Genomic DNA, 99,821 nt, shown 5'->3' with positions numbered 1-99,821 from the left:
GCTTCGGTGCGCAGGGGGTTGATCTCGGAGACGGCGCCGACGAGCGTGGTCTTGCCGACACCGAAGCCGCCCGCGATGACGATCTTCGCGGAGGTCGTGGCGCGGGCGGGTCCGTTAGAGCTTGCGAAGTCCACTGAGGACCCTTTCGAGCAGCGTGACATCGGGCGTTCCGCCCGACTCGCCCGCGGCGGCGGGCTGGTGGATGGCGACGAGACCGGCCTCGGCCAGGTCGGCCACGAGGATGCGGGCCACACCGAGCGGCACGCCGGCCAGTGCGGAGATCTCCGCGATGGACTTGACCTCACGGCAGAGGTTCACGATCCGGGCGTGCTCGGGCAGCAGCCCGGTGGTGCGCTCGGCCGAGCCCGTGGTCGAGATCAGGGCCTCGATCGCGAGCTGGTACCGGGGCCGGGTCCGGCCGCCGGTCATCGCGTACGGGCGGACCAGCGGCTGCTGCTCGTAGCCGTCGGACTGCTGCCCGCCGTAGCCGCTGCCGTACCCGTTGCCGTACGGGCCGGCGGGTGTCGAGGGCGGGGTCATGGGTCCTCCTTGTGCTGCAGCCTTGGGCAGCCGGTTCCAGCTGGGGCGGTGCCAGCTGAGGCGGGATCAGCTGCCTGAGGGTAGCTGAGGGTGAGGCGCCGGGGCCGGTCGGGTCGGACCCGGTGCGGGGTGGAACGGTGGGAGATCCGCGTGGGTTCCGGTCAGTGCAGGAGACTGCCCTGGAGTTCCGCGCGGAGTGCGGGGGTGAGGACGGCGCCGGCTCGGTCGACGAGCAGGGCCATTTCGTAGCCGACCAGGCCGATGTCCGAGTCGGGTGCGGCCAGGACGGCGAGGGCGGAGCCGTCGCTGATCGCCATCAGGAAGAGGAACCCGCGTTCCATCTCGACGACGGTCTGGTTGACCTCGCCGCCTTCGAAGATCCGGCTGGCGCCGGAGGTGAGGGAGGTGAGGCCGGAGGCGACGGCGGCGAGCTGGTCGGCGCGGTCACGCGGGAAACCCTCGGACATGCACAGCAGGAGGCCGTCCGCGGAGACCACCACGGTGTGGGACACCCCGGGGGTGTTGTCCACGAAGTTGGTGATCAGCCAGTTCAAGTTCTGTGCGGCCTGGCTCATCTGGTTCAACTCAACGCTCCTGGTGATCTGCGCCGTTGCCGTCGGTCCGGCCACCGAAACTATCGAATCCGGGCTGCTGGGCACCATGCTGGAAGCCCGGCGAGTTGGCGGCCTGCTCGGCCCCGGCCCGGCGACCCTGCTGGATGCCGCGGCGCAGGTTGGTCAGGCGGCCGCGGACCTCCTCGGGGGCCCGGGAGACCTGGGGACCGGTCAGCGGTGAGGCCTCGGCGGTGCCGGAGACCAGGTTGGCCTGCGGGGTCCGCCGGGGGAGGCCGGACATGGTGACACCGCTGGTCGAGGGCTCGCGGACCTGCTCGGCACGGCGCCAGCGCTCGTCGTTCGCGGACGGGCGCCAGGGCGCGTCACCGACACCCTGCTGCGGCTGGCCCTGCTGCGGCTGAGCCTGCGGGGCCTGCTGCTGCGGGGCCTGGGGCTGAGCCTGCCGGGGCTGCTGCTGCGGGGCCGGCTGCGGCCGGTCCTCCTGCTGGAACTGCGGCGCGGAGGTGCCGGGCCGACGCGGCTGGTACGCCCGGGGCCGGGCCTGCTGCGGGCCCTCGGCCTGCTGCGGGTACCAGGGCTGCTCGCCGGTGGCCTCGGACGGGCCGGTCGGCAGCGCCATCGGCTCCTGTCGCTGCGGCTGCTGGGGCTGCTGCTGGACCGGCTGCGGCTGGCCCTGCTGCGGCTGGGCCGGGTAGGGCTGGACCGGCTGCGGCACGTTCGGCAGCACCGGCTCCACCAGGCCGAGGCCCAGCGGGTCACGCGGGTCGATCTGGCTGGCCTCGAAGCGCGGCCGGGCGAACTGCTGGGTGCTCTCCATCGGCGCCGGCTCGGCCGACGGCAGCGGCTGGGGCTGCTGCTGCGGGGGCAGCTGCGGCTGACGGCCCTGCTGCGGCGCGTCCGGGCCGGGACGCTGCGGACGGCGCTGGCCCTGCGGACCCTGCTGGCCCTGCGGACCCTGCTTGCCCTGGGGGCCCTGACCCTGCCGACCGGGGGTACCGGGGGCACCGGGGCCCGGACGGCCGGGGGCGCGCTGCGGCAGGCCGTCCTGCGGACGGTTGCCCGGACGGGCACCCTGCTGCGGGGCGCCGGGCCCACCCGGACGGCCGTGCTGCGGCTGCTCGCCGGTCCGCGGGGCCGGGGCGCCCGGACCGCCGTCGGGGCGCGGACGCTCCTGGCCGGGGCGGCCCTGGCCGCGGCGCGGCAGATCGTTCGGGCCGCCCTGCGGCGGGCCCTGACGGCCGGGGGCGCGCTGCGGCAGACCGCCCTGCGGCGACTGCTGCTGCTGACCCTGCGGAGCCTGCTGCTGCTGGCCCTGCTGCTGGCCCTGCTGCGGCTGCCCCTGCTGGGCGGGCGCCTGCTGGCCCTGGCCGCGTCGGCCGGGCTGACCCGGTCCCTGGCCGCGACCCTGCTGCTCCTGCCGGCCCGCCGGAGCCGGGTTCTCGCGCAGCGACTGGCCGACCTGACGGGTCGGAAGCCCGCCCAGCCCACCGGCGCGGCCGCCGGGCGCACCCGGGCCGGTCGGCGCGGCAGGGGCCGCGGGAGCGGCCGGGGCGGCCGGACCGCCCTGGCCGAGCTGCGGACGGCCGCCCTGCGGGGCACCGCCGGACGGGCCCTGGCCGAGCGCGGCCGGACCGTTCTGGCGGCCGGGCGACATCTGGCGCTGCTGGCGCGGCGTCGGGGCGGCCCCGCGCTGCTGCTTGCCCGGGCCGCCGGGGCCCGGACGGCCGGGGGCCCGGCGCTCGGCGGAGTTGGTGACGTCGACCGGGAGCATGACCAGCGCGGTGGTGCCGCCGGAGTCGCTCGGGCGCAGCTGGATCCGGATGCCGTGTCGCAGGGACAGGCGGCCGACCACGAAGAGGCCCATGCGGCGGGAGACGGAGACGTCCACCGTCGGCGGGTTGGCCAGGCGCTCGTTGATCTCGGCGAGGTCGTCCGGGCTGAGGCCGATGCCGGTGTCGTGGATCTCGACCAGCACCCGGCCGTCGGGCAGGGCGTGGCCGGTGACCCGGACGCGGGTCTGCGGGCTGGAGAACGAGGTGGCGTTCTCCAGTAGCTCGGCGAGCAGGTGGACGAGGTCGTTGACGACGCGGCCGGCGACCTCGGCCGACGGTACGGCGGCGAGCTCGATGCGCTCGTACTGCTCCACCTCGGAGGCGGCGGCGCGGAGCACGTCGACCAGCGGGACGGGGCGGGTCCAGCGGCGGCCCGGGTCCTCACCCGCGAGGACGAGGAGGTTCTCACCGTTGCGGCGCATGCGGGTCGCGAGGTGGTCCAGCTTGAAGAGGTTGGCCAGCTGGTCCGGGTCGGCCTCGCGGCTCTCCAGCTCGGAGATGAGCGACAGCTGGCGCTGGATGAGGCCCTGGCTGCGGCGCGAGAGGTTGGTGAACATCGCGTTGATGTTGCCTCGCAGGAGGGCCTGCTCGGCGGCGAGGCGGACGGCCTCGCTGTGCACCATGTCGAACGCGTGGGCCACGTGGCCGATCTCGTCGGTCGAGTCGACGGCGACCGGTTCGACCGTGGTGTCGACGTCGTGCGGGTCGCTCTCGGAGAGCGTCTTGACCAGCTCGGGCAGGCGCCGCTCGGCGACGTCCTCGGCCGCGGTCTGCAGACGGGTCAGCGAGCGCACCATCGAGCGGGCGATCAGACCGGCGCCGCCGAGGGCGACGAGCAGGGTCAGGGCGACGGCGGCACCGATGATCAGGGCCTCGGTGTCGGCCTGGGACTGCAGGTCCTGGGCCTTTCCGTCGAGGTCCTCGATCAGCTTGGACTCGATCCGGCGCTCGGCGGTGATCTTGCTGTTGGCCTTCTCGTACCAGTCCTTGTACGTGACCGGCTCGGTCTGGTGGATACCGCCCGGCTGGAGGATCGAGCGCGAGTAGCGGTCCGCCTCGGCGACCACGTTGTTGTAGCTCAGCTGACCGCGCAGGTTGTCCAGGTCGTGCGCGGTGTAGATGTTGTTGAAACTGTTGAGCGCGTTGTCGTACGTGGTGCGCAGGCGGATGCCGAAGGACTCGTCGCTCGCGCTCAGGTCCGGCCCCTTGGGGTTGGCCAGACCGGCGCTGATCAGCGCGCGCTGCTGCGAGGTGGCGTCCTTGGCCAGCGAGAACTGCTGCAGGGCGCGGGTGGCGACCAGCAGGTCCTTGTTGTTGGAGGCGAGCGCGATGTCCTGGGTGATGCCCAGCAGGTCGCCGATGATCACGTCGTAGGCGGTGATCGTCGCCTGGATGTTCTGGTTGTTCTGGTACGGCGTGTTGCGCGCGTCCGCGATCGAGTTCAGGTCCTTGCGGATCTGGAACAGCAGCGCCTTCCCACCGGAGAGTTCGAGGTTCTCGAACTTGTCCGAGGAGGCGGTGAAGGTGCGGCTGAGGTCGTCGGTGGCCTTGCGGGCGGCGACGATGTCGTCGTCCAGCGGGTCGTTCGGCTTGTTGGTGATGTAGCCGGCGCTGATGTCCCGCTCGGTCTGCAGGGCGTCCGCGAGGTTGGTCGCCTTCTTGGCCAGGTCGGACAGGTTGGCCATCTGGGCGAGTTGCTGTGAGTTGTCCAGCGAGGTCTGGATGCGCAGGCCACCGAGGACCAGCGAGACCAGGACGGGCAGCGCGAGCAGCGCGATCAGGCGGGTCCGGATGCGCCAGTTGCGCATCGCGAGCCGACTCAGACCGGTGGCGCGGCGCCTGGTCAGGGTGGTCCGGAGCTTGCCCCGGGTGGACTTGCGTTCCTGGCCGTCGTCCTCCGGGCCCCCGGCGGCCTCGGGCGTCACCGGGTCGGTCGGGCCGCCGAGGGCCGCCGCCTGCTGAGGGGCTGCCACAGGCTCGCGCGACTCCGGGTCACCCGCGGCGCCGCTACCCCTTTTGAAACGTCCCTGCACTGGCGTCGCAACCTCTGGACCGGGCGTCCCGCCGCGTCGCCACGGCCTGGACGGTGTCGAGTTTCCATCCGCACCCCGGCCGGTCCGGGAGAGCGGGTCGCCGGGGTGGACTGCTCCCTACCCACGGTCCGTGGCATTCCAGCACAGCGAGGGAATCCCAACAAGGGCCGCCGGGGCCAGCCGTCGGGTACTACCGAACGCATGCGCGATCTCACTGACTGTGCGGTAACCGGACCGGAATACCGCCTTTTTCGGACACTCGCCGGAGACATGCCAACGGGACCCTAGATCGAAAAGAGTCGCAGACCTGCTGGAATGCCCGTTCTGTGCAGAATGTCGGGAAATTCCGATGCGGCGAAATGTCGGTTATCGGTGATTTGCTCCGCAATTTGTGAGCAAAATCACAGACTAATGTGTAGCTTTGGTCACGGCGTCTGTGGAATGAGATCTCGTAACCTGGCTGTCTCTGGAGCACGGCCCCGATCAGCCTGCCCAGAACCCCTCCGAATCAATCGGAATCACTCCGGCCGGTGCGGATCCCTGGCGATCCGCCCGGCCACGACCACGAGGTGCTCTCGATGTCCCTGGCGAAGAAGGCCACCAAGTCCACGCTGTCCTGCCGCTCCACGGCGAACCCGCGCCGGACCACGCTGGCCTCGGTCGAGGACTTCAGCAAGATCCCGGGCGCCCGCAAGCCCGAGGACGTCCTCACCTACGGCACCGAGCTGCCGGCCGTCACGGCCAACCCGCGCCGTACCCAGCTGATGGTCGCCCCGGTCGTCACCGTCCGGGACTGATCCGACCAGTGCTGCACCGAGGGCGCCGTGGACCCGCACCAGCGCGGTCCGCGGCGCCCTCAGCCGTGACTCGCCCGCTCGCCTCCCGGGCGCTCCTGGCCCGGCGCCGACGGTCGGCGCTCCCTCGCTTCTCCCTTTCGGCGCCGGCGCGCCCTTCGGCTCGGGGCAGGTCCATCCCAACCGCACTGAACCGGGGCAAAGCGGTCGGGAGGGGCCCCACGCGATAGCCTGGACGTCGATTGACGGGGCCGCGCCCGGTACGGGCGAGGCGCCCGAGCAGCGCCCGGGGGCGCCCCGGGCGGCCGACGAAGCGAGGGGTAGCCCAGCCGTGCGCATTGCCAGGTTTTCCGTCCGGGAAGGGAGCCCTGCCGCCGGCAGCGTCTCCTTCGGCGTGGTCGAGGGGGACCCTTCCCAGCCCGACTCGCTGGTCGTCCACGCGCTGGCCGGCCACCCGTTCGGCCAACCCCAGCCCACCGGCGAGAGCTACCGCTTCCAGGACGTCAGGCTGCTCAGCCCGATGCTCCCCAACAAGATCGTGGCGGTCGGCCGCAACTACGCGGCGCACGCCGCCGAGCTGGGCAACGACGTCCCGGACCTCCCGCTCACCTTCTTCAAGCCGTCCACCTCGGTGATCGGCCCGACCGAGAACATCGCGTACCCGCCGTTCTCCTCGGACGTCCACCACGAGGCCGAACTCGCCGTGGTGATCGGCCGGATGTGCCGCGAGGTGCCGCTGGACCGGGTGCCCGAGGTGATCCTCGGCTACACCTGCGCCAACGACGTCACCGCCCGGGACGTCCAGCAGCGCGAGGGCCAGTGGGCGCGGGCCAAGGGCTTCGACACCGCCTGCCCGCTGGGGCCGTGGATCGAGACCGACCTCGACCCGGGCGACCTCGCCATCACCTGCACGGTCAACGGCGAGCTCCGCCAGACCGGCCGCACCTCCCTGATGATCCGCTCGGTCGCCGAGCTGGTCGTCCACGTCTCCGAGGCCATGACGCTGCTGCCCGGCGACGTCATCCTCACCGGCACGCCCGCAGGGGTGGGCCCGCTCAACGTCGGCGACGAGGTCGCCGTCTCCATCGAAGGCATCGGCACTCTCACCAACAAGGTGATCAAGCGTGGCTAACACTGACCCGGCCGTCCGGGTTCGCTTCTGTCCGTCCCCGACCGGCAACCCCCACGTGGGTCTGGTCCGCACCGCCCTCTTCAACTGGGCCTACGCCCGCCACAACGGCGGCACGCTGGTCTTCCGGATCGAGGACACCGACGCGGCCCGCGACTCCGAGGAGTCGTACGAGCAGCTGCTCGACGCGATGCGCTGGCTCGGCTTCGACTGGGACGAGGGCCCGGAGGTCGGCGGCCCGCACGAGCCGTACCGCCAGTCGCAGCGGATGGACGTCTACGCGGACGTCGCCCGCCGCCTGCACGAGGCCGGACACGCCTACTACTGCTACTGCAGCACCGAGGAACTGGACGCCCGCCGCGAGGCCGCCCGCGCGGCCGGCAAGCCCTCCGGTTACGACGGCCACTGCCGGAACCTGACGGACGACCAGGTCGCCGTCTACAAGCTGGAGAAGCGCGAGCCGATCCTGCGCTTCCGGATGCCCGACAAGACCATCGCGTTCGACGACCTGGTCCGCGGCACGCTCAGCTTCGAGCCGGAGAACGTGCCGGACTACGGCATCGTCCGGGCCAACGGCGCCCCGCTGTACACCCTGGTCAACCCGGTCGACGACGCCCTGATGGGCATCACCCACGTGCTGCGCGGCGAGGACCTGCTGTCCTCCACCCCGCGCCAGATCGCGCTGTACGCGGCGCTCGCAGAGATCGGCGTCGGCACCGGTGCCACCCCGCGCTTCGGCCACCTGCCGTACGTGATGGGCGAGGGCAACAAGAAGCTCTCCAAGCGCGACCCGCAGGCCTCGCTCAACCTCTACCGCGAGCGCGGCTTCATCCGCGAGGGCCTGCTCAACTACCTGTCCCTGCTGGGTTGGTCGCTGGCCGACGACCGCGACATCTTCGACATGGACGAGCTGATCGCGGCCTTCGACATCGCCAAGGTGAACTCCAACCCGGCCCGCTTCGACCTGAAGAAGTGCGAGGCGATCAACGCCGAGCACGTCCGCAAGCTGGCTCCGGAGGACTTCGTCCGCCGCCTGGTGCCGTACCTCCAGGCCCCCGGCCTGCTGCCGGCCGAGCCGACCGCCGAGCAGCTGGACCTGCTCGCCCGGATCGCGCCGCTCACCCAGGAGCGGATGGTCGTGCTCGGCGAGATCGTGAACATGGCCGGCTTCCTGTTCGTCGACCCGGCCGACTTCACCGTCGACCCGGACGACGCCGCCAAGGTGCTGACCGCCGACGCCCGCCCGGTGCTGGAGGCCAGCATCAAGGCGCTGGAGGAGCTCGCGGACTTCACCCCGGAGCCGATCCAGGCCGCGCTGCGCGCGGCGCTGGTGGAGGGGCTGGGCATCAAGCCCAAGTTCGCCTTCACGCCGCTGCGGGTGGCCGTCACGGGCCGCCGGGTCTCGCCGCCGCTGTTCGAGTCGATGGAGCTGCTCGGCCGCCCCGAGACGCTCCGCCGGCTGCGCTCCGCCCTGGACGCCCTGCCGGCCGCCTGAGGCCGGACGGACGGGCCGCTGAGCAGCCCGCGGGCCCGGCTCCGTGCCGGGCCCGCGGCGCACCCGGAGGTCATCCGACGGCCTCCCGGCCGCTGCCTGCGGTTATCGATTTTGGAGCCAGGGCAGACGTCGGGTAATGTTCTTTCTGCGCCGCCCGGGAGGGAACGGACGAGGGAGCGAAAGCCCCCTCGGAACGGGACCGACCGAGAGGCGCAACACCTGAGAAGGCCCCCAGTCGGGGTTCAACTCTGGTGGGGTATGGTGTAATTGGCAGCACGACTGATTCTGGTTCAGTTAGTCTAGGTTCGAGTCCTGGTACCCCAGCGCTGTACGATCGGCAACGGTCGCACCGCAGTACAAATGAAGATCCAAGCCCCCGTTGTGTAGCGGCCTAGCACGCTGCCCTCTCACGGCAGTAGCGCCGGTTCGAATCCGGTCGGGGGTACTGATCCCGCAAGGGATCACCTGGAAGCCCCCGTTGTGTAGCGGCCTAGCACGCTGCCCTCTCACGGCAGTAGCGCCGGTTCGAATCCGGTCGGGGGTACTTCAGAGCAGGAAGCCGGTGGGCTCGCCCATCGGCCCTTGCTTTGTGTTGGGGTATGGTGTAATTGGCAGCACGAGTGATTCTGGTTCATTTAGTCTAGGTTCGAGTCCTGGTACCCCAGCCAGAAAATGGAAAGGCCCCGCCCCGCGGGGTCTTTTTGCTTTGCCCCCGAATGCTTTTGAAGGGCCCCGCTCGACTTCGAGCGGGGCCCTTTTCGTTTTCGGTGGGGGAATGGGGGGTGGGGGAGTGGGGTGGGGGATTCGGCCGGGTCAGCTCCGGCGCAGCGCCTCGGTGAGCCGGTTCGCGGCCTCGATGATGGCCTGGGCGTGCAGCCGACCCGGGTGGCGGGTCAGCCGCTCGATCGGGCCGGAGACGGAGACGGCGGCCACCACGCGGTTGGAGGGGCCGCGCACGGGCGCGGAGACGGACGCGACGCCCGGCTCCCGCTCGCCGATCGACTGGGCCCAGCCGCGCCGCCGGACGCCGCTCAGCGCGGTGGCGGTGAAGCGGGCGCCCTGGAGGCCGCGGTGGAGTCGCTCGGGCTCCTCCCAGGCCAGCAGGACCTGGGCGGCCGAGCCGGCCTTCATCGGCAGGGTGCTGCCGACCGGGACGGTGTCCCGCAGGCCGGAGAGCCGCTCGGCGGCGGCTACGCAGATCCGCATCTCGCCCTGGCGGCGGTAGAGCTGTGCGCTCTCGCCGGTGACGTCGCGCAGGTGGGTCAGGACCGGGCCCGCGGTGGCGAGCAGCCGGTCCTCGCCCGCCGCGGCGGAGAGTTCGGACAGGCGGGGGCCGAGGATGAAGCGCCCCTGCATGTCCCTGGTGACCAGACGGTGGTGTTCGAGTGCGACGGCGAGTCTGTGGGCCGTGGGGCGCGCCAGACCGGTGGCGGCGACCAGCCCCGCCAACGTGGCGGGGCCCGACTCCAGTGCGCTCAGCACCAGAGCGGCCTTGTCGAGAACGCCGACGCCGCTAGTGTTGTCCATGCCCTAAGACTGCAGTCTCATTCCGCGAGACGCAAGTTCAATCTTCCGGGAAAAGCGCCACTCTGGATGCAGCAGCCCGGGAGACATCCAGGATGTGACCTCGACAGAGTGTCCGCATCGTGGACAGCGATCCGGCGTGCAGGTTGCGCGAACGCGCCCGCACTGGGCGGCGCAAGCGTTTACCCGACGACACGAGAAGGCCGGCAACGCGGCCGGCTGGAGGGAATCCGATGGGACGGACACTCGCAGAGAAGGTCTGGGACGACCACGTCGTGCGGCGCGCGGAGGGCGAGCCCGACCTCCTGTTCATCGACCTGCACCTGCTCCACGAGGTCACCAGCCCGCAGGCCTTCGACGGGCTGCGGCTGGCCGGCCGCAAGGTCCGCCGCACCGATCTGACGATCGCCACCGAGGACCACAACACCCCGACCCTGGACATCGACAAGCCGATCGCGGACCCGGTCTCCCGGGTGCAGCTGGAGACCCTGCGCCGCAACGCGGCCGAGTTCGGCGTCCGGATCCACTCGCTCGGCGACGTCGAGCAGGGCGTGGTGCACGTGGTCGGCCCCCAGCTCGGCCTGACCCAGCCCGGCACCACCGTGGTCTGCGGCGACTCCCACACCTCCACCCACGGCGCCTTCGGCGCGCTGGCGTTCGGCATCGGCACCAGCCAGGTCGAGCACGTGCTGGCCACCCAGACCCTGCCGCTGGCGCCGTTCAGGACCATGGCGATCACCGTCGAGGGCGAACTGCCCGAGGGCGTCACGGCCAAGGACCTGATCCTGGCCGTCATCGCCAAGATCGGTACCGGCGGCGGCCAGGGCTACGTCCTGGAGTACCGCGGTTCGGCGATCCGGAGCCTGTCCATGGAGGCCCGGATGACCGTCTGCAACATGTCGATCGAGGCGGGCGCCCGGGCCGGCATGATCGCCCCGGACGAGACCACCTTCGCGTACCTCCAGGGCCGCCCGCACGCCCCTCAGGGCGAGGACTGGGACGCCGCCGTCGAGTACTGGCGGACCCTGGTCACCGACGAGGACGCGGTCTTCGACCACGAGGTGTTCATCGACGCGAGCGAGCTGACCCCGTTCGTCACCTGGGGCACCAACCCCGGCCAGGGCGCCCCGCTCGGCTCCGAGGTCCCCCACCCCGAGGACTTCGCCGACCCGCAGGAGCGCGTCGCCGCCGAGAACGCCCTGAAGTACATGGGCCTTGAGGCCGGCACCCCGCTGCGCGAGGTCGCCGTCGACGCCGTCTTCGTCGGCTCCTGCACCAACGGCCGGATCGAGGACCTGCGCGCCGCCGCCGCCGTCCTGGAGGGCCGCAAGGTCGCCGACCGGGTACGGATGCTGGTCGTCCCCGGCTCCGTCCGGGTCGCCCTGCAGGCCGTGGAGGAGGGCCTGGACCAGGTGTTCACCGCCGCCGGGGCCGAATGGCGGCACGCCGGTTGCTCGATGTGCCTGGGCATGAACCCCGACCAGCTCGCCCCCGGCGAGCGCTGTGCCTCCACCTCGAACCGCAACTTCGAGGGTCGGCAGGGCAAGGGCGGCCGCACCCACCTGGTATCCCCGCAGGTCGCCGCCGCGACCGCCGTCCTGGGCCGCCTGGCGTCCCCGTCCGACCTGTCCGACCGTTTCGCCGACGTCGCCGTGGAGGCCTGAGCCATGGAGAAGTTCACCACCCACACCGGCCGGGCCGTCCCGCTGCGCCGCAGCAACGTGGACACCGACCAGATCATCCCGGCCCATTGGCTCAAGAAGGTCACCCGATCCGGATTCGAGGACGGGCTGTTCGAGGCCTGGCGCAAGGACGAGTCGTTCATCCTCAACCGGCCCGAGCGCCGGGGCGCCACCGTCCTGGTGGCCGGCCCCGAGTTCGGCACCGGCTCCTCCCGCGAGCACGCCGTCTGGGCGCTGCAGAACTACGGCTTCCACGCGGTCATCTCCTCGCGCTTCGCGGACATCTTCCGCGGCAACTCGCTGAAGAACGGCCTGCTGACCGTCGTACTGCCGCAGGAGACCGTGGAACGACTCTGGTCGCTCACCGAGAGTGACCCTTCGGCCGAGATCACCGTTGATCTGGAGAAGCGCGAAGTCCGGGCCGAAGGCGTCACCGCGCCCTTCGAACTGGATGACAACGTCCGGTGGCGGCTGCTCAACGGCCTGGACGACATCAGCATCACCCTGCAGAACGAGGCCGACATCGCCGCCTACGAGGCGACCCGTCCGGCGTTCAAGCCCCGTACTCTGCCGGTCTCCTGAGTTCCCCTCAGAACAAGCATTCTGACGATCCACTGGATGGCCCGCGCTCCCCCTCGGGGGGGCCGGGCCATCCGGCGTTCCGGAGCGCGAGTTAGCGCCGGGTCCTCCCCGGATTGCCCATTCGGCTTTGCGGAAGAGGGCCCCGCGCAAGTACAACTGCGGGTAGATGGCACAATCAGTACATGCACCGGCACCATGAACCTCCGTACGCGGGTGGCGAACCCGCGTCCGAGGAGTCCAGGGGCCGGGGATCCGAACGCCGAATTGACGATCGGCCGGACGTCACCTCCGCAACACCAGCTGAGGCGTCGGACGACCCGGAAGTCGCAGCGCTCTACGCGCTCGTGGCCGAGCGGTTGAAGCAAGCTCACGCCCGCGTGCATGCGCTGAACGTGTCTGTCGATGCAAAGACCGCTCTCACCCGTCAACTGCTCATCGTCACGGAGACCGCCAAGCGCGATCTTCCGGAGGCGGCAAGGCGGTTGAGTCGCTTTGTACATGACCTCGACGAGGGGCACCCGCCGCTCGACTGAGGTCGCGGACGCGCAAATCCATTGCGACACTAGGGTGATTCGCGCGTTTGGTAATTGAAAGTCCGCAGATACATACCTAACGTGCGAAAAGAACGGATGGAATCATCCGGCGCCCGTTTCCGAAGGGGAAGACGTGAACAAGGCTCAGCTTGTCGAAGCGGTGGCCGAGCAGCTGGGCGGTCGCAAGGCTGCCGCAGAGGCCGTCGACGCAGTGCTCGACACCATGGTCCGTGCCGTTGTGGCCGGTGACCGGGTTTCGGTCACCGGTTTCGGCACCTTCGAGAAGGTGGAGCGCTCCGCGCGCTTCGCCCGCAACCCGCAGACCGGCGAGCGGGTCAAGGTCAAGAAGACCTCGGTCCCCCGCTTCCGTCCGGGCCAGGGCTTCAAGGACCTGGTCAGCGGCAGCAAGAAGCTGCCGAAGGAAGGCCCCTCGGTGAAGAAGGCCCCCAAGGGCTCCCTCACCCCGGGCAAGACCGGTGTCGCCGCGACCCCGGCCGCCAAGCGTGCCGCCACCAAGCGCGCCGCCACCGCTGCCGCCGCCGCCCCGGCCGCGACCAAGAAGGCCGCCGCCAAGAAGGCGACCACCACGGCTGCCGCCAAGAAGACCACGGCCACCGCCGCGAAGAAGGCGACCGCCACCAAGAAGGCGACCACCGCCGCCGCCGCCAAGAAGACCACGGCGACCGCGACCAAGAAGACGGCCGCCGCCAAGAAGGCGACCACCACCGCCGCCGCGAAGAAGACCACGGCCACCGCCAAGAAGGCGACCGCCACGGCCAAGAAGACGGCGCCGGCGAAGAAGACCGCCACCCGCAAGACCACCGCGCGCAAGACCTCTGCCAAGTAAGTCCCGCGCGACTGTCCTCGGACGGCCTTCGGCTCAGAGCCGCGGCACCCCCTTCCGCGAACGCGGAGACCGGGTGGCCGCGGCTCTTTCGATTTCCGGGCGCTTAGTCAGGATTCGACGGCAGCCGTCGGCCGGGCGCGGAAAACCGCGGGACCAGCGGGAACGGAGCCGGAGTCCGGCGGGGTCAGCGCCCGTCGGCGGGGTCGGGGAAGGTCTGCAGGGTCACGAAGACCACCCGGCGGGCCTCGCCGGTGCCCTCGGTGCGGATCCGCACCCGCTGGCCGGGCCGCAGCAGCCGCAGGCCGCCGGCGTCGAAGGCGGCCGCGTCGAACGGCACCGGGGTCCCGTCGTCGAGCAGCACGGAGCCGGCCCGGGTGGCGGGGTCGAAGGTGAACGCGGTGGCCTGCATGCCAGCAGCATAGCGAGCGGCCGCAGCGGGCCCGCTGGTCAGGAGCGCTCCGGGAACGGGCCGGGAACGCGTCGGACCCGGGTCAGGAGCGGCTCATACGGGCGAACAGCGCACTGGTGTACGGGCCGAGACCGAGCGTCGCCGCCTCGCCGAGGTCGGTGCCGGTGTCGACGTCCCGGCGCACCGACTCCACGCCCGCCAGGCGCAGTTCGAGCGCCCCGCCGGCCGCGTGCCGGGCCCGTGAGCCGTCCCCGAAGGCGGGGGAGAGCGGACGGCCGGGGGCGCTGGCGAGCAGCGTGGTGCCCAGGCCGGGGGAGTCGGGCAGGAAGGCCCGGCCGTCCGGCGGCACCGCCCCCAGCACTCGGGCGAGTTCGGCCGGGCGCAGGGCCGGCAGGTCCGCCGAGAGGGCGGCCAGCGGTGCCCGCGGGGCGAGCGCCAGGGCGGCCGAGGCGCCGTGCGCCAGCGCCCGGTTGAGGCCGCCGCCGGGTTCGTCCGCGACCACCACGGCGCCGAGCGCGGCCAGCCGGGCGCCGGCCGTGGCGTCCCGGGTGACCACCAGGACGCGCGCGACGCCCGGGGTGGCCAGCGCGGCGGTGACCGTGTCGAGGGCGAAGGACAGAGCCAGGCCGGCCCGGTGCGGCCCCGCGTACGGGGCCAGTCGGCTCTTCGCCAGGGCGAGCGGCTTGAGCGGCAGCACCAGCGACCAGTCGGCGGCGGGTGCGGCGGGCGCGACGGGCCCGCTGGGGCGTACGGTGTCCTGGGTCATCGGCGTCATTGTGACGCCGGTCCCGGAGCCCTCGCCAGGCCGTCCGAGCTGTGCGGACGTGCGTTTGATCACGCCCGCCCGGCGGGTTGGCGCGGCCGCTCGACAGCCGGTGAGCAGGCGGGCGACACTGTTCCGCGCCCGTGCGCCGGGCCCCGGTCGCAGCGGTGCGCGGCACCGGGAGGCAATGACCGCGGCACCCCACGTGCCGCATCGAAAGAGAAGGAGCTGGGGTGGCCCGCCGCTCGTACGCCAAGTTCGGCAACGCCGACTACGGCATCTGGTACCGCTTCGCGGCCGTGCTGGTGAAGCCGGTGACGACCGCCCTGGTGAAGCCCGACTGGCGGGGCTGGGAGCACATTCCGAAGCAGGGCGGCTTCATCGCCGCGGTGAACCACAATTCGATCATCGACCCGGTGATCTACGCGCACTGGCAGTACAACAGCGGGCGTCCGCCGCGCATTCTCGGGAAGTCCTCGCTGTTCTCGGTTCCCTTCATCGGATTCATGCTCCGCAAGACCGGCCAGATTCCGGTGTTCCGCGAGTCCACCGACGCCGCGCAGGCTTTCCGGGCCGCGATCGACGCCGTCAACAACGGCCAGTGCGTGCAGTTCTACCCGGAGGGAACGCTCACCCGGGATCCGGACCTGTGGCCGATGACCGGCAAGAACGGGGTCGCCCGGGTCGCGCTGATGACAGGTGCGCCGGTCATCCCGGTCGCGCACTGGGGCGCCCACGAGATCATCCCGCCGTACGGCCGGGGCGGTTACGGCAAGGGCAAGTTCAACCTGTTCCCGCGGCACCGGGTGACCGTGGCGGCCGGGCCCGCGGTGGACCTGAGCAAGTACCGGGGCCAGGAGCTCACCGCCCAGGTGCTCAACGACGCCACCGAGGACATCATGGCGGCGATCACCGCGGTGCTGGCCGAGGTCCGCGGCGAGCAGCCGCCGGCCGAGCGCTACGACATGCGCAAGGCCGCCCGCGAGCGGGCCGCCGCCGCGCAGGCCGAGCGCCACCGGGCCAAGGGCGGCCCGGGCGACAACGACGGTCAGGGGGCGGGCCGGTGACCCGCTGCGCCGTGATGGGGACCGGCTCCTGGGGCACCGCGTTCGCGATGGTGCTGGCCGACGCGGGCTGCGAGGTCGTGCTGTGGGCCCGCCGCCAGGAACTGGTGGACGCCGTCAACACCACCCACGAGAACCCGGACTACCTGCCGGGCGTCCGGCTGCCCGACTCCGTCCGGGCCACCACCGACGCCGCCGAGGCGCTGGCCGGCGCCGACTTCGCGGTGCTCGTGGTGCCCTCGCAGACGCTGCGCGACAACCTGGCCGCCTGGGCGCCGCTGATCGAGCCGCAGACCGTGCTGGTGAGCCTGATGAAGGGCATCGAACTCGGCACCGCCAAGCGGATGAGCGAGGTCATCGACGAGGTCACCAAGGTCGGCCCGGAGCGGGTCGCGGTGGTCAGCGGGCCCAACCTGGCCAAGGAGATCGCCAACCGGCAGCCCGCCGCCAGCGTGGTGGCCTGCACCGACGAGGCGGTCGCCAAGCGGCTCCAGGCGGCCTGCCACACGCCGTACTTCCGGCCGTACACCAACACCGACGTGGTCGGCTGCGAACTCGGCGGCGCGGTCAAGAACGTGATCGGCCTGGCCGTCGGCATGGCGGCCGGCATGGGGCTCGGTGACAACACCAAGGCGACGCTGATCACCCGTGGGCTGGCCGAGACCACCCGGCTCGGCGAGGTGCTGGGCGCCGACCCGCACACCTTCGCGGGGCTGGCCGGGATGGGCGACCTGGTCGCCACCTGCTCCTCGCCGCTGTCGCGCAACAACACCTTCGGCATGAACCTGGGCCGGGGCATGTCGCTGGCCGAGACCATCGCGGCCACCCGGCAGACCGCGGAGGGCGTCAAGTCCTGCGAGTCGGTGCTGGACCTGGCCCGGCGCAGCGGGGTCGACATGCCGATCGTCGAGGCCGTGGTGGACGTGGTGCACAACGGGCGGCCGACCCAGGAGGCGCTGCAGGCGCTGATGTCGCGCTCGGCCAAGGCGGAGCGGCGCTGAGCGCCGAGGCGAGGGGCGCCCGAGCACGACAGGGACGTCGCGGCATGGGCTCTCCGGGAAGGCGTTGACTTCCCGGAAACACGTCGCACGGTAGTCTCGAACGCGATATGAGCATCGAACAGTCCTCCCCGAACCCGTCCGCCCCGAAGCCGCGCGTGGCGCTGGTCTTCGGCGGGCGCAGCTCCGAGCACGCGATCTCGGTCTCCACCGCGGGCAGCGTTCTCCGGGCGATCGACCGTGACAAGTACGACGTGCTGCCGATCGGCATCACCCACGAGGGCCGCTGGGCGCTGACCAGCGACGAGCCGGCCCGGATGGCGATCACCGACGGCAGGCTGCCGGACGTGGCGCACGTCGCCGAGGCCGTCGACGGGCAGGTCGCGCTGCCGGTCTCCCCGGGCAGCCGTGAGGTGCTGCTGAGTTCGCCGGGCAGTGCCCCCAAGGCCCTCGGCGAGGTCGACGTGGTGTTCCCGCTGCTGCACGGCCCGTGGGGCGAGGACGGCACCCTGCAGGGCCTGCTGGAGCTCTCCGGCGTCCCGTACGTCGGCAACGGCGTGCTGGCCAGCGCGGCCGGCATGGACAAGGAGTTCGCCAAGCGGATCCTGGCCTCGCACGGTCTGGGCGTCGGGCACTACACGATCGTGCGGCCGCGCGACTGGGAGACCGAGCAGGGCCGCGCCGCCGTGCGCGAGCGGGTCGCCGAGCTCGGCCTGCCGGTGTTCGTGAAGCCCTGCCGGGCCGGTTCCAGCATCGGCATCACCAAGGTCCGGGACCTGGCCGACCTGGACGCCGCGATCGAGGAGGCCCGCCGGCACGACCCCAAGCTGATCATCGAGGCGGGCGTGTCCGGCCGCGAGATCGAGTGCGGCGTGCTGGAGTTCGAGGATGGCCCGCGGGCCAGCGTCCCGGCCGAGGTGCTGGTCGGCGAGGGCTTCGACTTCTACGACTTCGAGGCCAAGTACATCGACTCCTCCGAGGTCCGGATCCCGGCCGAGCTGACCGACGAGGAGGTCGCGGAGATCCGGCGCCAGGCGGTGGCCGCGTTCGAGGCCTTCGGCTGCGAGGGCCTGGCCCGGGTGGACTTCTTCCTGCTGGAGGACGGCAGCTGGATGATCAACGAGATCAACACCATGCCGGGCTTCACCCCGATCTCCGCCTACCCGAAGATGTGGGACGCCAGCGGCGTCTCGTACGCGGAGCTGATCGACCGGCTGCTGCAGAGCGCGCTGCGCCGTTCGACCGGCCTTCGGTAGCGGATCCGGACGCGTCGCGGGGGGGGGGCCGGGGCCCCCCCCCCCGCCCCCCCCCCCCGGCCCCCCCCGGGGGGGGGGGGCCCCCCCCCCCCCCGCGGTGTGGTGTTCGGCCGGCGGGGGCGGCGCCGGGGTGCCCCCTGCCCGGCGGCCGCCCGGCCCGGGGCCCCGGCGCCCCGGGCGGGGGGGGGGGCCCCCGCCCGGGGGGGGGGGGCGGGCGGCCCCCCCCCGCCCCCCCCCCGCGAGCCTCGCCTCCGGGGCGGGTGTTCGCCCGCTCAGCCCGGGACGTTGGCCTTGACCGCCGGGGTGAGCGCGGCGGCCGGGTCGAAGGGGTTCTGCGCGGCTCCGGCCGGGACGGTCACCTCGACGTAGGCGGCGCGCATGGTCGTCACGAAGCGGTAGCCGCCGTCGCCGAGCTTCTGCGACCACCAGGTGACGTCGTCGACGGTCGGCGACCAGTCCTCGGCGTGTTCGCCGTTCAGCTCCTCCGGCCGGTCGACGCCGCAGCGCAGCACCGTCCGGGGCGAGCTGCCCCAGGCGGCCACGTACGGCGAGGCGGGCGACGGGTCCTTGCGGGCGTGGCCGAGCAGATCCTGCGGCAGCGCGGCGGCCAGCGCCCGGCAGTACCCGGCCGCCCGGCCGGAGGGCTGCGGCACCTCGACGGCCGGGTCGGCCGAACTCCAACTGCCGACCAGCGCCACCACGGTGCAGGCCAGTGCCACGGGCACGGCCAGCCAGCGGACCGGCGCGGGAAGCGCGGTCAGCGCCTTGGGGATGCGGAGTTCTCTGGGCACCCGCCGATGGTAGCCGGGGCTTAGAGGTGCACCACCGGACAGGTGAGGGTGCGGGTGATGCCCTCCACCTTCTGGACCTTGGCGACCACCATGCGGCCCAGGTCGTCCACCGTCTCGGCCTCGGCCTTGACGATCACGTCGTACGGACCGGTGACGTCCTCGGCGGTGATCACGCCGGGAATCTCCGAGATGGTCTCGGCCACCGCGGTGGCCTTCCCTACCTCGGTCTGGATCAGGATGTATGCCTGTACCACGGGTGACCTCCGGGCGGCCGGTTGGGAGGATCGCCGCCGTGATCGCCCGATCTGGCGCAGGGGTGGATGCGGGCTCACCGGCAGGCTGATCACCACGCTACCGCGCAGTGGGCCGGGGAGGGGAGACTTCCGCAGCCCCGAAGGGCGTACGCTGCGCGCGGGGGAGCGCGACGGGGACTGGAATCCGGATGGCAGCGCCATCCGGGAAGGAAACGCGAGAGGACGGCAGATGCAGGGGACCGTGGGCGAGCTCGGCGAGTTCGGCCTCATCAGGGAGCTGACCGCCCGGGTACCGCTCACCGACGCGGTCGACCTCGGCCCCGGGGACGACGCCGCGGTGGTGAAGGCCCCGGACGGCCGGGTGGTGGCCACCACGGACGTCCTGATCGAGAACCGGCACTTCCGCCGGGACTGGTCCACCGCCTACGACGTGGGCCGCAAGGCCGCCGCCCAGAACCTCGCCGACGTGGCCGCGATGGGCGCGGTGCCGACCGCGATACTGCTCGGGCTGGTCGCCCCCGCCGACCTGCCGACCACCTGGGCCACCGAGCTGATGGACGGGCTGCGCGACGAGTGCCAGGTCGCCGGGGCGACGGTGGTCGGCGGAGACGTGGTGCGCGGCGACACCGTCACGCTGGCGATCACGGCGCTCGGCGACCTCCAGGGGCGCGCGGCGGTGACGCGCTCCGGCGCCCAGGTCGGCGACGTGGTCGCGGTGAGCGGCTGGCTGGGCTGGTCGGCGGCCGGACTGACCGTGCTGCAGCGCGGATTCCGCTCCCCGCGCGCCTTCGTCGAGGCGCACCGCCGGCCCGAGCCGCCGTACCACTCGGGCCCGGCCGCGGCCGAGTTGGGCGCGACCTCGATGATCGACGTGAGCGACGGGCTGGTCGCCGACCTCGGCCACGTGGCCCGGGCCAGCGAGGTGGACATCGACCTCAAGGCCGCCGACTTCGACGTCCCGGCGCAGATGGCCGACATCGGACAGGCGGTCGGGGTGGACCCGTTGGTCTGGGTGCTGTCCGGCGGCGAGGACCACGCGATCGTGGCGACCTTCCCGCGCGGGGTCCAACTCCCGTCCCGCTGGCGGGTGGTGGGCGAGGTGACCGGTCGCCCGCGGGGCTCGCGCAGCGGCCGGGTGACGGTGGACGGCGCGCCCTGGGACCGGGTCGGCGGCTGGGACCACTTCGCCGAGTGACGCGCTTCGCCGGGTGACGCACTTCGCCGAGTGACGTACGGAGTACGGCTGACGGGGCGTGGACGCCGGAACGGCGCGTGACGCTCCGGGCGTTGCGGCGGCGGGCTTCGAGGATGCGTTTTGCGTAGGCTTGCGGCATCCGAGCCCGCCCGCCGTCCGGCGCGGGTGGTCTGAACCCACTGCGAGCGGGAGCACACCACACATGCGCATCGGTGTACTGACCAGCGGCGGCGACTGCCCCGGCCTCAACGCGGTGATCCGGTCGATCGTGCACCGGGGCACGGACGTCCACGGGGACGAGATCGTGGGCATCAAGGACGGCTTCCTCGGCCTGATCGAGGGCCGCACCCGTCCGGTCTCGCACGACGACGTCACCGGTCTGCTCACCCTCGGCGGCACCATCCTGGGCTCGGCCCGGGTGCAGCGCGAGCGGATCGTCTGGGCGGTGGAGAACGCCAGGACGCTGGCCCGGGACATCGGCATCGACGCACTGATCGCGATCGGCGGCGAGGGGACGCTGACCGCCGCCAAGCTGTTCAGCGACGCCGGGCTGCCGGTCGTCGCGGTGCCCAAGACCATCGACAACGACATCGACGCCACCGACGTCACCTTCGGCTTCGACACCGCGGTGCACGTGGCGACCGAGGCGATCGACCGGCTGAAGACCACCGCCGAATCCCACCAGCGCGTCATGGTGGTGGAGTTGATGGGACGGCACACCGGCTGGATCACCCTCACCGCGGGCATGGCCGGCGGCGCCCACGGCATCCTGATCCCGGAGAAGCCCTTCGACATCGAGGCGGTGGCCCGGATGGTCGAGGACCGGTTCGACCGCGGCAAGAAGTTCGCCATCATCGCCGTCGCCGAGGGCGCCGCCCCGGTGCCCGGCACCATGCGCTTCGACCACGGCGAAGTCGACCAGTACGGCCACCGCACCTTCGGCGGGATCGGCAACCGGCTCGCCCACGAGCTGGAGAACCTGCTCGGCAAGGAGGCCCGTCCGGTCATCCTCGGCCACACCCAGCGCGGCGGCACCCCGACCGCCCGGGACCGGGTGCTCGCCACCCGCTTCGGCTGGCACGCGGTGGAGGCCGTCCACCGGGGCGCGTTCGGGCACTTCACCGCGCTGCGCCGGACCGGCATCGAGCTGCTGCCGATCGGCCGCGCGGTGACCCGGCTGAAGACGGTGCCGGAGGATCGCTGGGCGGAGTCCGAGGCCGTGCTCTGAACCGCCGGAGGTAGGTTGGGCGCATGTCCTCCACCGCACCTCCCCGCGTGCTCACCGTCGCCGGCTCCGACTCCGGCGGCGGCGCCGGCATCCAGGCCGACCTCAAGGCGATGCTCGCCCTCGGCGTCCACGGCATGAGCGTGATCACCGCTGTCACCGCGCAGAACTCGCTCGGCGTCCAGGGCTACTGGGAACTGCCCGCCGAGGCCGTCCGGGCGCAGTTCCGCAGCGTGGTGGACGACATCGGGGTGCAGGCCGTGAAGACCGGCATGCTCGCCTCGATCGAACTGGTCGAGACCGTCGCCGACCTGCTCTCCGGGGTGGACGCCCCGGTGGTGGTCGACCCGGTCGGCGTCTCCAAGCACGGGGACGCGCTGCTGGCCGCCGAGGCGGTGGCCACCGTCCGGGAGAAGCTGCTGCCGGTCGCCACCGTGGTCACCCCCAACCTGCACGAAGTGACGCAGCTCACCGGCCGGACCGTCGAGGACGAGTCGCAGATGCTGGCCGCCGCCGAGGCACTGCTGGACCTCGGTCCGCGATGGGTGCTGGTCAAGGGCGGCCACCTGGAGGGCGAGGCCACCGACCTGCTGTACGGCGGGCCCGGCGAGGTGCACTGGTACCGCGCGCCGCGCTACGACAACCGGCACACCCACGGCACCGGCTGCACCCTGGCCAGCTCGATCGCGGCCGGCCTGGCCAAGGGCGAGTCGCTGCCCGAGGCGGTGGGCTCGGCCAAGGAGTACATCACCGGCGCGATCGCCGGAGGCTTCGCCCTGGGCGCCGGGATCGGCCCGGTCGACCACGCCTGGCGCTGGCGCTAGCCGGAACGCAGTGATGGGCGGGCCCCCGAGGGGGTCCGCCCATCACCGGTGCGTCCGGAAAACGTGACCGGTCCCGGAAACAGCGAAGCCGGCTCATCCGGGGATGAACCGACTCACTGGAGGACCGGCATGCCGGTCTGCGCGTCAGCGCGAGACCTTACCGGCCTTGATGCACGAGGTGCAGACGTTGAGCCGCTTCGGCGTCCGCCCAATCACAGCGCGCACCGTCTGGATGTTGGGGTTCCAACGACGGGGGGTACGGCGGTGAGAGTGGGAGATGCTGTTGCCGAAGCCCGGCCCCTTGCCGCAGACGTCGCAGTTGGCAGCCACAGGAGTCACTCCAAGACTTCAGATCAGTTACTTTCGAAAACCCCGCCCACCCACCGGAGCACTCGCGTGAACCAGACCGGATAAGGGGGTGAGCCTGGACGGTTCCAGGCAACCGGAAGAGCATACAACGCTTGCTTCCGTCCCACGAAACTACCATGACCGGCCGAGTGATCGCTCCGGTCGGCGGTCCCGGCGGCCCTCCCCGACCCCCGATAACCTGCGGGTACCACCCTCGCCGCTGCACTGACTGTGTTGCTGCCCCTCAGGCCATATCGGCGTCCCATCCGGAGGAGACCTGGTGCTGCACACGCTCGACGCCCCGGCCGTGCGCACCTGGTGCCAGCTCGCCCTGCGCGCGCTCGGCCAGGCCCGGGAGGAGATCGACGCGCTCAACGTCTACCCGGTCCCGGACGGCGACACCGGCACCAACCTCTACCTGACCGTCGAGTCCGCCGCCGCCGAGGTGGAGAGCCGCTTCGCCGATCCCGCCGCCGACCCGGCTCCCGGGCTGGCCGACACCGTCCGGGCGATGGCCCGCGGCGCGCTGATCGGCGCCCGCGGCAACTCCGGGGTGATCCTCGCCCAATGGCTGCGCGGCACCGCCGAGAAGCTCGCCGAGGGCGGCGGCGCCGACCAGCTGCGGGCCGCCCTGCAACAGGCCGCCGACTCCGCCTACCTGGCCGTCGCGGAGCCCGTCGAGGGCACCCTGCTCACCGTCGCCCGGCTCGCCGCCCGTGAGGCGGTACGGGCCGGGGACGGGCTCGCGCAGGTCGCCGACACCGCTCACCGGGCCGCCCGGGACGCGCTGCGGCACACCCCCGAGCAGCTCGCCGTACTGGCCGAGAACGGGGTGGTGGACGCCGGCGGGCGCGGCCTGGTGGCCGTCCTCGGCGCGCTCGCCGACGCCGTCGCCGGGCAGCAGCCGATGGGGCCGGTCGCGCTGCGCGGGGACGTCCGGGCGGTGGAGAGCTGCGAGGTGCACCTGCGCCCGCCCGGCCCCGGCCACCCCGCCTTCGAGGTCATCTACCTGCTGGACGCGCCCGACGCGGCGCTGCCCGGGCTGCGCGAGCGGCTCGGCGGGCTCGGCGACTCGCTGGTGATCGGCGGCGGCGACGGCCTGTGGAACGTGCACGTCCACGTGGACGACGCGGGCGCCGCCGTGGAGGCCGGGGTCGAGGCCGGGCGCCCGCACCAGATCCGGATCACCCACTTCGCGGAGGCCGCCGCCCGGGCCGGCACCGCCGCCGAGCGCGGCGAACGCGAGGAGCGGGCCCGCGCGGTGCTCTCCGTGGTCTCCGGCGAGGGGCTGGCCGAGCTGTGCGAGCAGGCCGGCGCCGTCGTCCTGCACGCCGACCCGGACCGCCGACCGGCCAGCGCCGAACTCGCCGACGCGGTGCGCGGCTCGGCCGCCCGCGAGGTGGTGCTGCTGCTCAACGACCCCGAACTGCGCGCCGCCGCCGGGGCCGCCGCCGACCAGCTGCGCGAGGAGGGCGTGCGGATCGCCGTCCTGCCCACCCGCTCCCCGGTGCAGGGCCTCGCCGCGCTCGCGGTGCACGAGGGCGGGCGCCGCTTCGACGAGGACGTGGTCGCCATGACCTCCGCCGCCGGGGCCACCCGGTACGCCGAACTGGCCGTCGCCGAGGGGGAGTCCTGGACCATGGCCGGGGTCTGCCAGGCCGGTGACGTGCTGGGACTGATCGACGGCGACGTCGCGGTGATCGGCGTCGGGCTGGCCGAGGTCGGCGAGAGCGTGCTGGACCGGATGCTCGGCGCGGGCGGCGAACTCGTCACCCTGATCCTCGGCGAGGGCGCCGACCGGGCGCTCGCCGACCGGCTGGTGGCGCACGTCCGCCAGCAGCGGCCGGAGGTGGACTCGGTGGTCTTCCACGGGGGGCAGGAGTCCACGCCGCTGCTCATCGGGGTCGAGTGAGTCGCCCCGAGCGCCTCGGAGGCGCTCGGGCGAGTGAGAGCCCGCGGTTCGTCGGTGCCTTGGTGTAAACAAGGGCCTGATGGGCGCTCTCGATGAACCACTGACCAAGCTCGTCGGCGACCGCACCGCGAAGGTGCTCGCCGACAGCCTCAAGCTGCGCACGGTCGGGGACCTGCTGCACCACTACCCGCGCCGCTACGTCGAACGCGGCCAGCTCACCAGCCTGGACGAGCTGGAGATCGACGAGCACGTCACCGTGCTGGCCCGGATCGAGAAGGTCACCCTGATCCCGTTCCGCGGCCGCAAGGGCGACCGGCTGGAGGTCGTCGTCACCGACGGCCGCAGCCGGCTCTCGCTGGTCTTCTTCAACCAGGGCTGGCGGCAGAAGGAGCTCAGGGCCGGCGCCCAGGGCCTGTTCGCGGGCAAGGTCGGCGTCTTCAACCGCTCCCGTCAGCTGGTCTCACCCGACTACCAGCTGCTCGACGAGGACGCCACTGCATCAACCGGAGTTGGGTCCGCGGCGAAGCAGTTCGCCGGCCGGCTCATCCCGGTGTACGGCGCCAGTGCGCAGATGCCCAGCTGGAAGCTGTCGATCTGCATCGAGACCGCGCTCACCAAGCACCTCGGCGACGTCGGCGAGCCGCTGCCCGCCGAACTGCGCGAGCGGCACGACCTGATCCCGCTGCCCGAGGCGCTGGAGCTGATCCACCGCCCGCGCAGCCAGGCCGACCGCGAACGCGCCCAGAGCCGGCTGCGCTGGGACGAGGCCTTCGTCCTCCAGGTCGCCCTCGCCCAGCGCCGGGCCGCCGACTCCGCGCTGCCCGCCAAGCCGCGCAAGGCCCGTGAGGGCGGACTGCTGGACGCCTTCGACGCCCGGCTGCCGTTCACCCTCACCGAGGGCCAGCAGAAGGTGTCCGCCGAGATCGCCGCCGACCTGGCGACCGAGCACCCGATGCACCGGCTGCTCCAGGGCGAGGTCGGCTCCGGCAAGACCCTGGTCGCGCTGCGCGCCATGCTCGCCGTCGTGGACGCCGGCGGCCAGGCCGTGCTGCTCGCGCCCACCGAGGTGCTCGCCCAGCAGCACCACCGCTCGATCGTCGAGATGATGGGCGACCTCGCCGAGGGCGGCATGCTCGGTGGCTCCGACCTCGGCACCCGGGTGGTGCTGCTGACCGGTTCGATGGGCGTCCCGGCCCGCCGGCAGGCGCTGCTGGACATGGCCTGCGGGGACGCCGGGATCGCCATCGGCACCCACGCGCTGATCGAGGACAAGGTCCAGTTCCAGGACCTCGGCCTGGTCGTGGTGGACGAGCAGCACCGTTTCGGCGTCGAGCAGCGGGACGCGCTGCGCGCCAAGGGCGAGCAGCCGCCGCACCTGCTGGTGATGACCGCCACCCCGATCCCGCGCACCGTCGCGATGACCGTCTTCGGGGACTTGGAGACCTCCGTCCTGGACCAGCTCCCGGCCGGGCGCTCGCCGATCTCCACCCACGTCGTCCCCGCGCTGGAGAAGCCCAACTTCCTCACCCGGGCCTGGGAACGGGTCCGCGAGGAGGTCGGCAAGGGCCACCAGGCGTACGTGGTCTGCCCCCGGATCGGGGACGAGGAGCCGGCCGCTCCGGCGAAGGACGGCAAGAAGAAGCGCAAGGCCGCCGAGGAGGACTTCGAGGAGGTCGCGGACGCCGGCGCCGCGAGCGACGAACGGCGGCCCCCGCTCTCGGTGGTGGAGACCGCCGAGATGCTGGTGCGGGGCCCGCTGAGCGGCCTGCGGGTGGAGATCCTGCACGGCCGGCTCGCCCCGGAGGCCAAGGACGAGGTGATGCGCCGGTTCGCGGCGGGGGAGGTGGACGTCCTGGTCGCCACCACCGTCATCGAGGTCGGCGTGAACGTCCCCAACTCCACCGTGATGGTCATCATGGACGCCGACCGCTTCGGCGTCTCCCAGCTCCACCAGCTGCGCGGCCGGGTCGGCCGGGGCAGCGCGGCCGGCCTGTGCCTGCTGGTCAGCGAGATGCCCGGCGGCAGCGCCGCCCGGGGCCGGCTGGACGCGGTGGCCGGCACCCTGGACGGCTTCGAGCTCTCCCGGATCGACCTCGAACAGCGCCGCGAGGGCGACGTGCTGGGGCAGGCGCAGTCCGGGGTGAAGTCCTCGCTCAAGGTGCTCTCGGTGCTGGAGGACGAGGAGGTCATCCTCACCGCCCGGACCGAGGCCACCCGGCTGGTCGCCGAGGACCCGGACCTGACCGCCCACCCGGAGCTGCGCACCGCGTTGGAGAGCCTGCTCGACGAGGACCGCGCGGCCTACATGGAGAAGGGCTGAGCGGTCCCCCCACGGGCCCGCGTGGCCCGGGAATTGTCAGACCCCCGGGAGAGAATGTAGTTGTTCAGGGCGCACCCTCAAGGTGCGTACCTGGCACGACACTTGGGGGTCCTGCCATGGCATTCCGTCATCTCAACGAGCTCCCGCTGGGCGACAAGGTCTTCCGGATCGAACTCGCCAGCGACGACGACCGCGAGGTCACCCTCACCCTGACCGGCTGGCGCGAGGGGGCGGCCGCCGCGCCGCTCGCCTCGGGCAAGCTCCGCCTGCCGGTCGAGGACGTCGCCTCGCTGCGGATCGCGCTCAACCGCGCGCTGCGGGCGCTGGCGATCGTCGCCGACGTCTCCGAGCCCATCCCCGACCGCGACGTGCTGCGCGAGCTGTACCCCGGCCACGGCGCCCCCTGGGTGCCGCAGCACGAGGAGGAGCTGGTCCGGCGCTTCCACGACGGCGAGACCGTCGCCCGGATCGCCGCCCGCTTCGGCCGCACCCCCGACTCCGTCCGGACCAAGCTGCGCGAGCTCGGGCACGACCCGCGCCGCCCCGAGTTCTGCCCGCCCGACGGCTGCCTGTCCTGGTCCCGCTACGCCTCGCCGGCCCTGCTCGGCGCGGCGATCCCGGGGCAGCAGGCGGGCTCCGAGGCGAGCTGACCATCCGAGTGCGCGGCTGCGGCCCGGTGGGGGGCGTCCCACCGGGCCGCAGCCGTTCGGCGTGAGCACGGCGCGGAGATCGGGATAGCGTGGTCGGGCAGCGACGAAAGGACCTTCCACCACCATGACCCGCGTGATCGCCGGGTCGGCCGGCGGCCGCCGGCTGGCCGTACCGCCCGGCCGGGGCACCCGTCCGACCTCCGACAAGGCCCGGGAGGCGATGTTCTCCACGCTGGAGGCGTTCCGCGGCACCCTGCACGGGGCCCGGATGCTGGACCTGTTCGGCGGATCGGGCGCGGTCGGCCTGGAGGCGCTGTCGCGCGGCGCCGAGCACGTCCTGCTGGTCGAGGCGGACGGCCAGGCGGCCCGGGTGATCCGGGAGAACGTCCGGACGATCGGCCTGCCGGGCGCCGAGGTGCGGGCCGCCAAGGCGGAGAAGGTGATCGCCGGACCGCCCCCGCAGGCCCCCTACGACCTGGTCTTCCTCGACCCGCCGTACGCCGTGACGGACGAGGAGCTGCGGGAGATGCTGATCACACTGTCGGCTGGGGGCTGGCTCGCGGAGGACGCACTCGTCACCGTGGAGCGCAGCACCCGTGGCGGCGAGTTCGGCTGGCCCGAGGGCTTCGAGGTGCTGCGCTCCCGCCGCTACGGCGAGGGCACGCTCTGGTACGGTCGCGCCGCCGCCGAGGCCAGCGATCACGAGTAGCGGGCCGCGGCCCGCAGCAGCCGTCACCCCACGAGGGAGCACACACGCCATGCGCCGAGCCGTCTGCCCCGGTTCGTTCGACCCGATCACCAACGGCCACCTCGACATCATCGAGCGGGCCTCGAAGCTGTACGACGTGGTGCATGTCGCGGTCCTGATCAACCGGAACAAGCAGGGCATGTTCACCATCGAGGAGCGGATCGGCCTGATCGAGGAGGTCACCGCCCAGTTCGGGAACGTGGTGGTCGAGTCGCACCACGGCCTGCTGGTGGACTTCTGCCGGGAGCGCGGCATCCCCGCGATCATCAAGGGCCTGCGCGCGGTCAGCGACTTCGACTACGAGCTGCAGATGGCCCAGATGAACCACGGCCTGACGGGCGTGGAGACGCTGTTCGTGCCGACCTCGCCGACGTACAGCTTCCTCTCCTCGACGCTGGTCAAGGAGGTCGCCTCGTACGGCGGCGACGTCTCGCACCTGCTGCCGGAGACGGTGCACGGCCGCCTGGTCGAGCGGATCGCGGAGCGCAAGGCCGAGCAGTAGGGCCGGGCGGCGGGGTTCGTCCTTTTCTGCCGGTTCGTCACGGATTGTCCGAGGTGGTGGAGGCGGGTTCGGCTCAGGCGTTGTGAGGTCGCCGCACGGGGGCCGTACAGTCTGTATCCCTGCCCTGCGGTGAGGTCCACCGCGCCGGGCCTGCCTCCGCCGGACCGTCGGCGGCACACGGAAAGACGAAGCCCCGTGGACGTGCAGAACAAGGTCGACGAGATCGTGGCGGCGATCGAGAACGCCCGCTCGATGCCGATGTCGGCCTCCTGCGTGGTGAACCGGGCCGAGCTGATCGGCCTGCTCAACGACCTCAAGGCGGCCCTGCCCGCCGAACTCGCCCAGGCCCAGTCGGTGATGGCCGACCACGAGCAGGTGGTGGCCGGCGCCCAGGCCGAGGCGGACCGGATCATCCAGGGTGCGCACGCCGAGCGCGGTTCGCTCATCTCCGACACCGAGGTGGTCCGCCGGGCCCAGTCCGAGGCCGACCGGATCCTGGCCGAGGCCCGCGCCGAGGTCGACACCCAGCGCGCCGAGGCCGACGACTACGTGGACAGCAAGCTCGCCAACTTCGAGGTCGTGCTGACCAAGACGCTCGGCGCGGTCGGCCGCGGCCGGACCAAGCTGCGCGGCGACTCCGGGGTCTTCGAGACCGAGGGCGAGACCGACGGCGAGGAGTTCCGGCCGCAGCAGAACAGCCCGAGCCCCGAGGTCGACGAGTACGTCGATGTGAAGCTCGCCACCCTGGAGAACGTGCTCAGCGCCACCCTGGAGGCGGTCGGCAAGGGCCGCGACAAGCTGCTCGGCAAGAAGCCGATCGACGATCTGGGCGCCTACCTGGCCGCCGCCGACGAGGCCCAGCAGGCCAAGGAGCGCGCCGAGGCGGTGGCCGCCGGCTTCGCCGCGGACGGCGACGCCGACGGCGCCGACATCGCCTGGTACCGCGAGGACGTCCCGCAGCAGCAGACCTGGCCCGAGCAGACCCCGGCCGCGGCCGGCTGGCAGGCCCCCGGCGCCGACCAGTACGCGGCGGTCGCCCAGCACCAGGGCGGACAGCCCCACGACGGCCAGAACCAGGCCGGGCAGCACCAGGTCGGACAGTACGCCGAGGTGTACGGCGGCGGCTTCGACCCGGCCGTCCAGGGCGACCCCTACAACACCCAGTGGGGCCACCAGCAGGGCGGCTACCCGCAGCAGCAGCCCCACTACGAGGGCCAGCAGCACCAGGGCCAGCAGCAGGGCGCCTACGGCTATCCGCAGCAGCAGGACGGCTACGCGGCCCAGCCGTACGACGGCTACAACTACCCGCAGCAGCCCGCCCTGCCCCCGGCCGTGCCGCACCAGCAGCAGGGCCTGGACGAGACCAGCTTCTTCGACACCAGCATGATCGACATGACCCGGCTGCGGGAGCTCGGCGGCCGCTGACCAGCCCCGGCGGGACTGCGCGGGAGCCTCCTGACAGGGCCGAAGTTGGGCCTGGCGGGAGACTCCGGTAGTCTGACCACTCCGGCATCCCCATGTCCGGCTGTCGGCTTGCCCGCGCAAGGCCGACTGGTGATGGGGGCCACAGCGTTGATTCCTATGGAAGTCAGGACACCTTGAACCGCCTCGACCACCGCGACCCCCTCGTGTTCGACACGCACGAGCTGGGCCGTCGTCCGGGCGCGATGCGCAAGGTGAGCCGGACCCTGGAGGCCCCCGAGGGCTTCGGGATCATCGACGTGATCGGCGTCCCGGAGAAGAGTCCGATCGAGCTGGAGCTCCGCCTGGAGTCCGTGGTCGAGGGCGTGCTGGTCACCGGCACCGCCGACGCCCACGTCGAGGGCGAGTGCGTCCGGTGCCTGGAGCCCGTCGACTTCGACATCGACGTGGACTTCCAGGAGCTGTACTACTACCCGGAGTCCGACGAGCGTCACCGCGCCCGGACCACCGGGACCGAGGACCTCGACGAGGACTCGGAAGAAGAGACTTACCGCCTGGAGGGCGACTTCTTCGACCTCCAGCCGGTGCTGCGTGACGCGGTGGTGCTCGCACTGCCGCTGCAGCCGGTGTGCCAGGAAGACTGCCTGGGCCTGTGCTCCGAGTGCGGAGCGCGCCTGAGCGACGACCCGGCGCACCACCACGACGCCGCCGACCCCCGGTGGGCGGCTCTGCAGGGACTCTCCGCCGCCCCCGGCGACGAGGGTGACGGAATCAAGAACAGCGACACCCGTGAGGGTCTCGCCGAGAACCAGGAGAAGTAGCCGTGGCTGTTCCGAAGCGGAAGATGTCGCGCAGCAACACGCGCCACCGCCGGTCCAACTGGAAGGCCGTCGTTCCGGCCCTCGTGGCGTGCGACCGCTGCCACGAGCCGAAGCTGGGCCACATCGCGTGCCCGAGCTGCGGCACGTACAACCGTCGCCAGGTCCTCTCGGTCTGATCGGCGGGGTGCACGGATCGATGTCGGACGGTAACTCCACCCGCAAGGCGTCCTCTGCCTCGAAGGGTTCTTCGGGTAGCGGCAAGGCCGGTGGGCCGGCTTCGACCGAATACGACGTCCTGGAAGGGCGCCTCGGGTACACGCTCGAGCGCGCCCTTCTGGTGCGTGCCCTGACCCACCGCTCGTACGCGTACGAGAACGGGGGTCTGCCCACCAACGAGCGCCTGGAGTTCCTCGGCGACTCGGTGCTGGGCCTGGTGGTGACCGACACCCTCTACCGCGTCCACCCGGACGTCCCGGAGGGCACGCTCGCCAAGCTGCGCGCCGCGGTGGTCAACTCCCGCGCGCTCGCGGACGTCGGCCGGGGCCTGGACCTCGGCGCGTTCATCCGGCTCGGCAAGGGCGAGGAGGGCACCGGCGGCCGCGACAAGTCGTCGATCCTCGCCGACACCGTCGAGGCCGTGATCGGGGCCGTCTACCTGGACCGCGGTCTGGAGGCGGCCACCGAGTTCGTCCACCGGCTGTTCGACCCGCTGATCGAGGAGTCCTCTCAGCTGGGCGCCGGCCTGGACTGGAAGACCAGTCTCCAGGAGCTCACCGCCTCGGTGGGCATCGGAGTGCCCGAGTACGTGGTCATGGAGTCCGGTCCGGACCACGAGAAGACCTTCACCGCGGCGGCCCGGGTGGCCGGCGAGGACTTCGGCAGCGGCGTCGGCCGTTCGAAGAAGGAAGCCGAGCAGAAGGCCGCCGAGAGCGCCTGGCGTGCGATCAAGGAGAAGTACGCCGACCGGCTGCCCGCGGGCGCCTGACGAAGAAGTAGCCTTCACTCCTGCCGATCCGATTCGAAGCAGGAGGCCTGTTCCCGTGCCCGAACTCCCCGAGGTCGAGGTCGTCCGCCGCGGTCTGGCGAACTGGGTCGCCGGACGGACCGTCGGCGACGTCCAGGTGCTGCACCCGCGCGCGGTGCGCCGCCAGCCGGCCGGCCCGGCCGACTTCACGGCGCGGCTGACCGGCACCACCCTCGGCACCGCGCAGCGCCGCGGCAAGTACCTCTGGGTGCCGCTCGGCGGCAGCGGCGCGGGTTTCTCGCTCATCGGCCACCTCGGGATGAGCGGCCAACTCCTCGTCCAGGACCCGACGGTGCCGGACGAGACCCACCTGCGGGTCCGGCTGCGCTTCACCGACGGCGGGCGCGAGCTGCGCTTCGTCGACCAGCGGACCTTCGGCGGCCTGGCCGTCGAGGAGGCCGAGGAGGGCGACCCCGAGGGCACGCCGGTCTCCATCGCGCACATCGCCCGCGACCCGCTCGACCCGCGCTTCGACGACTCCGCCTTCGTGGCTGCGCTGCGCGCCAAGCGCACCACCGTCAAGCGCGCGCTGCTCGACCAGACGCTGATCAGCGGCGTCGGCAACATCTACGCCGACGAGGCGTTGTGGCGCTCCGGGCTGCACTACGACCGCCCGACCGCGACCGTCACCCGCCCGCAGGCCGCGCTGCTGCTGGCCAACGCCCGGGACGTGATGACGGCGGCCCTGGCCGTGGGTGGCACCAGCTTCGACAGCCTGTACGTCAACGTGAACGGCGAGAGCGGCTACTTCTCCCGGGACCTCGACGCCTACGGCCGAGAGCACGAACCCTGCCGCCGCTGCGGCACCGCGATCCGGCGGGCCGCCTGGATGAACCGGTCCAGCTACTTCTGCCCCCGCTGCCAGCGGGTGCCGCGGGTCCGCAGCGGAGGCTGAAGCGCGGCGCTACTTGTGGGCGAGCTCCGGGTGTTCGGCGGACGCCTCGCCCAGGGCGCCGTGGTCGCTCTGGCCGAAGTAGGCGACGCCGACCGCCGAGACCACCGCGAGCAGGAAGCCGGCCACACCGAGCCAGCCCAGGCCGGCCTTGGAGGAGTCGCCGAGCCAGAGCACGCCGATCACGCCGGGCAGCACCGTCTCGCCGACCACCAGCGCGGCGGTGGCGCCGTTGACCGAGCCGATCTGCAGCGCCACGGTGTGCACGTACATGCCGCCGAGGCCCCCGATCAGGATCGCGTACAGCGCCGGGTCGGAGAGCAGCCGGCCGAGGTCGAACGGCCCCACGCCGTTCAGGATGCGCACCCCGACGCCCAGGGCACCGAAGCCGAGGCCGGACAGCAGACCGGCGACGATCGCGCCCTTGGAGCCCATCCGGCGCACCAGCAGGCTGCCGGCCGCCAGCAGCACGGTGGTGATGATCAGCAGGCCCCAGTGGAAGGCCATCTCCGGGTGGTGGCCGCCCTCGGGGCCGGCCGAGACGGCCAGCAGAACCAGCGCCGAGCAGAGCACGCCGATCGAGGCCCACTCCAGCTGCTTGAGGCGGATGCCGAGCAGTTTGATGCTCAGCACCGCGGTGATCACCAGGTTGGCGCTGATGATGGTCTGGGAGAGGAACAGCGGCAGCAGGCGCGCGGCCAGTGCGCCGAGCCCGAAGCCGATCAGGTCGAGCACCGAGCCGAGGATGAACTCCCAGGTGACGGCGGCCTTGGCGGTGGAGGACAGGCTCGGCCCGCCGTGCTCGGTGGTCGAGGAGGTGGCGCCCTTGGCCGCCTCCTCCCGGGCCGAGCGGCGGGAACCGACGGCCTGCAGGACCGAGCCGGTGCCGTAGCAGGCGGATGCCGCCACAGCCGTGACGAGGCCGATGATCACCGAGCGCTCCGATCGGGGGTTGGGTCAAGAAAAGGTAATGGGACGAGCGGTCCGGGACCAGTGTGCCCGGTCGCACGGTAGCGTCGGGACGCCTCCTCGGGCCGCCTCGGACCCACCCCCCGAACCGCCCCGGGCCCGCCGGGACGTACGTCCGGCCGCCACCCGCGGTTCCCGCGCCCCGCCCCTCTCAGGGTCCTCTCGGGGAAATCTCATCCGCGAGAAGGGGAACCGCCCCGGCGGACGGGGGGGAATCTTGTCATAACCAGTATGCGAAGGGTATGCCGTGCTCCGCCGCCGGTCACGGTAGCGTCGGGGGTTATGAGAACCCTTGCACGACGTTCCCGGGGCACCGGGCCGCTTGCCCTGGTGGCGGCGGTGCTCGGGCTGCTGCTCCTGTTGGCGCCGGCGGCCTCGGCCGCAGGCGGCCTGAGCGATGCCGCAGCCACCCTGAAGAAGGGGCAGGTCTACGTCGCCCCGCAGATGCTGGACCGCTTCAGCCAGGCCCAGGCGGACGCGCTGACCAAGAAGATCGAGAAGGCCGACAAGCCGATCTTCATCGCGGTCGTCCCCGACGCCGCCAACAAGGACACCGTCCTCACGGACCTGCGCACCCTGGTGGGCATCGACGGCGTCTACGGCGTCTGGCGTGGCACCGGCGGCTTCATGGCCCGCTCCGACCGCGGCGCGATGGCCGTCGGTGTCGCGGACCGGATCGGGGGCGCCGTCGCCCGCGCCGACAAGGGTGACATCAACGCCACCCTGAACGACTTCGTCGACCAGGCCGCCCCGCAGACCAAGGGCACCGGGGTCAACCACAGCACCTCGATCGCCTGGGTCATCATCCCGGTGGTGCTGGTGGCCCTGGCCGGCGCCGGAGTCTTCTTCCTCTTCCGCCGCGCCAAGAAGCGCAAGGAGGAGCAGGCCCGCGCCGAGCTGGAGCAGCTGCGCCGCGTGGTGGACGAGGACATCACCGCCTTCGGAGTGGAGCTCGAACGGCTCGACTTCAACCCGGGCGCGGCCGACGCGGACGACGCCCAGCGCACCGACTACAGCAACGCCCTGGACTCGTACGAGAAGTCCAAGCGGCTGATGGCCGAGGCCAAGAGGCCCGAGGACGTCAAGCAGGTCACCGAGGCGATCGAGGACGGCCGGTTCCAGCTGGCCACCCTGGCCGCCCGGCGGGACAAGCGCCCGCTGCCCGAGCGCCGTCCCCCGTGCTTCATGGACCCGCGCCACGGCCCGTCCGTCAAGGACGTCGACTGGGCCCCGGCCGGCGGCGCCGCCCGCAGCGTCCCGGTCTGCCAGGCCGACGCGGACCGGGTGGCGGCCGGCCTCGACCCGGCGGTCCGCACCGTCGACACCGAGTACGGCCCGCAGCCGTACTGGAACGCCGGCCCGGCCTACGCCCCCTACGCGGGCGGCTACTACAGCGGCTTCGGCGGCGGCCTGCTGCCCGGCCTGCTGGTCGGCACCGCGCTCGGCTCGATGATGAGCACCCCCTCCTACGCGGCGGCGCCGTACATGGAGGGCGGCCACGGCGGTCACGGCGGCTACCAGGACCAGTACGAGGGCGGCGACTACACCGGCGCCGACTTCAACGCCGCGGACTTCGGCGGCAGCGACTGGAGCGGTGGCGGTGACTTCGGCGGCGGTGGCGACGACTGGTGATCCGCTGATCCGAGCCTGACCCCACGGCCCCGCTGGTTCTTCCAGCGGGGCCGTTCGCCGTCCTCGGGCGGGGCCGAGCGATGGGTTTGAGAAGGCAACCCGGTGTGGCAGGCTGGCGTTGTGACCTCCGACACCCCTCCCGCCCCCGGCGCCGCCCGGGCCGCGGCCCCCGGCCGACCCTGCTCGATGGCGGCGGCGCTGCAGGTGGTCGGTGAGAAGTGGGCACTGCTGGCGGTGCGCGAGCTGTTCTACGGCAACCACCGCTTCGACCGGATCGCCCGCAACACCGGCGCGCCGCGCGACCGGCTGACCGCCCGGCTGCGGGCGCTGGAGGAGGCCGGGGTGGTGGAGCGCCGCCCGTACAGCGAGCGGCCGCCGCGCTACGAGTACCACCTGACCGAGGCCGGCCGGGACCTCGCCCCGCTCGCCCACGCGCTGCGCGCCTGGGGCGACCGCTGGCTGCTGCCGGACTCCCCGGTGACCTTCGCCCACGCGCCCGAGGGCGGGCAGCCGCACCCCTTCGACCCGGCCTGGGTCTGCCGCACCTGCGGCCGGGAGGCCCGCCGCGGCGAGCTGCACGCCGAGGTGCACACCCCGGGCTGGACGGTCGAGGGCCCCGTGGAGCTGTGACCGGCCCCGCAGCCGGTTAGGGTCGGGGCATGCACGGTCGCGACGCCCACAGTGATGAACCGGTCCGGGTGACCGCCTGGGTCCGGGGGAAGGTCCAGCAGGTCGGGTTCCGCTGGTGGACCAGGGCGCGGGCGCTGGAGATCGGCCTGACCGGCTACGCAAGCAACCTCGGCGACGGCCGGGTGCAGGTGGTGGCCGAGGGGCTGGCCGCCGACTGCGAGCTACTGCTGGCCCTGCTGCGCGGGCCCGACACGCCCGGCGCGGTGAGCGGCGTGACCGAGATCTGGACGGCCGTCGGCGCAGGTTACGAGGGCTTCGAGATCCGCTGAGCCCCGGTTTCCCGGCCCCGCGTCGAGGTCTCGCGGAAATGATCGGCAACCGTCGGTGTCATACGGTTGCCATTCGGGCAGACTCGTGGTTGACTCCGCATCGAACGATGATCCACGAGCACGTGGTGCACCCGGGCCCGAGACCCCCAGGCGTGACGACACCGCCGGGCAGGTGACAGGGGCGCGGTAGCGTGCGGTGATCGTGTTGACCCGTACCGTCTTTGGTGAGACGCTTGAAGCCCGCGCACACGATCGCGTTCCCGGCAGGCGCATGCCCTCGTGAGCCCAGCTCACGGTGGTTGTGCCGTAGTGCCCAGCCAGCACTTCCGGTGCGCGCCGCGCGTGCGTCCCCCTTCCCCCTAGACCTGTACCGTTCCGGTTCGGTCACTCAGCGTGGAGGACCATTCATCATGGCAAAGGCGCTTCTCGGGTACGTCGGCGGCCCCGACCCGCGAATGCTCTCCGAGATGCGACGGCTTCAGCAGCGCGTCCAGGACCTTGAAGACGAGCTCCTTCGGATGCAGGCTGAGAACGACGCTCTCACCGCTGTCGCTGGCGAGCACTCGCTGCTCAACAGCATCGATCTGGATCAGCGGGAGCCGGCTCTCACCTGAGCCCCGCCCCCGGTCCTCGCAGATCGACGCCGCTGTGCACTGAGCCGCCCCGAAAGGGACGCAGCTTTGCAAGGGACGCCCTGATGTGGCGTCCCTTCGTCGTGTCGGACTCCGGATACAGTCGGTTCCCGTCGTGAGCGATTGAGGAGACCGGCCGCGTGCACCTGAAGAGCCTGACGCTGCGCGGATTCAAGTCCTTCGCCTCCAGCACCACCCTGCGCTTCGAGCCGGGCATCACGTGCGTGGTCGGGCCGAACGGCTCCGGCAAGTCCAACGTGGTGGACGCGCTGTCCTGGGTGATGGGCGAGCAGGGGGCCAAGTCGCTGCGCGGCGGCAAGATGGAGGACGTCATCTTCGCCGGGACCAGCGGGCGCGCCCCGCTCGGCCGTGCCGAGGTCAGCCTCACCATCGACAACGGCGACGGCGCCCTGCCGATCGACTACGCCGAGGTGACGATCACCCGGACCATGTTCCGCAACGGCGGCAGCGAGTACGCGCTCAACGGCGAGACCTGCCGCCTGCTGGACATCCAGGAACTGCTCTCCGACTCCGGCATCGGCCGCGAGATGCACGTCATCGTCGGACAGGGCCAGCTGGACTCCGTCCTGCACGCCGACCCGATGGGCCGGCGCGCCTTCATCGAGGAGGCGGCCGGCGTCCTCAAGCACCGCAAGCGCAAGGAGAAGGCGCTGCGGAAGCTGGACGCGATGCAGGCCAACCTCAACCGCGTGCAGGACCTGGTGGCCGAACTGCGCCGCCAGCTCGGACCGCTCGGCCGACAGGCCCGGATCGCCCGCCGCGCCGCAGGCATCCAGGCCGACCTGCGGGACGCCCGGCTGCGGCTGCTCGCCGACGACCTGCTCACCCTCCGCCGCGCCGTCGAGGCCGAGATCGCGGACGAACTCGCGCTGCGGCTGCGCCGGACCACCGTCGAACAGGAGCTGGCCCGCGCGGTGCAGCGCGAACGGGTCCTGGAGGCACAGGTCCAGCAGCTCGGCCCGAGCCTGGAGACCGCCCGGCAGACCTGGTACCGGCTCTCCGCCCTCGCCGAACGCACTCGCGGCACGATCGGGCTCGCCGAGGCCCGGGCGCGGCACGCCGTCGCCGGGGGCACGGCCGAGGAGCGGCGCGGCCGCGACCCGGAGGAGCTGGAACGGGAGGCCCAGCGGGTCCGCGAGGAGGAGGCCGCCCTCGCCGAGGCACTGGAGGAGGCCCAGTATGCGCTGGCCGAGGCCGTCGAACGCAAGAACGAGCTGGAACGCGGGCTGGCCGCCGAGGAACGCCGGCTGCGGGACGCCGCCCGGGCCATCGCGGACCGCCGGGAGGGCCTGGCCCGGCTCCAGGGGCAGGCCACCGCCGCCCGCTCCCGGGCCGGCTCGGCCGAGGCCGAGATCGGCCGGCTCACCGAGGCCAGGGACGAGGCGCTGCTGCGCGCCGAGGCCGCGCAGGGCGAACTGGACGAGCTCCAGCGGCAGGTGGACGGCCTGACCGGGGACGACGACCAGGCCGAGGCCGGGCACCGGCAGGCCCGGGCCCGGCTGGCCGAGGTCGAACGGGAGCTGGCCGCCGCCCGGGACGCGGCCGGGGCCGCCGAGCGCGAGCGGGCCGGGCTCACCGCGCGGCACGAGGCGCTCTCGCTCGGGCTACGCCGCAAGGACGGCACCGGCGCGCTGCTGGACGCGGGGGAGCGGCTGACCGGGCTGCTCGGCCCGGCCGCCGCGCTGCTGCGGATCGAGACCGGGTACGAGGTGCCGGTCGCCGCCGCGCTCGGGGCGGCCGCCGACGCGGTGGCCGTCGACTCGCCGGACACCGCCGCTGCGGCGCTGCGGCTGCTGCGCGCCCAGGACGCCGGGCGGGCCGCGCTGTTGGTCGCGGGGGCCAAGGAACTTCCTCGTGCCGGCGGCGAGTTGCCCGACGGGGCCCGCTGGGCCGCCGAACTGGTCGACGGCCCGGCCGAGTTGCTCGCCGCCGTGCGGAACCGGCTGGCCGGGGTGGCGGTGGTCGCCGACCTGGACCGCGCGCTGCGGCTGCTCGCCGAACGCCCCGAGCTGTCCGCCGTCACCACCGAGGGCGACCGGCTCGGCGCCGGCTTCGCACAGGGCGGCTCCGGCGGTGCGCCCAGCCTGCTGGAGACCCAGGCGGCGGTGGACCAGGCGGCCCGGGCGATCGACGAACTCGCCCTCCGCTGCGCCGAGTCGGCCGAGCGACTGGCCGAACTCACCGAACTGCGCCGGGAGTCGGCGGCCGAGGTCGAGCGACTCGGCGAGCTGCGGCGGCAGGCGGAGAAGGACCGGGCCCAGGTCGCGGGGGCCCTCGGCCGGCTCGGCGGGCAGGCCCGCGCCGCCGCCGGGGAGGCCGAGCGGCTGTCGGCCGCCGCCGCCCGGGCCGAGCAGGGCCTGGCCGGGCTGCTCGCCGCCGCCGAGGAACTGGCCGAACGACTGGCCGCCGCCGAGGAGTCGGCGGACGCGGGGGAGGACGAGCCGGACCCGGCCGAGCAGCAGCGCCTCGGCGAGGCGGCCGCCGCGGCCCGGCAGGCCGAACTGGAGGCCCGGCTCGCGGTGCGCACCCACGAGGAGCGGGTCCGCGCCCTGGCCGGCCGGGCCGACCAGCTGGACCGGGCCGCCCGCGCCGAACGCGAGGCGCGCGCCCGGGCCGCCGAGCGCCGTCGGCTCGCCGAGCACGACGCCCGGGTGGCGAACGCCGTCGCGGCGGGCGCCCGGCAGCTGCTGGCCTGCCTGGAGGTGTCGCTGGCCCGTGCCGACGCCGGGCGCGCGGCCGTCGAGCAGGCGCTCGCCGAGCGGGAGGCCGAGCTCAGGGAGCACCGCGAGCACGGGCGCGGCCTCAAGGAGGAGCTGGACAAGCTGGTCGACGCCGGGCACCGGGACGAGGTGCTGCGGGCGGAGAAGCGGCTGCGGATCGAGCAGCTGGAGGCCCGGGCGCTGGAGGAGTTCGGCATCGACGGCGGCGAGCTGCTGGCCTCGTACGGGCCGGACCAGCCCGTCCCGCCGTCAACGCCGGAGGAGGGGCGGGAGCCGGGGGAGCCGTACCCGTACGTCCGGGCCGAACAGGAGAAGCGGCTGAGGGCCGCCGAGAAGGCGTACCAGCAGCTGGGCAAGGTCAACCCGCTGGCGCTGGAGGAGTTCGCCGCGCTGGAGGAGCGCCACAAGTTCCTCGGCGAGCAGCTGGACGACCTCAAGCGCAGCCGGCGCGACCTGCTGGACATCGTCCGGGACGTCGACCAGCGGGTCGAGCAGCTGTTCACCTCGGCGTACCACGACACCGCCGCCCAGTTCGAGGGCGTCTTCGCCCGGCTCTTCCCGGGCGGCGAGGGGCGGCTGGTGCTGACCGACCCGGACAACATGCTCACCACCGGGGTCGAGGTGGAGGCCCGGCCCCCTGGCAAGAAGGTCAGGCGGCTGTCGCTGCTGTCCGGCGGCGAGCGCTCGCTGACCGCGGTGGCGCTGCTGGTGGCGATCTTCAAGGCCCGGCCCAGCCCGTTCTACGTGATGGACGAGGTGGAGGCGGCCCTGGACGAGACCAACCTGCGCCGGCTGATCGGGATCATGGAGGAGCTGCGGGAGAGCTCCCAGCTGATCGTGATCACCCACCAGAAGCTGACCATGGAGTCCGCCGACGCGCTGTACGGCGTGACCATGAAGGGCGACGGGATCTCCCAGGTGATCAGCCAGCGCCTGCGCGAGGAGCACCGCGAGCGGAAGCGTCGCGGTGCCATCCCGCAGCCGACGGGTTGAGACCCGCCAGCCGATGTCGGGCACATGCCCGCCCGCAGCCCCCGATCACGGATACTGGGGGCGTTGTGACTCCTCCCCCTCATGTGTGAGGGGGCTTCTCACTCAGTCGTCTGACGACCTTGTGACGGCCAAGCCTGACCGGTGCCGGACGGCACAGCGGCCAGCGTAAGGGAGGCGGCAGCGCTTCGTGCGTCGAAAGCCGAAGGATCACTCTGTCGTAGGAACAAGCGAAGGAAACTGATGTGGAATACGTGATCCTTGCCGTAGTCATCGCCGTGATCGCCATCGGCGCGATCGCGGGCCTCGTCGTTTCCGGCAGACGACGCCAGCAGCTGCCCCCGAAGTCGCAGGCGCCGGTCATCACGGCGCCGAAGACCACCCCGCAGGAGCCTCAGGTCGGCGAGGAGGCCGCGCCGCCGACCGAGGAGCCGCGCCGCACCGTCGAGGAGGTGCCGCTTCCGGAGGTCCCTGAGGTCGTCGGGGCCCCCGAGGCTCCCGAGGTCGTCGAGGTCGAGGCTCCGGCCGAGGCCGAGGTGGCGCCCGCCATCGAGGTCCCCGAGCCCACCGCCGGCCGGCTGGTCCGGCTGCGCTCCCGGCTCTCCCGCTCGCAGAACTCGCTCGGCAAGGGCCTGCTCTCGCTGCTCTCCCGCGAGCACCTGGACGAGGACACCTGGGAGGAGATCGAGGAGACCCTGCTCACCGCGGACGTCGGCGTCGCTCCGACCCAGGAGCTGGTCGAGCGGCTGCGCACCCGGGTGAAGGTGCTCGGCACCCGTACCCCGGACGAGCTGCGCGGCCTGCTGCGCGAGGAGCTGGTCGAGCTGATCGGCAAGGACGCCGACCGCACCGTCCGCTCCACGAAGCACGAGGAGGGCCCGGCCGTGGTCCTGGTCGTCGGCGTCAACGGCGTCGGCAAGACCACCACCACCGGCAAGCTGGCCCGGGTGCTGGTCGCCGACGGCCGCAAGGTGGTGCTCGGCGCGGCCGACACCTTCCGGGCCGCCGCCGCGGACCAGCTGCAGACCTGGGGCGAGCGGGTCGGTGCGCGCACCGTGCGCGGCCCGGAGGGCGGCGACCCGGCCTCGATCGCCTTCGACGCGGTCAAGGAGGGCATCGCCGAGGGCGCGGACACCGTGCTGATCGACACCGCCGGCCGACTGCACACCAAGACCGGCCTGATGGACGAGCTGGGCAAGGTCAAGCGGGTCGTCGAGAAGCACGGCCCGGTAGACGAGGTGCTGCTGGTGCTGGACGCCACCACCGGCCAGAACGGCCTGATCCAGGCCCGGGTGTTCGCCGAGGTGGTGAACATCACCGGCATCGTGCTGACCAAGCTGGACGGCACCGCCAAGGGCGGCATCGTGGTCGCGGTGCAGCGCGAGCTGGGCGTGCCGGTCAAGCTGATCGGTCTGGGCGAGGGCGCGGACGACCTGGCGCCGTTCGAGCCGGGTGCGTTCGTGGACGCGCTGATCGGGGACTGACCGGGTTCTTCCCCGCCGGTGAGGGTCCGCTCCTTCGGGGGCGGGCCCTTTCGCATGCCGGGATGTCGATCTTCCCGGGGCGCCTCCTACGAGGCGATCCAGACGGGCTCGGCGGTGCGCTCGCGGCTGCGGTGGCAGGCGTAGGCGAGGGTGCCGAGCAGCAGCCGGGCCTCGGGCGGGCAGCCTGCGTTGTCGCGGGTGGGGCGGCGCAGCCAGCGGACCGGGCCGAGCTCGCCGAGGACGGTGGGCGGGGCGGCGACGTAGCTGCCCTCGCCGTGGCAGGCGAGGTCGAGCGCGGCGTCGTCCCAGCCCATCCGGTACAGCAGGTCGGGCAGGCGGCGGGCGGTGCCGGCGGCGACCAGGAACTGCATCCGGCCGGTGGGCGGGGCGAGCACCGGGCCGACCTGGGTGCCCATCCGCTCCAGCCGGACCAGCGCCTGGAGGCCGGCCTGCTCGGGGACGTCCAGCACGTCGAAGGCGCGGCCGGTGGGAAGCAGCACCGAGCCCTCGGCGCCGGCGGTGGTCCGGTCCGCGGTGCCCGGCGCGGGGTGCAGGCCGGGTGCGGCGCAGCGGTGGGAGCCGCAGGGACAGCGGGTCGGGGCGGTGGCGCCGGTGCCCGGGGTGCCGGTGGCGACCGCCCAGCCCCAGCGGCCGGTGTACTCCGCGGCGGCCTGGGACGCGGTGACCTTGGTGCGGCGGCGCGCGCCCAGCGGTGCCAGCCGCAGGTGCCCCAGTCGAAGTTCGCCGAACAGGTTGTCCATGCCTCCCCCAACAGGTTCTCGTTGCCGATGGTTACGGGATGGTGACTGTGTGTTGATTGTCCGTCGCGTGGTGCGTGGTGCGGTGGCGGCGCGCAGCGCTTGGCGTGCGCCTGTTGCGATGGTGTGCCTCGGGCGCCGCCTTGTGGGGGCGGCGTCGATGCCGGATCGTCGGGTGCGTGAGGCGGTTGCCGTCCCGAGTGGACGGCGAAATCGCTTGCGACTGCGGTGGATTGCCGGGTCTGCCGGGTCTTCCGGGGTTGGCCGGGGGACTTGGCGGCCCGCATATGCCGGACCGTCGCGACTACCTAGTGAAGCGTGTGCCCCCAGGCTTCGGTTCACTCCTGGGGGTGGCGAAAGGTGGCGTTTCGCCAGGGCCGCTCCCACGGGTGCCCCGGGGGGCACTACGTTCAGCACACGGACGTCGCCGGGGTTCCTGCTCCGGGCCGTCGGGGAACGGGAGTTGGGGATCTGACGAACCGTCTACGACGATGGCACACCAGTACGACGAGGCGGTACGCAACACCTCGGGCACGGCACGTCTGGCAAGAGCCCGCAACCGTCGGGCGGTCACGATCGGGGCCCCGCAGGGGCCGGGCGGGATGGGGACGTTCCCATGGCAGAGAAGCAACCCAACGAGAAGCTGACCACGTGGTTCGCCCGCAGCGGCTGGTCCAAGGGTGAGTTGGCCCGCCAGGTCAACCGCCGGGCCCGGCAGATCGGCGCCCACCACGTGTCCACCGACACCTCCCGGGTGCGTCGCTGGCTCGACGGCGAGCAGCCCCGGGAGCCGATCCCCAAGATCATGTCGGAGCTGTTCTCGGAGCGCTTCGGCTCGGTGGTCTCGATCGAGGACCTCGGCCTGCGCGCCGCGATCCCGGTCTCCACCGTCGGCGGCGGCGTCGACCTGCCGTGGAGCGCCCCGCAGACCGTTCAGCTGATCAGCGACTACTCCCGCAGCGACCTGATGCTCAACCGCCGGGGCTTCCTCGGCACCTCGCTCGCGCTGACCGCCGGCGCCGCGCTGATCGAGCCGATGCAGCGCTGGCTCGCCCCCGGCCCGACCGGCGTTCCCACCCCGATCCTGACCGCGGCAAACGGCGGCGAGGCCTTCACCGGCCGGCTCTCCGAGCCCGAACTGGAACTGCTGGAGCAGACCACGGTCATGTTCCGCCAGTGGGACGCCCAGAACGGCGGCGGGCTGCGCCGCAAGGCCGTGGTCGGCCAGCTCCACGAGGTCACCGACCTGCTCCAGGAGACGTACAACGAGGACACCACCAAGCGGCTGTTCCGGCTCACCGCCGAACTCGCCCACCTGGCCGGCTGGATGTCCTACGACGTAGGGATGCACCCGAGCGCGCAGAAGTACTACGTGCTGGCCCTGCACGCGGCCAAGGAGGCCGGCGACCGCCCGTTCGGCGCGCTGATCCTCACCGACATGAGCCGCCAGATGATCCACCTCAACCGGGGCGAGGACGCCCTGGAGCTGATCCACCTGGCGCAGTACGGCAGCCGCGACACTGCCACCCCGCGCCAGCAGTCCCTGCTGTTCGCGATGGAGGCGCGCGCCTACGCCACCATCGGCGAGGTCAACCGCTGCGCCCGGGCGATCCGGCTGGCCGAGGACACCTTCACCGACATCCGCGAGGGGGACGGCGACCCGGACTGGCTGAAGTTCTTCTCGCCGGCCGAGCTGAACGCCGAGAACGCCCACTCGTACCGCGACCTGGCGTACCACTCGGACAACGCCCAGCTGTACGCCTCGCTGTCGGCGCCGGTGATGGAGCGCGCGGTCGACCTGTTCCGCCAGGACGAGGACCACGTGCGCTCGTACGCCTTCAACCTGATCGGCATGGCCAGCGTGCACCTGCTGCAGAAGGAGGCCGAGGAGGCCGTCCGGTACGCCGAGCAGGCGGTGGACATCGCGACCAAGGTGCGGTCGGAGCGGCTGAACTCCCGGGTCCGCAAGACCACGGAGGCGGCGTCCGCCCGGTTCCAGGGCGTGGACGCGGTGAGCCGGCTCAAGGAGCGGGTGGTTCAGGACATCCCGGAGTTCGTCTCGGTGGTCTGAGCGACCACGGGGCGAGGACTCCACCGACCGTGACGGCCGCCGCCGTCACGGTCGGTGGCATTTCCGGCGACGGACCGTGCGGTGCGGCGGCACGGTAGCCCATCCGGCCCAGTGGCGGGGCCGCGGTTCACGCGCTCGTAACCCGCGCGTCGCACGCGTCACGGCCGCGAAACAACCGGTCGCACTGGCCGAAACCAGCTTTCGGCACTCTCCTCTTCATCGCCGCCACCCCGGGTGGGCACGGGACAGGTACCCGGGGGTGGAGCGGCTTTCACGCAGAGGAGACGCCGATGCCGGACGGCTTCAGCGCGGGCGACACCGCTTTCGTGCTCATCAGTGCGGCCCTGGTCATGGTGATGACCCCGGGCCTGGCCTTCTTCTACGGGGGCATGGTCAGGGCCAAGAGCACGCTGAACATGCTGGCGATGAGCTTCCTCTCGCTCGGCATCGTCAGCGTGCTCTGGGTCCTCTACGGCTACTCGCTCAGCTTCGGGCCGGATGCCTTCGCCGGACTCATCGGCAACCTGGACTTCCTCGGGATGCGCGGCATCGGGCTGAACGAGCTGACCGGGTCGATCCCGGTGACGGCCTTCGCCGTCTTCCAGCTGATGTTCGCGATCATCACCCCGGCACTGATCAGCGGTGCCATCGCGGACCGGGCCAAGTTCTCCGCCTGGGGCCTGTTCATCGCGCTCTGGGTGACGGTGGTCTACTTCCCGGTCGCGCACTGGGTGTTCTTCGTGGACAACGGCAACGGCGGCTGGCTGGGCGACAGAAACGGCGTGATCGACTTCGCCGGCGGGACGGCCGTGCACATCAACGCCGGTGTCGCGGGCCTCGCGCTCTGCCTGGTGCTGGGCAAGCGGGTCGGCTTCAAGAAGGACCCGATGCGCCCGCACAGCCTGCCGCTGGTGATGCTCGGCTCCGGGCTGCTCTGGTTCGGCTGGTTCGGCTTCAACGCGGGCTCGGCGCTGGCCGCCAACGGCGTGGCCGCGATGGCGATGGTGAACACCCAGGTCGCCACCGGCGCGGCGCTGGTCGGCTGGCTGGTCTTCGAGAAGCTGAAGCACGGCGCGTTCACCACGCTGGGCGCCGCCTCCGGCGCGGTGGCCGGGCTGGTCGCGATCACCCCGGCCTGCGGTTCGGTCAGCCCGCTCGGCGCGGTGGCGATCGGCCTGATCGCGGGCGCGGTCTGCGCCGCCGCCGTCTCGCTCAAGTACCGCTGGGGCTTCGACGACTCGCTCGACGTGGTGGGCGTGCACGCGGTGGGCGGGGCGATCGGCTCGCTGCTGATCGGCCTGTTCGCCACCGGCGGGGTCGGCCAGACCGCCAAGGGCCTGTTCTACGGCGGCGGGCTGGGCCAGCTCGGCAAGCAGGCGATGGGCGTGGCGGTGGTCGCGGCGTACTCCTTCGTGCTGTCCTGGCTGCTGGCCAAGGCGGTCGACAAGCTGGTCGGCTTCCGGGTCGCCGAGGAGGTCGAGGTGGCCGGCATCGACCAGGCCGAACACGCCGAGTCGGCCTACGATTTCAGCGCCGTCGGTGCGGGCCTGGCCCGGGCGCTCCCGTCCCTGGGCCTCGGCTCCGCGCCCGGCGGGAAGCCCGAAGAGAAGCCTGCCGGGGCCGCCGGGAAGTCCGTTGAGAAGTCCGCCGAGAAGACCGAGGTCGACGCCCGATGAAGCTCATCACCGCCGTGATCAAGCCGTACCGCCTGGACGAGGTGAAGGCCGCCCTGCAGGCCTTCGGGGTCCACGGCCTGACCGTCACCGAGGCCAGCGGCTACGGCCGACAGCGCGGCCACACCGAGGTCTACCGGGGCGCCGAGTACACCGTGGACCTGGTACCGAAGATCAGGATCGAGGTCCTGGCCGAGGACGAGGACGCCGACGACCTGATCGACGTCCTGGTGAAGGCCGCCCGGACCGGGAAGATCGGCGACGGCAAGGTGTGGAGCATCCCGGTCGACACCGCCGTCCGGGTCCGCACCGGCGAACGCGGACCCGATGCCCTGTGAGGCACTGAGCGATCCGGCGGGCCCGCCCCTTCACGGGGCGCGGGTCCGCCGGTCGGCGTACCGGCGCCCGGACCCTCGCCGCGGCCGTACGGGCGTCCAGGATCAACCCGCACGACGGACGGGACCCCGCGCATGACCATCGAGACCAGCCCCTCCTTCGGCCCCTCGGACCCTTCTGACCCCTCGGACCACGCCGCGGCCCGGGCCGCGCTGCTCGACCGGCCCGGGCTGACCGGCCGCCCGCGCCGCGCCGCGCTCGCCCGGCTCACCGACGACTGGCTGGCCGGACTGCTCGCCGCCGCCGGCGCCCCGTCGTCCGGCGTCGCGCTGGTCGCCGTCGGCGGCTACGGCCGGGGCGAGCTGTCCCCGCGCAGCGACCTGGACGTCCTCCTGCTGCACGACGGCCCGATCGCCGCCGAACTGCCCGAGCGGATCTGGTACCCGGTCTGGGACGCGGGCGCCAAGCTCGACCACTCGGTGCGCACCCCCGCGGAGGCCCGGGCGGTGGCCGCCGCCGACCTCAAGGCCCAGCTCGGCCTGCTCGACGCCCGCCACCTCGCCGGGGACGGGGCGCTCACCGCCGCGCTGCGCTCCGCGGTGCTCACCGACTGGCGCGCGAGCGCCCCCGCGCGCCTGCCCGAGCTGCGCGAGCTGGGCCGGGAGCGGGCCGAACGGCACGGCGAACTGTCCTTCCTGCTGGAGCCCGACCTGAAGGAGGCCCGCGGCGGCCTGCGCGACCTCGTCGCGCTCGACGCCGTCGCCGCGACCTGGCTCGCCGACGCGCCCCGGGACGGCCTGGAGGCCGCCGCGCTGCGGCTCGCCGACGTCCGCGACGCGCTGCACCTGGCCACCGGCCGGGCAACCGAACGGCTCAGCCTCCAGGACCAGGACCAGGTCGCCGAGCGGCTCGGCGTGCTGGACGCCGACACCCTGCTGCGCCAGGTCTACGAGGCCGCCCGGACCGTCGCCTACGCGAGCGACGTCACCTGGCGGGCTGTGGAGCGGGTGCTCGCCGCCCGGTCCGGCCGGGGCCGCCGGGCCGGCCGGCCGGCCTTCCGGTTCACCGGCGCCGGGCGCGGCACGGGCGCGGTGGCCCGGGGCGCCGTCGCCCGCCGCCCGCTCGCCGAGGGCGTGGTCGAGCAGGACGGCGAGGCGGTGCTCGCCCAGGCCGCCCGCCCGGCCGCCGACCCGGTGCTGCCGCTGCGCGCCGCGGCCGCCGCCGCGCAGAACGGGCTGACCGTCTCGTACGCGACGGTGCGCCGGCTGGCCACCGAGTGCCGGCCGCTGCCGGTGCCCTGGCCGGACGAGGCCCGCGAGCAGCTGGTGACCCTGCTGGGGGCGGGGGAGGCGGCCGTCCCGGTCTGGGAGGCGCTGGAGGCGGAGGGGCTGGTCACCAGGCTGCTGCCGGACTGGGAGCGGGTGCGCTGCCGACCGCAGCGCAACGCGGTGCACCGCTGGACGGTGGACCGGCACCTGGTGGAGACGGCCGTCCGGGCCGCCGCGATGACCCGCCGGGTGGCCCGGCCGGACCTGCTGCTGGTCGCCGCGCTGCTGCACGACATCGGCAAGGGCTGGCCCGGCGACCACAGCGAGGCCGGCGAGGTGATCGTCCGCGACCTGGCCGCCCGGATGGGCTTCCCCGCCGAGGACACCGAGACCCTGGCGGTGCTGGTCCGCCACCACCTGACCCTGGTCGACACCGCGACCCGGCGCGACCCGGACGACCCGGCCACCGTCGAGGCGATCACCAAGGCGGTCGGCACCCTGCCGGAGCTGGAACTGCTGCACGCGCTCACCGAGGCGGACGCGCTGGCCACCGGTCCGGCGGCGTGGAGCAGCTGGCGGGCCTCGCTGGTGGACGGCCTGGTGGCCCGGGCCGCCGCGCAGCTGGCCGGGGGAGGGTCCGCGCCCGTGGAGGCCGCACCCAGCGCCGAGCAGGAGCGGCTCGCGGTCGAGGCCGCCCGTACCGGCGCCCCCGCGCTGTCGCTGCTGGCCCAGGCCGAGGGGGCGGACCCGGGCAGCGAGCCGATGGGCGTCGAGCTGACCCTCGCCGTCCCGGACCGGCCCGGACTGCTCGGCACGGTGGCCGGCGTACTGGCGCTGCACCGGCTGACCGTCCGCTCGGCGGGCCTGCGCGAGCTGGACCCGATCGGCGCGGGCCCGGTGCTGCTGCTGTCCTGGCGGGTGGCCGCCGAGTTCGGCGAGCTGCCGGAGGCGGCCCGGCTGCGCGCCGACCTGCGCCGGGCGCTGGACGGCTCGCTGGACGTCTCCCGCCGCCTCGCCGAGCGGGACGCCGCCGCCCCGCGCCGCAAGGGCATCCCCACCCCGCCGCCGCTGGTCGCGGTGGCTCCCGCGGTGGCCTCGGCGACCGCGACCGTGCTGGAGGTCCGCGCGCACGACGCCCCCGGGCTGCTGCACCGGATCGGCCGGGCGCTGGACGGGGCGGGCGTCCGGGTGCGCACCGCGCACGTCTCCACGCTGGGCGCGGAGGCCGTCGACTCCTTCTACCTGACCGATCCGGCGGGCCGTCCGCTGACCGCCGGGCGGGCCGGGGAGGTGGCCGCGGCGGTCCGGGCGGCGCTGGGCTGAATCGGCGGGCGCGGGGGCCGCTCCGGGGCCGGTCCCGGAGCGCTCCGGGGGCCTTCCGTACGGGGGTGGAGACCGTACCCGGGGTGGCCGGATACCCTGGGGGACGACGACCGTACCGATACCGATGCCGCAGAGGACCCGCGCCGACGTGTTCGACACCCTTTCCGATCGCCTCGCAGCGACGTTCAAGAACCTCCGGGGCAAGGGCCGCCTGAGCGAGGCGGACATCGACGCCACCGCCCGCGAGATCCGCATCGCGCTGCTGGAGGCGGACGTCGCGCTGCCGGTCGTCCGGGCCTTCATCAAGCAGGTCAAGGAGCGGGCGCTCGGCGCCGAGGTCTCCGGCGCGCTCAACCCGGCGCAGCAGATCATCAAGATCGTCAACGAGGAACTCATCGCGATCCTCGGCGGCGAGACCCGCCGGGTGCGGTTCGCCAAGAGCGGCCCGACGGTCATCATGCTCGCCGGTCTGCAGGGTGCCGGTAAGACCACCCTCGCCGGCAAGCTCGGCCACTGGCTGAAGAAGCAGAAGCACACCCCGCTGCTGGTCGCCTGCGACCTCCAGCGCCCCAACGCGGTCAACCAGCTCCAGGTGGTGGCCGAGCGGGCCGACGTGGCCTTCTACGGCCCGCAGCCGGGCAACGGCGTCGGCGACCCGGTGCAGGTGGCCAAGGACTCGATCGAGTACGCCAAGCAGAAGCAGTACGACGTCGTCATCGTCGACACCGCCGGCCGCCTCGGCATCGACGCCGAGCTGATGCAGCAGGCCGCCGACATCCGCGCCGCGGTCAACCCGGACGAGGTCCTGTTCGTCGTCGACGCGATGATCGGTCAGGACGCGGTCACCACCGCGCAGGCCTTCCTCGACGGCGTCGACTTCACCGGCGTGGTGCTCTCCAAGCTCGACGGCGACGCCCGCGGTGGTGCCGCCCTGTCGGTCGCGCACGTCACCGGCCGGCAGATCATGTTCGCCTCCAACGGCGAGAAGGTCGACGACTTCGACGCCTTCCACCCGGACCGGATGGCCTCGCGCATCCTGGGCATGGGTGACGTCCTCTCGCTGATCGAGAAGGCCGAGCAGACCTTCTCGCAGGCCGAGGCCGAGAAGATCGCCGCCAAGCTGCGCGGCGGCCCGAAGGCGTTCACCCTGGACGACTTCCTGTCGCAGCTGGAGCAGGTCCAGAAGATGGGCTCGATCTCCAAGCTGCTCGGCATGCTGCCCGGCATGGGCCAGATCCGCGAGCAGATCAACAACATCGACGACAAGGACGTCAACCGGGTCGGCGCGATCATCAAGTCGATGACCCCGGCCGAGCGCGCCGAGCCGGAGCTGATCAACGGCTCCCGCCGGGCCCGCATCGCCAAGGGTTCGGGCGTCCAGGTCGGCGAGGTCAAGAACCTGGTCGAGCGGTTCTTCGACGCCCGCAAGATGATGTCCGCGATGGCCTCCGGCAAGGGCATGCCCGGCATGCCGGGGATCCCGGGCATGGGCGGCGGCGCGAAGAAGTCCGCCAAGAAGGCCCCGCAGGCCAAGGGCAAGCGCAAGAGCGGCAACCCGCTGAAGCGCGCGCAGGAGGAGGCCGCGGCCGCCGAGCGTCGCGCGCTCGGCCCGGGCGGCGGCCAGGGTCCGGCCGACGGCGGCGCGTTCGGCCTCGGCGCGGGCAAGGGCCCGGCCGACTTCGAGCTGCCCAAGGAGTTCAAGGACATGCTGTAGTCCTTGGCCCGAGCGTTCGTGACCGACTCCGCTCGGTCCTGATCGGCCCGTCGTCCGGTGGTCTCCGGGCGGCGGGCCGATCGTGTGTCCGACGCGGGGCGTGTCCGGGAACGCCGCCGTGTCCGATGATGGCGGCATGCGAGTGATGATCAGGGCCCCGAGGGCCGAGGACGAGGTTCTGTACGCGGAGGCGGTCCGTCGGTCCGCCGAGCACATCGGGCGGTGGAACCCGGTCGAGCCGGACGGGCTGCCGGAACTGCTGAGTCGCCAGGGCGCGGGCCTGCGCACGTTCCTGATCGTCGACCGGGACACCGGCGGGCTGGTCGGCAAGGTGAACGTCGCCAACATCGTGATGGGCCGGTTCTGCAACGCCACGCTGGGCTACGACTCGTACCTGCCGTACGCCGGCACCGGGCGGATGTCCGAGGGCATGCGGCTGGTCCTGGACCGCTGCTTCGCCCCGCAGTCGGCCGACGGGCTGGGCCTGCACCGGCTGGAGATCAACGTGCAGCCGGAGAACGACCGCTCGATCGCGCTGGCCAAGCGGCTGGGCTTCCGGCACGAGGGCTTCAGCCCGCGGATGCTGTTCCTGCAGGGGGACTGGCGAGACCACGAGCGGTTCGCGCTGACCGCCGAGGAGTGGCCGGGCGCCGCGGGCTGACCGCCGCCGCCACGGCATATCCGCTGGCGGGGGCCTTGGCACGGCCGTACGGCCGGTCGGGGGCGGCGCTGCGGTTGGCCCGTCCGAGCGGCTGTCCGTATCGTCCGGAGGGTGACCGAACCCGTGCCGCCGCGCCAGACCCCCGACCAGCCCTGGCGGTCCGAGGGGGCCCCGCCCCCGCCGCCACCCCGCCGCCGGATGCCCGGCGGCTGGGCGGGCCTCGTCCTCACCGCGCTCGTGGTGTTCCTGATCTCCGACCTGCTGCTGTCGTTCTTCGGCAACGAGGGCGCCACCACGATCTCCTACACCGAGTTCAACAACCAGCTGAACAAGGGCAACATCACCAAGATCTACGCCAAGGGCGACGCGATCGAGGGCACCCTCAAGAGCGCCCAGCCCAAACCCGACGGCGGCAAGGGCGACTACACGGAGTTCGACACCCAGCGCCCCTCCTTCGCGGGCGACAACCTGTGGGCCACCCTGCAGCAGCAGGGCGTCGAGGTCACCGCCACCTCGCCGGTCCAGCAGCGCAGCTTCCTCACCAACCTGCTGCTCTCGCTCGCCCCGATGCTGCTGCTGGTCTTCATCTGGGTGCTGCTCGCCCGCCGGATGTCCGGCGGCCTCGGCGCCGGACCGCTCGGCCGCAAGGCCCCGCCCAAACCGGTCACCGCCGAGCAGGGCAAGCGCACCACCTTCGCCGACGTGGCCGGCATCGACGAGGTCGAGGCCGAACTCACCGAGGTGGTCGACTACTTGAAGAACCCCGAGCGGTACCGCAGGCTCGGCGCCAAGATGCCGCGCGGCGTGCTGCTCAGCGGCCCGCCCGGGACGGGCAAGACCCTGCTGGCCCGGGCCGTGGCCGGCGAGGCGGACGTGCCGTTCTTCTCCGCCTCCGCGTCCGAGTTCATCGAGATGATCGTCGGCGTTGGCGCCAGCCGGGTCCGCGAACTGTTCGCCGAGGCCCGCAAGGTCGCCCCGGCGATCATCTTCATCGACGAGATCGACACCATCGGCCGCCAGCGCGGCGCCGGCGGCGGCATGGGCGGGCACGACGAGCGCGAGCAGACTCTCAACCAGATCCTCACCGAGATGGACGGCTTCACCGGCTCCGAGGGCGTCATCGTGATCGCCGCGACCAACCGGGCCGACGTGCTCGACCCGGCGCTGCTGCGCCCCGGCCGCTTCGACCGCCGGATCACCGTCAGCCCGCCCGACCGGGAGGGCCGCGCGGCCATCCTGCGCATCCACACCCGGACCGTCCCGCTGGCCGGCGACACCGACCTCCACCAGCTGGCCAAGGTCACCCCCGGGATGACCGGCGCCGAACTCGCCAACCTGGTCAACGAGGCCGCCCTGCTGGCCGTCAAGCGGGAGCAGGACGCGGTCAACGGGCGGGACCTCTCGGACGCCCTGGAGAAGGTCCAACTCGGCGCCGTGCGGCCGCTGGTGATGCCGCAGGAGGAGCGCGAGCGAACGGCGTACCACGAGAGCGGGCACGCGCTGCTGGGCATGCTCCAGCCGGGCGCGGACCCGGTCCGCAAGATCACCATCGTGCCGCGCGGCCGCGCCCTCGGCGTCACCCTCTCCACCCCGGAGAACGACCGCTACTCGTACACCGAGCCCTACCTGCGCGGCCGGATCATCGGCGCGCTGGGCGGGATGGCGGCCGAGCAGGTGGTCTACGGGGTGATCACCACCGGCGCGGAGAGCGACCTGGAGCAGGTCACCAACATCGCCCGCGGGATGGCCGGGCGCTGGGGGATGAGCGAGCGGGTCGGCCGGCTCACCGCGGTGCCCTCGGACGCGCAGGGCGCGTACGGGCTCTCGGCGGCGCCGACCACGCTGGACGCGGTGGACGAGGAGGCCCGGCGGATCGTCGCCGAGTGCTACGAGGACGCGGTGCGGATCCTGACCGAGCAACGGGACCGGCTGGACGCGCTGGCGGCGGCGCTGCTGGAGGCGGAGACGCTGGACGAGGAGGCGGCCTACCGGGCGGCCGGGGTCCCGCGGGGGGCGTCCGACCAGGGGGCGTGAACGTAGGGGCCGGGGGCGTCCGACCAGGAGGCGTGAACGCAGGGGCCGGGGGCGCTCGCCGTGGTGGCGGGCGCCCCCGGTTTCGGGTCTTCCTCAGCCCTGTGCGCTCAGCGCGGCCGCTCGGCGACCAGGTAGCGGAAGACGTTCTCCATCCGGACCGAGCCGTCCGGGCGCAGGTACGGCTGGAGCGCCTCCTCCAGCTCCTTGGCCACCAGCGGTGCCCCGGAGAACTCCTCGGCCGCCTCGAACAGCCCGGTGGAGAGCAGGCCCCGCACCGCGCTGTCGAGGTCCGGGTAGGCGAACGGGCAGCCCACCCGGCCGCTGCCGGCCGGACGCAGGCCGACCGGGGCGAGCAGGTCCTCCAGAGCGCCCGGCGCGCTCAGCGCGAACGGGTCGCGTGCGGTGGTCCGCCCCGCCATCCGGCGGGCCGCGTCCAGTACCGGTGCGCTCTCGCAGCGCTCCGGCGGGCCCCAGGCGGCGAGCACCACGTGTCCGCCTGGGAGGGTGAGCCGGGCGGCCTCGGCGACCACCCGGCCCGGATCGGCGGCGCCGGGCAGCTGGTCGAAAACAGTCACCAGCGAATGGGCCGAGCGGGGGACGGCGGCGGTCGGCCGGGCCCCCGCGCACACCCGCAGCCGACGGCCCCGGGCCAGCTCGCGCAGCTCCTCCCGCGGCTCCTGCCCGGCGACCTGGGCGCCCCGTCCGGCGGCGAGCAGCAGGGACAGCCCGGACCGGCAGCCCAGGCCCAGCACGCTGCTCGCCGGGCCGACCTCCAGGCGGTCGTACACCGCCTCGTAGAGCGGCACCAGCATGCGTTCCTGGATCTCCGCCCAGTCGCGCGCCCGCGCGGGCCCGGCGGCCCCCTGCTGCGGGTGGTGCGGTCGTGCGCCGGTCGGTCGTGCGTCCGCTGGTCGTGCGGTCGTGCCGGTCGTCCGAGCTGAAGCCATCGCGGCCTCCCATCCGGTCCTTCGGTGTGCTGCTACGGCTCCCCCAAAGTCCCGCCCCACTCCAGCGAACAGCGGGTCGGGCCCGGCGTCCAGAGGGGTGCAGGGTGGTGCGCGCGTGTCGCGGTCGTGCGCCCCCTGCGGGCGGCGTTCCGCGGCCGCGGATGTGATACCGATTCGAAGTGAGGGCGTCGCTCCCCGTACCATTCCGCCCATGGCTAAGGCACCCGTTCTCACCCCTCAGGCGGAAGACTTTCCCCGCTGGTACCAGGACCTCATCAACAAGGCCGAGCTTGCCGACAACGGTCCGGTGCGAGGCACCATGGTCATCCGACCGTACGGCTACGGCCTGTGGGAGCGGATGCAGCAGGAGATGGACGCTCGCATCAAGAAGGCGGGCGCGCAGAACGCCTACTTCCCGATGTTCATCCCGCAGTCCTACCTGACCAAGGAGGCCGAGCACGTCGAGGGCTTCGCCCCCGAGCTCGCGGTGGTCACCCACGGTGGCGGTAAGCAGCTCGAGGAGCCGGTCGTCGTCCGGCCCACCTCCGAGACCATCATCAACGAGTACTTCTCGAAGTGGGTGCAGAGTCACCGCGACCTGCCGCTGCTGATCAACCAGTGGGCCAACGTGGTCCGTTGGGAGCTTCGCCCGCGCGTCTTCCTGCGCACCACCGAGTTCCTCTGGCAGGAGGGCCACACCGCCCACGCCACCTACGAGGACGCCCGTGAGTACGCGTCGATGATCCACACCCAGGTCTACGGCGACTTCATGACCAACGTGCTCGGCATCGACGTCGTGCTCGGCCGCAAGACCGCCAAGGAGCGCTTCGCCGGCGCCATCAACACCCTCACCCTCGAAGGCATGATGGGTGACGGCAAGGCGCTGCAGATGGGCACCAGCCACGAGCTGGGCCAGAACTTCGCCAAGGCGTTCAACACCACCTACCAGCTGCAGGGCGCCGAGCGCGAGCACGTCTGGCAGACCTCCTGGGGCGTCTCGACCCGCATGGTCGGCGGCCTGATCATGTCCCACGGCGACGACAACGGCCTGCGGGTGCCCCCGCGCCTGGCCGCGGTCCAGGCCGTGGTGCTGGCCATCAAGGGCGACGACGCGGTCATCGCCAAGGTCCGTGAGATCGGCGCCCAGCTGGAGGCCGCCGGCATCCGCGTCGTGGTCGACGACCGCACCGACACCCCGTTCGGCCGCCGTGCCGTCGACTGGGAGCTCAAGGGCGTTCCGCTGCGCATCGAGGTCGGCCCGCGCGACCTGGAGAACGGCACCGCGATGCTGGCCCGCCGCATCCCGGGTGGCAAGGAGCCGGTCTCCATCGACGCCCTGGCCGCGCTGCTGCCGGGCATCCTGGAGGAGGACCAGGCGCTGCTGCTGCGCCAGTCCCGCGAGCGCCGCGAGGCCCGCACCGTCGATGTCAAGACCCTGGACGAGGCCGTCGAGGCCGCCGCGACCGGCTGGGGCCGGATCTCCTGGGCCGACCTCGGCGCGGAGGGCGAGGCCAAGCTGGCCGAGCAGGGCGTCACGGTGCGCTGCATCGTCGCGGCCGACGGCTCGGTGCCGCAGGCGGACGACCAGGACGGCAATATCGCGATCGTGGCGCGTGCGTACTGATGTCTGCCGTCGGCAGGTAATGACCGTTACCGGCGACATTTGCCCGGAATGCGGTTGGGTAAGAATCCGGTAACTCTGCCGGAGGAGTCCGGGAAGCGGACATCCCTACTGGCCGGTCAACTGCCGGTATTAACGGAATAGCGGTACGGTGTACGGCCCGTGGCCCTGTCAACTTCGGCGGATCCACGGGCCGTACGTCCTGGGGGCGACAGCCCGCTCCCGGACGGAATTCACGAGGCCCGCCGGCGTTACGACGGGCCGAAACCGGCAGGGGGTTGGTCTTGCGTCAGATCCGGAACGCGCAATTCGCGCGCAGTCGTGCATTCCTGGGAGTTCCCTGGGAATTCCCGGAGAACGGGAACATGCGGAACATCGGCTCGCCCTGCATCGTTGGTCTAGCGTGAGCACGACACAGCCCCTCGTCCTCGCGGCCGAACTGGCCGCCGCCTGGAGTGACATCCAGGCCTACCACCAGGACCTCCCCGACCTCGCCTCGCCCGAGGCGTTGATCGGTGAGTCCTCCTCGGCCTGTGGCACGCGGCTCGGTTTCGAGCGGCTCCTCCACGAGGCTGCCCACGGTCTGGCCGCGGCCCGGGACATCCGGGACACCTCGCGGGCCGGCCGCTACCACAACCGGCGCTTCCTGATGCTCGCCTCCGAGCTGGGCCTGGCGCACCCGGTCGAGCCGCACGCCAGCAGCGGCTTCTCCCAGGTGACCATGCTCAAGGAGACGCAGGAGCGCTACGCCGAGACCATCGAGCGCCTGGACCGCGCCCTGGGCGCGCACCAGGAAGCGGTGGCCGGCGACGGCACGAACCGCGCCTTCCGCGGGCCGGCCGCCCGGCACGGCTCCTCCGGGGGCGGCGTCCGGGTCAAGGCGGTCTGCGGCTGCGGACGCAACGTCCGGGTCGTGCCGTCGGTGCTCGCGCAGGCGTCCATCGTCTGCGGCGCGTGCCAGCAGCCGTTCAAGATCGCGTAATCCGGGGCCGGGACCGGTCGGCGACTGTGCGGGCAGTCGGCACGGCCGGGGTGATCGGCGTCGGTGACGGTGACATCGGTGACATAGCTGAGTCTGTGGGCTGACCGGGAGCGGGGGCTCCCGGTCGGGCCCTGAGCGGTTGCCACGCGCCTCGGCGTCGCCGCCTGCAGCTCGGCCCCGGGCGCCGCCGCGGGCCCGTCCTGGGCTGCGCGCGCCTGCGCTCGCGCCCTGTCCTGGGCTCCGTTCGCGCCCCGTCCCGGGCAGGTTCGAGCCCTGTCCTGGGCTTCCCCCGTGATGGCCGGGTGAAGAGCGTCCGCGCCGGTATGGCAGAATGGACAGCTGAGTACTCGGCAGCCGGGCAAGGACCCCTCTCTCCTACGGCTGGCGTGTCCCTTGAACGGCCCGCCCCGCAACCCCACGCGGACGGTGAGCTGCTCACCCACGTCAACACCAGGAGAATCCACTCCCGTGGCAGTCAAGATCAAGCTGAAGCGTCTCGGCAAGATTCGCTCCCCGCACTACCGCATCGTCGTCGCCGACGCCCGCACCAAGCGTGACGGTCGCGCGATCGAGGAGATCGGCATCTACCAGCCGACCTACAACCCCTCGAAGATCGAGGTCGACAGCGACCGCGCCCAGTACTGGCTGTCCGTCGGCGCCCAGCCGACCGAGCCGGTGCTCGCCATCCTCAAGCTGACCGGCGACTGGCAGAAGTTCAAGGGCCTGCCGGCTCCGGCGCCGCTGAAGGTCGCCGAGCCGAAGGTCGAGGACTTCTCGCACCTGTTCGCGAAGGCCGTCGCCGGCTTCGAGGACGCCACCACCGGTGTCGCCATCACCCCGAAGGCCAAGAAGTCGGACAAGGCCGAGGCTGAGGCCGACGCCGCCGCCGAGGCCTGATCGTGATCGAGGACGCCCTCGACCATCTGGTGAAGGGCATCGTCGAGCACCCCGACGAGGTGCAGGTGCGCTCGCGCAACCTGCGTCGGGGCAACACCATCGAGGTGCGGGTGCACCCCGATGACCTCGGCAAGGTGATCGGCCGGGGCGGCCGCACGGCGCGCGCACTGCGCACCGTGGTCGGCGCCCTCGGCGGTCGCAACGTCCGGGTCGACCTGGTCGACGTGGACAACATTCGCTGACGCAGCTGCTCGTTCAGCCGTCGGGCTTGAGGCCGACCGGGACGCATGTCGTCCCGGTCGGCCTTTTTTGCTGGCTGTCCCTGCTTTCCAGCTGTCTCTGCTCATCTGTCCCAGCCTTCTCGCTCAGCAACTCCAGGAGAACGATCACCGTGCAGCTCGTCGTCGGCAGGATCGGCCGCGCCCACGGCATCAGGGGGGACGTCAGTGTCGAGGTCCGCACCGACGAGCCGGAACTCCGGCTCGGCCCCGGTGCCGTCCTGCTCACCGACCCCGCCTCGGCCGGACCGCTGACCGTCGAGTCCGGCCGGGTGCACAGCGGCCGACTGCTGCTGCGCTTCGCCGGCGTCAAGGACCGCAACGCGGCGGAGGCGCTGCGGGGCACCCTGCTCATCTCCGAGGTCGACCCGGAGGAGCGTCCGGACGACCCGGAGGAGTACTACGACCACCAGCTGATCGGCCTCGACGTGGTGCTGCTCGACGGCACCCTGGTCGGCGAGCTGACCGAGGTCGTCCACCTGCCGTACCAGGACCTGCTCACGGTGAAGAAGGCCGACGGGACGGAGGTGCTGGTGCCCTTCGTCACCCAGATCGTGCCGACCATCGACCTGGAGAACCAGCGGGCCGTGATCACCCCGCCGGCCGGGCTGATCGACCCCGAACGGGCCGAGGTCGTGGGCAGCGCGTCGGAGGAGCCGGAGGAGTCGGAGTGACCGTCGAGCAGACCCCCCTGAGCGCAGGGCACGGTGCCGGCCAGGACGGCGGGCACGGCGTCGGCCAGGACGTCGGGCAGGAGGCTGGCCAGGGTGTCGGGCAGGACGCCGGCCAGGGTGCTGCTCCGGATGTCCGGTCCGGGATGCGGATCGACGTCGTCTCGATCTTCCCGGAGTACCTGGAACCGCTGAACATCTCGCTGGTCGGCAAGGCCCGGGCCCGCGGCCAGCTGGACGTGCACCTCCACGACCTGCGCGAATGGACCCACGACGTGCACCGCACGGTGGACGACAGCCCGTACGGCGGCGGCCCCGGCATGGTGATGAAGCCCGAGCCGTGGGGCGAGGCGCTGGACGCGGTCCTGGCCGGCGGGCCTGCGGGCGAGGTGCCGACCCTGGTCGTGCCCACCCCGAGCGGGCGCCCGTTCACCCAGGAGCTCGCCCAGGAGCTGGCCGGCCGCCCCTGGCTGGCGTTCACCCCCGCGCGGTACGAGGGCATCGACCGCCGGGTGATCGAGGAGGCGGCCACCCGCATGCCCGTGGTCGAGGCCTCGATCGGCGACTACGTGCTGGCCGGCGGCGAGGTTGCGGTGCTGGTGATGGTCGAGGCGATCGCCCGACTGCTGCCCGGCGTGCTCGGCAACGCCGAGTCCCACCGGGACGACTCCTTCGCCCCCGGTGCGATGGCCGACCTGCTGGAGGGCCCGGTCTACACCAAGCCCGCAGAATGGCGCGGCCGGACCGTGCCGGACGTGCTGCTCAGCGGCAACCACGGCAAGATCGCCCGCTGGCGGCGGGAGCAGGCCTTCGCCCGCACCCTGGCCAACCGGCCCGACCTGGTCGGGCGCTGGCAGTACGGCGCCTTCGACAAGAAGGACCGGGCGGCGCTCAGCGTCCTGGGTCTGGTCTGGGACGAGGAACTCGGCCGATTTCGGTCCGCGGCCGCTGGTGTGGAAGAATAGGCGGCTGCTGTCTGTCGCTGGTTCCCTTCCGTTGGGAGCACGTGGACCGGCGCCCCCGCCACGGGGGGACCGCCGTCAGCCGATGCGGCCCGCAGCAAACCCCATTGTGACGAACTTCCGTGGGCGGCCCGTGGCGCCTGCGATGGAGAGCAACATGAGCAACAAGCTCGCTGCTGTCGACGCGGCCTCGCTGCGCACCGACATCCCGGCCTTCCGCGCCGGTGACACCCTGAAGGTTCACGTCCGGGTCATCGAGGGCAACCGCTCCCGTGTCCAGGTCTTCCAGGGCGTCGTCATCCGTCGCCACGGCGCCGGCGTCGGTGAGACCTTCACCGTTCGCAAGGTCAGCTTCAACGTCGGCGTGGAGCGCACCTTCCCGGTGCACACCCCGGTCGTCGAGAAGATCGAGGTCGTGACCCGCGGTGCGGTTCGCCGCGCCAAGCTGTACTACCTGCGTGACCTCCGCGGCAAGGCCGCGAAGATCAAGGAGAAGCGCGACCGCTGATCCACCGGCCCCCGGCCACGCCGGGGGATCGGAGCGCTCTGAGGGGCCGGGCCACCGCAAGGTAAGCTCAGCGCCCGATGAGCACGCACGAACCACCCGCGGACCGCGACGGCAGTCCCGCACCCACCGGTGCGGACTCGCTGTCGCGGTCTGCGGTCGTTTCCGGGCCGGAGCGGGAACCGGAGCCTTCCTCGGAACGGGGCTCGTTGCCGGACGACGGCTCGATGCCGGGTGACGGCTCGATGCCTGGCAACGGCTCGATGCCGGACGACGGCTCTACGCCTGGCAACGGCTCGGCGCCGGAGCAGGGCGAGGAGCAGTCCGAGGCGGCGGAGAAGGACGACGAGCACGAGGAGTCCGAACCCGGGCGTTCGCGGTCGCGGGACCTGCTGCTGTTGGTCGGGATCTGCCTGGCGGCCCTGCTCCTGGTGAACGCGTTCGTCGCCCGGCCGTTCACGGTGCCCTCCGGCTCGATGGAGGACACCCTGCAACCCGGCGACCGGTTGATCGCCAACCAACTCGCCTACGCCTTCGGCGGCCACCCCCAGCGGGGCGACGTCGTGGTCTTCGACGGGACGGGCTCCTTCCTCCCGGAGTCGGCCGAGCCGCCGGGGTTCTGGGACAACCTGCGTTCGGTCGGCCGGGACCTCGGACTGGTCCCGGCCGGGGACACGGTCTACGTCAAGCGCGTGATCGGCGTCGGCGGGGACCGGGTGAGGAGCACCGGCCCCGGTGCGCCGCTCACCGTCAACGGCGTCCCGGTGGACGAGACCTCCTACCTGGACCGGGGCGACCAGCCGTCCGACGTGGCCTTCGACGTCGTGGTGCCGCCCGGCGAGCTGTTCGTGCTGGGCGACCACCGGAGTGCCTCCCGGGACTCGCGCGACCACCTCGGGGAGCCCGGTGGCGGCTTCGTGCCCGAGGACAAGGTGATCGGGCGGGCGGACTGGGTGGTGTACCCGTTCTCGCGTCTGACCGGCCTGGACCGGCCCTCGGCCTTCACCGCGGTCGCGGGGACGGGTGGTCATGGGGACCAGAGGTAGGGGGCGGGTCGCCGACCGCCCGGCCCCGGAGCCGGGGCCGGGGCCGGGCGAGGCGGACCACGCCGGGGCCCATTCCGTCGGGCTCGTCGATTCCCGGGATCCTGCTGATCCGGTCGCGCCGGTCCGCGGCCGGGCCGAGCGCCGTCGCAGTGCCCGACGCGCGGCCCGCCGGCGCAAGCGCTCGCTGCTGCGCGAGTTCCCGCTGATCGTCCTGGTCGCCCTGCTGGTGGCGCTGGTGATGAAGACCTTCATGATCCAGGTGTTCGTGATCCCTTCGGGCTCGATGGAGCAGACCATCCAGGTCGGGGACCGGGTGCTGGTGGACAAGTTGACCCCCTGGTTCGGCAGTGAGCCGCAGCGCGGCGACGTGGTGGTGTTCAAGGACCCGGGCGGCTGGCTGGAGAACGATCGCAAGCCCTCCCACGACGGTCCGGTACTGGGCGGGGCCAAGCAGGCGCTGACCTTCGTCGGACTGTTGCCGTCCGACAACGAGCAGGATCTGATCAAGCGCGTGATCGGCGTCGGCGGGGACACCGTCGAGTGCTGCGACCCGCAGGGGCGGCTCACCGTCAACGGCCACGCGGTGGAGGAGCCGTACCTCGCGCCGGGCAACCCGCCCTCCCGGCAGCCGTTCAAGGTGACGGTGCCGAAGGGGCGTCTGTGGGTCATGGGGGACCACCGCGACGTCTCCGCCGACTCCCGCTTCCACATGGGCAATCCGGGTCAGGGCACCGTCCCGCTGACCGATGTGGTCGGTCGCGCGTTCGTGATCGCCTGGCCGCTGGGCCGCTTCCATCAACTCGATGAACCGAGTTCACTCTCCTCTCTCGCCGCGACCTCGCGGCCCGGCGGAACTGCGCCGGAATCGATGGGCGTTGGGCCGGTTCCAACGGAACCGCCGCTCGTTATGGGTGTGTTGGGCATCCTTCCGCTCGTCTTTCGTCGGCCGGGGCGGCCTCGGAAGTGAGCCGCTCCGGCCGTCGGACGGCCGGACAGCGCGTGTGGAACCGCGAACCGGATGTCCTGGAGTGATAGAGAAGTGCAGGTGCGGCCGGGAGTGGTCCCGGCCGTGCGCCGAGGCCGGGTCGGTGTCAGGGAAGTCCGTTGTGGGCAACCCTGAGGCGTTCATGGTCGTGGCGAGCGTTGGTGCCCGCTGTGCGGCACTCTGAGCGCGGGCGCGCGGGCGTCCGCACAGCAGGGAGGAGACGTTGTGGGGGATTTGGTGATCGGTGCCCGCTCAGGCGCCGGGGAACCCGAGGGCCCGGGCGGCCGGGTGAACCGGTCCGCCGAGTCCTCGGCACCCTCGGCGGCGGTCGAGGACGCGGCCGCCCAGACCGCCGACGAGCACGGCACCGGGGCGGACGGCCCTTCGGAACCCCGGCGGCCGGAGGGCGAGCAGGTGGACGAGTCGGATTCGGAGGCTCCTGCCAAGCCGCGCAAGCAGCGCTCCTTCCTCAAGGAGCTGCCGATCCTGATCGGCATCGCGCTGATCCTCGCGCTGGTGATCAAGACCTTCTTCGTCCAGGCGTTCTCCATTCCGTCTGAGTCGATGCAGAACACGCTGCAGGTCGGCGACCGCGTGCTGGTGGACAAGCTGACCCCCTGGTTCGGATCCGAACCCGAGCGCGGTGACGTCGTGGTGTTCCACGACCCGGGTGGCTGGCTGAACGACGAACCGACCCAGCAGAGCAGCAACTCCTTCGTCCGCGGGGTGCAGGACGTGCTCAGCTTCGTCGGGCTGATGCCCTCCACCAACGAGAAGGACCTGATCAAGCGGGTCATCGCGGTCGGCGGCGACACCGTCGAGTGCAAGGCCGACGGGCCGGTCAAGGTCAACGGCGTCGCTCTCGACGAGCCGTACATCTACGCGGGCAACACCCCCTGCGGTACGCAGCCCTTCGGCCCGGTCAGGGTGCCGAACGGCCGGATCTGGGTGATGGGCGACCACCGCGCCGACTCGCTGGACTCCCGCTTCCACATGGACCAGCCGGGCGGCGGGACGGTGCCGGTGGACAACGTGATCGGGCGGGCCTTCGTGGTGGCCTGGCCGGTCGGCCACTGGTCCACGCTCCCGGTGCCGGACACCTTCGACCAGCAGGGCCTGGCGGCGGCCTTGCCGGTCGCGCCTCCCGTGGCCGGTGCGGTGGGTGCCGTCGCCCTGCTTCCGCTGGTGCGTCGGGTGCGGACCCGGACGGACCGCCGGAAGGAGTCCTGAGCTCCATCGGGTCGTCCCCGACTCTTGCGCGGGCCGTGGTACCGACGAGTAATCTGCTCGGACGTGCCACGGCCCGTCGGCGTTCGCGCCCGAGCCACCGGCGTGCCAGTGGTGTTCTCCGGTCGGCCAGAGGTGGACGGTGTCGATGAGCAGTGTCGTGGAACAGTCGGCTGACCGCCCGGAGGCGCTGGCCCGGCCCGGCCGCCGGCCCGCCGCCGTGCTGCAGGGCGTCGCGCTTGCGCTCGGGCTGCTGATGATGATCGGCGGCTTCGCCCTCATCGCGGTCGACTACCGGCCGTACAAGATCCCCACCGCCTCGATGCACCCGACGCTCCAGGCCGGCGACACCGTGCTCGCCCGCAAGGCCGACGGCGGCACCATCGGCCGGGGAGACGTGGTGGTCTTCCGCGACCAGGCCTGGGGCGGCGAGCTCATGGTCAAGCGGGTGGTCGCGGTCGGCGGTGACACCGTCGCCACCACCGCGGACGACCACCGGCTGACGGTCAACGGACAGCCGGTGGACGAGCCGTACCTCGCGACCCAGGGCCGCCAGGGCGAGTCGTTCAGCGTGACGGTGCCGCAAGGGCGGCTGTTCCTGCTCGGCGACAACCGGGTCGGCTCGCTCGACTCCCGCATCCACCTGGAGGCCGACGGCGGGACCGTCCCGGCCACCGAGGTCGAGGCCAGGGTCGAGGCCACCCTGCTGCCCTTCGGCCGGACCGGCCTGCTGGACCGGACCACGGCCTTCGACGGCTTCGCGGGCCCGAAGGCCGCCGAGCCCGGGCCGCTGGAGCCGGCCGCCTACGCGAGCGTTGCGGGCGCGGCGCTGATCGTCGTGACCTCGGCGGTGGGCGGGGTGGCGGGCCTGGCGCGCCGGATCCGCCGGGGGCGCAGCTCCTGAGCGCGGCCGTCGACGGCCGGGCCGCTCTGCCGAACATCGCCCCGGAGGGACGCGCCGGGTGGCAGGATCGGTAGCGCCACCGATGCGAACGGAAGGAGCGTGGAGCGTTGCCATGACTGCACAGCGTCGCAGGGCCGCGCGGATCCTGCTGCTGGACGGGCTGGACCGCATCCTCCTCTTCCTGGGCGCCGACCCGGCGGTGCCCGGCGAGACGTGGTGGTTCACGCCCGGGGGCGGCTTGGAGCCGGGGGAGGACGTGCGCGGGGCGGCCGAGCGGGAGCTCGCGGAGGAGACCGGCTTGCGGGGTGTGGACCTGGGGCCCTTGGTGGCGTACGGCACGGTGTCGTTCTCCTTTCAGGGAAAGCGCTACAAGCAGGAGCAGTGGTTCCACCTGGCCCGGACCGCGGAGACGGGTCTGGACCACTCGGGCATGGGCGAGGACGAGCACGCCCAGTTGCTCGCGGCGCGCTGGTGGACGGTCGAGGAACTGCGGGGGACGGCCGAGACGGTCTATCCGGCCGGACTGGCGGACTTCCTGGGGCGACTGCTGGCAGAGGGCCCGCCGGTCGATCCGGTACGGCTCTGAGCGTGGGTGCAGTGGTCCACAATGGGTGGACGTGACAAGTTGAGGGGACACCTGGATGAGTGCCGAAGATCTCGAGAAGTACGAGACCGAGATGGAGCTGAAGCTCTACCGGGAGTACCGGGACGTCGTCGGCCTGTTCAAGTACGTGATCGAGACCGAGCGACGGTTCTACCTCACCAACGACTACGAGCTGCAGGTGCACTCGGTCCAGGGCGAGGTGTTCTTCGAGGTGTCGATGGCGGATGCGTGGGTCTGGGACATGTACCGGCCGGCCCGGTTCGTCCGCAAGGTCCGGGTGCTGACCTTCAAGGACGTGAACATCGAGGAACTCGCGAAGAGCGATCTGGAGCTGCCCTCGGACGAGTCCGGCTTCGGGAACTGACGTTGGACGACTCCGTCCCGCGTTGTCCAGCCGAATTTCGCCTGACGAGGGCTTCTCACCCCTGCGGGTGACAAGAGTTATCCACAGGCCCGGGTTATCCACAGGGAAACGGAATTTCCCGACTCCGGTGCGCACGGTGGTGCAGCCTCCTCGGCGGAGGTGGTCACCATGCAGAACACCATCGTGCAGGACCAGGCCGTACCGAACGCGGCCGCAACCGGGGCGGACGGCGGAGCCGAGCCGGACCGCAGCACCAGGAACGGGCTCGGCCGCTACGGGGAGCGGGTCGCCGCCCGCCACCTCGCGGAATCGGGGCTCCGCATCCTGGACCGCAACTGGCGCTGCGTCGAGGGCGAGCTGGACATCGTCGCCCTCGACGGCGACACCGTCGCCGTCTGCGAGGTGAAGACCCGCTCCGAGCGGGGCTTCCAACAGCCCAGCGAGGCCATCGACCGAGCCAAGGCCGCCCGGCTGCAACGGCTCGCCGAGCGCTGGCTGGCCGAGCGCTGGCCCGGGCACTTCGCCCGGCTGGCCGGGCCCGGGTACGACCCCGGGCCGTCCGATCCGCAGTGGCCGCCCGCCCCACCGGGAGGGGTGCGGATCGATCTGGTGGCCGTGGTCAACCGGGCGCGGGGTGCGGCCCTGGTCGACCACCTGCGGGGGGTGGTCTGAGATGGCCTTCGCCCGTACCTGTTCCGTCGCGCTGGTCGGCGTCGACGGAGTGATCGTCGAGGTCCAGGCCGATCTGGAGCCCGGGGTGGCCGCGTTCACCCTGGTCGGCCTGCCCGACAAGGCCCTCACCGAGGCCCGCGACCGGGTCCGCGCCGCGGTCTGCAACAGCGGAGAGGCCTGGCCGCAGCGCAAGCTGACCGTCGGCCTCAGCCCCGCCTCGGTGCCCAAGAGCGGCAGCGGCTTCGACCTCGCGGTGGCCTGTGCCGTGCTGGCCGCCGCCGAACGGCTCGACCCGACCTCCATCGCCGACCTGCTGCTCATCGGTGAGCTGGGGCTGGACGGCCGGGTGCGGCCGGTCCGCGGGGTGCTGCCGTCGGTGTTGGCCGCCGCCGACGCCGGATACGAACGGGTCGTGGTCGCCGAGCCGACGGCGCCCGAGGCCTCACTCGTTCCGGGGGTGACGGTGATCGGGGTCCGCAGCCTGCGCCAGCTCGTCGCCATCCTGACCGGGGCGACGGAACCGGAGGAGCCGCCCGACCCGATCAGCGGTCGGCCGGATCCGCTGATGGCCGGCCTGATGCTCCCCAGCGCGGGAGTCCGGGGCCTGCCCGACGACCGGAGGCTGCGCCTCGACATGGCCGATGTGGCCGGTCAGTACGAGGCCAGGCGAGCCCTGGAGATCGCCGCCGCCGGAGGGCACCACCTCTACCTCAAGGGGCCGCCGGGCGCGGGCAAGACGATGCTGGCGGAGCGGCTGCCCTCGCTGCTCCCGCCGCTGACCCAGAAGGAGGCGCTGGAGGTCACCGCCGTCCACTCGGTGGCGGGCCTGCTCCCGGTCGGGCGCCCGCTGATCGACACCGCGCCGTACTGCGCCCCGCACCACTCCACCACGATGCCCGCGATCGTCGGTGGCGGCAGCGGCCTGCCGAGACCGGGGGCGGTGTCCCTCGCCCACCGGGGCGTGCTGTTCCTGGACGAGGCGCCGGAGTTCCCCGTGCGGGTGCTCGACGCGCTGCGCCAGCCGCTGGAGTCGGGCGAGGTGGTGATCGCCCGTTCGGCCGGATCGCTCCGGCTCCCGGCCCGGTTCCTCCTGTGCCTGGCCGCGAACCCCTGTCCGTGTGGCCGGTACTCGCGGCGGGGCGAGGGCTGCGAGTGCACTCCGGCCATGGTCAGCCGGTACCAGGGGCGGCTCTCCGGGCCGCTGCTGGACAGGGTCGACCTCCAGGTCCAGGTCGCCCCGGTGACCAGGATCGAGCTCATGGAGCGGGATGCCACGGCGGAGAGCACCGAGACCGTCGCGGCCCGGGTGCTGGCCGCACGGGAACGGGCGGCGGCCCGGCTGGAGCGCACCCCCTGGCGGACCAACGCGGAGGTGCCCGGCCACGAACTGCGCACCCGCTGGCAGCTGGCGGCCGGCGCGCTCAACGACGCCGCGCGCCAGTTGGAACGCGGACTGCTGACCGCCCGCGGCCTGGACCGGGTGCTCCGGGTCGCCTGGACGGTCGCCGATCTGGCCGGCCGCGACCGGCCGGACCAACGGGACGTGCGCACCGCCCTGGTCCTGCGCACCGGCGTCGAGCAGGGGCTCCCGCTGCCCGAGCGCGCCCACGGCCGACTCGGGACCATTCCGGCCCAGCGTCGGCGCGGCCCGGACGACGACTGGCCCGGAGCGCGGACGGAACCCCCGACGAACGACGAGGAGGTGGCATGAACCAGCTGTTGGGGCACCCTCAAGCACCCCAGGCATCCCAGGCACCCCGGGCACCCCGCCCGGGCGCGGCCGGTCCACCGGCCGCGCCCGAACCGGAGCGCCTCGCCCGGGTCCTGCTCAACCGGCTCAGCGAACCGGGCGACGCGGTGGTCGGCCGCTGGCTCGGTCAACTCCCGGCCGTGGAGGTGGTCCGGGCGATCCGGGACGGCACCGTCCCCGACCACCCGGGGCTGGACTCCGCCCGGCTGGCCGCCTACCAGGCGCGGCTCCCGGGCCTGGCCCCGGCAGACGACCTGAAACGGGTACGGGACATCGGTGGGCGCTTCATCATTCCGGGGGACACCGAATGGCCCAGCCAACTGGACGACCTGGGCGACGGACGCCCGATCGGGCTTTGGACCACCGGCACCGGCTCACTGCGGCTGCTAGCCCTCCGCTCGGTGGCGGTGGTGGGCTCGCGGGCCTGCACGGCCTACGGAGCCCACGTCGCGGGCGAGCTCTCGGCCCAACTGGCCGAGCGCGGCTGGGTCGTGGTGTCCGGAGCCGCGTACGGGATCGACGCGGCGGCCCACCGCGGGGCGCTGGCCGTCGGCGGGATGACCGTCGCCGTGCTCGCCTGCGGGGTCGACGTGGCCTACCCGAAGGGGAACGTCGAACTGATCCGGCGGATCGGCGTCCAGGGCCTGCTGGTCAGCGAACTCCCGCCCGGGGAGCACCCGAACCGCTTCCGCTTCGTGCTCCGCAACCGCGTCATCGCCGCGCTGACCCGGGGCACCGTGGTGGTCGAGGCAGCCCTGCGCAGCGGAGCCCTGAGTACGGCCAGACGGGCGCGGGACCTCAACCGCCACACCATGGGCGTGGCCGGCCCCGTCACCTCGGAGCTCTCCGCCGGGGTGCACGCCCTGATCCGCAGCGGCGGCGCCACGCTGGTCACCGACGCGACCGAGATCACCGAGCTGGTCGGCGCGATCGGGGACGACCTGGCCCCGCAACGCAGCGGCCCGGTGCTGCCGAGGGACCTGCTGGAGCCGGCGGTGGCCCGGGTGCTGGAGGCCGTCCCGGCCACGGCGGAGGGTGCTCCGGTCGAGCGGCTGGCCCGCCAGGCCGGGCTCCCGCCGGACGAAGTCCTGCAGCGGCTCTACGAGTTGGTCTCGCTCGGCTTCGTGGAGCGACACGGTGCGCACTGGCGCGTGGTGCGAAGGAGGTGATTGTCGGAAGGGCGAACACGGGTGCGCCCGGGGGAGGCGAGCCGGGACGGTCCGGCTGACCTGCTGATCCGGCTCTTCCGCTCGTGTGGCCGGATCCAGTAGGCGAAGGCCACCGGATCGAGGGACGACCGAGTGGTGGTAGCGCTTTGCAGCGAGTCGGTCACGCTACGCTCCACATGCCTTCCCTATCAGCACATGACTCGGCAGAACGGCGCAGACCAACGTATGCCCACACACATTCCCGGACACAGAGTGACCGGTGGCGCCCGGTCCTCGGGAGGGCCGCGGACCGAGCGGCGCCCCGTGACCGAGTTCCCGCCCAAGTCGGCGGGGACGATGGGAGGCCTGTCGCGCCAGGGCGGCCGGCCGACGGTGGTGCCGGGCCAGCCGGCCGACACGGCCAGGGACGCCGACGCCGCCCCCAGTGCCGACGCCGCCCCCAGTGCCGAGCCGGCCCCCGGCGCCGAGCCGGCCCCCAGTGCCGAGCCGTCGCACGGCACCGGGGCGCTCCACGGGTCCGGGGCGGTCGCCGAGGCGGACGCGCCCGGCGGTGCGGCCGTCGAGCGCGCCTCCCGGCTGCTCTCGAGCGCCCCCGCGCCGGACGCCCCCTCCCCACCCGTGTCCCGGCCCCGCCGGGAACGGGCTGGCGCGAACGAGGCCGCCGACGCCCGGGCCGCCGACGCCCGGGCCGCCGGCGCCCAGGACGCCGGTGCCCAGGGCCGCAGCGCGCTCGAAGTGCTCTGGCGCTCGTACAAGGAGACCGGCGACCAGCGGCTGCGGGAGCAGCTGATCCTGCACTACTCACCACTCGTCAAGTACGTGGCGGGCCGGGTCGGGGTCGGTCTGCCCTCCAACGTGGAGCAGGCCGACTTCGTCTCCTCCGGGGTCTTCGGGCTGATCGACGCGATCGAGAAGTTCGACATCAACCGCGCCATCAAGTTCGAGACCTACGCGATCAGCCGCATCCGCGGCGCGATCATCGACGAGCTGCGCGCCCTGGACTGGATCCCCCGCTCGGTGCGGCAGAAGGCGAAGGCCGTCGAACGGACGTACGCGACGCTGGAGGCCCGGCTGCGCCGGACGCCGCACGAGCCCGAGGTCGCGGCCGAGATGGGCATCGCGATCGAGGACCTGCACGCGATCTTCAGTCAGCTGTCGCTCGCCAACGTGGTGGCCCTGGACGAGCTGCTGCACCCGGTGGGGGAGGGCGGCGACCGGCTGAGCCTGATGGACACCCTGGAGGACCACGGCGCGGACGACCCGGTCGAGGTGGCCGAGGACCGCGAGCTGCGCAGACTGCTGGCCCAGGCGGTCAACACCCTCCCCGAGCGGGAGAAGACCGTGGTGACGCTCTACTACTATGAGGGCCTCACCCTCGCCGAGATCGGACAGGTGCTGGGGGTGACGGAGAGTCGGGTGAGCCAGATCCACACCAAGTCCGTCCTCCAGCTGCGCGCCAAGCTCTCGGACATCCGGTAGCGGGCGCCCGAGCCGCCCGGCGGGCCCGCCCCTCGCCCGAATGCGCGGCGCCGTATCGGCCGCAGGTAGGGCTCCGTACAGTGGGAGCGTGCCGAAGATCAGAGCGGCCACGGTGGCCGAGCATCGCCAGCTGCAGCGGGCAGCCCTCCTCGACGCTGCCCGCACCCTGCTCATCGAGGGCGGCATGGAGGCCCTGACCTTCCCCTCGCTCGCGGCCCGCACCGGGCTGGCGCGCTCCTCGGTCTACGAGTACTTCCGCTCCCGCGCCGCCGTGGTCGAAGCGCTGTGCGAGGTGGACTTCCCGCTGTGGGCGGCCGAGATCGAGGCCGGAATGGCGAGCTGTGACACCGCCGCCGGGCGGATCGAGGCGTACGTCCGGGGCCAGCTGGCACTGGCCGGCGACCCGAGGCACCGTGCGGTCATGGCCATCTCGGCGGTGGAACTCGACGAGGCCGCACGCGAGCGCATCCGGGCCGCGCACGCGGGACTCGTCGGGCTGGTCGTCCAGGCCCTGGAGGACCTCGGCCACGAGCAGCCCCGACTCGCCGCGGCACTGCTGCAGGGGGTCGTGGAGGCGGCCGTCCGTCGGGCCGAGCAGTTTGCCGCCGGGGACCGCGTGGGCTGCCCGGTCGAGTCCGCCGAGGCGGTCGCCGACGCCGCCGTCGCCCTGGCACTGCACGGCCTCGACCGCGGCTGAACCGCAGGCCGGACACTCGACCCAGACGGACCCAGACGGACCCAGACGGACCCAGGCGCCCGGTTCCCCCGGGCCCTGGCTACGCCCCTGCGCCGCCCAGCGGCAGCAGGCGGGCCCGGCCCGTGCCGAGCAGGGCCAGCGGATCGAGGTAGCGGCCGCCGCGCAACAGCCCCCAGTGCAGACAGTCGCGCGCGCCGCAGTGCCGCCCGTCCGGGGCGAGCCGTCCGATCACCTGCCCGGCGGCCACCGCGGTGCCGACCGGGAGGGTGCCGGTGACGGGCAGGTAGGTGGTCCGCAGCGGGGGAGTCCCGGAGCCCGGATGGGCGACGGTCACCACCGGCCGCCCCGCCACCAGCCCGGAGAACGTGATCACCCCGGCGGCCGCCGCTCGCACCTCCGCCCCCGGCGCGGCGGCGAGGTCCACGCCCCGGTGCCCGGCCGCCCAGGGCTTCGCCGGTGCTTCGAAGCGCCCCAGCAGTCCGTCGGGCCCGCCCACCGGCCAGGCCCGCGCCGCACCCCGACCGGAAGCATCACCCCCACCGGCACCGCCGGCCGCCCACCCCGCCCCCGGCACCCCCACAACACCCACCAGGGTGAGCACCACTGCCGGCGCCACCCCGGTACACACCCGTCGAATCCCACTGCGCCCAGTCATGCCCCGAGGCTGGCCGTGCCCCGCCGCCCACACCACCCACTTCCGGATTCCTGTGGACAAACCGCCCCGGTGCCCGTCCGCCATCCCCCTGACGGGTGTACGGACGCCGCCATCCGGTGTACAAACGGCATACGAGGACCGGTCGAGGGGCAGATCGCCGACCAACCGGCCACCGTCCTCCGACCGCCGCGGCTCCGACCGCCGCAGCCGTTTCCCCCAGACTTTCCCCCAGGCTTTCCCGCCGGCCTTCCGCAGCTCGGCCGCAGCCCGTCCCCGGTCCGGCCACAGCCCGGCCGCAGGCCCTCCGGCGCCCGTGAAGTCGCTCGCCGCTCGGTGCTTCCCGTACACTTCACACGCGACCCGGTCCACCGGGTCGACTTCGCACGCCCCGCCACCGGCGGCCGGACGCGGTTCTTCCGCAGCCCCGCCAGGTGCGAGTGCCGCTCGGTCCGCCGAGCCCGACCGGTCCCCGGACCGAGCGGGTGGAAGCGGCTCGGCACGATCGGGGCGTCAGGCGTGGCTGTCACCTGGCCGCCACGGACAAACCGAGCCTGACCCGGCCGTAGGCGATCGCCCAACGGGAAAACCCCGCTGGAGCGCCGCAGCCGGGCCGTAACACCTGAGGAGAACGGCCATGGCCGTCGTCACGATGCGGGAGCTGCTGGAGAGCGGCGTCCACTTCGGTCACCAGACCCGCCGCTGGAACCCGAAGATGAAGCGCTTCATCATCACCGAGCGCAACGGCATCTACATCATCGACCTGCTGCAGTCGCTGAACTACATCGACCGCGCCTTCGAGTTCATCAAGGAGACCGTTGCCCACGGCGGCAGCGTCCTCTTCGTCGGCACGAAGAAGCAGGCCCAGGAGGCCATCGCCGAGCAGGCCACCCGCGTGGGCATGCCCTACGTGAACCAGCGCTGGCTCGGCGGCATGCTGACCAACTTCTCGACCGTCTACAAGCGCCTGCAGCGCCTCAAGGAGCTCGGCGAGCTGGACTTCTCGGACGTGGCCGGCTCCGGCCTCACCAAGAAGGAGCTCCTGGTCCTCCAGCGCGAGCACGACAAGCTGGAGAAGACCCTCGGCGGTATCCGCGACATGCAGCGCGTGCCCAGCGCTGTCTGGATCGTGGACACCAAGAAGGAGCACATCGCGGTCGGTGAGGCCCGGAAGCTCAACATCCCGGTCGTCGCCATCCTCGACACCAACTGCGACCCGGACGAGGTCGACTACAAGATCCCGGGCAACGACGACGCGATCCGTTCCGTCACCCTGCTGACCCGCGTGATCGCCGACGCCGTGGCCGAGGGCCTGAAGTCCCGCGCCGGTGTCGCCAAGGGCGACACCAAGGCCGAGCCGGGCGCCGACCAGCCGCTGGCCGACTGGGAGAAGGACCTCATCGAGGGCGAGAAGAAGGCCGAGGAGGCCCCCGCCGCCGCCGAGGCTCCCGCCGCCGAGGCTCCGGCCGCTGCTGAGGCTCCGGCCGAGCAGGCCTGACGTACCAAGGGTGAGGGGCACCCGCCGGTACGACACCGGTGGGTGCCCCTCTCTCCCGCGCCGGGACCGAACCATCGGTCCCGGCGCATCCCCACGCAGACACGCGAGACGCGAGAAGAGATTCACACCATGGCGAACTTCACCGCCGCGGACGTCAAGAAGCTCCGTGAGCTCACCGGCGCCGGCATGATGGACTGCAAGAAGGCCCTGGACGAGGCCGAGGGCAACGTCGAGAAGGCCGTCGAGCTCCTGCGCATCAAGGGCCAGAAGGGCGTTGCCAAGCGCGAGGGCCGTGACGCCTCCAACGGCGCCGTCGCCGCGCTGATCGCCGAGGACAAGAAGTCCGGCGTTCTGGTCGAGCTGAACTGCGAGACCGACTTCGTCGCCAAGGGTGACAACTTCGTCAAGGTCGCCGACGCGATCGCCGCCCACGTCGCCAAGAGCGCCCCGGCCGACCTGGACGCCGCCCTGGCTTCCGAGATCGAGGCCGGCAAGACCGTCCAGCAGTTCGTGGACGAGGCCAACGCGACCCTGGGCGAGAAGATCGTCTTCCGTCGCTTCGCCCAGTTCGACGGTGACGGCTTCGTCGCGGTCTACCTCCACAAGACCAGCCCCGACCTGCCGCCGGCCGTCGGCGTCCTGGTCGAGCTGGACAAGGAGAACGCCGAGGTCGCCAAGGACGTCGCGCAGCACATCGCCGCCTTCGCGCCGAAGTACCTGTCCCGCGAGGAGATCCCGGCCGAGGCCCTCGAGAACGAGCGCCGCGTCGCCGAGGCCACCGCTCGCGAGGAGGGCAAGCCGGAGGCCGCCCTGCCGAAGATCGTCGAGGGCCGCGTCACCGGCTTCGTGAAGGAGAACTCCGTCCTGGAGCAGGCCTTCGCGAAGGACAACAAGAAGACCGTCGCCAAGGTCCTCGAGGAGGCCGGCGTCAGCCTCAAGCGCTTCGCCCGCTTCCGCGTCGGCGCCTGAGCCACGTTCCACCTGGTCCCCGGCCCCTTTAGGCTGGGAACCGCCCCCGCCCGCTGACCAGGGCGGGCGGAACGCCGAACGGGCTCACCCAGCGCCAACCGTCCATGGGCGGGCCGCTTCGGCACCATGAACGACGAGGAGGCCATTGCCGTGCAGGACACCGAACCGGTTCCCGCGGCAGTGGCCTCCTCGCGTGTACGCGCAGGCCGGGTATCCGCACACCCAGGCCTGTGAGCCAGCAGGTGCAAAAAGGAGAAGTCCATGCAGGAGACGCAGGAGACCGCGCAGGACCCCAAGGCGGGCTCGCGTCGCCGGGTGCTGCTCAAGCTGTCCGGTGAAGCCTTCGCCGGTGGTGGCGGGCTCGGCGTCGACCCGGACGTCGTGCACGCGATCGCCCGCGAGATCGCCACGGTCGTCCGCGCCGGTACCGAGGTCGCGGTGGTCATCGGCGGTGGCAACTTCTTCCGTGGCGCGGAGCTGCAGGTCCGCGGCATGGACCGGGCCCGCTCGGACTACATGGGCATGCTCGGCACCGTCATGAACTGCCTGGCGCTGCAGGACTTCCTGGTCAAGGAAGGCATCGAGACCCGGGTCCAGACCGCCATCACCATGGGCCAGGTCGCCGAGCCGTACCTGCCGCTGCGCGCCGTCCGGCACCTGGAGAAGGGCCGCGTGGTGATTTTCGGTGCCGGTATGGGCATGCCGTACTTCTCCACCGACACCACGGCCGTCCAGCGGGCCCTGGAGATCCACGCCGACGTCCTGCTGATGGGCAAGAACGGCGTGGACGGCGTCTACGACTCCGACCCCCGGACCAACCCGGACGCAGTGAAGTTCGACGCGCTGGAGTACTCCGAGGTCATCGCGCGCGACCTCAAGGTCGCCGACCTCACCGCGATCACGCTGTGCAAGGACAACAACCTCCCGATGCTGGTCTTCGAACTGCTGGCGGAGGGCAATATCGCGCGTGCGGTGAAGAGTGAGAAGATCGGCACACTCATCAGCCAGGATTCTGTCCGGGCCTGAGCAGCAGCCAGCCATACGGGACGGCGTCCGCCGCGACCGGCCCCGATGCCGACACCGGTCGGGACAACAGCAGATGAACCGGACAGGGAGATCACAGTGATCGAAGAGACCCTCCTCGAGGCCGAGGAGAAGATGGAGAAGGCCGTCGTCGTCGCCAAGGACGACCTGGCGGCCATCCGCACCGGCCGTGCGCACCCGGCGATGTTCGCCAAGATCGTCGCCGAGTACTACGGCGCCGTGACGCCGATCAACCAGCTGGCCTCGTTCTCGGTGCCGGAGCCCCGGATGGCGGTCGTCTCGCCGTTCGACAAGACCGCTCTGAAGGCCATCGAGCAGGCGATCCGCGACTCCGACCTGGGCGTCAACCCGTCGAACGACGGCTCCATCATCCGGGTGGTGCTGCCCGAGCTGACCGAGGAGCGCCGCCGCGAGTTCATCAAGATCGCCCGCACCAAGGGCGAGGACGCCAAGGTCTCGATCCGTTCGGTGCGCCGCAAGGCCAAGGACGCCATCGACAAGCTGGTGAAGGACGGCGAGGTCGGCGAGGACGACGGCCGCCGCGCCGAGAAGGAGCTCGACGACACCACGGCCAAGTACGTGGCGATGGTCGACGAGCTGCTGAAGCACAAGGAAGCCGAGCTGCTCGAGGTCTGATGAACGACGCCCCTGACGCCCCTGGCTACTGGGGCCCGTCCGACCAGCAGTTCCAGCCCTACCGCCCGGCGCCGCAGCCGCAGGCACCCCGTACCCCGGCCCATCCGGCGCCGGGGTACGGCGAGCATCCGGCGCCGGGCCAGGGCCGGCCCCTCCCGGGGCACCCCGGCCATCCGGGCGGCGCCGCCGCCCACCAGGGTGCGCCGGGTGCCGTCCCGGGGGACCAGGGCCACCGTTCGGATCGCTCGCAGCAGCCTCCGGTGTACTGGGGCGGCGACGCGGAGGAGACTCAGGTCATGCCTCCCGTACCGGCTGATCCCGGCCCGCACGCTGGCGCGCCCGACCGCGGTCCGGCCCAGCGCCCGGCCGCGGCGCCCGGCCAGCACCAGGCCCCCGGTCGGCACACGGCGCCCGGACGGGCGACGGCCCCCGGACGGCCGGCCGACCCCGCCGCGGACCAGGCCCGGGAGGCCGGCCGACTGGGCGGCCCGCTGTTCCGGGACGAGCGGCCCGAGCCGGCGCCGCCGGGTGTGACGGAGACGGTCGTGCTGCGCGCGATAGCCGACGACGTCCCCCCCACCCCCGGCCACGGCGTCCCGCCGCACCCGGGGGCTCCGGTGCATCCCGCGCCGCCGCAGAGCCACCGGGCGGCCGGGCAGCCCCCCTTCGTGCCGTCGTCCCATCCAGGGCAGGAGACACCAGTGGCCGCCCAGCCCGCCCCGCAGCCGGAGCCGCGCAAGCAGCGCGGCGGCCGTAACCTCCAGGCCGCCATAGGCGTGGGAGTGGGCCTCGGCGCGGTGATCGTCGCCTCGCTGTTCGTGGTGAAGGCGCTGTTCCTGTTCGTCGTGATGGCCGCGGTGGCGGTCGGCAGCTGGGAGCTGACCACCCGGCTCGCCGAGCGCAAGCAGATCAAGGCGCCGCTGGTCCCGCTGGTGGTGGGCGGCGTCGCGATGGTCGCCTGCGGTTACTGGGCGGGCGTCCAGTGGGCCGCGGCCTCGCTGGCGCTGACCGGGCTGGCGGTGATGGTCTGGCGGATGGCCCAGCCGCCAGAGAACTACCTGCGGGACATAACGGCGGGCGTGTTCACCGCCTTCTACGTGCCGTTCCTGGCGACCTTCGTGGCGATGATGCTGGCGGCCGACGACGGCCCCCAGCGGATCGTGCTCTTCCTGATCGTCACGATCTGCAGCGACACCGGCGCCTACGCCGTGGGCTACAAGTTCGGCAAGACCAAGCTGGCCCCGACGATCAGCCCCGGCAAGACCCGCGAGGGCCTGGCCGGCGGCATCGGCCTGTCGATGCTGGCGGGTGCCGTGCTGATGCAGCTGATCATCGACGGCGGCAGCTGGTGGCAGGGCCTGATCCTGGGCGGCTGTGCGGCGGTCACCGCGACCCTGGGCGACCTGGGCGAGTCGATGATCAAGCGCGACCTCGGGATCAAGGACATGGGCACGCTGCTGCCCGGCCACGGCGGCATCATGGACCGGCTGGACTCGCTGCTGCCGACCGCTCCGGTGGTCTGGCTGCTGCTGGCGGCCTTCGTCGGCAGCTGACCGAAATGTGGTGACGAGGGCCCCGGACGCCAGGCGTCCGGGGCCCTCGCGCGTCTGCGACACTGGAACGACCATGCCTAAGCCCGGAGAACTCACCTTTGTCGCGCCGCGCGGCGCCAAGCCCCCGCGACACCTCGCCGACCTGAGCCCCGCCGAGCGCAAGGAGGCCGTCGCCGAGCTGGGCGAGCAGCCGTTCCGCGCCAAGCAGCTGTCCAACCACTACTTCGGCCGGATGTCGAACGACCCGGCGAGCTGGACGGACATCCCCGCCGCCAGCCGGGAGAAGCTCACCGAGAGCCTGCTGCCCGAGCTGATGTCGGTGGTGCGGCACGTCTCCTGCGACGACGACGCGACCCGCAAGACGCTGTGGAAGCTGTTCGACGGCACGCTCGTCGAGTCGGTGCTGATGCGCTACCCGGACCGGGTCACCATGTGCATCAGCTCGCAGGCCGGCTGCGGCATGAACTGCCCGTTCTGCGCCACCGGTCAGGCCGGGCTGACCCGCAACCTGTCCACCGGCGAGATCGTCGAGCAGATCGCCGCCGGAATGCGCGCGCTCAAGGCCGGCGAGATCCCGGGCGGCGAGGCGCGGCTGTCCAACGTGGTCTTCATGGGCATGGGCGAGCCGCTGGCCAACTACAACCGGGTGCTGGCCGCGATCCGCCGGCTGACCGACCCGGCGCCGGACGGCTTCGGCCTGTCCCAGCGCGGCATCACCGTCTCCACCGTCGGCCTCGTCCCGGCGATGAACCGGCTGGCCGACGAGGGCCTCAGCTGCCGCCTGGCGCTGTCGCTGCACGCGCCGGACGACGAGCTGCGCGACGAGCTGGTCCCGGTGAACACCCGCTGGAAGGTCGCCGAGGTGCTGGATGCGGCCTGGAACTACGCGGAGAAGTCCGGCCGCCGGATCTCCATCGAGTACGCGCTGATCAAGGACATCAACGACCAGGCGTGGCGGGCGGACCTGCTCGGCCGACTGATCAAGAACCACCGGGTGCACGTCAACCTGATCCCGCTGAACCCGACTCCGGGTTCCAAGTGGACGGCCTCCCGTCCGGAGGACGAGCGGGAGTTCGTCCGCCGGCTGCAGTCGCATGGCGTGCCGACGACCGTCCGCGACACCCGCGGCCAGGAGATCGACGGCGCCTGCGGCCAGCTCGCCGCGGCGGGCTGAGCAGCCGAACGGGGAGCTAGCGCAGTCCGGCGGCCGCCAGCGCGGCGGTCGCCCCGCCGGTCAGCAGCAGCGTGGTGCCCACCGCGAGGGTGCGCAGCGCGACCGCGCCGAACAGCAGCCGGGGCGAGGTGCCGAGGCGCAGCAGCGCTTCGGTGACCACCCGGCGGTCGGTGCGGACCTCGGCGAGCCGGGCGATCACCGCGGCGGCCGCGCAGCCGAGCACCAGGCAGGCCTCGACGGCGGGCAGCGCGTCGGCGCTGTCCGGCGTGCCGATCCAGTAGCGGATGGTGGTCAGCACCATGGCGACGACCAGGGTGAGGACGGCCAGCGGCGGGCCGAGCCGACGGGCCTGGGCGGTGAGGCCGCGTCCGGCCAGCAGCCGCAGCGGGGTGGGTCGGCCGACGGCGAGCAGCCGTCCGGTCCAGGCGAGCAGCGGGCCGGTGAGCAGGGCGAGGCCGAGTGCGCAGGCGGCCCAGCCGCCGAGGGCGGCGGTGCTGGTGGTGCCGAGCCCGGCGGGCAGGCGGATCGGGCGGCCGTCGGCAGGGGCGCCGGGTCGCAGCGCGATGAGTTCGAGCGCGGCTCCGATCACCACCAGTCCGATCGGCGCGGCGATCCGCAGCGGGCCGAAGCCGGTGCGGCCGCGGGTGCGGCCGCCGGGCAGGGTCTCGGCGACGGGCACCGAGCAGCCGGCGGCGATGCCGGCGGTGAGCGGGACCAGGGCGAGCAGGGTGACCGGCGCGGCGGCCGGCAGCGGCACGCCCATGCCGAGGTCGGGGGCGAGCGAGGGGCCGGCGATGTCGTTGCGCAGCACCAGGAAGAGCAGCAGGGTGAGCACGCTGCCGAGGGTGCAGGCGAGGGCGACCTCGCCGGCGATCATGGTGCGGATCCGCCAGGAGCCGGCCCCGGCGGCGGTGAGGCCGGCGATCCGCTCGGGCCGCCGGGCGGGCACCGAGCGGGCGGCGACGGCCGCGAACCAGGCGACGGCGGCGAGCGGGGGCAGGCACCAGAGCAGTCGCACCAGCGCGTCGGCGCCGCCGATCGGGTCGCTCAGCGCCCGGCCGAGGGAGCGCAGCAGGAAGGCGGCGACGACGGCGGCCGCCAGTGCGGTGAGCAGCCAGCGGCCGAGGTCGGGCACCCGGTAGCCCCGGGCCAGACGGAGGTAGAACACGTCGACTCTTTCAGCGGCTCGGCGCCGTCAGCGGCGGGTGGCCGTGACGACGGAGGCACCGGCCGTGCCCGGGGCGGCGGTGCCGCGCGGGACGGGGGCGGCGGGGGCGGTGAGCCGTCCGTCGACGAGGGCGACGGCGCGGTCCGCGAACCGGACGAGCTCGGGGTCGTGGGTGGCCAGGACGAGGGTGAGCTGGTGCGAGCGGGCTGCGCTGGTCAGTATCCGCAGGACCTGGTCGGCGGCCTCGCGGTGCAGCGGGGCGGTGGGGTCGTCGGCGAAGACGACGGGCGGCAGCGGGGCGAGCGCGCGGGCCACGGCGATCCGCTGGCACTGGCTCTGGACCAGCCGGTCGGGGCGGTGCCGGGCGATGTCACCGACGTCGAGGCGTTCCAGCCACTCGTCGGCGGCGGTGTAGGCGGCCTTGTTGCCGGCGCCGGCGAGCAGCAGCGGCAGGGCGACGTTCTCGCGGGCGGTCAGCTCGGGCACCAGGTGCGGTTCGGAGCCGACGAAGCCGAAGCGGTCGCGGCGCAGCCGTTCCCGGCCGGCCCGGCCGAGGGTGTGCACGGGGGAGCTGTTGAACCAGACCTCGCCCTCGTCGACCGGGAGCTGGGCGGAGAGGCAGCCGAGCAGGGTGCTCTTGCCGGAGCCGCGCGGGCCGGTGACGGCGAGCACCTCGCCATCGCGGACGCCGATGGAGATGCCGCGCAGGGCGGGGGTGCCGTAGTGGGACTTGACGATCCCTCGGGTCCACAGCACGTCGTTGTCAGGCGGTGCCGCTGACATGAGGTTCCATCCTGGGTGGCCGCAGGGATATGACAGTCGTCAGATTAGAACGACCGGGGCCGGTCGCGGTTGCGGCGCTCTGGTCCATCACGGGCAAATCACCCGCATTCAGGCATGTTTGGTCGTACGACTGTGATGTTCCGTGGCGGTGGGTGAACGCCGAAGGGCGGCCCCGCGGGAGCGGGACCGCCCTTCGGCGGAGGGTGGGAAGGGGCTCAGGGGATCAGAGCTTCGCCCACGCGTCGGTGAGGCTGGTCCGCAGGATCTGCTCGATCTCGTCGAAGGTCGACTGGTCGGAGATCAGCGGCGGGGCCAGCTGGACGACCGGGTCGCCACGGTCGTCGGCGCGGCAGTACAGGCCGTTGTCGAAGAGGGCCTTCGAGAGGAAGCCGTAGAGCACGCGCTCGGTCTCCTCGTCGTTGAAGGTCTCCTTGGTGACCTTGTCCTTCACGAGCTCGATGCCGTAGAAGTAGCCGTTGCCGCGGACGTCGCCGACGATCGGCAGGTCGCGCAGCTTGCTCAGGGTGCCCAGGAACGCCGACTCGTTGTCGAGCACGTGCTGGTTCAGGCCCTCGCGCTCGAAGATGTCGAGGTTGGCGAGCGCCACGGCCGAGGAGACCGGGTGGCCGGCGAAGGTGTAGCCGTGCAGGAAGGTGTTGTCACCCTTGTAGAACGGCTCGGCGATGCGGTCGGAGATGATCGTGGCGCCGATCGGGGAGTAGCCCGAGGTCATGCCCTTGGCGCAGGTGATCATGTCCGGCACGTAGCCGAACTTGTCGGCGCCGAACATGGTGCCGAGGCGGCCGAAGGCGCAGATGACCTCGTCCGAGACCAGCAGCACGTCGTGGCGGTCGCAGATCTCGCGCAGGCGCTGGAAGTACCCAGGCGGCGGCGGGAAGCAGCCGCCGGCGTTCTGCACCGGCTCGACGAAGACGGCGGCGACGGTCTCGGGGCCCTCGAAGAGGATGGCCTCCTCGACCTGGTCGGCGCACCAGCGGCCGTACGCCTCGGGGTCGACGGTGCCGTCGGGGCCCTCAAGGTAGTGCGGGGCGCGGTAGATGTTGGTGTTCGGGGCCTTGTGGGTACCCGGCACCAGCGGCTCGAACGGGGCCTTCAGGCCCGGCAGGCCGGTGATGGACAGCGCGCCCTGGGGAGTGCCGTGGTAGGCGATGGCGCGCGAGATGACCTTGTACTTGGTCGGCTTGCCGATCAGCTTGAAGTACTGCTTGGCGAGCTTCCAGGCGGTCTCGACGGCCTCGCCGCCACCGGTGGAGAAGAAGACCTTGTTCAGGTCGCCCGGGGCGTAGTTGGCCAGGCGCTCGGCCAGCTCGACGGCCTTGGGGTGCGCGTAGCTCCAGATCGGGAAGAACGCGAGTTCCTTGGCCTGCTTGGCGGCGACCTCGGCGAGCTCGGTGCGGCCGTGGCCGGCCTGCACGACGAACAGGCCGGCCAGGCCGTCGATGTACTTCCGGCCCTTGTCGTCCCAGATGTGCGTGCCCTCGCCCTTGACGATGGTGGGCACGGGGGAGTTCTCGTACGACGACATGCGGGTGAAGTGCATCCACAGGTGGTCGTAGGCGGTCTTGGAAAGGTCCTTCTGCGCCGGGTCGGCTGTCATCGGGTGCCCCAGGTGTAGGTCTGTTTCCGGAGCTTCAGGTAAACGAAGCTCTCGGTGCTCCGCACGCCGGGAAGCGCGCGGATGCGCTTGTTGATCAGTTCGAGCAGGTGCTCGTCGTCCTCGCAGACCAGTTCGGCCAGGAGGTCGAACGAGCCTGCGGTGCAGACGACGTAGTCGACCTCGTCGAGGGCGGCCAGCGCGTCGGCGACGGGCTCGATGTCGCCCTCGACCCGGATGCCGACCATCGCCTGGCGGGTGAAGCCGACGGTGAGCGGGTCCGTGACGGCGACGATCTGCATCACGCCCTGGTCGAGCAGCTTCTGGACGCGCTGCCGTACGGCTGCCTCGGACAGGCCGACGGCCTTGCCGATGGCGGCGTACGGGCGGCGCCCGTCCTCCTGGAGCTGCTCGATGATCGCCTTGGAGGCGGCGTCGAGGGGAACGCTCGCGTTCCGGTCGCGGTTGGCCACGCGGCCACTGTGCCTGATCGCTTCTCTGTTCGCAAGCGTGGAAACTGCTGATTTCGTCGTGATCTTGGAAATCCCATGCGGATTTCATCGCTTGCATGCGTCACGCCTGTCGATACCGGCAGTCATGCGGCTACCCTGGCACGGTACGCGCGCGCCCCCGCAGGGCGTCGCCCGTTCCGCCACCAGTGGACCGCGCCCCTTCGGGCCCGGCCACTCGGCGCCCTTCGTAGGCCGGACCCCCCGACGTACCATGGCGCCGGAATCTGCAACGCCGCAGGCCCAGACCGAGGAGAGACCCGTGAGCGACCTTCGCACGCTGCGCAACTACATCAACGGTGAGTTCGTGGACGCGGCCGACGGCCGCACGCTCGACATCGTCGACCCGACCACCGGCGAGGTGTACGCGACGTCGCCGCTGTCCGGTGCCGCTGACGTGGACGCCGCCATGGCCTCGGCCGACGCGGCGTTCCCGGTCTGGCGCGATGCCACCCCGAGCACCCGGCAGAAGCTGCTGCTCAAGATCGCCGACGCGATCGAGGCCCGGGCCGACGAGATCGTCGAGGCCGAGGTGCGCAACACCGGCAAGCCGCGCGGGCTGACCCACTCCGAGGAGATCGCTCCGATGGTGGACCAGATCCGCTTCTTCGCCGGCGCCGCGCGCCTGCTGGAGGGCAAGGCCGCCGGCGAGTACATGGACGGGCTGACCTCGATCGTCCGCCGCGAGCCGGTCGGCGTCTGCGCCCAGGTCGCGCCGTGGAACTACCCCATGATGATGGCCGTCTGGAAGTTCGCCCCGGCCATCGCCGCGGGCAACACCGTGGTGCTCAAGCCCTCGGACACCACCCCGGCCTCCACCGTGCTGCTGGCCGAGATCATCGGCGGCATCCTCAAGGACCTGGAGCTGCCGGCCGGCGTCTTCAACGTCATCTGCGGCGACCGCGAGACCGGCAAGCTGATGGTCGAGCACAAGACCCCGGCGATGGCCTCCATCACCGGTTCGGTCCGGGCCGGCATCCAGGTCGCCGAGTCCGCCTCCAAGGACGTCAAGCGCGTCCACCTGGAGCTGGGCGGCAAGGCCCCGGTCGTGGTCTTCGAGGACGCCGACATCGCCGAGGCCGTCGAGGGCATCTCGGTGGCGGGCTACTTCAACGCCGGCCAGGACTGCACCGCCGCCACCCGCGTGCTGGTGCACGAGTCGATCCACGACGCCTTCGTCGAGGCGCTGGCCAAGGCCGCGGCCGAGATCAAGACCGGCGGCGTGGACGACGAGGACGTGCTGTACGGCCCGCTGAACAACGCCAACCAGCTGAAGCAGGTCGCCGGCTTCATCGAGCGGCTGCCCGCCCACGCCAAGGTCGAGGCCGGTGGCCACCGGGTCGGCGACCAGGGCTACTTCTACGCCGCGACCGTCGTCTCCGGGCTGAACCAGGACGACGAGATCATCCAGAACGAGGTCTTCGGCCCGGTCATCACCGTCCAGAAGTTCACCGACGAGGACCAGGCCGTCGAGTACGCCAACGGGGTCGACTACGCGCTGGCCTCCTCGGTGTGGACCAAGGACCACGCCCGCGCCATGCGGATGTCGCGCCGCCTGGACTTCGGCTGCGTCTGGATCAACACCCACATCCCGCTGGTCGCCGAGATGCCGCACGGCGGCTTCAAGAAGTCCGGCTACGGCAAGGACCTGTCGTCCTACGGCTTCGAGGACTACACCCGGGTGAAGCACGTCATGACCGCGATCTAGCGGGTCATGACCGTCGAGCGCAGAATGACCGCGATCTAGCGGGTCGATCGAAGTAAAAGCGTCTGAACCGACGAAGGGTCCGGGGTGTCTCGCCCCGGGCCCTGTCGCTTTGCACCCTGTCGGCGGCTCGGGCGACCGGCTGACAGGATGAAACTGCCCTTCGGGGCGCGGGCGGCCCTAGCCTTACCGGCATGAGCATCCCCACCGCTGACTCAGCCGCCGGCCAGGCCATCAAGGCCGCCGACCGCGCGCACGTCTTCCACTCGTGGTCCGCCCAGGCGCTGATCGACCCCCTCGCGGTGGCCGGCGCCGAGGGCTCGTACTTCTGGGACTACGACGGCAACCGCTACCTCGACTTCTCCTCGCAGCTGGTCAACACCAACATCGGCCACCAGCACCCCAAGGTGGTCGCCGCGATCCAGGAGCAGGCGGCGAAGCTCTGCACCATCGCCCCCGGCTTCGCGGTCGAGTCGCGCAGCGAGGCGGCCCGGCTGATCGCCGAGCGCACCCCCGGCGACCTGGACAAGATCTTCTTCACCAACGGCGGCGCCGAGGCCGTGGAGAACGCCATCCGGCTGGCCCGGCTGCACACCGGCCGGCAGAAGGTGCTGTCCACCTACCGCTCGTACCACGGCGCCACCGCCAACGCGATCGCCCTCACCGGCGACCCGCGGCGCTGGGCCAACGAGACCGGCGTCTCCGGGGTGGTGCACTTCTGGGGTCCGTACGCCTACCGTTCCAACTTCCACGCCGAGAACGAGGCGCAGGAGTGCGAGCGCGCCCTGGAGCACCTGGAGCAGGTGATCGCGTTCGAGGGTCCGGGCACCGTCGCGGCGGTCATCCTGGAGACGGTGGTCGGCACCGCGGGCATCCTGATCCCGCCGTCGGGGTACCTGGCCGGGGTGCGGGAGATCTGCGACCGCTACGGGATCGTGTTCATCCTGGACGAGGTGATGGCCGGCTTCGGCCGCACCGGCGAGTGGTTCGCCGCCGACCACTGGGGCGTGGTGCCGGACCTCATGACCTTCGCCAAGGGCGTCAACTCGGGCTACGTCCCGCTGGGTGGCGTGGCGATCAGCGCCGAGATCGCGGCCACCTTCGCCGAGCGGCCGTTCCCCGGCGGGCTCACCTACTCCGGGCACCCGCTGGCCTGCGCCTCGGCGGTGGCCACCATCAACGCCATGGCGGAGGAGGGCATCGTCGAGAACGCCAAGCACATCGGCGAGACGGTGCTCGGCCCCGGTCTGCGCGAGCTGGCCGAGCGGCACCCCTCGATCGGCGAGGTGCGCGGCCTCGGGGTGTTCTGGGCGCTCGACCTGGTGAAGGACCGGGAGACCCGCGAGCCGCTCGTCCCCTACAACGCCGCGGGCGCCGACAACGCGCCGATGGCCGAGCTGGCCGCGGCCTGCAAGCGGCGCGGGCTCTGGCCGTTCGTCAACATGAACCGCTTCCACGTCGTCCCGCCGTGCACCGTCACCGAGGAGGAGGCCAAGGCCGGCCTCGCGGTGCTGGACGAGGTGCTGTCGCTCACCGACGCGCACACTGTCTGACGTACCTCCCAGGACGGCCCCGGACACGGTTTGTCCGGGGCCGTCCCACGTTCCGGAAGGCCCCCATGTCCAGCAGCGCCACCCTGACCCGACGCTTCCCCAACTCCCGATTCGTGCGCCGACGTTCGGTGCTCGGCGGGGCGGCGCTGCTCGGCGTGCAGTACCGGTGTCTGGGTCGGCCGTCGGTGTGATGCTTACGGCCAGCTCAGTCTTCAGGTATTGCTGCTGGTGTTCCCGACCGAGGAGATGTGCGGCCGGCTGCACGGCATGCGCGAGGTCACCTCGGCCGAGCGGCCGGAGCTGCACAAGGTCTGGGGGCGCATCACGGGGTGTGAAGTCCTACCGGCGGACGGCGTCCAGCGCGAGCAGCGCCACGTGCAGGGACAGGCAGGACTCCACCTGGTCGAGGTCGACGCCGAGGATCCGCTCGACCTTGTGCAGCCGGTCGTAGAAGGACGGCCGGGACAGGTGGGCGGCGTCGGCCGCCGCCGACTTGTTCCGGCCCTGCTCCAGGTAGATCCGCAGCATCTGCACCAACTGGCCGTTGTGCTCGGCGTCGTGGGCCAGCAGTGGGCCCAACTCCCGTTCCACGTACGTCTGCAGGCGGGCGTCGTCGCGCAGCAGGTGGAGCAGGCCGCGCAACCGCACGTCCGGCAGCCGGTAGTAGGAGGCGGTGCGGCCGCCGCCGGGCGCGTCGTGCAGGGCCGCGTCGGCGACCTGGGCGGCCTCCAGCAGGGTGCGCCGGGCGTCGCGGACCGAGCCGACCGAGGAGCCGACCGCGACCACCGGGCCCGGGGCGTCGGCGCCCTCCCGGCCGGCCTCGGCGGACATCCGGCGCAGGGTGGCCGAGAAGGCGTCCAGTGCGGTGTGCTCGTCCTGCTGGGCGCCGAGCGCGATCAGCAGGCCGACGCCCTCGTCGTCCAGCGCGCCGACCAGGGCGGAGAGCCGGCAGGCCCGGACGGCGCCGGCGGCCAGCTCGGTGAAGTCGCGCAGTCGGGCCTGGGCCTCCAGCGCGGCGGGGATCGGCCCGCGGCGCTGGCGCAGCACCACGCCGACCAGCCGTCGGCCGTCCAGCGGGACGCCGAGCGCCTGGGCGCGCAGGGCCACCTCGGAGACGGTCAGCGCGTGGGTCAGGATGCCGGAGAGCAGGGTGCGGTGGGTCTGCCGCTCCAGGCTCTCCCGGTCGCGCACCACCAGCCGGTTGAGCGCCAGCGCGGAGGCGCCGCGCTCCAGCAGCATGGCGTGGGGGTGCGGCTCGCCCTCCGGCAGCGGGCCCGGCTCCTGGACCAGCACCAGCCGGCCCCAGTCCTGGCCGCGGGCGCCGACGGTGGTGACCAGCCAACCGCTGCGCGGGTCGTGGCCGGTGCGGCCGGGCGGACGGACCCCGCGCGAGCGGCGCTCCCAGTCCTCCAGCAGCTCGGCCTCCGGGCGTCCGGCGGTGTCGTGGGCGAGCACCTGGTGGGCGAGGTTCTCCAGGACCACCGGCGCGCCGGCCATCCGGGCCACCTGGCGGATCACCTCGGGCGGCTCGGCGCCCTCCACCACCAGCTCGTTGAAGACCTGGTGGACCGATTCGGAGACCCGCAGCTGCTCCAACTGGGCGTTCACCACCAGGGCGTGCACGGCCTCGGTGACGGCGACGAAGCGCACCTCGCGGCGGAGCGCGATCAGCGGCAGCCCGCGCTGCTCGGCGGCGTGCACCAGGGCGCGCGGCAGCGAGTCGAAGTAGCGCCGGCCGAACTCGACCACCAGCCCGGCCACGCCGACCTCGTCCAGGTCGCGGACGTAGCGGACCAGGCCCTCGCGGTCCTCGGGCAGCGCGATGCCGGTCGTCAGCACCAGTTCGCCGCCCTGCAGCATCCCCGCGACATCGGGCAGTTCGATGACGTGGACCCAGCGGACCGGCCGCTCCAGGCGGTCGGCGCCGGCCACCACCTGGGGCAGGCCGCGCCGCATCACCTCCAGGTCGAGCACTCGGGCGACGGTGGGGAGCATCGCGGGCCTCCAGGGCCGGGGAGGAGGGAGGGGGAGGAGGGGACGACGGGGGCGGGGTGGACAGGGTGTCAGGTGAATCATCATCGCCCCGACGACCTGTCGCCCTGCGAAGAGCCTTGCACTCTGTAAGGCCCTTCGCGCCGAGAGTGTCGAAGTGACCCTTGTCACGTCAACCCCGCAATTGGCAAGGTCAGCGGGACCGCAGGCCCCCACTGCGGAAGCGTTTCGCCGCACCGCGTGGTCGAACCGCCGGCACTTGGAGGAACCCAGATGGACCTGACCGACTTCGGCGCGGGCGCGCAGTACATCGCGGGCCGTCAGACCCGCGGCAGCGGCGAACCCTTCCAGGTCGTCAACCCCGCCGACGGCAGTGTGGTCGAGCAGGTCGCGCTGGCCACCGCCGGGGACGTGGACGTCGCCGTCGCGGCCGCCAAGGCCGCCCTGTCCGGCTGGGCCTCCGCCACCCCGGGCGCCCGGTCCGAGGTGCTCACCCGGCTGGCCGCCGTACTGGCCGACGCGGCGGACGACCTCGCCCGGGTGGAGACCGCGCAGACCGGCAAGCCGGTCAAGCTGGCCACCGAGTTCGACGTCCCCGGCACCGTCGACAACGCCGCATTCTTCGCCGGCGCCGCCCGCAGCCTGGAGGGCAAGGCGGCCGGCGAGTACTCCGGCGACCACACGTCCTACGTGCGGCGCGAGGCGATCGGCGTGGTCGGCTCGATCTCGCCGTGGAACTACCCGCTGCAGATGGCGGCCTGGAAGATCCTCCCGGCGATCGCGGCGGGCAACACCATCGTGCTCAAGCCGGCCGAGCTGACCCCGCTGACCTCGCTGATGTTCGCCCGGGCCTGTACCGAGGCGGGCATCCCGGACGGCGTGGTCAACGTGGTCACCGGCGCCGGGCGCACGGCCGGCGAGCACCTGGTCCGCCACCCCGACGTCGCGATGGTCTCCTTCACCGGCTCCACCGCCGTCGGCAGGAGGGTCGCCGAACTCGCCACCGCGAGCGTCAAGCGCACCCACCTGGAGCTCGGCGGCAAGGCACCGTTCGTGGTCTTCGACGACGCCGACCTGGACGCCGCGGTGCACGGCGCCGTCGCCGCCTCGCTGATCAACGGAGGCCAGGACTGCACCGCCGCCACCCGCGCGTACGTCCAACGCCCGCTCTACGACGCCTTCGTGGCCGGGGTCGCCGAGCTGTACGCGGCGATCCGGATCGGCGACCCGCGCAACCCCCACACGGACCTCGGCCCGCTGGTCTCGTACGCCCACCGAGACCGGGTGGCCGGCTTCGTGGAGCGCGCCCGCTCCTACGCCACCGTGGTCACCGGCGGCCCCGCGCCCGCGAAGGGCCACGACGGCGCCGACCTCACCCGGGGCGCCTACCACGCGCCCACCCTGATCACCGGCGCGGCCCAGGACAGCGAGGTGGTGCAGGGCGAGGTCTTCGGCCCGGTGCTGGTGGTGCTGCCCTTCGACGGTGACGACGAGGGCCTGCGGCTGGCCAACGACACCCCGTACGGCCTGGCCGCCTCCGCCTGGACGAGCAACGTGCACCGCTCGCTGCGCGCCACCCGGGAGATCGCCGCCGGGTGCGTCTGGGTCAACGACCACATCCCGATCATCAGCGAGATGCCGCACGGCGGTTACAAGGCGTCCGGCTACGGCAAGGACATGTCCCAGTACTCGCTGGACGAGTACACCCAGGTCAAGCACGTCATGTTCGACACCACCGCGGTCGCCCGCAAGGACTGGCACCGCACCGTCTTCGGAGACCGATAACCCCTTCGGCCAGGTGCTCCCCCCACGCACCCTCTTCCCCCAGGAGGCCCGTTCCATGGCGTTCAAGGCGTTCAACGAACTCACCGACGGTCTGCCCGAACCGGTCCGCAGGGCCTGGGAACGCAGTCTGACCAGCGGTCGGGCCGCGGTCGGCCGCCGCACCCTGCTGCGCGCCGCCGCGCTGACCGCCGGGGCGGGCACCCTGGCCGCCTGCGGCATCCCCGCGGCGCCGCGGGCGACCGGCGACTCGACCGCCAACGCCGCCAAGGACCTCTCGGACAGCGAGAAGGAGGTGGACTTCTCCAACTGGCCGCTGTACGTGGACACCGACGAGAAGGACAAGCAGAAGCACGGCACCCTGGACGCCTTCACCGCGGCCACCGGCATCAAGGTCAAGTACAACGAGGACGTCAACGACAACGTCGAGTTCTTCGGCAAGGTCAAGCCGCAGCTGGCGGCCGGCCAGGACACCGGTCGCGACCTGGTGGTGCTCACCGACTGGATGGCCGCCCGGCTGATCCGGCTCGGCTGGGCGCAGAAGCTGAACCCGGCGAACGTGACCACCGCGATCACCAACATCGAGGCCCGCTTCCGTGCCCCCGACTGGGACCCGGGCCGGCTCTACACCTACCCCTGGGCCGGCATCCAGGCCGTGGTCGCCTACAACCGGAAGGCGACCAGGGGCAAGGAGGTCACCAGCGTCTCCCAACTGCTGGACGACCCCGAGCTCAAGGGCCGGGTCACCTTCCTCTCCGAGATGCGCGACAGCATCGGGATGGTCCTGCTGGACATGGGCAAGGACCCGGCGAAGTTCACCGCCGACGACTACGACGCCGCGGTCGCCCGGCTGCAGAAGGCCGTCGACGGCAAGCAGATCCGCCGCTTCACCGGCAACGACTACGGCCAGGAGCTGTCCTCCGGGGACATCGCCGCCTGCGTCGCCTGGGGCGGCGACCTGATCCAACTGCGCGCCGACAACCCGGACATCGAGTTCGCCATCCCGGAGAAGGGCTACCTCGCCTCGACCGACAACATGCTGGTCCCGGCGAAGGCGCGGCACAAGACGAACGCGGAAAAGCTGATCGATTTCTACTATCAGCCGAAGATCGCGGCGCAGCTGGTCGCGGGCATCGGCTTCGTCTCCGCCGTCACCGGGATGAAGGACGAGCTCGCCGCCCTCGCCCCGGACAGCGCGGCCAACCCGCTGGTCGTACCCACCCCCGAGATGGCGGCCAAGGCGCACGTGTTCCGCACCCTCACCGAGGGCGAGGAGAGCGACTTCGAGCAGAAGTTCTCCAAGCTCATCGGCGCCTGACCCCACTCGGAAAACAGACACTGCCGGCAGACAGCCCAGGAAGACACCCCATGACAGACCAGCTGCGCGACGCGACCGGCGGCGACGTACGCCTCACCGGCATCGGCAAGACCTACGGCTCCTTCACCGCCGTCCACCCGCTCGACCTGACCGTCCCCCAGGGCTCCTTCTTCGCCCTGCTCGGCGCCTCCGGCTGCGGCAAGACCACCACCCTGCGCATGATCGCCGGCCTGGAGGAGCCCACCAGCGGCACCGTCCTGATCGGCGGCCAGGACGTCACCCCCCTGCCCCCGTACAAGCGCCCGGTGAACACCGTCTTCCAGAGCTACGCGCTCTTCCCGCACCTGGACGTCTTCGAGAACGTCGCCTTCGGCCTGCGCCGACGCGGCAAGAAGGACGTCAAGAAGCAGGTCGACGGGATGCTGGAGCTGGTCGAACTCGGCCAGTACGCCCGGCGAAAGCCGCACCAGCTCTCCGGCGGCCAGCAGCAGCGCGTCGCGGTCGCCCGCGCGCTGATCAACCACCCCCAGGTGCTGCTGCTGGACGAGCCGCTCGGCGCCCTCGACCTCAAGCTGCGCCGCCAGATGCAGCTGGAGCTCAAGCGGATCCAGACCGAGGTCGGCATCACCTTCGTGCACGTCACCCACGACCAGGAGGAGGCCATGACCATGGCCGACACCATCGCGGTGATGAACGGCGGCCGGGTCGAGCAGCTGGGGGCGCCCGCCGAGCTGTACGAGAACCCCGCCACCACCTTCGTGGCCAACTTCCTCGGCCAGTCCAACCTGCTGCCCGCCGAGGTCACCGGCGGCGCGGGCGAGGACCTGCTGGTCACCGTGGCCGGTACCCGCCTCGCGCTGCCGAAGGCGCGCTGCGCCACCGGGGCCGGGCGGGTCCACCTGGGCGTGCGCCCGGAGAAGATCACCATCACCCACGCCACCGAGCAGGTCGACGAGGGCCGCAACAAGCTGGCCGGCACCGTCCTCGACTCCAGCTTCATCGGCGTCTCCACCCAGTACGTGGTGCGCACCGACGGCGGCCAGGAGGTCACCGTCTTCGAGCAGAACATGGAGCGCGACGCCCGGATCGTCCCCGGCGCCGCCGTGCAGCTGCACTGGAACCCGGCGCACTCCTTCGCCCTGGACGCCGCGCAGGCGATCGACGCGGGCACCGCGGAGGAGGCCGCGTGACCGCCACCACCCCGGCCGCGCCGCCGCAGGTCATCCCGTTGCCCGACACGCCCTCGAAGCCGAAGCGCAAGCTCACCCCGTACTGGCTGCTGCTGCCCGGCATCGCCTGGCTGGTCGTCTTCTTCGTCGTGCCGATGCTGTACCAGGGGTCCACCTCGCTGCAGACCGGTTCGCTGGAGGAGGGCTTCAAGGTCACCTGGCACTTCTCGACCTACTGGGACGCCCTGGTCGAGTACAAGTGGCACTTCGTCCGCTCGTTCTCCTACGCGGCCATCGCCACCGTGCTCTGCCTGGTCATCGGCTACCCGCTGGCGTACACCATCGCCTTCAAGGCGAACCGGCGCTGGCGCAACGTCATCCTGATCCTGGTCATCGCGCCGTTCTTCACCAGCTTCCTGATCCGCACGCTGGCCTGGAAGACCATCCTGTCCGACGGCGGCCCGGTGGTCGGCGCGCTCAACACCCTGCACGTCCTGGACGTCACCAACGCGCTCGGGCTCACCTCCGGCGACCGGGTGCTCGCCACCCCGCTCGCCGTGGTCTGCGGCCTGACCTACAACTTCCTGCCGTTCATGATCCTGCCGCTGTACACCTCGCTGGAGCGGATCGACCCCCGGCTGCACGAGGCGGCCGGCGACCTCTACGCCCGGCCGTTCACCACCTTCCGCAAGGTCACCTTCCCGATCTCGCTGCCGGGCGTGGTCGCGGGCACCCTGCTCACCTTCATCCCGGCCTCCGGCGACTACATCAACGCCCAGCTGCTGGGCTCGCCGAGCGAGCAGATGGTCGGCAACGGCATCCAGAAGCAGTTCCTGAACGTGCTCGACTACCCCACGGCGGCCGCGCTGAGCTTCATCCTGATGGCCCTGATCCTGGGCATGGTGACGGTCTACATGCGCAAGGCCGGGACGGAGGAACTGGTCTGATGTCCCGCACCCTGAAGTGGGTCCGCGCCCACCTGGTCGTGCTGGCCGGCCTGCTGGCCCTCGCCTACCTGGTGCTGCCGAACCTGGTCGTGCTGGCCTTCTCGTTCAACAAGCCGGTCGGCAAGTTCAACTACGAGTGGAACGAGTTCTCCACCGACGCCTGGACCAACCCCTGCGGCGTGGCCGACATGTGCCAGTCGCTCTCGCTCAGCCTGCGGATCGCGGTGCTCGCCACCATCGGCGCCACCGTGCTCGGCACCATGGTCGCCTTCGCGCTGGCCCGCTACCGCTTCCGCGGCCGCTCGGCCACCACCGCGATGATCTTCCTGCCGATGGCCATGCCCGAGGTGGTCATGGCCGCCTCGCTGGGGACGCTGTTCCTGAACATGCGCATCCCCTTCGGCTTCACCACCATCCTCATCGCGCACATCATGTTCTGCCTCAGCTTCGTGGTGACGGCCGTCAAGGCGCGCGTGATGAGCATGGACCCGAGGCTCGAACAGGCCGCCCAGGACCTCTACGCGACCCCCGCCCAGACCTTCCTGAGGGTCACCCTGCCGCTGGCCGCCCCCGGCATCGCCGCCGGCGCCCTGCTCAGCTTCGCGCTCTCCTTCGACGACTTCATCATCACCCAGTTCAACTCGGGCCCGACCACGGTCACCTTCCCGATGTTCGTCTGGGGCGCGTCGCAGCGGGGCATCCCGGTGCAGGTGAACGTCATCGGCACCGCGATGTTCGTCGCCGCGGTCGCGCTGACCGTCGCCGGCCAGTGGCTCGGCAACCGCCGGAAGGCCACCGCCTGACATACGGTCGGTCAGCGGTGGCTCGTACCGTCATCTATCCGTGGAAAGTGGCTGATAATGCATGGACTCCGCCCGCGCACTCAGTGACGCCAGGCCCACCCCCTTCTGGCTGGAGGACCCCGGCCGGCCGCAGGCGCTGCCCGCCCTGGTCGGCGACACCACCTGCGACCTGCTGGTCGTCGGCGGCGGCTACTCCGGCCTGTGGACCGCCCTCATCGCCAAGGAACGCGACCCGTCACTGGACGTCGTCCTGGTCGAGGGCAACGAGGTCGGGTGGGCCGCGTCCGGGCGCAACGGCGGATTCTGCGCGGCCAGCCTCACCCACGGCTTCGGCAACGGCCTGCAGCGCTGGCCCGCCGAACTCGCCCAGCTGGAACGACTCGGCGCCGCCAACCTCGACGGCATCGAGGCGACCCTCAAGCGCTACGGCATCGACGCCGAATGGGAGCGCACCGGCGAGATCGACGTCGCCACCCAGCCCCACCAGGTCGAGGAACTGCACGAGATCGCCGAGGCCGTCGCCCGCCACGGCTTCGACCTCACCGTCCTGGACGCCGATCAGCTGCGCGCCGAGGTGAACTCGCCGACCTTCCTCGGCGGCCTCTGGGACAAGGAGGGGGTGGCGATGGTCCACCCCGCCAAGCTCGCCTGGGGCCTCAAGGAGGCTTGCCTGGGCCAGGGCGTACGGATCTTCGAGCACACCCGGGCCACCGAGCTGCGCGAGCACGGCAGCGGCATGGCCGTCCGCACCCCGTACGGCCGGGTCTTCGCCCGCCGGGTCGCGCTCGGCACCAACGTGTTCCCGTCCCTGCTCAAGCGCGTCCGTCCGTACGTCGTCCCGGTGTACGACTACGCGCTGATGACCGAGCCGCTCAGCGACGAGCAGCTCGCCGCGATCGGCTGGCGCGGCCGGCAGGGGCTCGGCGACAGCGCCAACAAGTTCCACTACTTCCGGCTCTCCGCCGACAACCGGATCCTCTGGGGCGGCTACGACGCGGTCTACCACTACGGCGGCCACGTCCGGCACGAGTACGACCAACGGCCGGAGACCTTCCGCACCCTGGCCAACCACTTCTTCCGCTGCTTCCCGCAGCTGGAGGGGCTGCGCTTCACCCACGCCTGGGGCGGCGCCATCGACACCTGCAGCCGGTTCTCCGCGTTCTTCGACACCGCCTACCGGGGCAGGGTCGCCTACGCCGCCGGCTACACCGGGCTCGGCGTCGGCGCCACCCGTTTCGGCGCCGAGGTGATGCTCGACCTGCTCGCCGGCGAGCGCACCGAGCGCACCTCGCTGGACATGGTGCGCTCCAAGCCGCTGCCGTTCCCGCCCGAACCGGTGCGCTGGGCCGGGATCGAGATCACCGCCCGCTCGCTGGAGCGCGCCGACCGCAACGGCGGCCACCGCAACCTCTGGCTGCGCACCCTCGACCGGCTGGGGCTCGGCTTCGACAGCTGACCCCGCCAGTCGTGTAAGAGGGACCCGCCGTCCGCCTCTCCTTGGTGACGGCGGGTCTCGGCATCCCGCCGCGCCCGACCAGTACGAACGGCGAGAAGCGGGGACACGACATGGAGAGCACCGGACTGAACTGGCTCACCCGGGTGGCACCGGACCCGGCGGCCTTCCGGGCGCAGTGGGAACGCACCGGGCTGGGCCTGACGCTGCTGCCGGCCGGGCGCCGCTGGGACGTCCTCGCCGTCCCCGGGCGGCTCGGGCGCCCGGCCCTGGACGTCCTGGACACCGGCTCCTGCGGCCCGGTCCTCACCGACTCCGGGGAGGAGCACGTCAGCTTCCTGGTGCCCGTCGGCACCGCCGCCCGCTGGATCGGCACCGGCGTGCGCTGCGCGGGGGAGGGCACCTGGATCGTCGTCCCCCACCCCGGCCGCAGAAGCCGGGGCGTGCGCTGGCTAGTGCCGCCCGACGGCTCCGGGCGGCTCAACGACCCCGTGCTGCTGGAGCTGGCCCTGCACGAGGCGGCGGCCGGGCTCAGCGGCTGGTAGCGCCGCGACAGCCTCACAGCAGCGGCGCGCGGGGCGGGCGCTCGGGTCAGACTGGAAACGTGACCACCGCCCCGCACGCCGTCGACGCGTCCCTCCGACCGGGGCCCGCCCAGCTGCGCCTGGCCGCCCTGGCCGGGCCCGTCTGCGCCCGGTACGGGCTGGCGCTGGCCGGTGGGCACGCGCTGCGCGCCCACGGCGTCCCGGCCTGCCCGCAGGACGGACTCACCCTGGCCACCGGCGGCGCCGACCTGCCGGAGGTGGCCGCCGCGCTGGCGGAGGCGTACCGCGCAGCCGGTGGCGGGGTCGCCGAGCGGCCCGGAACGCCGCGCCTGGAACAGCTGACCGTACGGCTGGCGCTGGGCGGGCGGTCGCACTCGGTGGAGCTGCGGAAGGAACCGCTCGGCCACCGGCCGGTCCGGCTGGACTTCGGCGCACTGGAGCCCGGCGAGCCGCCGGTGGTCCTGCCGGTGGTCGCCCTGGAGGACGCGGCGGCGCTCACCACCGCGCTGCTGGTCGACCGGGGCATGCCGCGCGACCTGATCGACGTGTACGCCCTCGCCCACGACTACCGGGAGGGCGAACTGCTCGCCCTGGCTGCGGAGTTGGACCCGGACTTTCAGCCGGGCGGGCTCGCCGACCGGCTGGAGACGCTGGCCGAGGCGGCGGACGGCCGGTTCCGCGCCCGGGGCGTCGAGGCCGGGGCGGTGGACGGGCTCAAGCGGTGGGCGCTGGCCTGGGCGCAGGACCTGCGGCTGGACCTGCTGGAGACCCAGGAGGCCGCGGACGGGTTGCACGACCCTTACCTGGAGGAGGAGTCCTGAGGCGCCCCGGATCCGTCCGGTGTCGGGCGGCTTCACACGTTCGGCGCAGCGACCGGACGACCTGTAAGGCTGAATCCGTGATCCCCGTCAGCCTGTTCGTTGAGCCGTGCCCCGGCGGCCACCAGACTGGGAGACGAGCGCGGTAGCCCCGTGAATTTCCGTCGCCCGGCCCTCTCGCGGGCGGCGCCAGACCGGACCGGTGGCAGGACGCCGCCCGGGACTTCGGAGGCAGACGGACTTGAGCAAGCACATCATTCACTGGATCGGCGGCAAGCCGGTCGCCACCGCCGGTGCGGCGCCCCGTCGCGGTGACATCTTCGACCCGGCCACCGGCCAGGTCGCCGGCCAGGTGGACTTCGCCGGAATCGCCGAGGTCGACCAGGCCGTGGCCGCCGCGGCCTCGGCCTTCGCCGAGTGGCGCACCGCCTCGGTGGCCAAGCGGACCACGGTGCTCTTCGCCTTCCGCGAGCTGCTGAACGCCCGCCGGGACGAGCTGGCCTCGATCATCGTGTCCGAGCACGGCAAGGTGCACTCGGACGCGCTGGGCGAGATCGCCCGCGGCCTGGAGGTCGTCGAGTACGCCTGCGGCATCCCGCAGCTGCTCAAGGGCGGCTTCACCGAGCAGGCGTCCACCGGCATCGACGTCTACTCGATCCGTCAGCCGCTCGGCCCGGTCGCGGTCATCTCGCCGTTCAACTTCCCGGCCATGGTGCCGATGTGGTTCTTCCCGATCGCCATCGCGGCCGGCAACACCGTCGTGGTGAAGCCCTCGGAGAAGGACCCGTCCGCGGCCAACTTCCTGGCCGGGCTGTGGAAGGAGGCCGGGCTGCCGGACGGCGTCTTCAACGTGGTGCACGGCGACAAGGTGGCCGTCGACCGTCTGTTGGAGCACCCGGACATCAAGTCCGTCAGCTTCGTCGGCTCCACCCCGATCGCCCGCTACGTCTACGAGACCGGCACCCGCTACGGCAAGCGCGTGCAGGCCCTGGGCGGCGCCAAGAACCACATGCTGGTGCTGCCCGACGCCGACCTCGACCTGGCCGCCGACGCCGCCGTCAACGCCGGCTTCGGCGCGGCCGGCGAGCGCTGCATGGCCGTCTCCGTCCTGGTCGCGGTCGACCCGGTCGGCGACGAGCTGGTCGACAAGATCAAGCAGCGGATCGCCACCCTGAAGGTCGGCCCCGGCTGCAACGGCGACTCCGAGATGGGCCCGCTGGTCACCGGCCAGCACCGCGACAAGGTCACCTCCTACGTCGAGTCCGGCGTAGCCGACGGCGCCGAGCTCGCCGTGGACGGCCGCAAGCACCCGGTCGCCCCCGAGGACCGGAACGGCAGCCCGACCAGCGACGGCTTCTGGCTCGGCCCCACGCTGTTCGACCACGTGAAGCCCGGCATGTCCGTCTACAACGACGAGATCTTCGGTCCGGTCCTCTCCGTCGTGCGCGTCGCCTCCTACGACGAGGGCCTGGCGCTGATCAACGCCAACCCGTACGGCAACGGCACCGCCCTCTTCACCAACGACGGCGGCGCGGCCCGGCGCTTCCAGTTCGAGGTGGAGGTCGGCATGGTCGGCATCAACGTGCCGATCCCGGTACCGGTCGCCTACTACTCCTTCGGCGGCTGGAAGGCGTCTCTGTTCGGCGACGCCCACGCGTACGGCCCGGACGGCGTGCAGTTCTTCACCCGCGGCAAGGCCGTGACCCAGCGCTGGCTGGACCCGTCGCACGGCGGCATCAACCTCGGCTTCCCCACCAACAGCTGAGCCCCCTGGTGCGGCCGGCCGGACCCCTCCCAGGAGTCCGGCCGGCCCCTTTTGCACGTCGTTTGCGTCCGGCCGCCGAAGCGCGTACAGTTCTTCGAGCTGCCTGGCAGGGAGCACCGGACACGCGTCTGCGCGGACGGTCCCGGGGCAGCCAATCCCTTGAAACACCACTTCTCGGTTCGTGCCGGTCGTTTCGCTTTTCGCGTCACGGCTCGGTGCTTATTCGGCGTGCTCGTTTTATCGGATTGCGGTCGGACTCGGCTGGATTCGCTTTTCGGAGCGGGGATCGGCTAGAGTTTGAAACGTCGGACGGGGCGTCAAGCCGCAGAAGACAGCAGCGAGTTGGATGACGAAGCCCCGGAAAACGGAGCGGAAAACATC

The 99,821-nt window shown here is 72.4% G+C and carries 90 protein-coding genes, 4 tRNA genes and 1 pseudogene; 76 read left to right on the top strand and 19 right to left on the bottom strand.

Annotated features, from left to right (window positions below):
• The 4 genes and pseudogenes from ACIG5E_RS27570 to ACIG5E_RS27555 all read right to left on the bottom strand — a co-directional run.
• Window positions 1-134, bottom strand: a pseudogene (locus ACIG5E_RS27570) (ATP-binding protein); the annotation flags it as partial.
• Window positions 115-540 carry a DUF742 domain-containing protein gene (locus ACIG5E_RS27565; RefSeq protein ID WP_030291321.1) on the bottom strand — a complete coding sequence of 142 codons (426 nt, stop codon included), beginning with the start codon at window positions 538-540 and terminating at the stop codon, window positions 115-117. The pseudogene ACIG5E_RS27570 and the gene ACIG5E_RS27565, both read right to left, overlap by 20 nt.
• Before the next feature lie 161 nt (window positions 541-701).
• Window positions 702-1,115: a roadblock/LC7 domain-containing protein gene (locus tag ACIG5E_RS27560; RefSeq protein ID WP_030291361.1), complete on the bottom strand. Its 414-nt coding sequence runs from the start codon at window positions 1,113-1,115 to the stop codon at window positions 702-704.
• Between the two features lie 10 nt (window positions 1,116-1,125).
• Window positions 1,126-4,920 carry a nitrate- and nitrite sensing domain-containing protein gene (locus ACIG5E_RS27555; protein ID WP_396537704.1) on the bottom strand — a complete coding sequence of 1,265 codons (3,795 nt, stop codon included), beginning with the start codon at window positions 4,918-4,920 and terminating at the stop codon, window positions 1,126-1,128.
• 590 nt (window positions 4,921-5,510) lie between these two features.
• Between ACIG5E_RS27555 and ACIG5E_RS27550 the strand changes: the two genes are divergently transcribed.
• From ACIG5E_RS27550 to ACIG5E_RS27520, 7 genes are all read left to right on the top strand, one after another.
• Window positions 5,511-5,777 (top strand): hypothetical protein, encoded by a 267-nt coding sequence (locus ACIG5E_RS27550; protein WP_396537702.1) that lies wholly within the window; start codon window positions 5,511-5,513, stop codon window positions 5,775-5,777.
• 328 nt (window positions 5,778-6,105) lie between these two features.
• Entirely contained in the window at window positions 6,106-6,906 is an 801-nt protein-coding gene (locus tag ACIG5E_RS27545) for a fumarylacetoacetate hydrolase family protein (protein WP_396537700.1), read from the top strand.
• The gene (gene gltX / locus ACIG5E_RS27540) at window positions 6,899-8,398 is read left to right on the top strand and encodes a glutamate--tRNA ligase (RefSeq protein ID WP_396537698.1); all 1,500 of its coding nucleotides are present in this window, start codon (window positions 6,899-6,901) and stop codon (window positions 8,396-8,398) included. The genes ACIG5E_RS27545 and gltX overlap by 8 nt, the downstream gene beginning before the upstream one ends.
• A 252-nt stretch (window positions 8,399-8,650) precedes the next feature.
• A tRNA-Gln gene (locus ACIG5E_RS27535) sits at window positions 8,651-8,722 on the top strand.
• A gap of 48 nt (window positions 8,723-8,770) precedes the next feature.
• Window positions 8,771-8,843, top strand: a tRNA-Glu gene (locus ACIG5E_RS27530).
• A gap of 26 nt (window positions 8,844-8,869) precedes the next feature.
• Window positions 8,870-8,942: transfer RNA gene (locus tag ACIG5E_RS27525), tRNA-Glu, on the top strand.
• A gap of 49 nt (window positions 8,943-8,991) precedes the next feature.
• A tRNA-Gln gene (locus tag ACIG5E_RS27520) sits at window positions 8,992-9,066 on the top strand.
• 145 nt (window positions 9,067-9,211) lie between these two features.
• Here the strand turns inward: ACIG5E_RS27520 and ACIG5E_RS27515 are convergent.
• Window positions 9,212-9,925 carry an IclR family transcriptional regulator gene (locus ACIG5E_RS27515; protein WP_030246527.1) on the bottom strand — a complete coding sequence of 238 codons (714 nt, stop codon included), beginning with the start codon at window positions 9,923-9,925 and terminating at the stop codon, window positions 9,212-9,214.
• Between the two features lie 230 nt (window positions 9,926-10,155).
• Here ACIG5E_RS27515 and leuC point away from each other — a divergent pair, with 230 nt between their 5' ends.
• From leuC to ACIG5E_RS27495, 4 genes are all read left to right on the top strand, one after another.
• Window positions 10,156-11,586: a 3-isopropylmalate dehydratase large subunit gene (gene leuC / locus ACIG5E_RS27510; protein WP_396537696.1), complete on the top strand. Its 1,431-nt coding sequence runs from the start codon at window positions 10,156-10,158 to the stop codon at window positions 11,584-11,586.
• 3 nt (window positions 11,587-11,589) lie between these two features.
• Entirely contained in the window at window positions 11,590-12,186 is a 597-nt protein-coding gene (leuD, locus tag ACIG5E_RS27505) for a 3-isopropylmalate dehydratase small subunit (RefSeq protein WP_396243729.1), read from the top strand.
• 182 nt (window positions 12,187-12,368) lie between these two features.
• On the top strand, window positions 12,369-12,719 hold the full coding sequence (locus tag ACIG5E_RS27500) for a hypothetical protein (RefSeq protein WP_396537694.1): 351 nt from the start codon (window positions 12,369-12,371) through the stop codon (window positions 12,717-12,719).
• Between the two features lie 133 nt (window positions 12,720-12,852).
• Entirely contained in the window at window positions 12,853-13,566 is a 714-nt protein-coding gene (locus tag ACIG5E_RS27495; protein WP_396537692.1) for an HU family DNA-binding protein, read from the top strand.
• Window positions 13,567-13,750: 184 nt separating this feature from the next.
• Here the strand turns inward: ACIG5E_RS27495 and ACIG5E_RS27490 are convergent, their stop codons facing one another.
• Both ACIG5E_RS27490 and cofC read right to left on the bottom strand, forming a co-directional pair.
• Window positions 13,751-13,975 carry a hypothetical protein gene (locus ACIG5E_RS27490; RefSeq protein WP_030288047.1) on the bottom strand — a complete coding sequence of 75 codons (225 nt, stop codon included), beginning with the start codon at window positions 13,973-13,975 and terminating at the stop codon, window positions 13,751-13,753.
• A gap of 82 nt (window positions 13,976-14,057) precedes the next feature.
• Window positions 14,058-14,741: a 2-phospho-L-lactate guanylyltransferase gene (gene cofC, locus ACIG5E_RS27485; RefSeq protein ID WP_396537690.1), complete on the bottom strand. Its 684-nt coding sequence runs from the start codon at window positions 14,739-14,741 to the stop codon at window positions 14,058-14,060.
• A 230-nt stretch (window positions 14,742-14,971) separates the two neighbouring features.
• On the opposite strand from cofC, the gene ACIG5E_RS27480 reads away from it, so the two are divergent.
• The 3 genes from ACIG5E_RS27480 (at window position 14,972) to ACIG5E_RS27470 (ending at window position 18,056) form a co-directional block, all read left to right on the top strand.
• A complete protein-coding gene (locus tag ACIG5E_RS27480) occupies window positions 14,972-15,805 on the top strand; it encodes a lysophospholipid acyltransferase family protein (protein WP_396537688.1) in 834 nt (277 codons plus the stop codon).
• Window positions 15,806-15,819: 14 nt separating this feature from the next.
• A complete protein-coding gene (locus ACIG5E_RS27475; RefSeq protein WP_396537716.1) occupies window positions 15,820-16,803 on the top strand; it encodes an NAD(P)H-dependent glycerol-3-phosphate dehydrogenase in 984 nt (327 codons plus the stop codon).
• 107 nt (window positions 16,804-16,910) lie between these two features.
• Entirely contained in the window at window positions 16,911-18,056 is a 1,146-nt protein-coding gene (locus tag ACIG5E_RS27470; protein ID WP_396537686.1) for a D-alanine--D-alanine ligase family protein, read from the top strand.
• Window positions 18,057-18,328: 272 nt separating this feature from the next.
• On the opposite strand, the gene ACIG5E_RS27465 is transcribed toward ACIG5E_RS27470, so the two are convergent.
• Together ACIG5E_RS27465 and ACIG5E_RS27460 are read right to left on the bottom strand one after the other, a co-directional pair.
• Window positions 18,329-18,847 carry a DUF3515 domain-containing protein gene (locus tag ACIG5E_RS27465; protein ID WP_396537684.1) on the bottom strand — a complete coding sequence of 173 codons (519 nt, stop codon included), beginning with the start codon at window positions 18,845-18,847 and terminating at the stop codon, window positions 18,329-18,331.
• 20 nt (window positions 18,848-18,867) lie between these two features.
• A complete protein-coding gene (locus tag ACIG5E_RS27460; protein WP_396537682.1) occupies window positions 18,868-19,101 on the bottom strand; it encodes an Lrp/AsnC family transcriptional regulator in 234 nt (77 codons plus the stop codon).
• A gap of 229 nt (window positions 19,102-19,330) precedes the next feature.
• On the opposite strand from ACIG5E_RS27460, the gene ACIG5E_RS27455 reads away from it, so the two are divergent.
• The 3 genes from ACIG5E_RS27455 to thiD all read left to right on the top strand — a co-directional run bounded on the left by ACIG5E_RS27455 (window position 19,331) and on the right by thiD (window position 22,345).
• Window positions 19,331-20,296, top strand: a complete 966-nt coding sequence (locus ACIG5E_RS27455; RefSeq protein ID WP_396537680.1) for a thiamine-phosphate kinase — start codon at window positions 19,331-19,333, stop codon at window positions 20,294-20,296.
• A gap of 202 nt (window positions 20,297-20,498) precedes the next feature.
• On the top strand, window positions 20,499-21,524 hold the full coding sequence (locus ACIG5E_RS27450) for an ATP-dependent 6-phosphofructokinase (protein WP_396537678.1): 1,026 nt from the start codon (window positions 20,499-20,501) through the stop codon (window positions 21,522-21,524).
• A gap of 23 nt (window positions 21,525-21,547) precedes the next feature.
• Window positions 21,548-22,345, top strand: a complete 798-nt coding sequence (thiD, locus tag ACIG5E_RS27445; RefSeq protein WP_396537676.1) for a bifunctional hydroxymethylpyrimidine kinase/phosphomethylpyrimidine kinase — start codon at window positions 21,548-21,550, stop codon at window positions 22,343-22,345.
• A 144-nt stretch (window positions 22,346-22,489) separates the two neighbouring features.
• On the opposite strand, the gene rpmB is transcribed toward thiD, so the two are convergent.
• Window positions 22,490-22,675, bottom strand: coding sequence for a 50S ribosomal protein L28 (rpmB, locus tag ACIG5E_RS27440; RefSeq protein WP_014138233.1), 186 nt, complete (start codon window positions 22,673-22,675; stop codon window positions 22,490-22,492).
• A 298-nt stretch (window positions 22,676-22,973) separates the two neighbouring features.
• On the opposite strand from rpmB, the gene ACIG5E_RS27435 reads away from it, so the two are divergent.
• From ACIG5E_RS27435 to mutM, 10 genes are all read left to right on the top strand, one after another.
• Window positions 22,974-24,605, top strand: a complete 1,632-nt coding sequence (locus tag ACIG5E_RS27435) for a DAK2 domain-containing protein (protein ID WP_396537674.1) — start codon at window positions 22,974-22,976, stop codon at window positions 24,603-24,605.
• A gap of 79 nt (window positions 24,606-24,684) precedes the next feature.
• A complete protein-coding gene (gene recG / locus ACIG5E_RS27430) occupies window positions 24,685-26,925 on the top strand; it encodes an ATP-dependent DNA helicase RecG (protein WP_396537672.1) in 2,241 nt (746 codons plus the stop codon).
• 116 nt (window positions 26,926-27,041) lie between these two features.
• Window positions 27,042-27,575 carry a hypothetical protein gene (locus ACIG5E_RS27425; protein WP_396537671.1) on the top strand — a complete coding sequence of 178 codons (534 nt, stop codon included), beginning with the start codon at window positions 27,042-27,044 and terminating at the stop codon, window positions 27,573-27,575.
• A 124-nt stretch (window positions 27,576-27,699) separates the two neighbouring features.
• Window positions 27,700-28,284, top strand: coding sequence for a 16S rRNA (guanine(966)-N(2))-methyltransferase RsmD (rsmD, locus tag ACIG5E_RS27420; protein ID WP_396537670.1), 585 nt, complete (start codon window positions 27,700-27,702; stop codon window positions 28,282-28,284).
• 49 nt (window positions 28,285-28,333) lie between these two features.
• Window positions 28,334-28,825 carry a pantetheine-phosphate adenylyltransferase gene (gene coaD / locus ACIG5E_RS27415; RefSeq protein ID WP_396243716.1) on the top strand — a complete coding sequence of 164 codons (492 nt, stop codon included), beginning with the start codon at window positions 28,334-28,336 and terminating at the stop codon, window positions 28,823-28,825.
• 195 nt (window positions 28,826-29,020) lie between these two features.
• Window positions 29,021-30,250, top strand: coding sequence for an ATP synthase F0 subunit B (locus ACIG5E_RS27410; protein WP_396537667.1), 1,230 nt, complete (start codon window positions 29,021-29,023; stop codon window positions 30,248-30,250).
• Between the two features lie 173 nt (window positions 30,251-30,423).
• A complete protein-coding gene (locus tag ACIG5E_RS27405; protein WP_396537665.1) occupies window positions 30,424-31,068 on the top strand; it encodes a YceD family protein in 645 nt (214 codons plus the stop codon).
• A gap of 2 nt (window positions 31,069-31,070) precedes the next feature.
• The gene (gene rpmF / locus ACIG5E_RS27400) at window positions 31,071-31,244 is read left to right on the top strand and encodes a 50S ribosomal protein L32 (protein WP_030056747.1); all 174 of its coding nucleotides are present in this window, start codon (window positions 31,071-31,073) and stop codon (window positions 31,242-31,244) included.
• Between the two features lie 20 nt (window positions 31,245-31,264).
• A complete protein-coding gene (rnc, locus tag ACIG5E_RS27395; protein WP_380612671.1) occupies window positions 31,265-32,053 on the top strand; it encodes a ribonuclease III in 789 nt (262 codons plus the stop codon).
• 55 nt (window positions 32,054-32,108) lie between these two features.
• Window positions 32,109-32,987, top strand: a complete 879-nt coding sequence (mutM, locus tag ACIG5E_RS27390) for a bifunctional DNA-formamidopyrimidine glycosylase/DNA-(apurinic or apyrimidinic site) lyase (RefSeq protein ID WP_396537663.1) — start codon at window positions 32,109-32,111, stop codon at window positions 32,985-32,987.
• A 9-nt stretch (window positions 32,988-32,996) separates the two neighbouring features.
• On the opposite strand, the gene ACIG5E_RS27385 is transcribed toward mutM, so the two are convergent.
• Window positions 32,997-33,917, bottom strand: coding sequence for a hypothetical protein (locus ACIG5E_RS27385; RefSeq protein WP_396537661.1), 921 nt, complete (start codon window positions 33,915-33,917; stop codon window positions 32,997-32,999).
• A gap of 318 nt (window positions 33,918-34,235) precedes the next feature.
• On the opposite strand from ACIG5E_RS27385, the gene ACIG5E_RS27380 reads away from it, so the two are divergent.
• The 6 genes from ACIG5E_RS27380 (at window position 34,236) to ftsY (ending at window position 42,391) form a co-directional block, all read left to right on the top strand.
• On the top strand, window positions 34,236-35,585 hold the full coding sequence (locus ACIG5E_RS27380) for a hypothetical protein (RefSeq protein WP_396537659.1): 1,350 nt from the start codon (window positions 34,236-34,238) through the stop codon (window positions 35,583-35,585).
• A 120-nt stretch (window positions 35,586-35,705) separates the two neighbouring features.
• Window positions 35,706-36,215 (top strand): winged helix-turn-helix transcriptional regulator, encoded by a 510-nt coding sequence (locus ACIG5E_RS27375; protein WP_396537657.1) that lies wholly within the window; start codon window positions 35,706-35,708, stop codon window positions 36,213-36,215.
• A 29-nt stretch (window positions 36,216-36,244) separates the two neighbouring features.
• Entirely contained in the window at window positions 36,245-36,544 is a 300-nt protein-coding gene (locus ACIG5E_RS27370; protein ID WP_030288010.1) for an acylphosphatase, read from the top strand.
• A 410-nt stretch (window positions 36,545-36,954) separates the two neighbouring features.
• Window positions 36,955-37,158: a hypothetical protein gene (locus ACIG5E_RS27365; RefSeq protein WP_396537656.1), complete on the top strand. Its 204-nt coding sequence runs from the start codon at window positions 36,955-36,957 to the stop codon at window positions 37,156-37,158.
• 158 nt (window positions 37,159-37,316) lie between these two features.
• Complete coding sequence (smc, locus tag ACIG5E_RS27360; protein ID WP_396537654.1) at window positions 37,317-40,910, top strand: chromosome segregation protein SMC; 3,594 nt, start codon at window positions 37,317-37,319, stop codon at window positions 40,908-40,910.
• 242 nt (window positions 40,911-41,152) lie between these two features.
• The gene (ftsY, locus tag ACIG5E_RS27355) at window positions 41,153-42,391 is read left to right on the top strand and encodes a signal recognition particle-docking protein FtsY (protein ID WP_396537652.1); all 1,239 of its coding nucleotides are present in this window, start codon (window positions 41,153-41,155) and stop codon (window positions 42,389-42,391) included.
• Window positions 42,392-42,477: 86 nt separating this feature from the next.
• On the opposite strand, the gene ACIG5E_RS27350 is transcribed toward ftsY, so the two are convergent.
• Window positions 42,478-43,152, bottom strand: a complete 675-nt coding sequence (locus tag ACIG5E_RS27350; RefSeq protein WP_396537651.1) for a bifunctional DNA primase/polymerase — start codon at window positions 43,150-43,152, stop codon at window positions 42,478-42,480.
• A 613-nt stretch (window positions 43,153-43,765) separates the two neighbouring features.
• Between ACIG5E_RS27350 and ACIG5E_RS27345 the strand changes: the two genes are divergently transcribed.
• From ACIG5E_RS27345 to ftsH, 7 genes are all read left to right on the top strand, one after another.
• Entirely contained in the window at window positions 43,766-45,220 is a 1,455-nt protein-coding gene (locus ACIG5E_RS27345) for a tetratricopeptide repeat protein (protein ID WP_396537649.1), read from the top strand.
• Between the two features lie 290 nt (window positions 45,221-45,510).
• On the top strand, window positions 45,511-46,896 hold the full coding sequence (locus ACIG5E_RS27340) for an ammonium transporter (protein ID WP_396537648.1): 1,386 nt from the start codon (window positions 45,511-45,513) through the stop codon (window positions 46,894-46,896).
• Window positions 46,893-47,231, top strand: a complete 339-nt coding sequence (locus ACIG5E_RS27335) for a P-II family nitrogen regulator (RefSeq protein ID WP_396537646.1) — start codon at window positions 46,893-46,895, stop codon at window positions 47,229-47,231. The genes ACIG5E_RS27340 and ACIG5E_RS27335 overlap by 4 nt, the downstream gene beginning before the upstream one ends.
• 132 nt (window positions 47,232-47,363) lie before the next feature.
• Window positions 47,364-49,820: a [protein-PII] uridylyltransferase gene (locus tag ACIG5E_RS27330; RefSeq protein WP_396537644.1), complete on the top strand. Its 2,457-nt coding sequence runs from the start codon at window positions 47,364-47,366 to the stop codon at window positions 49,818-49,820.
• Between the two features lie 148 nt (window positions 49,821-49,968).
• The gene (gene ffh / locus ACIG5E_RS27325) at window positions 49,969-51,534 is read left to right on the top strand and encodes a signal recognition particle protein (protein WP_396537714.1); all 1,566 of its coding nucleotides are present in this window, start codon (window positions 49,969-49,971) and stop codon (window positions 51,532-51,534) included.
• A 136-nt stretch (window positions 51,535-51,670) separates the two neighbouring features.
• Window positions 51,671-52,195: a GNAT family N-acetyltransferase gene (locus ACIG5E_RS27320; protein WP_396537642.1), complete on the top strand. Its 525-nt coding sequence runs from the start codon at window positions 51,671-51,673 to the stop codon at window positions 52,193-52,195.
• Between the two features lie 111 nt (window positions 52,196-52,306).
• Window positions 52,307-54,229, top strand: a complete 1,923-nt coding sequence (gene ftsH, locus ACIG5E_RS27315) for an ATP-dependent zinc metalloprotease FtsH (protein WP_396537640.1) — start codon at window positions 52,307-52,309, stop codon at window positions 54,227-54,229.
• 107 nt (window positions 54,230-54,336) lie between these two features.
• Here the strand turns inward: ftsH and ACIG5E_RS27310 are convergent, their stop codons facing one another.
• On the bottom strand, window positions 54,337-55,041 hold the full coding sequence (locus tag ACIG5E_RS27310; protein ID WP_396537639.1) for a class I SAM-dependent methyltransferase: 705 nt from the start codon (window positions 55,039-55,041) through the stop codon (window positions 54,337-54,339).
• A 346-nt stretch (window positions 55,042-55,387) separates the two neighbouring features.
• Between ACIG5E_RS27310 and proS the strand changes: the two genes are divergently transcribed.
• The 18 genes from proS (at window position 55,388) to ACIG5E_RS27220 (ending at window position 71,989) form a co-directional block, all read left to right on the top strand.
• Window positions 55,388-56,800 (top strand): proline--tRNA ligase, encoded by a 1,413-nt coding sequence (gene proS, locus ACIG5E_RS27305; RefSeq protein ID WP_396537637.1) that lies wholly within the window; start codon window positions 55,388-55,390, stop codon window positions 56,798-56,800.
• Between the two features lie 400 nt (window positions 56,801-57,200).
• Window positions 57,201-57,779 carry a hypothetical protein gene (locus ACIG5E_RS27300; protein ID WP_188307074.1) on the top strand — a complete coding sequence of 193 codons (579 nt, stop codon included), beginning with the start codon at window positions 57,201-57,203 and terminating at the stop codon, window positions 57,777-57,779.
• A gap of 468 nt (window positions 57,780-58,247) precedes the next feature.
• Window positions 58,248-58,676, top strand: coding sequence for a 30S ribosomal protein S16 (rpsP, locus tag ACIG5E_RS27295; protein WP_045700219.1), 429 nt, complete (start codon window positions 58,248-58,250; stop codon window positions 58,674-58,676).
• 2 nt (window positions 58,677-58,678) lie between these two features.
• Window positions 58,679-58,918: an RNA-binding protein gene (locus ACIG5E_RS27290; RefSeq protein WP_030056773.1), complete on the top strand. Its 240-nt coding sequence runs from the start codon at window positions 58,679-58,681 to the stop codon at window positions 58,916-58,918.
• A gap of 149 nt (window positions 58,919-59,067) precedes the next feature.
• Entirely contained in the window at window positions 59,068-59,628 is a 561-nt protein-coding gene (gene rimM, locus ACIG5E_RS27285) for a ribosome maturation factor RimM (RefSeq protein WP_396537635.1), read from the top strand.
• A gap of 143 nt (window positions 59,629-59,771) precedes the next feature.
• On the top strand, window positions 59,772-60,590 hold the full coding sequence (trmD, locus tag ACIG5E_RS27280) for a tRNA (guanosine(37)-N1)-methyltransferase TrmD (RefSeq protein WP_396537712.1): 819 nt from the start codon (window positions 59,772-59,774) through the stop codon (window positions 60,588-60,590).
• A 154-nt stretch (window positions 60,591-60,744) separates the two neighbouring features.
• Window positions 60,745-61,095, top strand: coding sequence for a 50S ribosomal protein L19 (rplS, locus tag ACIG5E_RS27275; protein WP_030243502.1), 351 nt, complete (start codon window positions 60,745-60,747; stop codon window positions 61,093-61,095).
• A gap of 242 nt (window positions 61,096-61,337) precedes the next feature.
• Entirely contained in the window at window positions 61,338-62,138 is an 801-nt protein-coding gene (lepB, locus tag ACIG5E_RS27270; RefSeq protein WP_396537633.1) for a signal peptidase I, read from the top strand.
• A 226-nt stretch (window positions 62,139-62,364) separates the two neighbouring features.
• Entirely contained in the window at window positions 62,365-63,105 is a 741-nt protein-coding gene (gene lepB, locus ACIG5E_RS27265) for a signal peptidase I (RefSeq protein WP_396537631.1), read from the top strand.
• 243 nt (window positions 63,106-63,348) lie between these two features.
• Window positions 63,349-64,353: a signal peptidase I gene (lepB, locus tag ACIG5E_RS27260; RefSeq protein WP_396537629.1), complete on the top strand. Its 1,005-nt coding sequence runs from the start codon at window positions 63,349-63,351 to the stop codon at window positions 64,351-64,353.
• Between the two features lie 145 nt (window positions 64,354-64,498).
• A complete protein-coding gene (lepB, locus tag ACIG5E_RS27255; RefSeq protein ID WP_396537627.1) occupies window positions 64,499-65,254 on the top strand; it encodes a signal peptidase I in 756 nt (251 codons plus the stop codon).
• 112 nt (window positions 65,255-65,366) lie between these two features.
• Window positions 65,367-65,840 (top strand): NUDIX hydrolase, encoded by a 474-nt coding sequence (locus ACIG5E_RS27250; protein ID WP_396537625.1) that lies wholly within the window; start codon window positions 65,367-65,369, stop codon window positions 65,838-65,840.
• A 55-nt stretch (window positions 65,841-65,895) separates the two neighbouring features.
• Entirely contained in the window at window positions 65,896-66,222 is a 327-nt protein-coding gene (locus ACIG5E_RS27245; protein ID WP_030056781.1) for a DUF2469 domain-containing protein, read from the top strand.
• Window positions 66,223-66,390: 168 nt separating this feature from the next.
• The gene (locus ACIG5E_RS27240) at window positions 66,391-66,894 is read left to right on the top strand and encodes a YraN family protein (protein ID WP_396537623.1); all 504 of its coding nucleotides are present in this window, start codon (window positions 66,391-66,393) and stop codon (window positions 66,892-66,894) included.
• A gap of 1 nt (window position 66,895) precedes the next feature.
• Window positions 66,896-68,605, top strand: a complete 1,710-nt coding sequence (locus tag ACIG5E_RS27235; RefSeq protein ID WP_396537621.1) for a YifB family Mg chelatase-like AAA ATPase — start codon at window positions 66,896-66,898, stop codon at window positions 68,603-68,605.
• Window positions 68,602-69,813: a DNA-processing protein DprA gene (gene dprA / locus ACIG5E_RS27230; RefSeq protein ID WP_396537619.1), complete on the top strand. Its 1,212-nt coding sequence runs from the start codon at window positions 68,602-68,604 to the stop codon at window positions 69,811-69,813. The genes ACIG5E_RS27235 and dprA overlap by 4 nt, the downstream gene beginning before the upstream one ends.
• Before the next feature lie 618 nt (window positions 69,814-70,431).
• Entirely contained in the window at window positions 70,432-71,292 is an 861-nt protein-coding gene (gene whiG, locus ACIG5E_RS27225) for an RNA polymerase sigma factor WhiG (RefSeq protein ID WP_396537710.1), read from the top strand.
• A 112-nt stretch (window positions 71,293-71,404) separates the two neighbouring features.
• Window positions 71,405-71,989 (top strand): TetR/AcrR family transcriptional regulator, encoded by a 585-nt coding sequence (locus ACIG5E_RS27220; protein ID WP_396537708.1) that lies wholly within the window; start codon window positions 71,405-71,407, stop codon window positions 71,987-71,989.
• Between the two features lie 79 nt (window positions 71,990-72,068).
• Here the strand turns inward: ACIG5E_RS27220 and ACIG5E_RS27215 are convergent, their stop codons facing one another.
• Window positions 72,069-72,485, bottom strand: a complete 417-nt coding sequence (locus tag ACIG5E_RS27215) for a M23 family metallopeptidase (RefSeq protein ID WP_396537617.1) — start codon at window positions 72,483-72,485, stop codon at window positions 72,069-72,071.
• A gap of 793 nt (window positions 72,486-73,278) precedes the next feature.
• Between ACIG5E_RS27215 and rpsB the strand changes: the two genes are divergently transcribed.
• From rpsB to rlmN, 6 genes are all read left to right on the top strand, one after another.
• Complete coding sequence (rpsB, locus tag ACIG5E_RS27210) at window positions 73,279-74,139, top strand: 30S ribosomal protein S2 (RefSeq protein WP_396537615.1); 861 nt, start codon at window positions 73,279-73,281, stop codon at window positions 74,137-74,139.
• A gap of 129 nt (window positions 74,140-74,268) precedes the next feature.
• Window positions 74,269-75,108 (top strand): translation elongation factor Ts, encoded by an 840-nt coding sequence (gene tsf, locus ACIG5E_RS27205; RefSeq protein ID WP_396537613.1) that lies wholly within the window; start codon window positions 74,269-74,271, stop codon window positions 75,106-75,108.
• Between the two features lie 261 nt (window positions 75,109-75,369).
• Complete coding sequence (pyrH, locus tag ACIG5E_RS27200) at window positions 75,370-76,134, top strand: UMP kinase (RefSeq protein WP_030056790.1); 765 nt, start codon at window positions 75,370-75,372, stop codon at window positions 76,132-76,134.
• A 96-nt stretch (window positions 76,135-76,230) separates the two neighbouring features.
• Window positions 76,231-76,788 carry a ribosome recycling factor gene (frr, locus tag ACIG5E_RS27195; RefSeq protein ID WP_396537610.1) on the top strand — a complete coding sequence of 186 codons (558 nt, stop codon included), beginning with the start codon at window positions 76,231-76,233 and terminating at the stop codon, window positions 76,786-76,788.
• A gap of 296 nt (window positions 76,789-77,084) precedes the next feature.
• The gene (locus ACIG5E_RS27190) at window positions 77,085-78,341 is read left to right on the top strand and encodes a phosphatidate cytidylyltransferase (RefSeq protein WP_396537706.1); all 1,257 of its coding nucleotides are present in this window, start codon (window positions 77,085-77,087) and stop codon (window positions 78,339-78,341) included.
• Window positions 78,342-78,414: 73 nt separating this feature from the next.
• Window positions 78,415-79,515 carry a 23S rRNA (adenine(2503)-C(2))-methyltransferase RlmN gene (gene rlmN / locus ACIG5E_RS27185; RefSeq protein ID WP_270143725.1) on the top strand — a complete coding sequence of 367 codons (1,101 nt, stop codon included), beginning with the start codon at window positions 78,415-78,417 and terminating at the stop codon, window positions 79,513-79,515.
• 16 nt (window positions 79,516-79,531) lie between these two features.
• Here the strand turns inward: rlmN and ACIG5E_RS27180 are convergent, their stop codons facing one another.
• From ACIG5E_RS27180 to ACIG5E_RS27165, 4 genes are all read right to left on the bottom strand, one after another.
• The gene (locus tag ACIG5E_RS27180; protein WP_396537608.1) at window positions 79,532-80,683 is read right to left on the bottom strand and encodes a hypothetical protein; all 1,152 of its coding nucleotides are present in this window, start codon (window positions 80,681-80,683) and stop codon (window positions 79,532-79,534) included.
• A gap of 27 nt (window positions 80,684-80,710) precedes the next feature.
• On the bottom strand, window positions 80,711-81,466 hold the full coding sequence (locus tag ACIG5E_RS27175; protein WP_396537606.1) for an ABC transporter ATP-binding protein: 756 nt from the start codon (window positions 81,464-81,466) through the stop codon (window positions 80,711-80,713).
• Window positions 81,467-81,689: 223 nt separating this feature from the next.
• Window positions 81,690-83,084, bottom strand: coding sequence for an aspartate aminotransferase family protein (locus ACIG5E_RS27170; RefSeq protein WP_396537604.1), 1,395 nt, complete (start codon window positions 83,082-83,084; stop codon window positions 81,690-81,692).
• Window positions 83,081-83,554 (bottom strand): Lrp/AsnC family transcriptional regulator, encoded by a 474-nt coding sequence (locus tag ACIG5E_RS27165; protein ID WP_030243538.1) that lies wholly within the window; start codon window positions 83,552-83,554, stop codon window positions 83,081-83,083. The genes ACIG5E_RS27170 and ACIG5E_RS27165 overlap by 4 nt, the downstream gene beginning before the upstream one ends.
• A 250-nt stretch (window positions 83,555-83,804) precedes the next feature.
• Between ACIG5E_RS27165 and ACIG5E_RS27160 the strand changes: the two genes are divergently transcribed.
• The 3 genes from ACIG5E_RS27160 (at window position 83,805) to ACIG5E_RS27150 (ending at window position 87,039) form a co-directional block, all read left to right on the top strand.
• On the top strand, window positions 83,805-85,298 hold the full coding sequence (locus ACIG5E_RS27160) for a gamma-aminobutyraldehyde dehydrogenase (protein ID WP_396537602.1): 1,494 nt from the start codon (window positions 83,805-83,807) through the stop codon (window positions 85,296-85,298).
• 191 nt (window positions 85,299-85,489) lie between these two features.
• Complete coding sequence (locus tag ACIG5E_RS27155; RefSeq protein ID WP_396537600.1) at window positions 85,490-86,848, top strand: aspartate aminotransferase family protein; 1,359 nt, start codon at window positions 85,490-85,492, stop codon at window positions 86,846-86,848.
• Window positions 86,849-86,913: 65 nt separating this feature from the next.
• Window positions 86,914-87,039, top strand: a complete 126-nt coding sequence (locus ACIG5E_RS27150) for a hypothetical protein (protein ID WP_396537598.1) — start codon at window positions 86,914-86,916, stop codon at window positions 87,037-87,039.
• Between the two features lie 148 nt (window positions 87,040-87,187).
• On the opposite strand, the gene ACIG5E_RS27145 is transcribed toward ACIG5E_RS27150, so the two are convergent.
• Window positions 87,188-88,843, bottom strand: a complete 1,656-nt coding sequence (locus ACIG5E_RS27145; RefSeq protein WP_396537596.1) for a PucR family transcriptional regulator — start codon at window positions 88,841-88,843, stop codon at window positions 87,188-87,190.
• A 270-nt stretch (window positions 88,844-89,113) separates the two neighbouring features.
• Between ACIG5E_RS27145 and ACIG5E_RS27140 the strand changes: the two genes are divergently transcribed.
• From ACIG5E_RS27140 to ACIG5E_RS27100, 9 genes are all read left to right on the top strand, one after another.
• Entirely contained in the window at window positions 89,114-90,625 is a 1,512-nt protein-coding gene (locus ACIG5E_RS27140; protein WP_396537594.1) for a gamma-aminobutyraldehyde dehydrogenase, read from the top strand.
• 55 nt (window positions 90,626-90,680) lie between these two features.
• The gene (locus ACIG5E_RS27135; protein WP_396537592.1) at window positions 90,681-91,940 is read left to right on the top strand and encodes a spermidine/putrescine ABC transporter substrate-binding protein; all 1,260 of its coding nucleotides are present in this window, start codon (window positions 90,681-90,683) and stop codon (window positions 91,938-91,940) included.
• A gap of 50 nt (window positions 91,941-91,990) precedes the next feature.
• Window positions 91,991-93,130 carry an ABC transporter ATP-binding protein gene (locus ACIG5E_RS27130; protein WP_396537590.1) on the top strand — a complete coding sequence of 380 codons (1,140 nt, stop codon included), beginning with the start codon at window positions 91,991-91,993 and terminating at the stop codon, window positions 93,128-93,130.
• Window positions 93,127-94,056: an ABC transporter permease gene (locus ACIG5E_RS27125; RefSeq protein WP_396537588.1), complete on the top strand. Its 930-nt coding sequence runs from the start codon at window positions 93,127-93,129 to the stop codon at window positions 94,054-94,056. Before ACIG5E_RS27130 ends, ACIG5E_RS27125 begins: the two co-directional genes overlap by 4 nt.
• Window positions 94,056-94,859, top strand: a complete 804-nt coding sequence (locus ACIG5E_RS27120) for an ABC transporter permease (RefSeq protein WP_396537587.1) — start codon at window positions 94,056-94,058, stop codon at window positions 94,857-94,859. The genes ACIG5E_RS27125 and ACIG5E_RS27120 overlap by 1 nt, the downstream gene beginning before the upstream one ends.
• Before the next feature lie 61 nt (window positions 94,860-94,920).
• Window positions 94,921-96,315 (top strand): NAD(P)/FAD-dependent oxidoreductase, encoded by a 1,395-nt coding sequence (locus ACIG5E_RS27115; protein ID WP_396537585.1) that lies wholly within the window; start codon window positions 94,921-94,923, stop codon window positions 96,313-96,315.
• A gap of 110 nt (window positions 96,316-96,425) precedes the next feature.
• The gene (locus ACIG5E_RS27110) at window positions 96,426-96,857 is read left to right on the top strand and encodes a hypothetical protein (protein WP_396537583.1); all 432 of its coding nucleotides are present in this window, start codon (window positions 96,426-96,428) and stop codon (window positions 96,855-96,857) included.
• A 59-nt stretch (window positions 96,858-96,916) separates the two neighbouring features.
• The gene (locus ACIG5E_RS27105; RefSeq protein ID WP_396537581.1) at window positions 96,917-97,678 is read left to right on the top strand and encodes a nucleotidyl transferase AbiEii/AbiGii toxin family protein; all 762 of its coding nucleotides are present in this window, start codon (window positions 96,917-96,919) and stop codon (window positions 97,676-97,678) included.
• 238 nt (window positions 97,679-97,916) lie between these two features.
• Window positions 97,917-99,440, top strand: coding sequence for a CoA-acylating methylmalonate-semialdehyde dehydrogenase (locus ACIG5E_RS27100; RefSeq protein WP_396537579.1), 1,524 nt, complete (start codon window positions 97,917-97,919; stop codon window positions 99,438-99,440).
• Window positions 99,441-99,821: the final 381 nt, after the last annotated feature.

It is taken from the genome of Kitasatospora sp. NPDC053057 (assembly GCF_044546945.1).
Classification (GTDB): Bacteria; Actinomycetota; Actinomycetes; order Streptomycetales; family Streptomycetaceae; genus Kitasatospora.
Note: the sequence above shows the minus strand (reverse complement) of the source record. Positions and strands in the feature narration are given on the sequence as shown.

Excerpts from the sequence above, each read along its gene's own strand:
- ACIG5E_RS27140 (WP_396537594.1), top strand. The coding sequence starts at position 89,114 with ATGGACCTGACCGACTTCGGCGCGGGCGCGCAGTACATCGCGGGCCGT.
- ACIG5E_RS27120 (WP_396537587.1), top strand. The coding sequence starts at position 94,056 with ATGTCCCGCACCCTGAAGTGGGTCCGCGCCCACCTGGTCGTGCTGGCC.
- ACIG5E_RS27110 (WP_396537583.1), top strand. The coding sequence starts at position 96,426 with ATGGAGAGCACCGGACTGAACTGGCTCACCCGGGTGGCACCGGACCCG.
- ACIG5E_RS27145 (WP_396537596.1), bottom strand. The coding sequence starts at position 88,843 with ATGCTCCCCACCGTCGCCCGAGTGCTCGACCTGGAGGTGATGCGGCGC.
- rplS (WP_030243502.1), top strand. The coding sequence starts at position 60,745 with ATGAGCAACAAGCTCGCTGCTGTCGACGCGGCCTCGCTGCGCACCGAC.
- leuC (WP_396537696.1), top strand. The coding sequence starts at position 10,156 with ATGGGACGGACACTCGCAGAGAAGGTCTGGGACGACCACGTCGTGCGG.
- lepB (WP_396537627.1), top strand. The coding sequence starts at position 64,499 with ATGAGCAGTGTCGTGGAACAGTCGGCTGACCGCCCGGAGGCGCTGGCC.
- ACIG5E_RS27365 (WP_396537656.1), top strand. The coding sequence starts at position 36,955 with ATGGCAAAGGCGCTTCTCGGGTACGTCGGCGGCCCCGACCCGCGAATG.
- recG (WP_396537672.1), top strand. The coding sequence starts at position 24,685 with ATGGGCGCTCTCGATGAACCACTGACCAAGCTCGTCGGCGACCGCACC.
- ACIG5E_RS27490 (WP_030288047.1), bottom strand. The coding sequence starts at position 13,975 with ATGCAGGCCACCGCGTTCACCTTCGACCCCGCCACCCGGGCCGGCTCC.
- ACIG5E_RS27565 (WP_030291321.1), bottom strand. The coding sequence starts at position 540 with ATGACCCCGCCCTCGACACCCGCCGGCCCGTACGGCAACGGGTACGGC.
- ACIG5E_RS27235 (WP_396537621.1), top strand. The coding sequence starts at position 66,896 with ATGGCCTTCGCCCGTACCTGTTCCGTCGCGCTGGTCGGCGTCGACGGA.
- ACIG5E_RS27240 (WP_396537623.1), top strand. The coding sequence starts at position 66,391 with ATGCAGAACACCATCGTGCAGGACCAGGCCGTACCGAACGCGGCCGCA.
- lepB (WP_396537633.1), top strand. The coding sequence starts at position 61,338 with ATGCCTGGCAACGGCTCGATGCCGGACGACGGCTCTACGCCTGGCAAC.
- ACIG5E_RS27250 (WP_396537625.1), top strand. The coding sequence starts at position 65,367 with ATGACTGCACAGCGTCGCAGGGCCGCGCGGATCCTGCTGCTGGACGGG.
- ACIG5E_RS27320 (WP_396537642.1), top strand. The coding sequence starts at position 51,671 with ATGCGAGTGATGATCAGGGCCCCGAGGGCCGAGGACGAGGTTCTGTAC.
- ACIG5E_RS27245 (WP_030056781.1), top strand. The coding sequence starts at position 65,896 with ATGAGTGCCGAAGATCTCGAGAAGTACGAGACCGAGATGGAGCTGAAG.
- ACIG5E_RS27150 (WP_396537598.1), top strand. The coding sequence starts at position 86,914 with ATGTCCAGCAGCGCCACCCTGACCCGACGCTTCCCCAACTCCCGATTC.
- ACIG5E_RS27340 (WP_396537648.1), top strand. The coding sequence starts at position 45,511 with ATGCCGGACGGCTTCAGCGCGGGCGACACCGCTTTCGTGCTCATCAGT.
- ACIG5E_RS27470 (WP_396537686.1), top strand. The coding sequence starts at position 16,911 with ATGAGCATCGAACAGTCCTCCCCGAACCCGTCCGCCCCGAAGCCGCGC.
- ACIG5E_RS27170 (WP_396537604.1), bottom strand. The coding sequence starts at position 83,084 with ATGACAGCCGACCCGGCGCAGAAGGACCTTTCCAAGACCGCCTACGAC.
- ACIG5E_RS27330 (WP_396537644.1), top strand. The coding sequence starts at position 47,364 with ATGACCATCGAGACCAGCCCCTCCTTCGGCCCCTCGGACCCTTCTGAC.
- trmD (WP_396537712.1), top strand. The coding sequence starts at position 59,772 with ATGCGGATCGACGTCGTCTCGATCTTCCCGGAGTACCTGGAACCGCTG.
- ACIG5E_RS27350 (WP_396537651.1), bottom strand. The coding sequence starts at position 43,152 with ATGGACAACCTGTTCGGCGAACTTCGACTGGGGCACCTGCGGCTGGCA.
- ACIG5E_RS27115 (WP_396537585.1), top strand. The coding sequence starts at position 94,921 with ATGGACTCCGCCCGCGCACTCAGTGACGCCAGGCCCACCCCCTTCTGG.
- ACIG5E_RS27160 (WP_396537602.1), top strand. The coding sequence starts at position 83,805 with ATGGCGCCGGAATCTGCAACGCCGCAGGCCCAGACCGAGGAGAGACCC.
- ACIG5E_RS27190 (WP_396537706.1), top strand. The coding sequence starts at position 77,085 with ATGCCTCCCGTACCGGCTGATCCCGGCCCGCACGCTGGCGCGCCCGAC.
- ACIG5E_RS27475 (WP_396537716.1), top strand. The coding sequence starts at position 15,820 with ATGGGGACCGGCTCCTGGGGCACCGCGTTCGCGATGGTGCTGGCCGAC.
- rlmN (WP_270143725.1), top strand. The coding sequence starts at position 78,415 with ATGCCTAAGCCCGGAGAACTCACCTTTGTCGCGCCGCGCGGCGCCAAG.
- leuD (WP_396243729.1), top strand. The coding sequence starts at position 11,590 with ATGGAGAAGTTCACCACCCACACCGGCCGGGCCGTCCCGCTGCGCCGC.
- coaD (WP_396243716.1), top strand. The coding sequence starts at position 28,334 with ATGCGCCGAGCCGTCTGCCCCGGTTCGTTCGACCCGATCACCAACGGC.
- ACIG5E_RS27155 (WP_396537600.1), top strand. The coding sequence starts at position 85,490 with ATGAGCATCCCCACCGCTGACTCAGCCGCCGGCCAGGCCATCAAGGCC.
- ACIG5E_RS27500 (WP_396537694.1), top strand. The coding sequence starts at position 12,369 with ATGCACCGGCACCATGAACCTCCGTACGCGGGTGGCGAACCCGCGTCC.
- ACIG5E_RS27370 (WP_030288010.1), top strand. The coding sequence starts at position 36,245 with ATGCACGGTCGCGACGCCCACAGTGATGAACCGGTCCGGGTGACCGCC.
- ACIG5E_RS27450 (WP_396537678.1), top strand. The coding sequence starts at position 20,499 with ATGCGCATCGGTGTACTGACCAGCGGCGGCGACTGCCCCGGCCTCAAC.
- cofC (WP_396537690.1), bottom strand. The coding sequence starts at position 14,741 with ATGACCCAGGACACCGTACGCCCCAGCGGGCCCGTCGCGCCCGCCGCA.
- proS (WP_396537637.1), top strand. The coding sequence starts at position 55,388 with ATGGCTAAGGCACCCGTTCTCACCCCTCAGGCGGAAGACTTTCCCCGC.
- pyrH (WP_030056790.1), top strand. The coding sequence starts at position 75,370 with ATGCAGGAGACGCAGGAGACCGCGCAGGACCCCAAGGCGGGCTCGCGT.
- ACIG5E_RS27345 (WP_396537649.1), top strand. The coding sequence starts at position 43,766 with ATGGCAGAGAAGCAACCCAACGAGAAGCTGACCACGTGGTTCGCCCGC.
- dprA (WP_396537619.1), top strand. The coding sequence starts at position 68,602 with ATGAACCAGCTGTTGGGGCACCCTCAAGCACCCCAGGCATCCCAGGCA.
- ACIG5E_RS27130 (WP_396537590.1), top strand. The coding sequence starts at position 91,991 with ATGACAGACCAGCTGCGCGACGCGACCGGCGGCGACGTACGCCTCACC.
- ACIG5E_RS27425 (WP_396537671.1), top strand. The coding sequence starts at position 27,042 with ATGGCATTCCGTCATCTCAACGAGCTCCCGCTGGGCGACAAGGTCTTC.
- ACIG5E_RS27515 (WP_030246527.1), bottom strand. The coding sequence starts at position 9,925 with ATGGACAACACTAGCGGCGTCGGCGTTCTCGACAAGGCCGCTCTGGTG.
- tsf (WP_396537613.1), top strand. The coding sequence starts at position 74,269 with ATGGCGAACTTCACCGCCGCGGACGTCAAGAAGCTCCGTGAGCTCACC.
- ACIG5E_RS27135 (WP_396537592.1), top strand. The coding sequence starts at position 90,681 with ATGGCGTTCAAGGCGTTCAACGAACTCACCGACGGTCTGCCCGAACCG.
- rpsB (WP_396537615.1), top strand. The coding sequence starts at position 73,279 with ATGGCCGTCGTCACGATGCGGGAGCTGCTGGAGAGCGGCGTCCACTTC.
- ACIG5E_RS27335 (WP_396537646.1), top strand. The coding sequence starts at position 46,893 with ATGAAGCTCATCACCGCCGTGATCAAGCCGTACCGCCTGGACGAGGTG.
- thiD (WP_396537676.1), top strand. The coding sequence starts at position 21,548 with ATGTCCTCCACCGCACCTCCCCGCGTGCTCACCGTCGCCGGCTCCGAC.
- ACIG5E_RS27455 (WP_396537680.1), top strand. The coding sequence starts at position 19,331 with ATGCAGGGGACCGTGGGCGAGCTCGGCGAGTTCGGCCTCATCAGGGAG.
- ACIG5E_RS27175 (WP_396537606.1), bottom strand. The coding sequence starts at position 81,466 with ATGTCAGCGGCACCGCCTGACAACGACGTGCTGTGGACCCGAGGGATC.
- ACIG5E_RS27310 (WP_396537639.1), bottom strand. The coding sequence starts at position 55,041 with ATGCTGGTGCCGCTCTACGAGGCGGTGTACGACCGCCTGGAGGTCGGC.
- ACIG5E_RS27380 (WP_396537659.1), top strand. The coding sequence starts at position 34,236 with ATGAGAACCCTTGCACGACGTTCCCGGGGCACCGGGCCGCTTGCCCTG.
- ACIG5E_RS27560 (WP_030291361.1), bottom strand. The coding sequence starts at position 1,115 with ATGAGCCAGGCCGCACAGAACTTGAACTGGCTGATCACCAACTTCGTG.
- rsmD (WP_396537670.1), top strand. The coding sequence starts at position 27,700 with ATGACCCGCGTGATCGCCGGGTCGGCCGGCGGCCGCCGGCTGGCCGTA.
- rnc (WP_380612671.1), top strand. The coding sequence starts at position 31,265 with ATGTCGGACGGTAACTCCACCCGCAAGGCGTCCTCTGCCTCGAAGGGT.